Here is a 115,343-nt window from a genome sequence, read left to right as displayed (position 1 = left end):
AACCAAGGTACGCTGCCACCGCCACCGCTGCCACTCTCTGTCGATGTATTGGGTTTAGGTGATACTGTTTCGCCAAACTCAACACGCTGTTGTTCTGTGGGTTGATAAGTTGGCGCCTCGTGCCCGGCTAACACACTTTCAATCCAATCGTAATGCTGTGATACTTCGGTAAACACAGAAGTTACTGGGAGATCAGGGTCGCCACATTTTGAAGGGCCAAAGCTGGTGATACCAACTTGCACTAAATGTCCGTTATCGTTCCAGTACACAGGTCCGCCGGAATCTCCTTGGCAAGTGCCACCATTCAACTTAGTTACGTCACTATAGCTGCCAGAAAAACAGATATAGTCATCGCGTACGCCGTTCAAACCGAAAATATCGCATTGGCTATTGCTAACATAATTAAGTGCCACCTCAAGTAACTGCGTAGAATCATCTTCGTGAGAGCGGGTATCACCATGCCCTACTGCCACAAAACTTGCTGGCTGGTAGCGATAATCGCTTTGTGAACCGTAGCTGACCGGTTCGCCAAGTGAGGCTGACGTTTCTAGTTTCAAAATCGCAATGTCATTGCGCCAAAGATAATCTTCTCCGTCTCGGTAATCCGGGTGGAGATAGATTTCAGCAATGCGTAATCGCTCGGCACTGGCGGCATTATCGGTATTCTGTAGCTTGGTAACCGCAACAGTAAACAGTTGGTTCCAGCGAGCGGCATTGTCATTGCCGTAAAAACAATGCGCAGCGGTCAATACATAGTCTGGACTGAGTAAAGTACCGCCACAAAGCGGCCCTTCAAGCGAGTAATCGGTATAGGCAACGGGATCCGAAAACAAAGACACAAATGAACGATAGTCATCGATTTCGGCCACATTTCCATTAACGATGTATGGTGCAACCGACGTACTATTTTCAGTAGCAGTCATTGAGTCTGCATGAGAATGAAGTGAGAAAAAACTGGTCGATAAAACCGCAGCGGCGATTGCACCACGGGTAAAAGAGCGTCGAAACACGAAACGGTACTCCTTGTCATGTGTATCGTAATGCTACGTGATAAGTAGCGTCGTATATCAGTGTACGTCCAATAGTAACTATCTTAATTGCCACGTTTTTTTACACTACTCACAGCATGACAAAGTTCATACAAAAAAGCACCACTGGATGACAGTGGTGCTTTGGGGTGGCTCTCAGATTTAGGAAATAAACCTAGCCGTCAATCTACGCTGAAGATCAACTAGCCGCGGTAATAACGCTGAGGCACAAACGGCATCTTCTCTACCGTCATTGCCAGTTTCTTACCACGTACTTCTGCAAACACTTCTGTGCCAATTGCCGCAAACTCAGTCTTCACGTAACCCATAGATACTGGTTTTCCAGCAGTTGGACCTGCTGTACCACTGGTTACGATACCAATTTCGTTGTCATCAGCATCAAACAGTTTCGCGCCTTCACGCACTGGCGCTTTAGTTTGACCAATCAGACCAATACGCTTGCGAGCCACATCTTTAGTTTCGATTTGGTTTAGAACGATATCTGCACCTGGGAAGCCACCTGCGCGCTCGCCGTCATTACGACGTACTTTCTGAATGCCCCACAGTAGGCTTGCTTCTACTGGCGTGGTCGTTGTGTCTAGATCATGGCCGTACAAGCACAGACCACACTCAAGGCGTAAGGAGTCACGAGCACCAAGACCAATCCACTCTACTTCTTCATATTCTGTTAGTGCTTGAGCAAGCGCTTCTGCATTCTCCGACGGTACTGAGATTTCGTAACCATCTTCACCCGTGTAACCAGAGCGGCTAACAATGCACTCAACACCATTAATATCCAACTTACGAACATCCATAAACAGCATCTCAGCCACTTCAGGCTGAATACGAGCCAAAACTTCAGCTGCTTTAGGGCCTTGCAGTGCAAGCAACGCACGGTCTTCGATCACTTCCATCTCAACACCTTCATCAAGGTGCGCTTGAAGGTGAGCAATGTCCTGCTCTTTACATGCCGCGTTGACGACAACAAACAGATGATCGCCTAGGTTTGCCACCATGAGATCATCCATGATGCCGCCTTGCTCATTAGTAAAGAACGCATAACGCTGTTTACCCGCTGGCAGGTCAATAATATCGACAGGAACCAATGTTTCGAGGATTTTAGCGGCGTTTGCACCGTGCAGACGAATTTGTCCCATGTGCGACACGTCAAACAATCCAGCAGCATCACGACAGTGAAGGTGCTCCTTCTTAACACCCAATGGGTATTGTACTGGCATATCGTAGCCAGCAAATGGCACCATCTTAGCGCCAACACTTACGTGTAATGCATGCAAAGGTGTTTTCAATAGATCTTGGGTTGCTTGTTCTTGAGCCATTGTAATCTCCATTGGGTTGGACCACCTTTCAGTGAGTCCTGCTCCTGTTGTAAGGTGAGTGGTTCACTATCTTTATCTGCGCAAGTTTACTGACTTACACATGTTCGATGGATTCAATCGGTATCCATAAAATAAGTAACCTGAGTGGTGAAGAGTTCACCATCAGGAAACCATGTTTCCTATAGTGAACAAGGATGCGGGTATTTTTCTCATTTAACAAGATACAAACACCGCAAAATGTGACATTTAACATCCCATTCACAGAATTAAAGTCAATAAAAAAGCGCCATTTCGACGAGCTTACCGTCAAAACCGCGCTAGTTCAGAGCATTTTCGCAACAAAGCAAACGTTTGCTTTCATTATACGAAACTCAATCAACTGATGATTATTTCGCCGTCACCCAAAGAATATGAGCGTCTTCTTCACTGGTTGATATGAGCATGTGACCCATATTTGCGTCGTAGTAAACACTGTCCCCTTCGCTCATGGTCATCGGTTCATAGAACTCGGAAAAGAAGGTCACTTGACCCGAAAGAATCAGCAAAAACTCTTCTCCATCATGCCTTACCCAATCGCTATATTCTTCAAAAGCGCGAGCTCTCACCGTGCTTTTGAATGGCATCATCTTTTTATTCGATAATTGTGTCGCCAGAAGCTCGTGTTCATAGGTAGGTGTTGGGTGTGGTTTCCCCTCTCCACGCTTAGTAAAATCGCGGCGACCTGTTGCCACTTTTTTCTTTGGCGGTTCAAAGAGTTGGGGCATATCTATATGCAGGCCTGATGCCAGTTTTTGCATCGCCTGAAAGGTTGGTGAAATCTGCTCGTTTTCAATCTTGCTCAGTGTCGAGCGCGCAAGCCCTGTTCGCTGGCTCGCTTCCTCAAGCGTAAGCCCCATCTTAGAACGAATGTCCTTGATGCGCTCCCCCAGTTTCAGAGGTTCTATATTTTCGTCCGCAGACTCTCTGGCCAGCGTTAAGGACGGATACTCATCGTAGATGTCTTCTGACATGCGATCCTTCTTTTTCATGACTTCCTGTTTTGCAAATTCATTGTTGCATGAAGCGACTTCTATATTAAAGACCAAGTATAAAAATAAAGCGTGCTCTCGGTAACATTTTCGGAAACTGTGTTTCCTATAGGAAATTTCTGATTGATTGTTTGAGCTGACAGAGGTATGTTATCGGCTTGTTAGATGAAGAGATGCACTTACGCGCTGGCGAGTCAACGGAAACGCACTACTCTACAGCCCGTTTACTGAATGATTTTTGTCCTACTTATTGGGACTAATTCGCGCCGCTGTTTTGAACAGGTTATCTGTTCTTACAGTACTAAGACACGACGCAATCGACACCATGAAAAACACAAACGTCGATTGAACAATGGAAGGTTTACCGCCATGAATGCTCAGTACTCAAAAAGCTATCCAAATCACAGCCTAGAAAACTTCTTCTCAACCAACCTGTCTGCGACAGACGACGCTGTGTTCACCGGAATCCAAGCAGAGTTCGCTCGCCAGAACGACCAAATCGAGCTGATTGCTTCTGAAAACATCGTTTCAAAAGCAGTTATGCAAGCGCAAGGCACTTGCCTAACCAATAAATACGCCGAAGGCTACCCAAACCGTCGTTATTACGGTGGTTGTGAGCACGTTGATACCGTAGAAGCTATCGCTATCGAACGCGCAAAGTCTCTTTTTAAGTGCGAATACGCAAACGTTCAACCTCACTCTGGTGCTCAAGCCAATGGCGCAGTAAAACTGGCGCTACTTCAACCTGGCGACACCATCATGGGCATGTCGCTAGACGCGGGTGGTCACCTGACTCACGGCGCTCGACCTGCACTTTCTGGTAAGTGGTTTAATGCCGTTCAATACGGTGTGGACAAAGAAACTCTAGAGATTAACTACGACGACGTACGTGCTCTAGCTGTTGAACACAAGCCAAAAATGATCATCGCTGGTGGTAGTGCGATTCCACGCGTTATCGACTTCGCTAAGTTCCGTGAAATCGCGGACGAAGTTGGCGCAATCTTAATGGTCGACATGGCGCACATCGCAGGTCTGATTGCGACAGGTGCACACCCTAGCCCACTGCCACACGCACATGTTGTGACTACTACAACGCACAAAACACTGCGCGGCCCTCGTGGTGGCATGATCCTAACGAATCACGAAGACATCATTAAGAAAATTAACTCAGCGGTATTCCCTGGCCTTCAAGGCGGTCCGCTGATGCACGTGATTGCGGCAAAAGCAGTCGCGTTCGGTGAAGCGCTAGGCCCACAATTTTCAACTTATATCGATTCAGTGATCGCGAACGCAAAAGTACTTTCTGAAGTATTGCAAACTCGCGGTTGCGACATCGTGACTGGCGGCACTGACACTCATCTCATGCTGGTTGACCTACGTCCAAAAGGACTGAAAGGCAACAAAGCAGAAGAAGCTTTAGAGCGTGCCGGCATCACATGTAACAAAAACGGCATCCCGTTCGACACAGAAAAACCTATGATTACTTCTGGTATTCGTTTAGGGACGCCAGCTGGAACCACCCGTGGTTTCGGTACTGAAGAATTTAAACTCATTGGTGAGTGGATTGGTGACGTGCTAGACGGCCTAGTGGAAAGCCCAGAAGGCAATCCAGAGGTCGAGCAACGCGTACGTAAAGAAGTGAAAGCGCTGTGCGCTCGCTTCCCGCTCTACACTTAAAGAACAAAACATCCTTAATTTTGGAGATAAAGCAATGGACAACACTTTGAAGTTTTCTGACAGCCACGAATGGGTACGCGATAACGGCGACGGTACTGTGACTATCGGTATTTCAGAGCACGCTCAAGAAATGCTAGGTGACGTAGTGTTCGTTGACCTACCAGAAGTAGAAGACGAAATCGAAGCAGGCGAAAGCTTCTCTCTTGTTGAGTCTGTAAAAGCGGCGTCTGACATCTACGCGCCAATCACTGGTGAAATCGTTGAAATCAACGAAGAACTAGAAGACAGCCCAGAGCTTATCAACGAAGAGTCTTACGAAGGTGGCTGGATTGTTAAGGTGAAAATGTCTGATGCTTCTGAGCTAGACAACCTTAAGAGCGCTGAAGAATACCTAGCGTCTATCGAAGACGAATAAGCAATACGTACTATAAGCTGCCCGCGGTTGGGCAGCTTATTTTTTAAAGGTCTCGCAGAAGATCTTTGAGAAGGTAAGGGAACCATGACTGAATTACTCAACAGCCTAAGCACACAAAATGAATTTGTTGCTCGCCACAATGGGCCAAACAAATCTGACCAACAGAAAATGCTGGACGCGATTAACGTTCTAAACCTAGACACGCTTATCGACGAGACTGTCCCAGCGCAAATCCGCCTAGAACAACCAATGACGCTAAATGCTCCAATGAGCGAAGCGGACATGCTGGTTGAAATGAAAAAATTCGCGGATTTGAACCAAGTAAAACGCACATTTATCGGTCAGGGTTACTACAACACCTTCACACCAAATGTGATTCTGCGAAACGTTCTTGAGAATCCAGGTTGGTACACGGCGTACACACCATATCAGCCAGAGATCTCACAAGGTCGCCTTGAGTCATTGCTGAACTACCAGCAAATGGTCATGGACCTAACGGGCATGGAGATTGCTAACGCGTCTCTACTTGACGAAGCAACTGCTGCTGCAGAAGCGATGACGCTGTGTAAGCGTGCTGGTAAGAGCAAGAGCAAAGTCTTCTTCGTGGCAGACGACGTGCACCCACAAACACTTGAAGTGGTAAAAACTCGCGCTGAGTTCATCGGCTTTGAGGTTCAAGTCGGTTCGTTAGAATCTCTGCCAGAGCAAGACGTATTTGGCGCGCTAGTTCAATACCCTGGCACAACAGGTGAAGTTCGCGACCTAACTGACATCATCGCTGCGGCGCAAGCAAACAAGACGCTTGTTACTGTTGCCACTGACCTACTTGCTTCTGCACTGCTTAAGCCAGCGGGCGAGATGGGCGCAGACGTGGTTATCGGCTCTGCACAACGCTTTGGTGTACCTATGGGCTACGGCGGTCCACACGCAGCGTTCATGGCAACCAAAGATAAGCACAAACGCACTATGCCAGGTCGTGTAATCGGTGTGTCTATCGATACCAACGGTAATCAAGCACTGCGCATGGCAATGCAGACTCGTGAGCAGCACATCCGCCGCGAGAAAGCGACATCGAACATCTGTACTGCGCAGGCGCTGCTAGCCAACATGGCGGCGTTCTACGCGGTATACCACGGTGAGGAAGGTCTTAAGACTATCGCTCGCCGTACGCACCACATGACGGCAATTCTAGCGGCTGGTCTAACGAAAGCTGGCTATGAACTAGCTCACAACAGCTTCTTCGATACCATCACTGTTAATACTGGTGACAACACAGATAAGCTAGTCCAAAAAGCGCTAGCGTCTGACATCAACCTTCGTCAGCTAGAAGGTCAAATTGGTATCAGCTTCGATGAAACCACCACAATCGAAGACATCAACGTTCTATTTGCTGTGTTTGAAGTAAAAGAAAGCGTTGAAACTCTATCTACAGAAATTGCTGACAACGAGTTTGCAGCGATTCCTGAAAACTGCCGTCGTACCTCTCGCTACCTAACTCACCCTGTGTTTAATACTCACCACAGTGAAACACAGATGATGCGTTACCTAAAACAGCTAGAGAACAAAGACTTCTCACTAACACACGGCATGATCCCACTTGGCAGCTGCACCATGAAGCTAAACGCTGCCGCAGAGATGATCCCTGTGACGTGGCCAGAGTTTGGTTCTATCCACCCATTCGCACCACTTGAGCAAGCAGCAGGCTACACAGCCCTAGCGGATGACCTGAAGAAGAAGCTATGTGAAATTACAGGCTACGATGAGTTCTCACTTCAGCCTAACTCAGGCGCATCGGGTGAATACGCAGGTCTGATCGCAATCCAGCGCTACCACGAAAGCCGTGGTGAAGGTCACCGTAACGTGTGTCTGATCCCAAGCTCTGCGCACGGTACTAACCCTGCAACAGCGTCTATGGTGTCAATGAAGGTTGTTGTGGTTAAATGTGACGACAACGGCAACATCGATACTGATGACCTAGCGGCGAAGATCGAGAAGCATCGTGACAACCTATCAAGCATCATGATCACCTACCCTTCTACGCACGGCGTGTACGAAGAGCACGTGAAAGAAGTGTGCGAAATGGTTCATGAAGCTGGCGGTCAGGTTTACCTAGATGGCGCGAACATGAACGCTCAGGTTGGTCTAACGAACCCAGGCTTCATTGGTTCTGACGTATCGCACCTTAACCTACACAAAACCTTCTGTATCCCACACGGTGGTGGCGGTCCAGGTATGGGTCCTATCGGTGTAAAATCACACCTAGCGCCATTCCTACCAGGTCACATCGAGAACGGTGTTGAAGGCGAAGACTACGCAGTGTCTGCAGCCGACCTTGGCAGCGCTTCAATCCTACCAATCTCGTGGGCATACATCGCGATGATGGGTGAAGCTGGCCTAACGGATGCAACCAAAGTCGCTATCCTAAACGCGAACTACGTGATGGAGCGTCTACTTCCGCACTACCCTGTTCTTTACCGTGGCACCAACGGCCGCGTAGCACACGAGTGTATTATCGACATTCGTCCGCTGAAAGAAGAAACAGGCATCAGCGAAGAAGACATCGCTAAGCGTCTAATGGACTACGGCTTCCACGCTCCAACTATGTCGTTCCCGGTAGCGGGCACACTCATGGTTGAGCCTACTGAATCTGAAGACCTTGAAGAGCTAGACCGTTTCTGCGAAGCGATGATCGCTATCCGCGAAGAAATGACTCAAGTGAAAGACGGCGTATGGCCACTAGACAATAACCCACTAGTGAACGCACCACACACCCAAGTTGACCTTTCAAAAGAAGAATGGGACCGCCCATACTCTCGTGAACTAGGCTGCTTCCCATCTTCTCACCAGAGAACTTGGAAGTACTGGCCAACGGTTAACCGCGTAGACAACGTTTACGGTGACCGCAATCTGATTTGTTCTTGCCCTTCGATTGAGAATTATGAAGATTAATGAAGTTGGTTAACTTCTAGAAATTGAAAAGCGAACCTTAGTGGTTCGCTTTTTTGTTTTGAGAGCTAGTAAAAATAGCACCTAGCTCCAATCTTATGACTAACCAACTTAGGACTCTAATGACGCAAACTCCCAATGATTCGCCATTCTGCACTTGATGCAGAATCTACTTAACACGGGTACTGAAAGTTGAGGTTTGCGTTGTTCGCCACAACTGTGTCGTTGCAGAGATAGCGCATTATTGGACAGAAATAGTCTACGTCCGCTCGTTTTTAACATGCCCCACGTAGCCGTCATCCTCACGAAAGTGAGGATCTCCCACCACGTGTAGGCAACTGAAAATATTCGATTAAGTCACGTAATTCAACTTTTCAACGCGCTAAATGAGATCCCCTTTTTCAAGGGGATGACGGTGATTTTTGGTATGACTTGTAGCACCGAATGGGGCAGAAATGCTCTACATCCCTTCATTTCTAACATACCCATATAGCCGTCATCCTCACGAAAGTGAGGATCTCCTACCGCATGTAGGTAACTGAAAATCTTCGACTAAGTCACGTAAGTCAGCTTCACGACGCGCTGAATGAGATTCCCTTTTTCAAGGGAATGACGCTGTTATTTGTTGGGTTTGAAACGAGAAAAGGGGCAAAAACGATTTAGACTCCTTCACTAAACCGTTTCTATAAAGCTAAATCAGCCTACCTAACGAAAACTAGGAATAATCGCCGGAATCCCAGGTAGAAGCCCCACCAACGCCATCACACTACTTAGCACAATAAACATGATTCCAGGCAGTACCCAACGGCTCATTTTACTGAGTTCACCGCTGCGCTCTTTACAGCCGACCAAGCCTAAATTGTCCAACAGCATGGTGAGAGACCAACCAAATGCTGGGTTAACGAGTACCGATGAAAACACGACGATTGCTGCTGACTGTGTGGTTTTCCCTTCACGCGTCATTTCCATTCCCGCCTCTAGCAAGGGTACAAATACCCCAACAATGAGCGCTACACAAAGGACAGGCTGCCAAATTGCTAGATCCATTGGGTAGCCCCAAACAGCGGCGATGATACAGAACAGTGCCGTCAGTAACGCACCTGCTGGTATAGGACGTTTAGCAATGGCTGCTGGCACGATATAAGTGCCCCACGACGAAGTAAAGTTAGTGCCACCGAGCAGAGAGCCGAACGTTTGACGAATCGAGGCCGTGGTCATGGTGTCGTCGATGTTCATGAGCACTTTTTCGGTACGCTCTGGGTAGCTGATTTTCTGGAACACTTGATGGCCTAAAAAGTCCGGTGACCACATTGCCACGGCCAAAATAGCAAAAGGCAATACCACCATGAAGTGCTCAAGCGTTGGTAAGCCTAGCATCCAGCCGGTATCTTCCCCCCACCAATACATAGGGTTCATGTTGGGTAAACCTGGCTCGGTTTGGAACGAAAACGGAGCACCCATGGCAAACGCTAGCGTCCCACCGAGTAAACAGCTAAGCGGTACAGCTAGCCAGCGCTTACGAAAATGTTCCAATAAAGCGTACAGAATAATGGTGCAAAAGATCACGACAAAAGCAATGTGACTCATGCCGATTCCCTCAGCCCAAGCGAACAGCTTTTTAACTTGTGAAGCGGTTCCAACAAAACCTAAGTAGAGTAATAGCCCGCCACATACACCTTTACTGGTGAGGTTGGCCAACATGCTGCCACCTTTACTAATGGCTAACACTAATCCAAAAGCGCCAATCAATAACCCAAACGCCATAGGGTGTCCGCCAGCAGCTACAACAATGGGAATTAAGGGAATGAGTGGACCATGTGTACCGGCTAGGTTAGCGGTTGGCAATAAGAAACCGGAGAAAAGAATAATGAAAACAGAGGCTATGAGTAGTTCATAACGCACGTTTTCTAAGACAAAGCCCTCATTAAGCCCTAGTGCGCCCGCAAACGTCGCGGCGATGGCTCCCACCATCACCACTTTACCAATGGTCGCCGCCATTGCAGGGATAGTGTCCTCTATCTCAAATCGATAGTCTTTAAACGGCAAATTGGGACGCCAGCGTTTAGGCGCCATGATTTGCAATTCGTGTTCTAAATATTGTTCTCGGGATGAAAATTCTGATCTTGGTTTATGTTGTTGTTCGTAGGTGAGCTCATCCTCATTAACTTGAGGCTTATCGGTTGTTACAGGTATGGACTCTAAAGTACTGCTCATTGTGATTCCTTTCGTTCACACTCTATGGTGTGTTGTTCCAGCAAACGTTATTGGTTTACTGCACAAAGGTTTATCGAATCGTCTCTCATTCTTTTTTGCTACAAAGAGCTGGCTGACTCTTCGTTATGAAACCTTGAAATACAGTCGCTAGTACCATATACCAAACGAAAAAAAACAAATAGTCTCAGACAGTTAGACATTAGTCGTAGAGTACAGCGTGCAGTGTGAGCCTTATTTATTTGGATGGAACGGAATCAGGTAGTTACGATAGGAATGACGGTCTCAGTTGCCGATATGAAAAAGCGAACCACTCAGGGTTCGCTTCTTCGTTTCAAATTATCAAGGTCTCACACAGCAAAATTAGTTCGTGTTGGCTGCGGTGTGTTGTTCGACCATAAAGGCAATCATTTCGTCATTTAAACAAGATTTACTGACATATTGGCGCTGTTTACCCATATGGATGATGAACCCTAAATCACTTTGTTGAAGCTGGTCGATATCACTCCAGGCAATAGTATTATTAACCTTGCCACTTTTATACGTCACGCCTTTGGCATCAACCTTGAGCTCCACTTTACTTCCGGCACTCGAGCTAATGTTCTGACGCCAAACCCACCAGCCTCTTTTAAAGTAAACGCTTAAAGCCTCGACAAAACTCAACACAATAAAGAACCAACCCAAATAGCCGTTAGGCAGTAACTCAAACTTAACTAGCACCGAGCCAAAGAGCAGAAACAGCGCGGCCTTGTAGTAGGATTTGGGGAACTCTGTTGGCGTACTAGTTTGATCGTAACATTCTGCAAAAAACGCTTTGTTGAGGGTGTACTCTGCGGTGAATTCTTTGTTGGACATATTTAGTTTCTTTGAGGCTTCTGTGAATGACTATCCTGTGCTGCGAAAACGCAACTCGAGTATTGTATCTCTTCTCTCGACGTTTCTTTAACTGTTTTAATTATCTTTTGTAAATCAATGGTAACCCAGACAAAAAACACACCTCATCAACGACGCTTTAAATACTCCCAAATTGCTCTCAACGATTCACTTACTACCAAATAGAGCCCGACTCCAACACAAAATCGAAATCAGGCTCCTTGTTGATGCAAAATACTACAAATTACGAGCTACGCCCTTTTACCTTTTCTCGTAGCGATTGCAACATCACGTAGAACACGGGAACCAGACAAGTACCGACGATTGTTGCCGCTATCATGCCTCCCATCACTGCATAGCCGAGCGAGACTCGACTTGCCGCGCCTGCGCCAGTGGCTATAACCAATGGAATCACCCCTAGAATGAACGAGAAGGCGGTCATGAGTACGGCACGAAAACGCAGCCTAGCCGATTTAATGGCAGCTTCGGTGATACTCAAACCACTTTCACGCAACTGTTTGGCGAACTCTACAATCAAAATCGCATTTTTACAGGCAAGACCAATGAGTAGGACTAAACCAATTTGTGTGTATAGGTTGACGTCGGAGCCCATTATCCAGATGTAAATAAATGCACCTAGAATAGCAACCGGAACCGCCAACATAACCGAAACCGGAATGGTCCAGCTTTCATACTGCGCGACTAGGAACAAGTAGGTAAATACCAACGCCAAAGAGAAGATAAGAGGCGCGAGGTTACCCGCTTTTAATTCTTGATAGGTTTGCCCAGACCATTCATACGTGTAGCCATTAGGGAACGTGGTATCAGCGATACGTTTTACTGCGTCAATCGCTTGTCCCGAGCTGTAGCCGGGTGCTGGAAACGCATTCACTTTCACTGCGCTGTACAAGTTAAATTGGTTTATGTACTCGGGGCCGAGTTTCGGTTCTACATTCACCAGCGTATTGAGTGGCACCATGACATCGTACTTGTTTCTGATATAGAAACGGGCAATGTCACGATCCGAGTCTCGAAACTCTGTTTCCGCCTGCATGTTGACTCGGAAGACCTTACCAAATCGGTTGAAGTCGTTCACATACATAGAGCCAAGCATGGTCTGCAATGTGGTGAAAATGCTATTGAGCTCCACACCTTGCACCTTGGCTTTGTTGCGGTCTACATCGACAAATAGCTGTGGCACATCCGCTTGGAACGTACTGAAGGCCGTTGTCAGCTCGGGCTCAGATGTGGCTTGGATAGACATCGCCCTCATGACACCTGCGAGATCGGCTGGCGTTCTGCCCAATGTATCTTGAATATAAAACTCAACACCAGAAACCGTCCCCACGCCCGGCAGTGCGGGTAAGGAGAAACCCGCCGCGGTCGCTTCACTATACTGCGAAAGAGCCGCATTCGCCCGGCGTACTATTTGTGACTCTACCAATGAAGGGTCTTGTCGCTCATCCCAATGAGAAAGTATGACTACCATCAAACCCGCATTAGAGGACACCGCACCAGAGATAATCGAATAACCGCTAGCAGAAATGACGTTGGTGACACCTTCCATTTTATTCAGCTCATCAACCATTTGAACCATCACTTCTTTGGTCCGATTTATCGACGAACCGTTAGGAAGCTGAACATCGACGAAAAACGCTTTTTTATCTTCTGTCGGAACAAACCCACTCGGTAGTGAGGTTGCTAAATAGCCCGTAGCGCCGATCAAAGCGACATAAACGACGCCCACTAGCATGAGTTTGCGCACCATCCCCGACACGAAGTTCGTGTATTTTCCCGTCGCCTTTTCAAACACAGCATTGAACTTGGCATGAAAGCCTTTTTCATGTGTTTTTGGCGGCTTAAGTAGCGATGCACACAGTGCCGGACTCAGGGTTAATGCGTTCACCGATGAGATCAAAACGGAGATACAGATAGTGATGGAGAACTGAGCGTACATCTGCCCTGTGATCCCCGGCATAACGGCCGTTGGTGCAAATACCGCAAGTAAAACAAGCGTGGTCGCGATAACGGGCCCTGTCACTTCTTGCATTGATTTGGTGGTCGCCTCGACGGCGCTAAGTCCTTCTTCCTCCATCAAACGCGTGGTGTTTTCCACCACAACAATCGCGTCATCAACAACAATACCGATTGCCAAAATCAAGGCAAACAGCGATACCGTGTTGATACTCATCCCCGTCGCGAGTAGAAAAGCAAAGGTACCCACCAAGGAAACTGGTATCGCAATCGCAGGCACCAACGTTTGTCGGACATCCTGCAAGAAAATATAAACAACGAAAATAACCAACACGACAGCGATCAACAGCGTTTCGATCATTTCATCTATGGACGTTTCTACGAACTGGGTCGTGTCGTAGAGAACTTTGTAATCCATATCCTCTGGAAATTGCTCACGCAAACGCGACAATTCTTCGTGCACACCTTTTGCCACTTCTAGCGCGTTCGCGCCACTGGACTGATAGATGAACAGCAGTGCCGACGGTTTGTTGTCTAGCATCGCTTCCGCATCGTAACTGGCTGCACCGAGTTCAATTCGGGCAATGTCACTCATGTAGACCGCACTGCCATCGGGGTTTGAACGGATAATGATTTGCTCAAATTCCTCTGGATGACTTAGGCGACCTTTGGTGGAAAGGGTGTATTGAAATTGTTGGTCTCTGGGTACTGGCGCTGCACCAATACGCCCAGCGGCCACTTGGATATTCTGCTCTTGAATCGATGCAATGGCTTCTTCTACGGTGACACCTAGGCTTGCCATGCGATCCGGATTGAGCCAAATACGCATGGAATAATCCATTCCACCGATAATACTGACTTTGGAAACGCCGTTCACACGAGCAAGGTTGTCCTTAATGTTGATGCCCATGTAGTTGTTTAAGAACAGGTTATCTAAACTGCCTTCTGGGGAGACCAAGTTAAGCATCATCAAGATGTTCGGATCTTGTTTCTCTACTTTTACCCCGTTTCGCTGAACCTCTTGGGGGAGCCGGGGCATGGCTTGCTGTACCCGGTTTTGAACGTTAACCTGCGCCATATCAACGTTGGTCCCCACCTCAAACGTCACATTGAGAGAATAGCTACCGTCGTTCGCCCCCTTGGATTCCATGTAAATCATGTTTTCCACGCCGTTGACTTCCACCTCAATGACTTTTGAAACGGTGTCAGCGACCACTTCTGCACTGGCTCCCGGATAGGATGTCGTTACAGAAACCATAGGTGGCGAGATGTTCGGAAACTCGGCTACAGGCAACGCAGGAATCGACAGTAGCCCAGACAAAGTCAGGACTATTGAGATAACGAAGGCAAACTTCGGCCTATGTATAAAAAACTTACTAATCATAACTTGTCCTTAGGAGTCGTTTTCATCAAAAGGCTGTACGGTATCCATCTCGTACTCGACTTCAGCACCTACGCGGGCTTTTTGCAGCCCTTCTGTTATGACCAGCTCACCTTTTTCTAAGCCTTCTTCAAGCTCCCAGTCAACGCCATATCGTTTACCCAAAGTAACGTTCTTACGTTTGACGACGTTTTCGCTATTGACCGTTAAAACATAACGACCTTGCTGATCTTCTTGAACGGCACGTTGGGGGATCAGCATCACCTCTTGAACTTCTGGCGCTTCAATAATGGCCGTCACATACAGCCCAGGAACGATAAGGTGTTCGCTATTCGCAAACTCGGCACGAACGGCCAAGGTACCGGTTGTTGCATCCACTCGGTTATCTATAAAGTCAATCATGCCGGTTTCTTCAAACATGGAGCCATCTGGAAATCGTAATTTGACTGGAAGATCTTCAATCTTATATTGATGCTCAGCGGTACGAGCTGCTTTTTGTGCGTTAATGATCACTTTTTCAGGAAGCTGGAAGTTAACCCAAATCGGCTCCATCTGTACCAAATTCACCATTTCAGTTTGCTCAGGAATGATGAGGTCACCGGAAAATACTTCTGCACGACCGATTCTTCCTGCAAAAGGGGCGTGGATCTTGGTGTAACCTAGCTCCAACTTAGCATTGTCTAACTCGGCATTGGCGCTCTGAAGTGCCGCGGCATTTTGCAGCTTGGCCGATAACAGGTTGTCGTAATCCGCTTGACTGATGTACTTATCTTTAATCAGCCCTTCACCACGTTTAAAGTTACGAACGGCGGTGTCATAAGCGGCACGAGACTGAGCGACGAGTGCCTTTGACGACTTAAGTGCTGCTTCATATTGCTCCGGATCAATTTCGAAAAGCAGCTGGCCCTCTTCCACCATGCTGCCCTCTTCAAAATAGGCCTTGAGGAGATTCCCCCTTACTTTCGCTTTTAATTCGATATCTTGCGTCGCTTCTGTACGTCCCACAAACTCTTCACTAGGCGTGATTGCTTTCATGGTGACTTCAAGAACTTTAACGCTAGGTTTTACCGCAGGAGGGGCTTCGACAGTTTTTTCACATCCTGATAGAAAGAGTAGAGGTAGCGCAACGATGAGTCCTTTCGCAATGACACCATCTGCTTTGGGAAAGTAAGACATAGACAATCCTTGTTTTTGATATTTATATAAAAAACTAATCTTTAGAGTTTAGACTATAAACAGGAAATAACCGTGCAGTACTCAAGGAAAATCATGAATTGAATTAATAGCTTAAGTAGCGTTAACAAAAACTGCGACGAATGATCAATCAACACAGAGATATAAGTTGGCTCGGCTTTCGGGCTCCCCCTCGAAAGCACACACCCAAAAAATTCTTCCAACCAAAATTTGTGCTATCCAGCCCTAGCACTTTAGAGATATTAAAGCCATAATCCGCCCCACCTTGAGGGCCTTCCTCCTCCCAGAAAAGACAGTAAGTAAGCAGAACCATAGCAATGACAACAGAGTCCCCGGTCGTTATTGGCCTTCATAATCCCAAAAGTCCGACCAATGTTGGCGCCGTCATGCGTGCCGCTGGGTGCTACAGCGCGAATGAAGTGCGCTATAACGGCACGCGATACAGCCGTGCTGTAAAATTCCAAACCGATACCCAGAACATTCAAGATCGAATTGCGTTGGTGGAAAAAGACGATCTCACCGCGGACTTGGCGGATGATGTTGAAGTCGTATGTATCGAATTTGCCGTAGGTGCTAGCTCCCTACCCCGTTTTGAGCACCCTAAAAAGGCCATGTATGTGTTCGGGCCCGAGGATGGTTCTTTACCACAAGCACTTGTAGACAAAGCGCATCACGTCGTTTACGTGCCGACGAATGGCTGCATGAACCTTGCTGCGACCGTCAATGTGGTTCTGTATGACCGCTTGGCGAAAACAATTGGGACGATTGACGATCATCAGCAAGTCATTGCCAATCGAGACAATAAGAACCGTTTAAAAGTGAAAGCGGGTTGAGCACACCTATAATCACAGCGTCACAATAAACAACCTCTAGATAACGTTATAATTACCTCGACAGCGCGGAGTTTGCTAAACTCCGCCCATTGATGAGTGAGACCGCTAAAATGATGACTGACGAAGAAAGAATTGAACTGCAACGAAACAACCCACTTCATGGACTAAAACTAGAAACCATGTTGCAAGAGTTGGTGGATTTTTATGGCTGGGACATTCTGGATACGGCAATGCGTTTCAACTGCTTTAACACCAAGCCTTCCATTGCAAGTAGCGTGAAGTATTTGAAAAAAACCGAATGGGCAAGAGAAAAGCTAGAGAACTTTTACCTGTATCGCTTTAAGCGCATGCCACGAGCGAGCGCTGAAGAATACGATTTGCCACCTAGAGCACGTACCTTCCCTCATGGTCTTGAGCCTAAAGAGCCAATGCCACTCACCGTAGAGTCGATTTTGAAATCGCAGGCTAAAGCGGCCTCTGCATTTAAACAACGCTCAGGACGAGGGCGTCAGACGCGTCGGTAGTACTGCACGGCTCGTAAATTACGTCGGCGCCCTGCACCGCGCCGACCTTGGCAGTCCAAACACAGTCATGCCACCCCGTAAGTTCCGGGGTGGGTATCAACAGTCCACTGTGATATTAAAACATAGCCTGAACACAGGCATTAGCATGGCTACCGACTAAGCCATGACTTGCGCCATTGATTTCCGTACACCGCGTGTTAGGGAGCAAATTATTAAGGTGGCCGGCGATGGCATGAGCCACTGCATTAGACTGGCTTCCGAACACGATATTTGTCGGCACCTCCATTGAAACAAGGTCAAAGCCTTCTTCAGGAAAGGTGGTGCAAATATCCCAATGGCGTACGTTGTTTTTCACTAGCGTCGCCATCATGCTTTTTACATTATCTGGAAAGTGAGCAAATTCACTCCGCCCACTCCAAAAATCGATCACCTTACCGCACGCTTCATCTTGGTTTTGCTTTACTGACAACAAGTAATCTTGCAAGAAATCATCCACGGCCTTCATCATAGGGCGATCGTTTTCCAGCTCGAGAACCCATGTTGCCACTGGCTCAAATAAACTCAGCTTTGCAAGTTTTACCTGTTTCTTTAATGCCAAAGCTAATGCAACAACGCCACCATAAGAGTGGCCCACTAAATGGATTGGCTCGTCGCACTCTTTCGCAATAATCGCCTCAATAATGCTAAGTTCAGTTTCCACCTTAGCGCAATCGAAATCATTTGGCTGCAAAGCACCACCATGGCCAGGCAGTTTAATCAGAATACAACGGTGTCCTTGTGGAATAAGCGGCAGCATTCGCTTCCAAGTCGACGTGGTAGCATAAGAACCATGGATCATTACAATCGGACGTCCTTCACCGTATGACTCATAATATTGTTCTAAATCTGCATTACTTTCCATGCCACCACTCACCTTTAGTCATTCACAATTGCTTAACGATATGAAAACAATGTTAATCTGATTAAATCGATGTCCCTATCCCCCAATCTGGGGATAATGCGATTGATGGAAGCGGTAACAAACCCAATAAAACACGCGGTCTTGAACGACAAAAAGCCTTACTTGACGCATCAAGTAAGGCTTCAAAAATGTTGACAAGCGATTGAACTGACGAGGTCGACCCAATCACCTCTTCAGCGCGCAATTAAGGTCGCGGCTACATTATATTAGCGGTTGCGCTTATTCTTCTTTTTACCCGTGCCTTCCGGTTTTGCACGCGGTTTCATAGGAGCAAAATACGCTTCACTTTGATCGTCTTCCACTTCAAAGCCCTCTACCTGCTCACGCTCAAGCTGGAACTTATTTTTCTTCTCGATCACTTTAAAGTGGTGGTAGTCATCATAATCAATCAAAGACAATCCCAGACCAACTTCACCCGCGCGACCACTGCGTCCAATGCGGTGCATATAATCAGCAGGGCTACGTGGAAGATCAAAGTTAATCACCACAGGCAGTTTTTCTATATCCAAACCACGCGCTGCAATGTCGGTCGCGATTAGCACTTGGATCTCACCAGACTTAAAGCCGTCAAGAACACGAGTACGGGCGCCTTGTCCTTTGTCACCATGGAAAACCTCCGCGGTGATGCCACGTTTCGACAGTTTTTGCGCCAAGTGGTTACACGCGTTTTTAGCGTTAACAAAAATCAATGTTTGTCGCCACTGGTGCTGTTTAATTAGGTGCGCAAGCACAGCTGTCTTCTGGCCTTTGTTGACACTAAATACGCGCTGAACCAAGGTACTGGTTTCCGCACTTTGTAGCTGCACTTCAATAGGGTCATTCAATAAACCCTTAGCCAGGCTAGTTACTTTTTCAGGGAAAGTGGCAGAAAAGAGAAGCGTCTGTTTCTTCTCTGGCAGTAGTGCAAGAATCTTGTTGAGTTCCTCGGTGAAACCAAGACTCAACATACGGTCTGCTTCATCAAGGACAAGTGTTTTTACTTGGTCCAACTTGACGGCGTTGCTTGAAACTAGATCCAACAGGCGCCCCGGAGTGGCAACAATTACGTCTGCTCCACCACGAAGTGCTAGCATTTGAGGGTTCACCGAAACGCCACCAAATACAGCGACCGTTTTGATTTTATCTCTTAGGTGGTACGAGTAAGATTTAACGTTGTAAGCAACTTGCGATGCCAACTCACGAGTTGGAACCAAAATCAGATGAGACACATAGTTACCACGACGACTCGCTGACGTATCTTGCTGACAGATCTTTTGAAGGATCGGCAACGCAAACGCAGCTGTCTTACCAGAGCCAGTATTGGCACCACCAACAATATCTCGCCCTTCAAGCACATGAGGAATAGTGTGAGATTGAATTGGCGTCGGTTGGCTATATTCCAACGCTTCTAGTCGTTCGACTAAAGTTGGAATCAGGCCAAGGCTGGCAAATGTCGCTTGCGGTGTGTTATCTGTCATTACAAAAAGTGGCTCAGTGCTGGGTAAAGGGCGTGTATCTTATTCTATTTGTCGGAAAGATGTTAGCACTATTGAAATCTCGGACTGAAACCCAAAAGCTCTCGGCGATGCGAGAGCTTTGCGATTGTCGATAGCTTGGCTTATAAGTGCTTAAGGGAAATGCCTTCTTTATTAAACAAATGGATTTTTTCAGGGTCCGCTTTCAGGTAGATCTCTTCTCCCTTATGGAAATCCAAAATGCCAGGCAGCTTCGCCACTACGGCTTCTTCATGCCCTTCGACTCTGACGTGAAGCAGGGTAACCTCACCTAATGATTCCACAAACAGTACCTTGCCGGACATCAGTGCATCGGCAGGCTCAGCAACCAGAAAATCTTCAGGGCGAATGCCCAATTGTAGTTCAGCGCCAGCGGCAGACGCTTGTGAGGGCACTGGCACTTCAATGTTATGACCACTTTCTGCCGTTACCAGCGAGGTTTCTCCCGTTTTCTCCATAAACGCCTTACTAATATTCATGGCGGGAGAGCCAATAAACTGTGCAACAAAGACGTTGGCGGGGTCGGTATACAATTCAAGTGGTGTGCCGACTTGCTCAATTCGCCCAGCAGAAAGCACAACGATTCGGTCTGCCAGAGTCATCGCTTCAACCTGATCGTGCGTCACGTAGATCATGGTGGTCTCGGTGAGTGCTTCTTTAAGATTGGCGATTTCGATTCGGGTTTGAACACGCAGCGCAGCGTCTAAATTAGACAACGGCTCATCGAATAAAAACACTTTGGGCTGTCTTACAATCGCCCGTCCAATCGCTACACGCTGTCTTTGTCCACCAGACAATGCCTTTGGTAAGCGATCAAGGTAAGGCTCAAGTTGGAGCATACGTGCCGCTTCCATTACGCGTTCATGGATCGCCTCCTTTGACTCCTTGGCAATTCGCATCGCAAAAGCCATGTTGTCGTACACTGTCATGTGTGGATAAAGTGCATAGGTTTGAAAAACCATCGCGATACCACGCATCGCCGCTGGGAGCTCGTTAACCCTTGCACCTTCAATACACACTTCACCAGAGGTAATCTCCTCAAGCCCGGCAATCATCCGCAGTAGTGTCGATTTTCCACAGCCTGATGGGCCAACGAATACAACAAACTCCCCCTGCTTGATATCAAGATCAATCCCTTGCAGTACCTGAGTTTCACCGTATGATTTTTTAACGTTTGTTAAAGATAATCCTGTCATTTCACTAATCTCATCTAAAATCAGTCACATCGTTGAATCAGGAACTGCTTACTTAACAGAACCAGAAAGTAGTCCACGCACCAGATATCGTTGAAGTGCGAAGAACACGCCCAATGGCACCGCTATCGAGACGAAGGCCGATGCCGTTAATATCTCCCAATTACCACCACGTGAGCCCAATAGTTCACGCAGTCGTGCGGTCAATACCATATGCTCTTCACCTGTCCCCAAGAACACCGTTGCCACTAGTAAGTCATTCCACACCCATAAGAACTGGAAAATACCGAATGAGGCCAATGCCGGAAACGACAGTGGCAGTACTATTCTCATAAAGATTTCAAAGTCAGTCGCCCCGTCCACCTTCGCAGACTCGATAATTTCTCGTGGCAAACTAGAGATGTAATTCCGCAGCAAATAAATCGCCAGAGGCAAACCAAAGCCTGTGTGCGCTAACCATATTCCAAGATAGGTTTTAGCCCCGACACCAAAGAAAGCGCCAATATCGTTGTACAGCCGCAGCAAAGGGATCAAAGACATCTGCAAGGGCACCACAAGTAGGCCAACGACCAGAGCAATCAATAAGTTTCGCCCCGGCATTTTCATCCATGACAAAGCGTACGCAGCGTAGGCTGCAATAAGGATGGGTATGATAGTGGCAGGAATGGTGACAGTAAGTGAGTTCACGAACGAACGTCCTATCCCTTCCGCCGTTAACACCTCGCGATAGTTATCTAACCCGAACTTTGGCGGTACAACCGCAGTGTAGAAAATTCGTTTGCCGCGTTTACCTGTAAAAGGCTCTGGCGAGGTCATCTTGTAATGACCATCTTCGCTAACCGTCAGTTTTCCACCTTTACGCATTTCCGCGATTTCACCTGGCAAGAACTTGGTCGGCTCTCGAGACGAAAAACCAAACGCCATGATCTCGGTCGGAGCGTCGTTAACCAATAACTGCCCAGAAAGCACGTAAACATCACCTGATTTTACTTGCGTATCCGGGTTATCCGTTCGAGCGACCAAATTTTGTTCTGATGCCGTTAGCGAAGTCCACCAGCCAGATAGTGCCAGCTGATCTTTATCTCTAAAGGATGAAATCAGCAGACCCGCGGTCGGCAGCGTCCATAAAATAACGATGAGCAATACAGATAAATGCACCAGAATCGTTAACGGCGAGCGACGGAGTCGACTGATACTCAACTTGGCGCTATCTGGCTTGGTCGATGAAGAGGCAGCAACTTTGCTTGTCATTATCTGTCCTCCATTTGCATACTGGCCTGACGCATATTCCAAACCATAACTGGTACCACTGCGACCATGATGATAACGGCGATCGCCGCACCGCGACCAAAGTCACCGCCACCACGAAACATCCAGTCAAACATCATGTTCGCGAGCACCTGAGTACTCCACTGGCCGTTGGTCATCGCAAGAACAATATCGAAAACTTTGAGTACCAAGATGGTGATCGTGGTCCACACCACGGCTATCGTGCCCCATATCTGAGGGATCAAAATTTTAAAGAAAATCTGCACACCATTAGCGCCATCAAGAATGGCAGCTTCGACGGTTTCTTCAGGAACGCCTCGCAGCGCAGCAGCCAAAATCACCATGGCAAAGCCGGTCTGAATCCAAATAAGGATGACCATCAAAAAGAAGTTGTTCCAAAACGGGATGGTTATCCAAGCTTGCGCTGTGCCTCCAAACGCTTCAACGATGGCGTTCAATATCCCTATTTGTTCTGAGCCAGGAGCACGATAGTCATAGACAAATTTCCAAATGATCGACGCACCAATGAAGGAGATCGCCATTGGCATAAAGACTAAACTCTTAGCGATGCTTCCCCAGCTCACTTTATCGGTAAGCGCTGCAATCACCAAACCGAAAAACGTCGATGCTGCTGGCACAACAAGTAGCCACAACAGGTTGTTAAATAAAGACTCTCTAAACTCTGGATCTTTGAAAAGCCAAGTGTAGTTCCCCATCCCAACGAATTTATCCCCATTTCGATCGTGCAGTGACAAATACAAGGATTCAAAGACAGGATAGATAAGATATAGAGTCAAAAACGCGAGTGCTGGCCCTAAAAACAGCCATGGACGGATCGCCGCAGCACGCCTAAGGTTCTTCGCCATCGTTTGATTGGTGACGTTTTTAGTAGGGAAAATAATCGTGAGTAAAAAGTTGCTGCCAACAAAGTAGACCACACAACTGGCTACACCCAATACCATGATAAATAGAGAGGAATAGAGCTGCTCCATCACTACCTCGCTTTATTGATGCCTAACAAAGGTGTGAAATATGAACACCGATAGACACACGAACAAGTGACGTCTATCGGTATCACGTTACTGTGCCTTATTACTTGAGTGCATCCCATGTCTTCTGAATATCATTGGCCACGTCTTCGGCTGACTTGCCACCGCTGTAATCAACCATACCCGTCCAGAATGCCCCTGCACCAATTTTACCTGGCATCAAGTCAGAGCCATCGAAGCGGAACGTAGTCGCATCGAGCAAAATCTCACCTTGCTTCTTAAGAGTATCGTTGCCGTAAGCATCAATGTTGACCCCTTTATGTGGCGTTAAGAAACCAGACTGTGCCATCCAAATTTCGTGTGCAATTGGGGACTGCAAGAAAGACATAAATGCTCTTGCCGCTTTTGAGTCTTTGGTGATGCTCCACATAGTGCCCGCACCCAGTACCGGTTTACCTAAATCTTTTGACTCATAAGCAGGGAAGTAGAAGAAATCGACATCGGTTCCCAGCTCTGTACCTTCAGGGAAGAAGCTAGGAATGAATGAAGCTTGACGATGGAGATAACACTTAGCCGGCGATGTAAACAGCCCTTTTGGAGAATCACGGAAATCCGTTGCAGCGACCGCACGCGCACCACCATCCACAAATTTGTCGTTTCGTGCAAACCAACCAAACTCTTCTATCGCGCCAACTACTTTCGGATCATTGAATTTAAGTTCGTTTGTCGTCCATTTGTCATAGTCAGATGGCGATTGAGTGCGAAGCATCATATCTTCTACCCAGTCTGTCGCAGGCCAGCCCGTCGCACCGCCCGACCCCAAGCCCACGCACCAAGGTGTTTCTCCATCTTTGACGATTTGCTCGGTTAACGCTTTCAGCTCTTCCATCGTTTGAGGTACTTCGTAACCCACATCTTCAAAGTTCTCAGGCACGTACCAAACCAGAGATTTCAAATCCACTTTATAGAAAAAGCCATACAAGTGATCTTTGCCTTCTTTATCAGCAAAGGTACCTAAATCAACCCAAGAGGATCCCGCGGCATAGTTGTCGTTAATCCATTGCCCCATTGCCGGGTCAAGTGGCGTCAGAAAGCCCTTAGAGGCAAGATCGGCAGCAAGGCCAGGCTGAGGGAAGATGGCAATGTTGGGAGCACTCCCCGCTTGAACATCGATGGCAATTTGCTGCTCAAAAGAATCTGAACCAGAGTAGTTCACCTTGGCACCCGTTGCGGCTTCAAAGTAAGCAATGACGCTTTCAACAAGCTCTTTATCTTCGGTTAGCCAAGGGCCAAAAATGGTGACGGTTTCACCTTTTAAATCCATGTTTTTGAGCGCTTCGTAGCTCTGCCAATTAAAACGGGCATCTTCGCCTGGTGCGAATTTTAGGTCAGCAGCAAAAACAGCAGAGGTAGAAATGGTCACAGCGATTGCACTAGCAAGTAGGGAGGTTTTCATCAGCAAGACTCCATGTATTCAGATACTTTTTATTTGTCTTTGTGTCCTCGGCTTTTCTGACTACGACGTTCACAAGCAAACAACTTAATCGGTTAAGCCAATGTAAACTACCTTAAAACCTTATTGACATTTCGACCACTTTCTAACCAGTTCTTGTGTCATCGATCATGTTTTATGGCTTCCCATATTCAATAAGATGATGAGGTTCAAATTATTTACTACGTACAATAAAGTCACATTTCCAATCTTTCTTAATCGTTTTAGTATTAGTAACAATCCTTCGCCATTCCTGGCTCAAAATAGAACAAACTAGGGGTTGCTATGCAGCGCAAAAAGCCAACTCTCAAAACGGTAGCAGCGCATCTAGGGGTATCGACAGCGACGGTCTCCAACGCCTTCAATCGTCCTAGTCAGCTTTCTAAGGCGCTAAGAGAAAGTATTCTGCAAGAGTGTGAAAAACTCGGCTACACCGGACCTAGCAGTACTGCACGTAGCTTACGTACTGGAAAAACGGGGGTGATTGGCGTTTTGTTAGCGGATAACTTGGCCTATAACTTCACCGACCCTGTGGCTACTGAGTTTTTGGCGGGTGTCTCAAAGACTTTAGATGACGCGCACGTCAATATGTTGCTACTCCCGCCAAGTAGAGAAAACTATCAAAATACGCAGGTAGAGACGATCCCAGACAGTTTCATTGTCTATGGAAAGCCCGTCGACTCAAGCATTGTTGACCTGATACTGAGACAACACAAACCCGTTGTTGCGGTCGACTTTTCAATCCCTGACGTCCCCTCTATCAATATTGATAACCACAAGGCAAGTTACGATATTGCCAACCACGCTATTCACAGCTCCCATGATAATGTCTTGATTTTAGGTCTTCGGCTTGAACCTTCTACTTCACTTTCACTGGCAAATCTCGACAATCTTTACACCAGTGAAGAGTCCGTGTCACGTTGCCGCTTTAACGGCTATAAACAAGCGTTAGAAGAAAATCACATCACATTGTCGAATGAGAGCGTTTGGCAGATCCACGACCTTGAAGAAACCACGCTTAAAACCATGTTAAGGGGCGCGCTGACCGCCCCAAAGAAAGTCGATGTTCTGCTATGCATGAGTGACAAAATCGCTCTTGCCGCTCTCGCAGTCGCACAAGAGCTGAACCTCGAGATCCGGATTGTTGGCTTCGACGGTATTCCGATGGCGGCTGAAGCCGGACTGACCACTATTCAACAACCTATTGCAAAGAAAGGCCAAATCGCCGCACAGATGGCGCTAGGTCAATTGCCCTACGAATCTATTCAGCTTGATACGGAGCTCATCATTCGCAGCAGCTGTTAGAACTTACCTCACTTGCTAAGGAGAACACTTCCATGACAACGGAACAACTGGAGCAACGTTGGTGGCATGACGCCGTGGTATATCAAATCTACCCAAGAAGTTTCAATGACTCCAATGGCGATGGCATTGGTGATATTCCCGGCATCATCGAGAAACTCGATTATATCCAAGGCTTAGGCGTTAATGTGATTTGGCTAAGCCCAGTTTACAAATCTCCGATGGATGACAACGGCTACGATATTTCGGGCTATCGAGAGATCGCGCCTGAGTTCGGGACTATGTCTGACATGGAAGCGCTCTTGAGGGAAGCGGATCTGCGGGGCATCAAGATTGTCATGGATTTAGTGATCAACCACACTTCAGATGAGCACCCTTGGTTTGTCGAATCTAAAAGCAGCAAAGACAGTCCCAAGCGTGACTGGTACATCTGGAAAGATCCAAAAGAGGATGGCAGTGAGCCCAACAACTGGGAATCATTCTTTAAACCCAAGGCATGGACGCTCGATGAGACCACAGGTCAATACTATCTGCATTTATTCAGCAATAAACAGCCTGATCTCAATTGGGCTAACCCAGAAGTCAGAGAAGCCATTTACGATATGATGCACTTCTGGCTCAAGAAAGGCTTAGGCGGCTTTCGCATGGACGTCATCAATATGATTGGCAAGCCATCAGACTATCCGGACGCCACTATCTTCGATGCCGGTGTCGCCGGTTGGGAGCATTGGTCAAACAACTTACTTGCTCACCAGTATCTGCGAGAAATGCATGACAAAGTACTTAAACATTACGATGTACTTACCGTCGGTGAAACACCCTTCACCACGACGCTCGATGGGCGCTACTACTCTCACCCAGATCGCAACGAAATCAGTATGATATTCCAGTTCGAGCATGTCAGCATCGACCGCGAAGAGCACAACGCAGTGAAAAAAGATTTCGATTTAGTTCAATACAAGGAAATCATGTCTCGCTGGCAAGAAGACCTCTATCAGAAAGGCTGGAACAGTCTCTACTGGAGCAATCACGATCAACCTAGAACCGTGTCTCGCTACGGTTCCGACTCCCCTGAATATCGCGTCATTAGTGCGAAAATGCTCGGTACCGTTCTTCATATGATGAGTGGTACACCCTATATCTATCAGGGTGAAGAGATAGGGATGACCAACAAGCACTTTAGCCACATTGATGAGTTTAACGACCTAATGGCTAAATTCCATTACCAAAAAATGATGGATCGCGGCGTATCTGACGAAGCTGCCATTGCTTTTCTCAACGATTTCTCTCGTGACCATGCTCGAGTCCCAGTTCAATGGAATACTAACGACCATGCTGGCTTCACCACTGGCACACCGTGGCTTCCGGTCAACAAGAACTATGTCGATATCAATGCAGAGCAAGCCGTCAACGATGAAGCTTCCATCTATCACCATTACCGAAAACTCATTGCACTTCGTAAGAGCAAAGAGTACGGCGACGTTATTGTGTATGGGAGCAACACTTTGCTCGATCCAGAAGACAGTGAAGTCTACGCGTACATTCGTTCTAGTGGTGATAAGTCACTACTGATCATTGCTAATTTCACTCACCATACCCTACAGAGGACCTATCCGGGTAGCGTTAAGAAAGTTGTGATTAACAACTACACCAATACACTGAGTTCCTTACATGATGTAGTACTTATGCCTTATCAGGCTCTGGTCATTGAAACCTAAACCTCCCACATGACAATCATCGCTTTAAGCGAGTCTATAGTGGCTCGCTTAACGCGCAAAAAACGATATAAACATCTCTAAATGAAACAATATCAATCAATCGTAAAGTGCGGTTTTATATAATAAAACAAGCTAACGTGACGTGCTTTTAGCCTACCAACTCTTCTCTACTTCTATTTTTATCACTACTTGAAATGCACGTGTTATTTACACAAAAGTTAATAATTAACTGTGCGTTTGAAATCAGGTGCTAGCTCACTTTTCTTTTGCTTACATTACGCATCGTTTACTCAATTATGCATTCACACTCTAAATAACAGCCCAAAGACAACCCCGAAATACATATATTAAAAACTAGGCTCTCAATAGATTAGTAACCAATTTCATACAATTTCCTCTGTAAATCACAAAAGAGGAAATAACATGTCTGATTACAACGTCATCGATACGCAAGACCACAACTTACTGTCTATTGAAGACGAGAAACACGCGTTGTTGCAACAAGTCCACAATTATGTTGAGGCTAATTGCGACGATACACTGTTTGAAACAATTATTAACAAAAGAGTCAACCAACTCATTAATTCTGGGCTATGTGATTGTGCCAATGGCAATTTAGCCAGCAAATACGATTCAGAAATAATGTCGAACTTAATACAAAACACGGCGCTGTTTGATGTGCCCAATTTTTATCGATATATAGAAAGAAAATCTCAACCGCTGTTTGGTAGTGTGTTGTCATTATGGGCCGAATATCAACGCTTTACATTATTGCTCGATACTTGTCTGACTCGAGGCGATGTGGCTGACGATGAACTACGGGTTTTAGCAAAGGTGGAGCTAGACGATGGATTTCACGCAGAGCTAGTACAAAACATCGAGCAAGATTGCAGGAAATTTCTGACGCATTTCTCAAGCCAACCGCTTGATCTGTCCAATGCCAATACTTTGATGAATTTGGAAACCTTTGTGAAACAGCAACAGTGGTATGAAATGTTGTTTGAACTGGATCTATCCGCTCAAGGAGAGCACTTTATTCTTTACCAGTGTGACGATTTGGGCAATCGAACCTTAGTCGCTTCAGCAAAAATCCAGCGCTGGGATAAGAAACAAGATTGGTTGGCCTTTGCGCCTTTCTTTCAATCAGACAACTGGTCCGTTTCAATTAATGATAGAAATATCAGAGCTTTAGAGTCTTCCGGTCTATTTGACGGCGCACTCAGCGATAGGCTCACACTATCGACAGCTCAACATCTTGATACGTCTTTTGCGCAAAGCTTGGCACGGGGTCACGACTGCTGTGAGCTAATAAGAATGGCCGTCAGCGGGCCCGCTCGCCGATTAAATACTATTCTGTATTTATCCATCAAACACATCGCGCTTTTCATGGAGCAAGTGGGGATTAAAGGAGTCTATGTCATCACTGAGCAACCCGCCTTGTTGTACTTCTTCCAATCAGTCAATTTATATAGCGACGAACCTGACTGTTACGTTCCAATGACATACCTGAGAATAAACCCGACAAAACCTTACACTTACAAAGGGTTAATTTTGAGCAATCCAATGGTGAAAGCTATTGGAGAATGCAACTATAAGCAGTACTATAAGCAGGTGTTGTCAGCAAGGAAGAAGAGCACGACTCATTTTGCATCATGCCTGAATTTTTAAAATACGCACTCTCTGATACACCGGCACTGATCATGTACTTGATTGGTACTGGTGTATTGATGTGGGCGATTTACATGTCATATAAGATGGTTAAGAACCAGTTTAAGGTAGATCAATCGATCTACCTTCCTTACTGTCTGTATGCATTTTTCATCGCATGTTGGATTTACGCCAATGCTTATTTTCAATCTGACTTGCTGACTTATTATGACCCGGACATCGCTTTAGCGATGGCAGTAGGCGCAAATATATTTTGCGCCCTCGCCATTCTGTCAGCATATTGGTTTTCTTGTAAGCTTATTTCCAAGAACAAAAATAAGAATATCTCTAAATTACAGTCTGTTATATTAATAGTACTGTCAGCACACTCACTTGTCGTCAACTTAATTCCTGACATGACAGTTATCAGTGTCGATGTTTATTCGTCAGGGAGTTTTTTAATTCGATTCGGAGACTACAATAAAATATTTTTTCTCACCGCCCCATTTATCATCGTCCTTACTTTTCTTAACTTTGTTCGAGCATGGAAAAGCGACCTTCGATTAACTCAGCTGAAGTCGGGCTATATGATGGCGGGTGTGATCATCTTCATGGCATCAACTTTAATTGTCATGATAGGTATTCCCTACTTCTACAATGACTTCTCATTGGTGTGGATTGCACCTACCTTATCTGTGTTTGAGCTAATGCTGATCGGCTACGCCCTCCTCTACAATCGATTTTATAGTGGGCGGTACATTGCCCTAGTGAGCATCAGTTCACTCACCAATATCGCCCTGTTTCTTAGCCCTACATTGCTTCTCAGCTCAATTGGCAGTTATCAGAGCGTGGCATTACTGGGTTGGGTTGTCTTTACTGGTCTTTTCTATCAGAAGTCATTAAAAAAGGTCTACTGGTTCTTCAATCGTGTGCTGTATGGAAAGAGTGGCAACAGTATTGATCAAATAAGCAGTCTCGAGTCAGAATTTAGATACTCATGCAAAGATGCGGTTGAAAAGCTAAACCAAGCCCTGAATGTCTCTAACGGCCATGTTCGGCAGATTATTACTGAGAAAGATAGTCAAGTTCTTAAGTTCTTCAACAAGGGGGAGCGCATCCTTATCAAGGACGAACTGGCCTACATTCTCAACCATCACATTGACGTGAAAGAGAGCATGGCGGATCTCATTGACTACATGGTGTTGAATAAGGTGTCACTCATCGTGCCCATTTTCGACGACCGCAAGCGTATCTCTCATTTATACCTCGCCACTCAGTCCGCTCAGCAGCCGCTCATGACTGCAGACCAAGTAGTAGGGCTACGCTCACTATTTAAAGATGCCGGCCGCTGGATCATCGCCGAAGATAAAGTGCGAAAAAGCCAAATTTTGGCGGGCTCTATCGCTCACGAAATACGTAACCCATTCAGTAAGCTAAAGTATCAGTTTGAGCAAATCGACAGCAAAGTGTTGGGCAGTGACCCGATTGATCTTGGCAAGCATAACTCTGAAGAAATCAAACAACTGCACCAAGCGCTCCACGAAAGCAAACGCGCTGTTCAAACTGGAACACGCTTCATCGATGCTATGCTGTCGGAACTAAGAGGTGAATCGCTTAACACAGAGCGGTTCTCAGCTCATTCTGCTGGAGAGTTAACTTTAGCTGCCATCAACGACTTCAGCTTTAACAAACCTGAATATCGCCAACGAGTCAATGTCAGTATCGAAGACTTTGCGTTTTGGGGTGACGATACCCTGTTTAGCTTCGTGATTTACAACTTACTCAAAAATGCTGTCTACTACTTTGAGCAGTACCCACAAAGTAAAATAGAGATCGGCGTGCGTCGTCAAGGGCACAGCAATGCTATATCGTTTACCGATTTCGGCCCCGGTATTGCTGACACTCACCTAGAGCAGATTTTCGATGATCTTTTTACTCAAGGAAAAAGCTCTGGCACAGGCCTTGGACTATCGTATTGTAAACGTGTCATGGAAGCCTTTGGTGGCGACATCCATTGCCGTTCTCAATATGGCAAGTACTCTACCTTCGAGTTAACTTTTCCAACGGTTGATGAGCACTCCTACGAAACAAGTTTGCATGCTAAGCTCCAGCCGATTCTGACTAATAAGAAAGCACTGATCATCGCCCCTCTCACCTCTCAGCCCTGGCTGCGGCAGGCGCTGGACGATGAGTTTGTACTCACCGTTCACTACGTCACTTCCAAAGAGCAAGCGCTGTCCTACTTAGAAGCCAACACGGTTGATGTCGCGATGGTGGCAGATTTTGAGCCCTCAAAGGCCAGTGAGATAGCCAATGCTATCCATGCTGTGAATCAGCAAAGTGGCGTCCCTACGCTATTCTGTACCACACGTACTGAAGAAGAACTTAGCTACGTTGATGCCTTCCAAGCCACACTCTTTATGTTCAGCAAATATAGCTTCTGGAGTACCTTTGCTAAAGCTGAGCAAGCCGGCGCTTTGAAGAAAAAGGAATCGTTAGTCGGTAAAAAGGTGCTGGTCGTCGATGATACTCATGTTAACCGCTTACTGGTGCAAAGCTATCTGATAACAGAAGGCATAAAGGTTGAGCAAGCAGCGTCAGGAGCCGAGGCCATTGAAAAAGCGAAAGACACGGCATTTGATCTCATTTTTATGGATATCCGCATGCCTAACATGAATGGCTTTGAGGCTTGTAAAGAAATCCGTAAGTTCAGCGCATCTGTGCCTATTATTTCGCTATCGGGAGAGTGCAGCCCGGATGCTCGTCAATCGATTGCAAACATAATGGACGATTCGATTCATAAACCTGCGGATAAAGCGAAGCTGATAGACATGCTAGAGAAATGGTGTAGCAGCAACAAGACAGTCGAACTTCCAGTGAAGCCGCTACAAGCGTAGCTTAACTGAGCGCATCCATCTCGATAAGATCTCGCTTCCAACGGGCTAAAAGTTCGATATGCCTTGGCTCTATACCACAACAGCCCCCAATTATCGATGCTCCTAACTCATACCAACGCTTAGCAAAAGCAAGATACTCCCCAGGCGAAAAATGCCTTACAGTTTGCATGGCTTCATTCGCTTGATGCCCTGATTTAATCGGCGTAAAACTGTTGGCAAATACTCCGATCTCCAAAACTCTACCTTCACTTGCAGTGATGCGATTCACCACTTCTATCGCTTGGGCAATCACCTCAGGGATCGAGCAGTTAAAGAACAGGCCCGTCGCTCCTGCGTTCAATAACAATGTCACCGCTTCTTCCAATGGCTCACCGGAGCGAAGCTTTGCAGGTTGGTCAGGTTCATCTTGCAGCGTAAAACAGATATAAGCGGGTTTATCGGTAGTGTTAAAAAGTGCCGCGTACATACGAGCCTCAGCGATACTCGCGACAGTCTCCGCCAACCACAAATCAACATAGTCATCCTGAGCACATAACAGTTCTCGGCTGATCGCTTGTGCGCGTTCTGCCTGGAACAAGTCAGGTCGATACGAGCCAAATACCGGTGGCAGCGACCCTGCAACGCGTACATGGTGCTTCGCTTCTGTGGCCGCTTCATGGGCGAGTTTGGCCGCTTTAGCTGCGAGCGTGACACCTTGCTGCGCGTACAGCTCATCTCCTAAATGGAAAGGAACGCAAGCATAGCTATTGACCGTAATCAGTTCCGCGCCTGCTTCGATAAAGGCTTGGTGCGCTTGTTTGACAAAGTGTGGAGATTCAATCAACGCTTGCGCGCTCCACAATGGCTGGGAGAATGGCGCGCCAATACGCTCTAACTCTCGACCCATGCCACCATCTAAAATAGTAACTGCTTTCATATTCTACCTACCGCTATCAAAAGCATACCTAACAAACACCATGAAACCATAATCAAGACAAACGTAAATCCAATCATGGAAGCGCTATTCCACGCTCACCTATATTAGCCTTCTCAGCCATCAAGCTCTAGTCGCTTTGCAGTTGACGACGATGACCTGTCACAACAATAAGCGCGATGAACACCAACGACAAAATAATACCTACGAGTGCAAGGGTAAATACCGAGGCATAGCCAAAGGCATCTATGCATAGGCCCGCCAATAGCGTACCGCCGCCAAAGCCCCCTGCCATAGCAAACATCAGCATACCTTGAGTTAAAGCCGGAGACGTCGGGCTCAATCTCACCGCGATAGCTGGAACCGCGAGATCATTCCAAGACATCGCCTGGATTAATATGACCAGCAAAGCTACCGGCAGGACATCGGGCACTGTCATGCCGACCGTTGACCAAAACACTAAGCCCAACACCAAGAAAATACCTTGTGCTGTCAGCCAAACTTTAAAGGGGCCACTTTTTTGCATCCATCTTCCAGCCGGTTCAAGCAAGAAGATGCAGATAGCGGCAGAGGTCGCCATACCCAACGCGGAATTGCCAATCTCAACGTTGTAGACTTCTTTGATGAGCAGCGGTCCAAGCTCCATCAAATTGGCCGACAAGAACATTGAGCAAAATGCCGATAACAAAAACAGTGCCCAAGGCAGAAATGCCCTTTGTAGATGGCCTGGTGTTTGCTCGCTCTCCGTTACCTCCACTGGCTTAGCGTTGATGGGAGCAGGAGGTGCGATGAAAACCGCAATGATGATCATCACCAGCAACGCCATGAGCAGCTGCAATTTCACCTCTGTTGTGAGCTGATAATGGCCCGCAAGCGCAATAAGCACACCAGAGACAACAACACCCAAAAATTGAAACTGAAACAACTTGGCCAAGCTGCGCCCTTCTTCCTGTTGGTTTTCACTGTGCGCGATGACAAAAGTAGGGTTTAGAACCAACAGCGTAACAATCGCAATCCCCATCAGCGCCCCTACCAACCAGTAGGTCATCGCGGACGATTGAGCAAAATAGAGCACAACAAGCGCAGCAAGATTAATAAGCAGCGCCCCACGTTGCAGCAAACGGTGGCAGGCGTACTTATCGGCAACGGCTCCAATAACCGGAGCCAAAATGCCCGCTCCCCCAATAAGAGCCATAACTTGGCCAAGCAGAGTCCCGCTTGCCGTGCGTTCAATAATGATTGGGTTTAGAAGGATGGCAACACCAATCCAACCAACGATGCCAATCGAAGATTGCGCTAGGTACCAAAGACGAAGTTGAGTCATAAGTAGACGCCATTGTATGTGATAAAAATGAGTGCACGCAGAGCTGAAAATGACAAGACACGCACGTGAACTAGGCATAGGTTCTAAGTATGGATGAGCCCCTAAGATGCATTATTTAAAGTTAAGATTAGCAATACCTTAAATTTCATCCACAAATGCTTTTCACCCAAACCATTACCCAATAAAATCAATAAGTTATATTATCGTGTAACATATCAAACTTCACTCTCCCCCCACAAATCAATTCTGTCGCCTTCATTTGATGCAATTTGGCAATCAACTGATTTTAAAGAAAAAACTTTTACCAACTACAAAAACAAGCTATACCTATATCCATATCGCCATAAGACGTAAGATTCAGAGCGAAACCCTCAATGACATTCAAACAAATACTTCAAATCAGAAATGTGCGCTACTTTTTGATGTTTCGCAGCAGCTATTTCGCTCGCTTTTACTACCCAGTATTTACGCTGCTTTATTTAGACTACGGCCTAACCTTGTCTCAATTTGCCATGCTAAATGTGGTGTGGGCCGCGACCATCGTAATTTCTGAAGTCCCCTCCGGTGCCTTTGCCGATACGTTGGGGCGGAAAAAACTGGTCGTCCTATCTTCTATCGTAATGTTTGTTGAAATTGCCATGATAGCCTTTGTACCAACGGGGAATCCGAATTTGGTCTTCATGGTATTTTTGGTCAATCGCGTGCTGAGCGGACTTGCGATGTCACTAGCCAGTGGGGCCGATGAAGCGCTCGCTTACGACACGCTAAAGGAACAAGGTAAGTCAGAGATATGGCCGCAAGTACTACAGATACAACTGCGTATTGCTTCCAGTGTGGGGATTGTAGTAACCCTAGTTGGGGCTGCAATGTACGATGTCAACGTAATGGGTCAGGTCGCAGAGTGGTTTGGATTCGCCAGGCCTGAAAATACCCAAGACATCATGCGAATTCCCGTTTACGCTACACTGCTCGTCGCCTTAGTGGCAATTTATGCTGCCACCAGCATGCAAGAAGAGAGCAAAGCAGCCAGCCATGGGGGTGGTAAAGTTGCGACCTCAATAGCCAGCTTAAAGCTCACCCTAGATACCGGGAAGTGGGTTTTATCGACACCTTACGTGCTGTTTATCTTGCTCTATTACAGCTTGTTTGAGCACACCTCCCGAATGTTTTTGACCATGAACAGTCAGTATTACCGTGCCATTGAGATCCCGATCATCTACATCGGTTTTATTGGTGCCGGCGTCAGTGTGTTTCAAATTCTATTGGCAGGGCAAAGTCGCAGGTTGGCCGAACATATGGAACCCAAGTCCTTCATTGCACTGATGGGGCTTGCTGCCATGGCGAGCTATTTCTGGATCAGTCGCGGCTGGCCTATTTATGGCGTTATTCCCGCTCTGTTATTGGTGTTCATTACCATGACAGTGAATATCTTTATTAGCTATCACCTCAACAGAAAAACCGAGTCGCATAACAGAGCCACCGTTCTTAGCTTTAAAGGTCTTATGTTTAACCTCGGCTACGGCTTAATCGGTATGCTGTATGCGTATTACTACAAAATGGTGTCTCAAAACTACAGCGAGCAACAAATCGCACAGCATCTCGACTTTCTGGCGTCACTGTCCTCGTTTTTCTATTACTTCGCCGCCTTGTTCATCGCGGTCAGTACCCTGTTTTATTTCAGCAATAAGAAACGTCCCGTATTTGACTAGCCATAAATGAGGTGCTCATGCCATCACTGTCGATCCCACAAGCTCAAAAATTAGCCTTGCTGTCACAGGGGCTTCCTTCCCAGCCCCTTGCAGGCAATGCTTATCAACAGTCGATACAGGCTATGAGAAGCTTAGGTTACGTGCAGATTGACACCATCTCTGTGGTGCAACGTGCGCATCATCATACGCTTTGGAGTCGAAACCACCGCTACTCAACCGATCATCTTGATCGCATGGTGCAAGATAGAGTGGTCTATGAATACTGGTCGCACGCGGCGTCGTATCTTGATATGCAAAACTATCGCTTTTCGTTACCCAAAAAACACGCGCTCAAATCTGGTCAACAGAGTCACTGGTTTAAGAAGAACCCCAAATTAATGGCGGAGGTGCTCAGTAAGATCACTATTGATGGCCCGCAAATGGCGAAAGACTTTACCCAGTGTGCAATCAACTCTACCACGGTAAAAAAGCAAGGCTGGGAAAGCAAACCGACCAAGCAAGCGTTAGAGACACTGTACATGCAAGGCGATCTAATGATCAGCGAACGCCGAAAATTTCACAAAGTGTATGACTTAACCGAGAGAGTACTCACGTGCGACACAGATACGCGCATGCCAACTGCAGATGAACACGCACAGTTTCTAGTACTAAATACCCTAAAAACCCATGGCATCGCCAACGTAACAGAGATGAGCTACTTGCGAAAAGGCACCAAACCTATAGTGCAGAAAGCACTGTATGAACTCGAAGAAATGGGCAAGATAGAGCAAGTAACCGTCAAAGGCGAAGCCTACTTTGTATTACCGCAATCGCTTGAATTACTAGACAAACGAATAAGCCGCCAGCAAGCAAAGCTGCTTTCACCTTTCGATAGCTTCATAATCCAGCGCGATAGACTGCGTAAGTTTTTTAACTTCGATTACTTGTTAGAGTGTTACGTTCCGACAGCCAAAAGAGAGTATGGCTATTTTGTGCTGCCGATTTTATGGGATGGTCGATTAGTCGCTCGAGTGGATTGCAAGGCTCACCGAGATCGGGCTCATCTGGAAGTATTTAAGCTATATATCGAGCCAAGGATCTCGCAGCGAGAAGCATTTGAGCATGCGCTTGCAAAAGAACTGACATCCTTTGCCTTGTTCAATCACTGCGATAGCTACAACATCAATAAGACCATCGTGATGTAATACTTCCTCACCAACTTGCACTCGTAGCGAGCATTTGATGACACGCCGTTACGACTTCGGCGCACTGTCATTTTGGCAATTACTGTTCACCAACTGAGATTGCTCCGCTTTGATACGCTTTACAATTCGCTCATCGCGCGATTCTATCTCCGCTAGGTTTACTTGCGAAATATCAGCAACCGCCTCATGTTTCATCGCTGTCATATCATCTCGCAAGTCCTCGCTCCATTCCTGTTTATCAAGCGTGTTAGCGGCAGCAAAAGCAGAAGACGTGATAGCGATAACACCAAGAGTAGATACGAGTAAGCTTTTCATAATGTGCCCCTTTGGGATTGGTTATTAGTAACTGTGCAGACTACCTTACTTGCCCAATTCCTGTTGCACATGTAGTGCCAACTTTTTAACGCCTAAAAATCAATAAGTTAAAAAAATCTAGTCAATGTCTATTGTCTAGATTGGCAAATTTGACACACATAGTGTTAAATTTACCAACTGTAAACAGTTGCCGATTCGCTATGTACACCGGGGTTGGTTCACCCTATGACAATGAACCTTGCAAGAGTGCCTCCAGCGCTAAGCTACCCCTTAAACTTCCCAGAAACACCAAAAAACTGCTCAGGGGCTTTCTCCTCTCCATTTTGAATCACAAACTCGAGTTCATCAGCCAGGGGAGATTTTAACTCACGAAGTTTCGCCAGATCGTCGTTAGCAAGAGAGGCATTACCCATCTGTACATGGAGCACTCCTCTGTACATGTAAGGCTCAGGGAGTAAAGGAGCGATGGTGATGGCTTTGTTGTAGTGAAACAATGCCGTATTGTAATGATCAACGCCCTGTTTTCGGAGGGTATAAGCGAGGTTGTTGTGGGCCTGTGCCCAATTTTTGTCTCGTTTTAGTGCGGCACGAAATTTTTTCTCGGCATCAAAAAACTGTTTATTCATCATCAGTTCGACACCTTTATTGTAGGTACGCTGCGCTTTATTAAGCGAGTTATAGCTCGAGCCAGACCCAGCGGACCAAGCACTAAAAGAAATGACCATTGAGGTCAGTACGACGATTAGCAGTTGCATGGTGTTCTCCTTTTTCAGCGCTTGCTCTGCTATCTACGCGTCGAGTATCTATTCCGTTCACTATGCTTCACTCACGACATGAAAAGTGACCTCAACTCGCGTACCAACATAGATCCTGTTAGCAATTTGATATATATCGAACTTAATATCACACCTACACCAATCAGAAAGAAAACACACCAATGCCCCTCATAAAAGACACAGCTTAAAAGAACATTCATCTAAACCGGTCAACAAAACCTTATCAATCTATTGCACACTTTGTGACCCATTACTCTCATCCTTGTGGCTACTCCCCTATCACCCATATCAAGGGATGATTGGCTCCAATCTCGCTCTCATTATGCTGGCTTCGCCCTAATCAAAACAAAAAAAGGACAACCCATGACATCAATAAAATCTGCTTTGTCTATGGCAGTGATGAGTGCACTTATGTTTGGCTGTGCGTCAGATCCAGCAACTTCTTCAGCGGATGAGACGACAGCAACGACAACTGCGGCGGTAGCCGCTGCTCCAGCAGGTGTTGACACTGCTATGATGGCAGCCTGTGACAACCCGACAGTTTCTGAAGCAGGCCCTGTACGTAAAAAGCTTTATGTCGTTGGCACCTTCCCTGGTGCAAGCTGGAAGCACATCGACGCTCGCGTATTTGAGCATAAAGGCGATGGTCTATATCAAGCTGTAGTCGAGGAGAAACCGGGGAAATACTCCATGCAGTACGCAGCGTCAGACTGGAAACCGCAGTTCACCGCAGACGGTCGAGTTCTCAACGTTGGCGAAACGAAAGTATTGAAATGGGGCGGCTACGGGAAAGACACCAAATCAACCATTGAAGCCGCTGGTAAATACGTTTGGTCGGTGAAATTTGACGAAAAAGCGAACCCAATTGCTGTAAGTCTTAACCAATGCCAATAAATCTCTAGCGCCAAGCGAGCATTGCTCGCTTGGCATCAAGCCTTTGTGCTAAAACATCGACCTCGTCCCGCGAATACGTTTGCCAACTTAGCCCCTTCATCGCTATCATTAAATTTATCTGTTGCAACTGTTGCCCTTCTCGATGAAAAAGCACGAACAGCTGGTTCAAGATCTGATCAGCAAAATCTGCCAAGGTGTGATCACCCAAAAACTCCCTTCAGAAAGGGAGCTAGCCGACAAGTATCAGTTGTCGAGGTTTTCAATTAGGAAGGCCTTAGCAAAACTTGAAGCGATTGGTGTGGTAAAACCGAAAACAGGATCCGGTTATTTTGTTAATACTGCAATTATCGGTACACCACTAATTTATAACTCTATCACTGAAAACAGCTTTGAGCATATTTCTTATAAGAAAGTTCAGCTAAATAAACGCATCCCCACACATCATGAGATGCAAGTATTTTCTATAGGTGAGGATGATTACCTGTGGCATATCAAACGCTTAAGACTAGTACAAGATAAGATCACTCAAATTGAAGAGACTATTTTACCCGTACATTTATTCCCTAAAATGAATGATACTCTGGTGGAGAGTTCGCTGCAAAAGCTAGCACTTTCACTTGGGTTAGAAATAGATAGCTACCTTACCACTTACAAAGCCGTTAGCGTATCATCAGAAGATGCGAAAATATTACAATGTAAGCGCTCAACCTCTGCAATGAATATTACCAACCGCGGTTTTTTAACCTCTGGTGAAGCTTTTATTGTCAGCGACATTATAGATATTAATTACCAATGCACGTATCACACCAAATTTAATAACGAAAGTTTGCAGTACCGAGATCAAAACGACCGCTAAATTAGCGGTCGTTTTGATTTGCTTCTTTTATTTTCGACTATTAAGGCGTATGAATTGAACCATCAGGCAGTCGGCTTTGTGTCCATTCATGAGCGCGATACTCCACAGGGAAGTCCGTTGCTGCCTCAACATCCATTTCCACGCCAATACCCGGCTTTTCGCTGGCATACAAGAAACCTTGTCGCGGCTCTGCTGCATTAGGGAATACGCGGCGAGTATTCTCTTTGTAATGCACGTGCTCTTGAATGGCTGCATTATGGAGATGTACATTCAGGTGCGTGTTCACCGCTGCGCCAATCGGTGTCATATCTGGCGGACAGTGCCACGCGATACGCACGCCAAAGCTTTCACATAAGTGGCCCAGCTTAAGTGCTGGTGTAATACCACCAATTTGCGACACGTGACAGCGGATGAAGTCAATCTGGCGATTAATGATCACCGACTTCCACTCTTCTGGATTATTGAACAGCTCACCAAGTGCCAGCGACACAGATGTTTGACTACGCAGGTTCGTCAACCACTCGGTTTGATTTGGTGGCAGAATATCTTCGATAAAGTACGGATAGTACTGCTCAACTTGCTTGGCAAACTGCAACGCTTGATTCGGAAACAGTCTTTCATGCACATCGTGAAGAATGTGGAACTGGTTGCCATACTTCTCACGAAGCTTTTTAAACATGTCGATAGTGTTCGCCATGTACTGATCTTGATCGTAATACGATCCCGCCGTTGGCTGCTCCGTAGTGTGCATGTTTTCTGGAACACCACCATAGAAGCCTAACTGACAGCGAATATGTTTGTAGCCTTGCTCTAGAAACTCATCGACTTGCTGGTATAAACCTTCCATCGTGTCACTGGTTGCGTGAGTGTAAACCTGAATTGCGTCGCGAGATTTACCGCCAAACAATTGATGCAGAGGCATATTTGCAAGCTTAGCTTTAATATCCCAAAGTGCCATATCAACACCAGAGATTGCATTATTAATAACCGGACCATTGCGCCAATATGAATTCACCATCATCATTTGCCACAGGTCTTCAATATTATTTGCATTGCGACCAACAACTAAAGGTTTAATATATTCATCAACCATGGTTTTTACAGCAAGTGGACGCTGCTGAAAGGTTGCACAGCCATAGCCAGTGATGCCTGATTCTGTTTCAACGATAACAGTAATAAGATTATGTCTGTCCGGCTTCGTAATGATGCACTGGACATTTGTAATGATGTTTTCTTTCACGATATGGGCTCTTAGTATGAAATCTCATTCTATCTAACAGCGAAAAATAATGAAATTCAAGCGCTAATTTATGTCCAATTTTAACTGGTTCGTTATCGATGTGATTTTTTAAAGAAAAACGAACCAATCGTCAAAAATAGCTTAAAATTAGTAAATTCACGCATTTAATGTGATGAATCTCTCTGTTTTTTCGATTGGGACAAATCTTATCGCTGGATATGATAGCCCCATCGAATAACGGTAGAAGATAGGAAATCCTACTATGCAACTAACCGAAACGCTAAACGACGTGAACTCAAAAACTAATACCAATAGCGAGCAAAGCCGTTTCAACGACAATCTACAGTCGCTTGTCACTGCGCTGGGTGGGGATGACAATATCATCAACATCACGCACTGTATGACGCGCCTTCGCTTTAAGCTTGCCGATGAATCTCTAGCCAACAAGGACGTACTAGAAGCTATCCCAGGTGTCAAAGGTGTGGTGCTTGCTCAAGGTCAAACTCAAATCGTCATCGGTGTCGATGTCGAAAAGTGGTACAACGCGCTTTCCGGCGTAAGCACTACCACTGAAGAGCCTATTTCAGAAGCAGAGAAAGGCAAATTGTTCCAAAATGCCATGCGTATTGTGGCGGGTATCTTTGGCCCTGTCGTTCCAGCGATTGCTGGCGCAGGTATGTTGATGGGTCTGCTTTCAGGCCTTATTGCAACGAGTGTGATTTCGGAGTCGTCGGACACGGTATTCTTCTTCCGCTCGATTTCAGTTGCGGTGTTCTTCTTCCTTCCTATGTTGGTATCTTTTTCGGCCGCTAAAGTATTTAAAGTGAACGAGTACATTGCGCTTGCGGTTTCATCTGCAATGCTGGCTCCAAAGCTTGTTGATAAAGCGGCAATGCTAAAAGAAGCGGGCAGTACTCCTGAGCTAACCGTATTGGGCTTCGTGCCTATCGAACTGCTAAACTACGGCGGTGCTATCGTGCCAGCAATCCTTGCAGTTTGGGTACTCTCTAAAGTGACTCCGTTTGTGGACCGTTTTGTGCCATCTTCTGCGAAGCCTGTATTCACCCCGCTACTGGCCTTCACAGTGACTTCAACCATTGTTCTTTCACTTGTTGCTCCGGCAGGCATGTGGTTAAGTAATGGCGCGGGCTGGGTAGTAAGCTCACTCCTAGAGATTTCACCAACGCTTACTGGTTTTGTGTTCGGTATCACTCGTCCTATTACTATTGTGTTTGGTATCCACCACAGCATGACACCAATCAGCCTCAACAACTTTGCGTTGTACGGAAAAGATTTGCTGATGCCGATTATGTGTCTGGGTAACCTAGCAATTGCTGGCGCAACGATGGCGGTATGGTACAAACAACGCAATCGCGTTTCTAAAGAGCAATCTTCAGTCACAGTAGGTTCAGGCGTAACCGCTATCCTTGGTATTACAGAACCAGCACTGTTCGGCGTACTGACCAAGTACACAAAAGCCCTATTTATGGCGAGCCTAGCAGCAGGTATCGTAGGCGCGATTTCAGTGACCATTGATACTCACCTAACCAGCTACATTTTGTCTTCTGTGTTCAGCCTTCCAGCGTACTTGGCGAGCGGTACTCAGAACTTCATCCAAGCCGTACTGGGCGTTGTAGGTGTATTTGCACTGGCCTTTACGCTCACCATGATGTTTGTGAACGTTGACGACAAATAAGCGCAACAGCTAAACATCCAAAACACAATATAAAACAAAGGCTCATAACCTCTAGGTTGTGAGCCTTTTTTGTTTACCGCCTTTGTTAGCGCCTAATACAAGATGTACATCCCCGGCATGCCGAACGTGTTGCGGGATCGAGACGGCCTCGCTGGATTTTGCAATACGCATTACGCAGAACTCGCCTCGCAGCGAACCAATCATCTGGTTTTTGCATTAACAGATAACCATTGAAGCGCTTGAGAAGTGGCAGACGATATTCATCAAGAAACTTGCGGTCATAGTCGACTTCAAAATAGTCAAAGACCTGCTCAAGAGCAGTGAAAGTGGCCAGTTTGTCTTGGATATCGGTAAAGCTCATTGCAGCCGGAAAGAGAGGTGAACGTATGAAGAGTGTATTAGAGATAACAAGAAAGAGGAAGCCCGAGACGCCATACCTATAAATAGGATGTCCCCTCGCCTCGAGCCTAATCTTGTTACGTGATTTGATTATCGTGCTCAAGTTACAGCACTAAACAGTCAATTACGCTTGGTATTCTGGGTAGTCTAAAAGACCAACCTCGTTACCACCGAACAGAGTCTCTGGGTTGTGCGGTGCTAGGGGGTAGCCGTGTTGGATACGACTTGGTAGATCTGGGTTTGCGATAAATGGACGACCGAAGCCTACCATATCCGCAAGACCGCCAAGGATCGCTTGCTCTGCTTTGTCCTGATTGTAACGACCGGCGTAAATAATGGTGCCTTGGTACGCTTCACGTACTGCCGTTTTAAACTCTGCAGGCGTGTCTGGGGCATCATCCCAATCCACTTCAGCAACATGCATGTAAACCACATTGTGTTTGTCCAGTACGCGCGCTGCTGCCGTGTACGTCTCTACTGGTGTTTTATCGACTGTGCCGTTTAGCGACGTAAATGGAGCGAGACGCACACCCACTTTATCTGCACCAATCGCGTCAACAACGGCCGCGACTACTTCATCTAGGAAGCGGAGACGGTTTTCAATTGAGCCACCATACTCATCATCACGGTTGTTCGCTTCTGAGTCGATAAACTGGTTAATAAGGTAACCGTTTGCACCGTGCAGTTCGATTCCATCAAAGCCCGCTTCAACAGCGTTTAAAGCCGCTTGACGGTACTGACCAATCACCTCTTGGATGTCTTGTTTGGTCATCGCGCGTGGCTCAACAACGTCAACAAAACCTGGCTCATTGCTGCCATTGTCGACGAACACTTTCACGTTTTCTGCTTTGAGCGCAGACGATGAAATTGGCTGTTCACCACCGATGTTATCTGGGTGCGTAACACGGCCTACATGCCATAGTTGAGCGAAAATTGCGCCTTCTTTAGCGTGCACGGCGTCCGTTACTTTTTTCCAGCCCGCAATCTGCTCTTGCGAGTAGATGCCTGGTGTCCAAGCATAACCTTGACCCATTGGAGAAATCTGCGTGCCTTCAGCAACAATTAGACCTGCTGAAGCGCGCTGTGCGTAATACTGCGCCATCATGTCGTTGGCTACGTTGCCTGGCTGCGATGCACGAGAGCGAGTCATCGGCGGCATCACGATACGGTTTTTTAAAGTCAGCGAACCAAGTTGAATGGGTTGAAACATTGCATCTGTCATAATCGTTATCCTCTATCTGTTCTCTATTATTTGCTCGATTGAATTAGCTCAATAGAATAACCATCGGGATCTTTCACGAACGCGATGTGAGTTTCGCCGCCTTTCATTGGACCCGGTGCACGAGTAATGTTGCCACCAAGCTGTTCAATGCGCTCACATGCCGCATAGATGTCATCACAACCGATTGCAATATGTCCCCAAGCATTACCTTGGTCGTACTGGTCTGTATCCCAGTTATAAGTCAGCTCGATGGTAGAGCCTGCATCTTGACCTTCGTAGCCAACAAAAACGAGTGAATAGCGATACTCTTCATTCTCGAAACGGTCTAACACCTTCATGCCAAGAACTTCTGAGTAGAATTTAATGGACTTATCTAGGTCCACTACGCGAATCATTGTGTGCAAAACTTTCATATTTACCCTCGTCTGAATCTTATGCGGACACTCACGGACATGGGTGAGTCGACGACATAAACGAAATGGTGATCTCCAACTGGCGCTAGATTACGACAAAAGGGAAAGTACGTTAAATTATCAGATATTATGATTTGGATAATTTTTTGGAATGATGGACCTAAGACAATGCCTAAGTCGCAGTAGACATCCAAAGTTGTCTGAGAACAATATTGTCATCCCCTTGCAAAAGGGGATCTCATTCAGCGCACTTCAAGGCTGATTTAAGTGACTCAGTGAATATTTTCAGTTGGCTACGCGCTTTAGGAGATCCTCACTTTCGTGAGGATGACGGATATATTTAGGATGACGGATATATTTAGGATGGCGGATGTGTTTGGGGTGACGAATTTATTGAGGGTGGGGAGTCGGGTTAAGGAGACACCTTAATATCACTGCCTTTGAACGATAAACATATGATAACCAAACTCTTCTGCAAATTTTGTACAGATCTCTACCTCATGCTTGATATCTTTCCATGCTGCCTTTTCAGACATCTCTGATTCAAGCTCTTTGACGCGCTCAGCAAGCGGTTCATAGTAGTTCGCCCATGCTTCGTGGCTCATCGGAAAATGCTCGACAACGAGATAACCTGCTTTTTTCATCTGCTCAAGACGTGTCTCAACCTGTTGGATGTCCGGGTACTCTTGATTCCAAAATGCCACAGATGCTTCGCTTGGCGCTGATGTCTTCCAAACCATGTCACTCAACATGATACACCCCTGCTCGGCCAGCAACGGCTTCCATTGTGACAACGCTTTCTCTACACCCATTATATAAGCGCTGCCTTCCGCCCAAATGAGATCAAAGCTTTGTGGTTCAAACAGAAGCTCGGTCATGCTTGCGGAGACAGTATTGAGTCTCTCGGATAAACCAAGCGCTTCAAAGCGCTTAGTAAGACGATCTAGCGCTAACTGCTCATTATCGATGGCGGTAATGTGTGCAGTGCTGTTTTCTGCTAGTACTTTGGTTGCCAAACCTTTGCCACAACCTATTTCAAGAAGCTGCTGAGGCGCTTTTGGTACTGCGTTTAGTGCTTTACGTGTTTCTTGTTCGCTGCCCGGCCCCCAACGCTCTAGCGTTTCGAAAACCTTCATAAAGTCAGCCATATAAATATCATGTTCGTTCATATCTTTAGATAACCATTTCAGACGCAAGGCCTCCTTTTCATTAAAGCCTTGCTTAATTAACCAATCTAAATGAGCATCAGGTGCAAGTTTGTCTAGCCCTTCGTGCCAAGCTTTTAAATCACCTTCACCTAACATCGCCGCCAGTAGATCACGCGACTTCTGCTTCTGCTCAAGTTCCTGCTCCAGCGTTTGCAGCCGGTTTTGAAGCAACGCTCTATCGACCTTTGCTTCTAAACACGCTTTACACTCTTTGAGTGTTAATCCACCCGCTTGCAACTGCTGAATCAATCGGACTCGCTGTAGATCGTTATCACTATAAACGCGGTAGCCGTTAGCTAATCTTTTGCCACAAATAAGCTTCTGTTTTTCATAATAAAGCAGCGCGGTCCGCGACAGCCCTACTTCGGCAGCCAGCTCTGATATTCGATACACAATAGCGCCCTCTCCAATTGATGGTTATGGACTTTAAACTATAAAGCTGTAGACAGGTCAACGAAAAATGAAAAAAACCGCGACCAAAATGGCCGCGGTGCTCTAACTTCTAAATTTTGGGACTATGCCTTAATGGCAGTACAAATGCTGACATCGGCGACATGTGTCTCCACATCATAAGAGTGGTACAGCTCGAAACAAGGACGATCATCGGTTTCAAATTGCTGCTCGACGACTTGTCCCAGTAGCTCTTCCCATGCTTCGCCATATTGAGATTTCTCAGTGATGGTTTTTCTAATGCAAGCGTACTTGCCACCTTCAAAGTCCGTTAACTCAATTCCTGGTGGTGTTGTCGTTGGCTTTTCAATCAGCAATCCGATGTCCGTACGACACTTCTCTGCTGGCGTGATCTCAGGGTTATCATGGTAAATGAAAATACTGGTGTTGCCCGCAAGACCGTTTGGTCCTGCCCAGCCATAAAGCTGATCCACAGCTGGCTCGTAATTTTCTCCGTATGGTCCTGTTACTCTCACATAAGCCAACTGGCTCGCTTCAAATGTTTTAATTTCCATAGATGTGCTCCACGTTTTTCGTTTGTTATTCAGCGATTGTGCGTTTGCTGTAAGTTCGTGTTCAGTATATGGAGAGCCAGGGGCAACTTCGTGTCCATTATTGCCAACTAAGTGTCCAATCTTGCTATCCCGTATTAACTGAGTGTATTGCTCAAGATCGTCACAGTCGCGGATCTGACTTGGTGTGATTCCAAAGTACTTTTGAAACGCTTTAGCCATGCTTTGAGAGCTCCCAAAGCCGTGGCTAAGCGCGACTTCGGTGACACTTGGTTTGTTATAAAAAAGCTTGTTGGCCGCCTGCTCCAACCTCAATCGACGCAGAAAATCATTAAGAGTTTCCCCGGTAACGGCCTTAAAAATTCGGTGAAAATGATACGGAGACAAATGAACGCGCTCAGCGACCCTCTCTAGGTTAAGGGCTTGGCCATAGTTTTGCTCTATATAGCGGATAACTGGACGAAGTTTTTTGTGGTAATCGACTTTCATTGGCTGGCTTCATAGACGAATAAACAACCAAATTATTGTAGCAATATACTGTATATAAAAACAGTTAAATACCTACACCTCACTCGCAAAAAAGCGACAAGCCCAATGAAACTAATGAGCTTGTCGCTTTTCAATAAAAAGGAGCGGAGCTAGCCTTCATATCCCGAGTACTTCACGCCAGACAAATGCGCCATATCCCGATCCCAAGTCGCCAAGTCGTTACGGTTAAACTGACTCAAGTCGTGGTGCCCGCATGCCCTAGCCATGACTTGCATCAATGACACAGAAGCCTCAAAAAAGTTTTTCAGTTGATGCGATGCCTTCTCCACGTTCAGTCGTTGTCTGAGATCGGCTTTTTGGGTGGCAATACCTGCAGGGCAATTATTGGTGTTACACATTCTCGCAGCTACACAGCCTATTGATTGCATTGCGCTGTTGGAAATTGCCACACCATCAGCGCCAAGTGCCATTGCTTTCACAAAATCCATTGGAACGCGCAAACCACCCGTAATGATCAACGTCACCTTACCGCTCATGCCTTGCTCATCAAGATATCGCCGCGCTCTCGCGAGTGCTGGAATGGTTGGCACGCTGATGTGATCTCGAAACATTTGCGGTGCGGCCCCGGTTCCTCCACCACGGCCATCAAGAATGATGTAGTCTGCGCTGGCATCAAGAGCGAATTGGATATCTTCTTCAATGTGGTTGGCACTAAGTTTAAAACCAATCGGAATACCGCCTGTGATTTCTCGCACCCGATCTGCGAACGCTTTAAAATCCTCAGCTGTATTGAGATCTTTGAACGTGGGTGGCGATATGGCAGGCTCTCCTTCAGGAATGCCACGTACCTGTGAAATCTTGCCAATATTTTTATTACCAGGAAGGTGCCCTCCGGTACCCGTTTTGGCGCCTTGACCACCTTTGAAATGGAATGCCTGCACCGATTTTAGCTTCTGCTCATCGTAGCCAAAGCCTGCACTCGCCAACTCATAAAAGTAGTGTGAGTTGGCAGCTTGCTCTTCCGGCAGCATACCTCCCTCACCAGAACAGATACCTGTTCCTGCCAGTTCAGCACCTGTAGCAAGCGCAACTTTTGCCTCTTCAGATAATGCGCCGAAACTCATGTCAGATACAAACAAGGGGATCGATAGCTTGAGCGGTTTTTTCGCCTGAGGGCCAATCACAAGCTCTGTCGACACCTTGGTATCCTCCATCAATGGCTTAGTTGCCATTTGTGCCACCATGATTTGCAAATCGTCCCAATGAGGAAGCAAATGCCTAGGAACCCCCATGGATGTCATAGGACCATGATGACCAAGTTTCGATAGCCCTTCTCGGGCGAGCTGATGAATAAACTCTACCGTAGGTTCTTCTTTGGTTGGCGACGCGACTGGCGCTTGCTCACTAGACACAGAGACCCCTGGGCCTTCTTGTCCGACTTGTTCACTTGAAAAGTTTTTATGTGTACCGTCGCAATATGGGAGATTCGCCGAATGTTTGCATCGACAAAGGTAGGCATCACCCGATGAGTCAGCGCTGAACGCCTTAGGGGTAAAACCGGTTCCAGCATGAGAACCATCACAATAAGGTTGGTTTTTTGAACGCCCACAAGTACAAAAGTAGTACTCTTGATCTTTGACTAGCTCGACTTTTATTGGGGCATTATTGGCAATTATCGGTTTGCTCATATAACTTCCTTGCTCGCTTCGTGTAGTGTAAGCGTAGAACATCCTTTACTAGTTTGGAGGGCGATAATGATGCAGCCAATAGTCCTAATTCAAAAAAAAGCCAGCCCACATTGGGCTGGCATAATCGACTCACTATAGATAACGATGTATCGGTATCAAAACCTAAAAAGGCGCTAAACAATCCGTGTAATCCTGTGGTGCTACAGGCAAGGCATTATTGTTGTTAAAACCATCCAATGTCGCACCTAGCGAAATGATCGCCTCAACATCCGATGAAGACCAAGTCGTCACTGCAAGCGCAATGATATCGTCGATGGTCATCCAAGTCCCATTCACTTCTATGGTTGCAGAGCCAGACAAACCGCCCGCTCCTGGTCTATGACGAGTATTGAAGATAAACGCTAGCAATTGCTGAGCAAGCTGCTCTTTGTGCATATTTGCTTCCGCATTACCATTACTATCAACCAAGAATTGCGACACTTCAGATTGCCAGGTACCTGCCTCCCAAATAACGCTATCGCCACTAAAGGCTGCAGCAACAGGCTCTCCGCCTTGGAACTGGCCATCGAAAGGTTCATCACCAGCTTCGAAGTAAGCCGAAGGTGAGCTATAAGGCGCTAGGCTGTTAACGTAGTCACGATCAGACTCGTTAAGCTCAGCTAGGCCATTTTTGTTGTGCCAGTAACCTTTGGTGTCAAAGTTTACAATGACATCGCAAGCATTATTAAAGTCAAACGTGTCACCAGTTTTGCCGTCGTTGCGGTTCACGACTTCACCGTCAATGACTGGTAGACCGTTAACATAGGTCAGTACTGAACGAACATCGAACAATATCGTTGCCGCTGAGGTATTGCTCCAACCTTGAGCTTGGCTTAACTGTTCGCTCAACTCATAAGGGGCAAGATCGCCACGGATATTCGGTACCAACGCTCGGAATCTCGCACAACCATTATCAGATGTTTGCTTTGAGATCACCCGGTTATACATGCCACTAATGTCATTGCCAAAAATAGCCACCAGCTCAGCCCATAATTCTGGCGTTGCTTGCGGGTTAATGTCATCTGGTAGAGGCACACTCAAAGGGACGGTTAAACTCACTGGCCAGTTCGGGATATAACCCTCACCGTCATTTTTCATCCCATCTTTGTTTTTGTCGAAGACTTTACACACTGTAATGTCGGCAATACCAACGCTACCAAAGGCAACCACGAGCACAGGGTCGGGGTCGACGCCTTTTTTGCCCGGTAGTGCATCTGCAAAATTACTCGGCACAAAACCATCATCGGTCTGCTCACCAGAGTCTCGACTGATCACGGCAGGTCCCACCCCTTGATCACACGCCAAAGGTGATACAAAGCCGAGACGCAAAGCGCCATCGTTGTGTTGCGCGGCATAATTACGTAGCTCCGCAAAGGTCGTAAAGTGAGTAAAGTTGGCATTGAGTGGAGCGACATTGTTGACCGACGCGAACCACATAAAGTGGTCTACAGACCAAGCCAGCATCTCTTGCTCTAACACACTAAAGGTGATTGGGAATGCTTCTGAATTGGTGGTGCGGAAGATGTTTCTAAGTGCAAGCGGGTCTGTCACACCAAAGTCCCAGCTTTCAATGAGTTCATCACCGTTAGCTGGCGTCGTGTAATCCGGATCGTACTGACAATTCAGGTTTTTATCATGAAACGCACGTAATCCAATGTCGTAAGTGACCGGTGTTTCTTTGTCTCCTAAGCGCACCTTGAAGTTGTCTGTTTTTGAGAACTTGGGAATAAAGCCAAAGAAGCCACTACAATTTTCACCCGTTTCACCGTTATAAACATTCCCGTTACAGGCGTTATAAACACTGTCATAGGTTGACACCCAAGCTTTGTAAACGCCGCCAGAATTGGGCGTATTCGCAAATGGGAACAATTGGATGGTGTCTCCTTCAGAGAGCTCACCGCCATTCTGTGCTAGATATTCACTTCCCAGTAGATGCTGACAAGGTATCTCTTGCTCTACCCATTGCCCTTTGACTTTTTGTGTCACTGTATAGGTTGAATTAGTGAGTGTTATACCATCCTCACCATCAAAGTAAAAAAGGCGACACTCGAGAGGCTCTGCCACAAATGTTTCTGCGTTTTTCGGCCCACCTTTACCCTTCACTGCTTCATAACATGTCCCACCATTCACACCTGCGTCCGGCTCAACGCTTGACAACAAACACTTACCAGAAGGATTAGTCACTTGGAAGTAATAATAACCAGCCGGAAGCGCGGCGGCTGTCCCTGGAGCATTGGGCCCTGGACCGCCATCAAGGAAAACTTCAAGTTTGGATTCATAGCGCACATTTTCATTGACGATCTCCCCACCGGGGGTAGTGGTAAAAATGGCGCCGTCGAGTTTAGCTTGCGCATGGCCTGCTAGCGCTAAAGAAGACGCTAATACAGCAGAATAACAAAGCCGCTGCGCTGTTGTGGTTCGCTGAGAGTTCATTCCATACTCCTTACGAGTGATGATTGAACTCCTATATGAGCAATTCTTATACCAGCACCTAACTTATTGTTTTTAAACAACCTCGCGATAGATAGGGGACAGTAAAATCCAGTAAGGTACTGATATAAAAAAAGATCCGAGATATAGAGGGGTGTTACAAGGTGTAAACCCTTTCCGTTAACTGTCGAGATCTAAATTGTGTTTCTTGATCAAGCGATACAAGGTTGGGCGAGAGATATTGAGGTAGCGAGCAGCGGCTGTCATGTTGAACTTATGCTCACGAATGACCTGCTCTAAGTCCTTTGAACACAAGCGATTGTGCCCCAAGGCTTGAAAACTACAAATCGCATCAAGACCGAGTGCGTCCGGCTCGATAATATTACCTTGAACCAGCACCACCGCCCTTCGTATCACGTTTTTAAGTTCACGAATATTTCCAGGCCATAAGTGGTGCTTCAAGACCGTATAACTGCTCTCTGACAGGCGAATGTCCGAGCGCCCAAGCGCGGCCATTTCCTTGGATAAAAAGTCATTAGCAAGCTCTAAGATATCATCAGCCCGCTCACGAAGCGGTGGAATGGAAAGAGGTAGAACATTGAGACGATAGAATAGATCTTGACGAAAATCACCTCGCGCAATCAAGGCGTCGATCGGCTCGTTGGTCGCCGCTACAACTCGGCAGTCGACACTGCAATTACTGTCAGAACCTAGACTGTGTACCTCTTTCGACTCCAAAAAGTGCAGTAAATGCCCTTGAACTTCTAAAGGCATGTCTCCAATTTCGTCTAAAAATAGGGTCCCCTTATGGGCACGTTTGATAAATCCAACGTGTTTTTTAACCGCCCCAGTAAAGGCACCTTTCTCGTGACCAAACAACTCAGACTCAATAAGGGGACGAGGAATGGAGCCACAGTTGATTTCGACAAATGGCCCTTGATGACGTTTTGATAATTCATGAATCAGTTTCGCACAGCGACTTTTACCAACACCAGTCTCTCCTTGGATCAGTATCTCACTGTCACTGGCTGCATATTTTGAAATCCGTTTATTAGTAATATCAATGGCTTTGCTGACTCCACTTAAGCCAGTCAAAGGATCCTCCTCACTAAACTTAACGACTACTCCTATACAGTTTAGCTGTAGTCATCACATGATGAGGGGTGAGAGTGTCTCATTTATGAGACGCTGGAATCGAGTACCATTAAGTCTTTGTTGTTACAGCTGAGTCTCGCTTTTCACGTACGTTGTTGAGAACTCAAACGACTCACACAGATGCTTTGCCACTGAATACTCAAATAGTTGACCATTATCTAGGTACGCATTTTGTGCCACACAGACCAAGTGTCCACCCGTAGGTATGCTGAGATACTCTCCCTCAGTCGCTGTCGCGTGTCCTACTGTTATCTTGAGGTTCGCGCTGTGAACAGTTTGGTTTAGGTGTTCACTCAGGTAGCCATAAATCGACGACTTAACATGTTCGATAGACAAATTTGAAACCACAGCCTTCGATAGGTAGATGTACTCAATAATCGTTGGTACGCCGTCCAATATCCTAACGCGAGTAACGCTGTAGACCTCATCGCCAACCGCACATTTTAGTTTCACCGCGATATCTTCTGTCGCTTCCAGTAACTTAAACGTGACAACACGAGTATTAACGGTTTGCCCGCGATCCTCAGCTCGCTTTTTAGTTCCAAGTAGGTGAGATTGAGACACAGCACTTGAGCGCTGTTTCACAAACGACCCCGAACCACGCTTCCGCACCACCAACCCTTCTTTGACAAGGAAGTCGAGTGCCTTTTTGAGTGTGATCTCGCTGCATTCAAACTCTTGAGCTAGAGTTTTGCCATCAGGGAGCTTATCGGACGCACTGTAATATCCCGATAAAATACGCTGCTTCATTTCACTATAAATGCCCTGATATTTGACCATTTCACCCACTCACTTTCTCTAATTCTTGATGCACACTTAGACTACTTGTTAGTAAAGTCATACTCAAGCAATTCAACATAAACCTATAGTTTAATTGTTTACCCCATCAGAAAACCAAAGACAAATGGCGATCAAGATCTAATTTTTAAGCCCTGGTAATTACAAAACCATATGGTTTTAATATTATCGAAGGCAGAAAACAAATACATGAAAGGGTTAATCGGGGTAGCTATGGCATTTCAAGAGAACTTCTTATGGGGCAGCGCATCAGCAGCCTATCAAATCGAAGGTGCAGCGAATCTAGATGGTAAAGGCGATTCGATCTGGGATGTGTACTCACGCGTTCCAGGTAACACGTTTAAAGATACAACAGGTGAAGTAGCGATTGACTTCTACCATAAATATGAAGAAGACATCGAACTGATGCGAGAGATGGGACTGAAGGCCTATCGCTTCTCTGTCGCTTGGACGCGCATCATGCCAGATGGCCGCACGGTAAACCCGAAGGGTGTAGAGTTCTACCACAACGTTATCAATAAACTGATCGAATGTGGCATCACACCGATCCTAACTATCTACCACTGGGATCTTCCACAAGCGCTGCAAGACGAATATCAAGGCTGGGAAAGTCGTGAAATTCTGACGGACTTTACGCGTTATTGCGAAGTCCTGTTCAGTGAGTATGGTGACAAGGTGCCTTACTGGGTTTGCATGAATGAGCAGAATATTTTCACAAGCCTAGGGTACGTTCAAAAGATCCATCCACCAAAAGTTTCTGATTACCAACGCTTTATCAATGCCAACCATATCGCAAGCCTAGCAAATGCCAATGCTGTGAAGCGATTCAAAGAGATGGGTATCAAAGGTCAAATTGGTGCGAGCTTTGCCTACAGCCCGACCTACTCAAAAACCGCCTCTCCAGAAGATGTGATTGCTGCTGAAAACGCACAAGAGATACAAGATCTACTTTGGATGGATGTCTACGCGAAAGGGGCTTATCCAAAGATTGGTCTAAAACTGCTCGAGCGTCTTGGCATCCACATCGACTTCCAAGAAGGTGATAAAGAGCTACTTAAAGCAGGTATCTGTGATTTCATGGGTCTGAACTACTATCAATCAGCTACCTATGTTGCACCAGAAAACCGCCAAGAGACGGCACAAACCGGTAATGCTGCGCAAGTGTCTGTGGTTTCTGATGTCGCTCGCATCCCTACTGATGATTACTATGTTCGCGCAGACAACGAACATCTAAAAATGACCGACTGGAACTGGGCAATCGATCCAGAAGGCCTACGCGTCGCACTTCGCCGTATCACGTCTCGCTATAACTTACCGATTCTTATCAGTGAAAACGGATTGGGCGCGTATGACACGCTGACCGAAGACGGTCGTGTGCACGACGACTATCGTATCGCATTCTTAAAAGCGCACGTTGAAGCTATCAACGATGCTATTGAAGATGGCTGTGAAGTAATCGGCTACTGCACTTGGTCTTATCAAGATCTGTTCAGCTGGCTAAATGGTTATGCGAAGCGTTATGGCTTCGTCTACGTTGACCGCGATGAAGAGAGTGAAAAAGAGCTAAAACGCTACAAAAAAGACAGCTTCTACTGGTATCAAAGAGTCATCGAAACCAATGGGGAGAACCTAGGTTAACCGTCTTAAAAGGTCCAGTTCATCTGGACCTCAGACTGCTGACAAAGGTCTAGCTTTCAAGCTAGACCTTTGATCTAATAGGAGTATCGAAATATGGATACTCCGATATGCTTCAAAAACCTTCTCCTCAGCAATACGAACTCGAAATGGTAACCATGGAACAGCTCGTTCCACAGAATCATCTCGTTCGTAAAATTGATAATGCCATCGACTTCGAGTTCATCAGAGACGAAGTGGCACATCTATACTGCAAAGATAATGGCCGCCCACCCGTAGACCCTGTGCGTTTATTCAAAATCATTCTGCTTGGCTACCTATTCGGCATCAAAAGTGAGCGCCAACTGGTCAAAGAAATTGAAGTGAACGTCGCTTATCGTTGGTTCTTACGAATGTCACTGACCGAAAAAGTTATCCATGCTTCGACGTTAAGCCAGAACCGAATTCGACGCTTCAATGGTACTGACGTCTTTGAGCGCATCTTCAACAACATAGTGCTTCAAGCGATGGAGAAAGGCTTAGTCGCAGGACAGGAGCTCTTCACTGACAGTACACACCTTAAAGCCAATGCTAACAAGAACAAGCACATGAATCGTCTGCGTCCAGTTAGTGCAGGCGCTTATCTTGATATGCTGAATGAAGATGTGGCTGCAGACCGAGAATCTGAAGGTAAAAATCCATTCAAAGAGACGCCACCAAAGACAGACGTCAAAAACACTAAAGTCAGCACCACCGACCCTGAAAGTGGCTTTATGACACGAGACAATAAGCCTCAAGGCTTCTTCTATCTTGACCACCGAACCGTGGATGGTAAGCACGGTATCATCGTAGACACATACGCAACACCGGGGAATGTGAATGACTCACAGCCCTATATCCGTCGTCTCGATCACACACTAGAGCAGTTCAACCTCAATCCTATCGCAGTTGGTATCGATGCAGGTTACTTCACTGCGCCTGTTGCTGAATCACTCGAGCGCCGCAGTATATTAGGTGTGTTCGGGTATCGCCGCCCATCAAGAACTAAGAACAAATTTAAGAAGAAAGACTTCAAATACCAAAAAGAGACCGATACCTATCGCTGTCCAGAAGGGCAAGAACTTATCTATAAAACCACAACACGCGCAGGCTATCGCTCATACGCTTCAGACCCGAAACAATGTGCGTTTTGCCCCGTTCGGGACGACTGTACTAAGAGTGAAAATATGCAGAAGGTCATAACGCGTCACCTTTATAGTGAGACGGTGGAGCGAGCCAATCAAATGCGACTCTCTAGCTACGGAAAGAAGACGTATCGGAGGCGAAGTGAAACAGTAGAACGAAGCTTCGCCGATGCAAAACAACACCATGGCCACCGTTACGCGCGCTACCGCGGTCTCGCAAAAGTGCAAATGCAATGTTGGTTAGCCGCTGCCGCTCAAAACATCAAGAAGATAGCGTTGGTGGTGAGCTATCTGCGAAAAATGGGCCTAAATAAGGCAGAAATAAGTCAAATACTAGCCTCTGTATGCCGATTTAAGCCTTACTCACTTCAGAACGCTATCTAACAAAAAATATCGCGATCGCGGCCTACGGCCGCTCCGAAAAAAGAACCCCGCTTGAAAAAGCGGGGTTCGTCAGCAATCTGAGGTCCAGTTCATCTGGACCTTTTCTTTTTGATATAAGCAGTATGTAACCAAAATCAGTACTTGGAAGGTTCCCTTCACGACGCGTTCAAGCTAGACTCTGCCTCCCTACTTTTTCGTGAGATTTCGCTATGTCCGCACCCGCCACCTCCGCCATCGTACTCGACTTTGAGACCACGGGCTTATCGCCTAACCAAGGCGATCGCGCTATCGAAATTGGTGCCGTGAAACTGGAGAATGGCCAGGTGGTTGATCGCTTTCAATCATTGATGAATCCGGGGTTCCGAGTTAGCAGCTTCATCGAGGGCTACACAGGTATCACCAACAATATGCTAAGCCACGCACCAAACTGTGACGAAGTGATGAGCGAGTTCGTCGATTTTATTGGCGATGCCAATCTAGTGGCTCACAACGCTTCTTTCGATAAGCGCTTTCTAGATGCCGAACTGGATCTGATTGGTAAAGGTTATAGTGGTGAGTTTGCCTGTTCACTCTTGGTTTCTCGCCGACTAAACCAAGAGGTCAATTCACACAAATTGGGTGATCTGGTGGCCTACCATAATATTGCTAACGATGGCGTATTCCACCGAGCGTTAGCCGACGCCGAGGTGACAGCGTCACTATGGTTGATTCTCGTCAACTCGCTTATTGAGAAACACGCCATTGCGCAGCCTAGTTTTGAGCTAATGCAAAAGCTCGCCAAACAGCCAAAAGCATCGGTTGGCAAATTCCTAACCAAACACAAATAGCACGACTTCAACCTTTTAAAGAGACGACTATGACCACAACTTTTGACTCCATCGTCCCTGTCGGCGTTCGCTACATGGTGTTATCGGCACTCGGCTTTGCGCTGATGTCTGTCTGTGTGAAATACGTGAGTACTTATGGTATTCCCGTATTTGAAATCGTAGCGGCGCGTGCATTGGTTTCACTGGTGCTGAGCTATCTGGATGTTAAAAGGAAAGGAATTTCAGTGTGGGGGCACAATAGGCCTTTGCTGCTATTGCGCGGTATCGTCGGTTCACTGGCTTTGATTTGTGTGTACTATTCAGTGACAACGCTACCTCTAGCGGAAGCGACAATACTCCAGTATATCCACCCTATCTTCACTGCCTTGCTTGCGTTCTGGTTTCTAAAAGAAAACATTCAGAAGTCGACCATCATTTGTATCGTGCTGAGTATTCTCGGCTTAACGTTTATGGTAGGACCAACGTTAGGCAGCAACACGGCAGAGTCGCTACCATTATTTAGTGTGGGTGTTGCGCTCCTTGGCGCATTTGGCAGCTCTATCGCCTACGTTATCGTTAGGAAGCTAAGCCAAACTGAAGACAGCTCAGTGATCATTTTCTACTTCCCATTGGTTGCATTGCCAGTCTCAATTCTATTGATTGGCGACGACTTCGTGATGCCGGATTGGTATCTCACCATGATGCTGGTGTTGGTGGGTGTCTTCACGCAAATAGGTCAACTAGGATTGACCAAAGCAATGCAAACCCAAGCGGCAGGAAAAGCTTCGGCATACTCCTATGTTCAGATTGTGTTCTCTATTTTGCTAGGTTTAGCGCTGTTCAATGAAGTCCCTACTGTTTGGACTTACATTGGTGGCTCACTCATAGTGATAGGGGCTTTGATCAATACCTTCGGTAAACGAGTCGCTGCTAAATAAACACTCAATGACAGCGGGCACACGCAGCTACTGGGCCACTTGTGCTTGCTGCATTCGTTTTGCTCGCTCTTCTTCTTGCTCAACCAAAATTTTCTCATGGGTTCTGAAGAAAGGCAGGTAGATAAAGTAAGCATTGACCATAGCAAACACGACCATTAATGCGTTCATGTAACTACCATTGGCAGCCCACGCAGCACCGATTGGAGCTGGTACTGACCATGGGATCATTAATACCACGCGATCCAAAATCTCCGCCGAAGTTAAGAACCAAGCAATGGTTGCGTTGAGCATTGGGACAAAAATAAACGGCACAAGGAAAAGCGGATTCATAATAATTGGGAAGCCAAACAATATTGGCTCGTTAATATTAAATATCGCCGGAATCGCGCCAACCTTACCCACCGACTTCAACTGTTTTGAACGGCTTTTAATCGCAAGATAGACCAATGGTAATGTTGAACCTACCCCGCCAATCAAAACAAAAAAGTCCCAAAAAGCAGGTAGATAGATGTGAGGGAGCACCTGACCGCCAGCTTCCAACGCAGTTTGGTTCTCAAGCAGATTGGACATCCAGAATGGATTCATAATTCCGGTAATGATCAGCGCGCCATGAATCCCCATAAACCAAAGAAGCTGACAAATCAGTATCGAAATTAACACCGCAGCGAGGCTATCTGAGGCTAGCACTAAAGGGCGGAATAGCTCTTCTATTAATTGCGGAAAGTGCACACCAAACTCAGCATCAAGGAAAACATTGAATGTTGAAATGCTGATCATCACGGCAAAGATCGGCACGATGAGCTTAAAACTTTGAATCGTTAAAATAGGCACATCTTCCGGCATCTTGATGTACCAGCCCATGCGGATAAAGAACCTAACGACTTCTATTGAATACAGACTTGCGATAAGCGCTGTAAACAGACCGGCACCACCTAGATAGCGAGCATCTTCTTGTCCATCGATATAGAAGCCGGCCAGCATGAGAAACGCCATACACCCCGTCAATCCAGACAGTCGCTCTGGCAATTGATAGCTCTTCGCGAGACTGGCCGAAACGCCAAAAGAAACGATAAGCCCTACGACGCCCAGTGTCAGTTGATAAGTTGGCAACAAGATGGGTCTTAAAGCCAGAGATAAGTCCATCCAAGCCATCGACATCCAAGACTCGGAATCGGCAAACGGAGGAAAGATAATCGGGACAAACATACAGCCGACAAAAATGAAGGGCATCGCCAACTGGAAACCATCACGCATAGCCATAAGGTGCTGACTGCGCATCAGCAGTTTTGCTACAGGGTTCATGAACTGTTCTACCTGATTGGCACACAGTCTCATAATGGATTGGTTCATTTACTCTACCGGCTATATGGATCCGCGTCAGGATACCGGAATACAAAGCGTCTCGGAAACCCACTATCCAAATATGCTGACTCCACCACATTTTTTTCCCCATCACTCGATAAATTCCAACTTTAGATCACGCCCCAACGACTGGTGAACTGTCACTAGACCTGAAATGAAGGTCATTAACACCATTTGAGGTGGCGGGTTTCCCAGGCAAAGATCATTCGTTAACTGTGTCACGAATTTTTCGCCATAACTCTGGTTTCCAGTGATCGTTTTCACACTTAACTGGAAATAATTTGGAAACCGGTTTCCAAATGATTTCCTTAAGGGCATATTGATTAGGCATTCAAGATTCTGGAGAAGAAAAAATGAAAAAAATTATGCTTTGCTGCTCTGCTGGTATGTCTACCTCTCTACTGGTTAAGAAAATGGAAGCGTCTGCGCAAGAACGCGGTATCGAGGCTGAAATCAAAGCATTTGGCGCAAGTGAGTTCGACGTTCAAGTAGGTAACTACGAGGTTGTTCTTCTTGGTCCTCAAGTGAAATACATGCAAGCAGATTTCCAAAAGAAAGCAGATGCTCACGGCATCAAAGTTGAGCCAATCAACATGATGGATTACGGCATGCAGAAAGGCGATAAAGTGCTTGATTTTGCACTAGAACTTATCGGCTAACCTGTTTTTGCTCGGCGTCCCCCCTTAGTCAATTTTCGACGCCGAGCTTTTCTAAACTTTATCCTAACGAGAGTAACGACATGGGCGCTATGTACGACAAAATGGTCAATGTTATCGAGCAAAAGGTCACCCCTATTGCTGGTAAGATTGGTCAACAAAAATACATCACTTCTATACGTGACGGCTTTATTGCTGCACTACCTTTTATGATTGTTGGTTCTTTCATGCTGGTGTTTATCTTCCCTCCGTTTTCTGCGGAAACGACTTGGGGATTTGCACGCGCATGGCTAGATTTTTCTGAGACATATCGTGAGCAGCTCATGCTGCCATTCAACTTGAGTATGGGGATCATGACCATATTCATATCGGTGGGGATAGCGTCAAGCTTGGCTCGCCATCACGATCTTGATCCTGTTACGACAGGTTTGCTATCACTCATGAGCTTCCTACTTGTTGCAGCGCCAGTTCAAGACGGCATGCTGTCCATGCAGTACTTCTCTGGTCAAGGTATCTTCACGGCGATCATTACTGCACTGTACTCTACTGAAGTTTACGCATTCCTGAAGCGCAACAACATCACAATCAAGCTTCCACCAGAAGTACCAACAGGTGTTGCGCGTTCATTTGAAATCCTGATCCCTGTACTGGCAATCATCATCACGCTTCATCCTCTAAACCTATTCATCGAAGCGCAAACTGGCATGATCATCCCAGAAGCAATCATGGCTCTTGTTCAACCGCTTGTTTCTGCGTCTGATACGCTACCAGCCGTTCTACTAGCGGTATTGGTTTGTCAGATCCTTTGGTTTGCTGGTATCCACGGTGCACTTATCGTAACCGGTATCATGAACCCATTCTGGATGGCGAACCTTTCGGTTAACCAAGCAGCAATGGCCGCAGGTGAAGCGATTCCGCACATCTTCGTTCAAGGTTTCTGGGATCACTACCTACTAATTGGTGGTGTAGGTTCAACACTTCCACTTGCGTTCCTACTGCTTCGTAGTAAAGCCGTTCACCTACGTACCATTGGTAAGATGGGTGCTGTACCAGGTCTATTTAACATCAACGAGCCCATTCTATTTGGTGCACCAATCATCATGAACCCTGTGTTCTTCCTGCCATTCATCTTGGTACCAATGGTGAACGCGACTCTAGGTTGGTTTGCTCTTGACTGGGGTCTAGTAGAGCGTGTGGTTTCTCTAACGCCTTGGACAACACCAGGACCTATCGGTGCATCGTGGGCAGCTAACTGGGCATTCAGTCCTGTGATCATGTGCTTCATCTGTATGGCTATGTCAGCAATGATGTACCTACCATTCCTAAAAGCTTATGAGAAACAACTTCTTGAGCAAGAAGCAGCGGACGAGAAAAAGCAACAGGAAGCGGCAGGTCAGCCAGTAACAGCATAATCAACCCGTTCTGAGCTATCAGACACTGTTGAAACAAATAATAAAAAAGTCGCCCCCTAGTCTTAATTGGGGTTGAGCGTGGGGCGACACTGTCTACCTTTCGGTAGGCGCCATTTAAGAATTTAAGAGGTAAGTAACATGGAAACTATGGATCTAGAAGAACAAGTCATGGGCATCATCATCAACGCGGGTCAATCTCGCAGCCTATGTTATGAAGCACTTCGCCATGCTAAAAACGGTGAGTTTGAAGAAGCTGAAGGCTTGATGAAAGAAGCGCAAGAGTTTGCAAACCAAGCTCACCTAGTTCAGACCCAGCTTATCGAAGCCGACGAAGGCACGGGTAAAATGAAGATGACGCTAGTGATGGTTCACGCACAAGATCACCTAATGACTTCCATGCTAGCAAAAGAGTTAGTCACGGAAATGATTGAACTGCACAAGCGTACCGCTAAGTAATACGGTCTCACTTTACTTTTTTCAGTTTTTTCGACCATTCAAGGAACGAGTCAGGCACGAAAACGTCTTATAGGAGCGTTTTCAATACATTGGTCGTAGCAGCTTAGTCGTAAAAGCCCAGTCGTGCTCCTTACACTGAGCTGCTTTTTTTCTCACCTTATACCCTCTCATCAGACTTGGAACACTACCTCTGAAAGAGTACAATAACGGAAATCTTGGGAAACGGTTTCCCAGTTCTAGAAACTCTATGAATCTATTAAGGTTGTTGTCATGGCTACTATCACCGACGTCTCTCTGCTAGCAAACGTATCGAAAGCGACCGTTTCTCGCGTGATGAGCGGCAGCCGTGGTGTTAAGCCAGAGAGTCGTGAGGCTGTATTGCGCGCCGCCGAAGAACTTAACTACCGCCCAAATGCCGCTGCGCAAACCCTGGCAAATCAACGCTCCGATTATATTGGCGTGATCCTCTCTTCTAGCGACGCTGGACAAGTGTCTACCTACCTACCTCTACTTGCTAAATCACTGAAAGCGAAAGGCAAACACATGCTGGTTCAATTTGCAGAAACAGCAGACGAGCAAGTTCGTATGGTAGAAGAACTTAATCAAAGGCACTGTGACGCTATCATCTCACTCGGTGGCACGATTAAATCCTTGGCTAACGACAACGTCATTGCCATCGATAGTTTAGCGAGCGCTGAGCATGCTATCGGATACGATTACAAGTTCGCAGCAGAGAGTGCGTGCCGCTTCTTATCGAGTAAAGGTCACGCAAGCATAGCCATCGTCGTGGACGATGAAAGTTACGCGTCGACACAAGTGCTCGAAGGCTATAAAACATCGCTACAAAACTCGGCAATGCCAGTCAATAGACAGCTTATCGTCACAGCGAATGGCAACAATGAACAAGCAATTATGTCACTACTAAACAGCTACCACCCGTTTACGGCCTTGGTAGTAATGCGTGACAGCCAAGCCGCTGTGGCAATGAACCTATTCAGAGATTTCAATTTAGCGACACCTCAAGAAGTCTCGATCGTGTCACTGGAAGATTCACAGTTGGCAAGCCAGCTCAATCCTCCCCTGACCTGCATCAGCTACCCTTCACAGCAGATCGTCGATATGGCTATGGAGAAGTTGGACGCAATTCTGGAAGACAAGCCAGTGTCGAACAAGCCGTTAATTACTGGTCGACTCGTCACTCGTGAATCGGTTATCAATCGTCGTTAGTATGGTGCTCATCGCTAGCAGAGTGTTCATAACCAGCACGCTGCAGAACAACGGGTCTAAGTGCCCGTCTAACCACGATAAAAATCCACCAAATAACGCCAAAGGCCAGTAGCATTCTCAGCGTATAGGTCGCCGTTCTCAGCAATACTGCACTGCGTGATACCGATACCTTTAATTCATAAGGGTATTGTGGCGATACAACGCGATGGCTAAGAATAAAAGTAGACCAAAAACTGTTATCGATATTGACGTGTTCACTTGAATAACGCGGCAGTGACTCTCCCAATAGATACACCTGATAAAAGTAATCGCGAAGCGGGCTCTCTAACCAATGCCCTAGCATTCTACGTGGATTCACATAGGCAAAATATTCCGTATCTCCTACTTGCTGAGCCACAACAAACGATGGCTCTGGGAAGTATGTCGTTAGCAGAGACCAACCAATAAACACACCTTGCTCACTAGTATTGCCTGCCCAATAATTTTTGTTTGATGACACTTCTCCAAACAAGCTGCACGCATACCAGCCCGTTGCGTGGTTTCTTACATAGCCTAGCGCTCGGACTTCCTCTTCGATGTATGCTTTTCGATTGTAGAATCGACGATGTTCTGGTGTGCATCCTTCATGTTTTGGCAGCGACACTACCAAATTCAGAATAGATTCAATTCTGTTGTCGATGCTTGCCAGACTGGCCTCAAGCTCGTTGGCGATATCTTGTTTAATGGTGGCGGTTGCAAGGATATAACTCAAAACACTAAGCAATACAGTGAGCAACAATGAATAGATGACGACTCTCATTTTAGCTCCTGCACCTTCTTAGGCTGCACCTGCTTTTTGCGACAGCCAATCAGTGCAACGGCACCCACTACCATTCCAAACACCAATAACAGCCTTACGATAAAAGTGGTAATCCCTTGTCTATAGAGAGCGGTATCTTTATAGACTGAAATCGAAATAGGAAACAGCAGCGACTCTTTGGTGGTTTTGTAATCTCCAGAAGAGGAGCTATGTTTTTCCAAAAGTGGTGTTTCATCATGCGAGAAGTGAAGGATCCGATGAGTATCCCGAGGCGCTTCTTGTACCCACCATCCCAATATCGCCGTTGGGTTAATTGTTGCAATCGCGACGTTTTCATCTCGATAGAGTGCTAGCGCATAAGAAGTATTACCGTCATGCGTTGGCGAGCGCAACTTAGCAAAACCAATATCCCCTTTTCGTGCTTCATTCCAAAACGAATTATCCAGCGGCTGATTCGTAGCTCCTAGGTTACTACAGAATTGATAGTGATCTGGCTGCTTAGTACCAACAAAAAGGCCGCGCATTGAGACGCTGCGAAATACCGTATGACCAAGCTCTGTCTGCATCGATTTATCGCACTCTGCTAACGGAAACAGATAGTTAGACAATATATGCAACTCTGACTGAATTTGAGTTAGCTGACGCTCGACGCCACTTAGCACTTGCTGTGCTTCTTGATGTGCCTGCTCGCGAAACGTAAAAAACTGATACACACAGCCAATCAGCAGTGTGTAGAGAAAAATATAGAAAATATTGGTGAAGGACTGTTTTAACTGCATTGAATAAATTTGCGCTGAATTTCACCACTGTTATACAGCATCAAATTTTTACGAACCTTATCCCACCTCAAATTTCTAAACATTGTTTATATATATTGCGAGGCGTCATTCAAAATTAAAATAAAATAAAAACCACGCATACATTGAATTAATATTACGTAAAGCAACCATCACGGAATATTCTCATTTAGTCTAAGTATTTATACGAGATGGTGCTCGCTATTTTTCGACCACTTGAAGAAGAGTACCTTTAAGCAGCCGATAACTGATCCAACCCAGTCCCACAATACACATGACACGCAACCAATAGATCCCAGTGCGTTTCAACACATCAACAAACGAAGCTGTCGCTTGAATGGAATAAGGATGATGCTCAGAATGCGCCGTTTCCAGTAACATGCTTTGCATTCTCACTGGTGATCGCGTGTAAAAAGGCACGCAGTCCGAGTCCAAAGTCAGGCTGTAATTTGCATACGCTAGGCTTGGCTCAATCCAGTAACCAAGCACTCTTCTAGGGTTGATGTAAGCGAAAGCTTTCTGCTTCCCTTTATCTTTGGAGACCACAAACGACGTTTCTGGGAAGTGTACCGTCAACAATGAGTGTCCAATAAACACCCCCTCTTTTTTGCTGCCTCGCCAGTAGTTAAGCTTAGAAAGTTGGCGCCCGAACATGCTACACACATACCATTGTTCGCCCGTGTCATAGATATAACCCACCGCACGAATACGCTCGTTTTCATGTGCAATATTGGCGTATTCACGCTTCACTTCATCACCACAATTGGGATCGCTCGGCAGCATGTCGATAACATTGAGGATGTTCTTTATCTCTCTATCTACCCTTGCTGTTGCACCGATCGCGCTCGTCTCCAATTCATGTGTAATTCTAAAATAGGCACCGACTAGGCTCACCAATGCCGATAGCGACATCGCCACCAACCACTTAATCATGACTCACCTCAAAGTCTTGCTCAGGGTTTTCTCTGCGTGTGCTACGACGATAAACGTCAAGCAGCAACAGGCTACCAAATACCAATACTCCGCCTAGTGTAAGCCGCTCAATAAAGGTCAAAAGCTTATCCCAAAGCACAGTAATAGGTTGCGTCACACGAATCATAATTGGGTAACGTTCAGAATAAGTCGACATTTCAATGCCATCGTCTATATCGATACCACGAGACAACAACGCTTCGCCATCGCTAAAAGACAGGACAGCCTTAGTCTGCGGGAAAAATGGTTCAATCCACCAGCCAAGAATAATGCGTGGGTTAATGGCTCCGAGGACAATGGTATTGTCTTTGACAATCGCTAAGGCATAGGAGGGATCGCGTCGATACTCAATTTGCTTAATTTTGGCAAACGCCACATCTCGGCTGTATCTAGCCTCCCAGAATTTCGACGTAACCGCAGCTTTGTGCTGACCAAAATTACTACAAGCGATAAAAGATTCTTCATCGCCGCTTTGCACTGTTCCAACCGCGAGTCCACGTAAGCCTAAGCTTCGAAATACATGATGAGCCAGAACCTTTTGCGCTTCAGTGCTGCAATCCGTCGGTTGATAAACCGACCTCAACTCATTTTCGATCTTTGATAATTGAAATTCAACTTTACTAAGAATGTGGTCGGCGCTACTGCTCAGCTCCTGACGAAACGTCAGTACTTGATAAACACAACCAATAAGCAGCGTATAGAGAAAGATGAAGATCAGATTTTGCCAAGTGCGCTTGGGGAACATGCAATAAAACTACTCACAACCATAGAACCGGCAAATAATAATCGCCAATTCAAGGCTATGTCTTTAATCTGACTCAACCTTTTGAGAGGGCTGTCTCAGTGAGTGAGAATTTAGTGGCACGTAGCTGAATTGTGTGTTCAAAATCGAGAGACAACTTTGTTGAATTGATCGCTATCGACGATACAGAAGCCGTCCTTGCCAATTATTTGGCTTTGTTGCGCAATTCATTTTCGAAGCCGAACAGTCCCATTTAGATTAATTGTCAGCCAATACGGCAAGTCTTTGGCATAACCAAGCCCTGTAAGCTTGTTCAACGCTTTGATCATCGCGTAAGTTTCACCAACTTGTGCGTTGTAATTTCTTAGACTTAGTCGTCCACCAAGCAACTGTTTAACTCGATACATCGCCGTTTCAGATAACGAGCGCTTTTGGTAGCCATAGCGCTTTTTCCAATGCTTGTTCGAACCATATTGCTTTTAACAACCAACTGCTAAATTTCTTGGATGTCCTCTTTCCCAGAATGCTGCCCTCTCTTGGAGGGATCAGAGCCACAGCTCGTCTAATATGGATTGCTAAGTGGCAATCCCTTGTTTCATAAGCACCATCGCCTGATATCTCAAGGATTTTTCGACGTGTTTGCTTAAGCAAATTAGGCAGCACTTCTGCATCAGTCACCGTTGATAAACTCAACTCTGAGGCAATAATTTCGTGCGTACTCGTATCTACTGCGAGATGTAACTTCCGCCACACTCTGCGTTTACCATCCGTGCCATGTTTTTTAACTTTCCACTCGCATTCACCATAAACCTTAAGACCTGTCGCATCGATACGTCTTAAAACTTACATCAACGTCTTTGGCTCGACGACTGATACAGCTGTAATGTGGGCAGCGCAATGGAAGGTGAGCAAGTTGAAACACGGAATCAATAAAGCCTTGCGCAGCGCGAAGCGACATTGAAAAAATACGCTTTACCATTAAAGCGGTTGTGATGGCTAAATCACTGAAAAAACGAGGTCTACCGCGCTTGTTTTGCTTGCCTTGTTTCCACTCTCTTATCGCTTCCTCGTCAACCCAAAGCGTCAGAGAGCCTCGGTTTATGAGAGCTTGATTGTATTGCTTCCAGTTGCTTGTTTTGTAACAAGGTTTCGACATGAGACTACAGACTTCAGTGAATATAACCGATCAGATCGTAAGCTTTGGATTTAGTTCCATGATTTACGCAACAAAGTAGACTTTAAGGAGCCCTTTTATTATCGAATGCAATCATATTGCTCCCGCTTTTCATTAATAAAAAGCATGATAAACATAAAAGCAATCACAAAATAAATTGCACTATAATTTCCAAAGTTTGATTTTTTTTCTTCTAAATATTGCTCCAAACTAAAAATCTGCTCTCCCTCAATGTTCAGAGACATCATTTCTCCACCATTTACATTTATGTGGGACTTAACCAAGTCACCTTCTTTGATTTTTTTTAAAGCAAATTCACAATTAAAAGCTCCTCCAATATGAGCAAATAGTGAAACGCCATTCTCCTTTGCGATAAGTTCAAGCTTGTCGCTTGTACGATTCTTTGACGCACATTGAACCTTATCAACCTTAAATGAAACCAATTTGGCTTTGTCTTTAATTTCAGCAATATAATCATATGGTTCCGTAAACCAAAGTTGCTTAGTCCCTAATACTAAAAACAATACAGTGCCAAATAAAAAGCACGTTAGCTTGATATTCATAGAGTAAAAAATCCGAAATTAATAATTTTTAAGCGTATTAGCATCATTAATGGCATTAATAGCATCCATAGTATTTCCCGTACCATTGTACAAGTTCAAAGTTGATACTCCTGCTCCACCAGCTGAAAAAGTTGATATGTCAATAATTGTACCTGCCGCATTATGTGGGTTTTCGATAAATGGAAATGCCGCTCTAGCATCAGGATGAGACAAAACATCTCCTAGGTATTGTTGGATTGTGGTCATGTTATTTCCATTAACTAACGCCTTAGTTTGATCTACCCCATAGGCTATCATAGGCCCGCCTAATATACAGCCTTTGACAGTCATACAAGCGGCCGCACCACCAATTACTGAGCCTCCTGCTGCTAATGTTTTAGATGGATTGTTATATGCAATTCTTGCTGCATTAGCGGCACCCTCTGCTGTTGTTGTTAGAGCATTGCTAATTGAGTTTCCTAAATCAGACAACGCCCCTTCAATGTTGCCTCTAATTTGTGCAGCTCCATCCACAATACTTCTAAGCCACTTAGCTAACGGGGCAGCAGGCGAATCAAACTTAGGATGATTAGCATCATTATAAGCTTTCATGAATGCTGCCGTCATAGCACCATTCGCAAATTTCCCACCTGTAAATTGACTTACTGTACCGCCAACTACTGCTGCGGATACAACTCTTGCTTCAGTATCTTTGAAAGTTGCATCAATTTTACCACCAGCCATGCTAGTTACGCCTGCCGCGGCAAATCCATGTCCAAACTTTCCACCTGAGAGTACACTACTGATGCCCCCTGCCATTCCACGTATAGCACCTTTAGCGAATATATTCGTTATTTTGCTGCCGGCTATTATATCACCGGCCCCATAAAATAATGCGCCACTAAATGCACCTACTATGGCACCTTTCAACGAGCCTGTCATTACATAGCCACTCATTGCTCCGCCAGCAATTGCCCAAGCGAGTCCTGCTCCAGCGGTCATTGCACTAATTCCAATTTGAACAATTGTCTTCCAATGCTTTTTAATAAACTTACCCAGTTTCTTGAAGAAGTATCCTGAAGGGTCTGTGTAAGACATTGGATTATTCAACACATAACTATAGCGGTTATAGTTCTGTGAGTTCAACGGTGCCTGAATATGCGGGTCAGCCTGTAAGAATCGACCCAATATTGGATCGTAGATCCTACCGTTCATATGAATTATATCTAAATGACTGACATGTTCATGCCCAGTGTAACCTTTAGAGTTTGCCGGAGAAACATAAGTACCAAATACACTGTTTTCGAATGCTGCAGTTTGCTTTCCCCATGGATCGTAGATAAATTGCTGAACCACAGTTCCCGATTTATTGGTGATGGACGTTGTTGAGCCTTGGTGATCTTTGTGCAAATAAAAAATGTCACTTGAGCTATTTGACCGCTTGGTGATGACGGCATTACCAACGAAGAATTTATGTTCAGTCAGGTTACTTTTACCACCACCAGTCCTTACAACTTTTTCGTACAATCCACCGACATAAGTCGTAAAGTAATGGGTCAGCTTACCGTTTTCGATTTTTTGGTCTACTCGAGCGTAGCGGCGTCGTTCTGCGTCATAAGAGAATGTAGAGTACTCGCTACCTTTCGAAATACGCGATACTTTATTAAAAGCATTATAAGTAAATGTCCTCGCCCCATCAGACGTAACATTACCATTTCTATCATAATCAAAACTATAGCTCGCTTTTTTCACACGCGTACAGTTACTACCAACTAATGACCAACCGGGAGATCAAGCGTAACTGATCGGCTTGACCAGTGTTCGCTTACATGAACTGCCCGATAAAGACCAGCCTGTATTGCAAGAGTAGTGTGTATGTTTCGTCGCGTTTTTAGTTACTGTTCGACTACATAGTGTTCCAGAGAGAGACCAGCCAGTATCACATTGATATGACGTTTCTTTTATTTTATCCGCACTGACAGTGCACTCCCAAATTCGATTGCCCCCCCAACCGGCAGGCTCACCGCCAGTACACCTATAACCGGGATGTGTCGGCATTCTTGGAGACATCACAATTTCTGTTTTTTCACAATTAGGCTCGGCATAGCCCGCAGGACAACTTTCCGTTACTACTGTCTTCGCACTTTTGTTTTCAGTTTTTCGGCACGAGTTTCCCGAGCGACTATACCCAGCAGGGCAACTGTAAGTGTAGGATTTATCCGCTACTTTGGCTTCATTTTTTATACAATTGGTACCCGACAATTGATAGCCAGACGGGCAAGACTTACTCGCTGGTTTGGACTCCGTGATATTACAGACACCATCGCTACAAATATCTAACAGCTTAAAAGGGTTCTGAGAATCATAGTTATAAGTGCCGACACCACTCTTAAAGGTAAGATTGCCAAAGTCATCGTACGAGAACTTCTGATACTGACGATACTCAGAAGGTAGCTTTGCCGCTCCAGATGAAATGGTTATCTTTCTGGACTCCATTCTATACATGTCATCATAGCCATAATCTTCTTGATAGGTAACAGTGGCAGAACTAAGCTTAATATCACGCCACGTTAGGTTTCCCTGGCTATCAAACTGATAGTTTAGCTCATGAAGTAAACCTCCCTTGTTGAGCTGAATATTGTTTATACGACCAGTATCTAAATCAAATCCAGACGTCTGAGAAACACCGTTCCCATAATGTACATTCGTTATCTGGCCTCTTGCGTCCATACTTTTTATCGTTTGATATGGCTCACCAGAGACTTTATCATCTAGCTTGAAAAGATAACCTTGACTGTTATATCTGTGTCTTACTGACAACTCTCTATCAGGGTATACCACTTCACTAACGCGACCGTTAGAGTCATATACATAGCTGATTTGATGACGCTCATTACCTACATGGGTGTAGACATGCTCTTTGCGACCTTTATCGTCATAGTGGTATTGAATGCGGTGTTGAAAATTTGGAGCACTACAGATTTGATTTTGAGCGCTATACTGGCGCGTCTCAGTAAGCAACCCTGCATCTCTACTTGTAGGGCTTCCATAAATCCAACATGAAGTTCCACTTGAATCCCAACGCCTTACTTGACGACCTAATTTATCGTATTCAATTTCTGTCGACAGTCCTTTGGCGTCTGTTTGTCGTTTTAGTTCTCCAAACGCATTGTATTCGTAGCTCCACTTTCCTTGATCCAAATCTTCGGTCGCTATCTTGCGTCCAAAGCTATCGTAAGTCGACGATGTCCTGAGTAACTCTCGACCATTTCCAGAAATATAAACTTTTATTAAATTTCCATATGCGTCATAAACATAATCTAGGCTGTTGCTTCGGTTATCACTAACTCGAACTACTTCACCTAGTGCATTTTTGAAACTCGTAGTTTGGTGTCCTAAACTATCTTGCGCTAGTGTCTCTAAACCATAATAGTAACTGTAAGCCGTTGAACCGTCAGGATTGACTTGGCTCGACAAGCGAGAAAACTCATCATAGGTTAGCTCGGTATGATAACGACTTTTCTCCAAATAGCTTGGTTCAAACTGTTTTGTCACTCTACCTTGATTATCATATTCAACCGAAGTCGTGATCCATTTATTAGCAGCAAAACCTTGTTTCTGACTAGCGATACGACGCCCAAACTTATCAGTGTATTCACGCACTATAGGACTACCTTTACGACTAACAGTGCTAACAATATAAGCGTCACTCACATTATTGCAGCCTGTAGTTGAACACTGTTCATAGTCGTAATGAGTTGCGACTCCATCGGTGCTTAGGGTTTGCTTTTTGCGCCCCCAAAGGTCAGTTATGGCGATGGTGCTTCTCTTGTTAGCATCTTCCACGCGAACTCGTGTAATTATTCCTTTAACTTGATCCGCTGCCTGCTCGTTATAAAAGTATCGCTTTGTTTCTCCTAGTGCATTGGTCTCAGAGTGAAGATAACGTCCATTTTCACCAAAGAATTTGTGTATTGTTCTGGTTTGCACCTCTTTACCATTTAATGTTGTTGCGGCAGTTAAACTGGTTTTTGTATTATTACCATATTTGTCGTAAGCATATTGCGTAGTCATTTTATATTGACTATTATTGGGCTCGACGGTTGAAGAAACCAATACACCATCCGGTATCGTTGAATGGCCCAAGGCATAAGAAAAGACACTCGTACGACTCAAAGTTGGCACTATTTCTCGCTGGCCAAATCGAGATTTAGACACAGTTGTTTTTGACAAACGTCCCTTCTCAGCACCGCCACCTTCACCTAGATACTCGTTATACGTTGTTGTTTGAGATACTAGCGCACCCTGTGAACTATCAAACACAGAAACATCAATGCTCTCTGCATTTCCGAATTCATCATAGGCATATTCTGAAAGTATTCTTGAAATATAGCGAAGAGTGCCATTCGAGCCAACTTGATTGGTAATTTCCTCCGCACTTGCGAGCGTCACTTGCTTTGAAGCTGATGCATCAACGGAATTTCGAACATTGTATACATTTTTTGAATGCTTGATAACTTGCCCGTCTTTAGTTTGCAATGTTGTTTTAGGAATGCCTATTAAAGGGAATGTTTGGTGATAGGTGGTTTCACTTATTACACCACTCTGTCTATCTATTGTTCTCAATAACTCAAAGCCAAGCATTCCGCGCCCTAAACGGTTCATTGCAAATCCACCATATTCGTAGGCGATAGAGACTTTATCTGCATCACTGACGTACGTAGATACAGACTTTACAACTGAAATCGGAGCAATAAAAGAGAGGTTTCCTCTATTTGATTCAGCACTAGAGTACTGAGTCTTGTATACGTCTGGCTCACCATTTACTTCTGTTGTTAACTTAGAGTATTCAATTTGCGTCACAACACCGTAACCATCGGTGAGAGTGTGTACTGTGTGATCGAACTTATTTGCATTAGCTAATGCCAAGTACCAACGAGAGTTTTTATACACATATAGGTCTAGGGAACCATTACCATAAGTATCTGCAAATTGGAGTAACGCTCCTTGAGGTATGTTCAGTGAACCTCTAAATTGCCAGTATATTCCCCCCTGATTACCCAATGGATGGGACATATATATGCTATATCGAGAGGATCCTGTTGGCGTAAGGATATCAACTCGACCATCTTGATTTAAATCGACAAAAATAGTTTGTAGTCTTTTATCTACACTGGTGGGTATTCCTGTATCGATACTCTCCGTATAACCCACGCCCGTCGCAAGTTTGGCGTACCATCTATTGTTACTTGGATAAAGTATATCAACGAGACCATCACCGTTAACATCCGCTATTCTTACAAACGAATCTTCACTAGCCCCGAACAGGTTTCCTTTGTCTGAATAGGCTCCACCTTCTGCAACTAGAAGCTTATATGTATGGGTAGTATATTCTCTCCAGACTCCACCAAGATCTCCCACGCATTCACTGTAAGAGCCAACAACAGTGGAAGGAATGTTGCTATCGCCAACTTTACAATAAGCTCCCCTTGTAGACACTTTAACGAGAAGATCCGTTCTACCATCTCCGTTAGAGTCGAATGCTGCGGTGGTTTTTAAGTTTGCTGCTGCGTTCGCGACATCCTTGTCAAACGATGGCTCTTCATTTTCAGAGAAAGTAAATAACGTGCTAGCGGGTGCAAAAGAGCCACCTAGGTTTTTATACCAATTAAGATTTAGGCCATCGAAAAATATAATGTCTTCAAGACCATCACCATCTTGATCAGCTACCACCACCCCCTTTTCTAATCCAGTCGCTTTTCTGTTCAGCGGTACCTCACTATAGGTCACGTTCCTCTTCAAAGGTAAACACAGAGTTCCCCCACTCGCCTCTACTTCACAAATTTCAGAGGACACTGTGGACGGTTTCAAAGTAATTACGTACCAATCACTGTTGGATGAATTTGCTACCAGAAGATCACGATGTCCATCTCCATCGTAATTAATCGTTCGAGCATATTGTTTTTTACTGACACCAATATGACCTAACGTCTGCTTATCACCTGTATCAAGGTCTGCCATTACCCAGCGTGATTGTTCAGCAAAAATCATCTCCCCCCTACCGTCACCATCAATGTCAAAGAACTGTGTTGAACTAGAATTGCTAGTAGGCAGATTAGTCATAGTTTGTGACTTGAAAGGTACGTAAAGCGCATCGCTGTCGACGATGGTGACCAACTCACCAGTTCTTTCATCTATGACTTCTTTGGTCTTACTCTCAGGTTTGGCTGCGGGTTTAGTCCAATCAAACTGAACCTGAGTCGAACACGATTGTTGAGAACTCGCTACACACTTTTTGATATTTAGCAGGTAAGTTTTTTCTTCAATAACATTCGATGATTGATATTGAAAAAAATACTTATATTGAGTCACACCATCGACCTGAATGACTATCGAGTCTAGTAAGCTCGCCATAGCGATATTTCGCCCAGCGACGTAACCCGAAATAGGCTTTGGGTTATTTTTGTAGTTAAAAATCACTTGACGATATGGTTTGGAATCTGCCGCTGATATATGTCCACCATAAGAAATTCCACTGAGATAATGCTCACCTAATATGTCATCTAAATAATACTGATAGCTAATATAGTTTCCAAACGGGTCAACCGTTGCTTTGATACCCCAATTTAACGCGACTTCACCGGAATCAGTTTGTACTGGAAATATTGCACGATGGTCATAAGATGATTGAGATGCTGAGAGATATAGGTCTTGAGAATCGAAACTTGATTGCTCGCCATAATAATGAACATCTCCATCTTTGGTCTCAACTTTAAAGGCACTCGGCCCACCACCTTGGGTCTGGCCTAGGACTGTTACTACAGAATAGTCATCAATCTCCTTGCGATAAGTCGACCAAGGCGAGCCGTAAACACCAGAAGTTAGAATTAGGCGCTGTCCATCCAAACAGAAGCGATCACTCTCAGTGAGGTCAACACCAACTAATTGATTGTCCGTGGCAAAAGTTTGTTGGCAGCGGGTTATGATAGACCCAGCATTAATCGTTACACCAACACCCAACCTGCCAGTTTTTAATGATGAATTATAGCCAATTGAAATATTCGGTTTAATCCCGCCCCTAGCAGTAGGAGTTTCTATAGGAAGAGTATACGTCGCAGCACCACTTTCATTGACTCGAAATTGACCTTTCAATGCGATTGTACTTGCTAACAACTGAGTGGATAGTGTTAATAAACTCACTAACAAAAAACTGCGACAAGGCGAAACCATCAATATATCCTTATAAAACATGGCTGTTGAATTATTATTTTCGCCACTATAAAGGATTAATCCAATGATTAACAACAGCACTGCTACATTAAAATTACACTTCTCTTTTATACGGGTGGGAATCATTACTTTATCACGAGCCAAGTCACATAATATTGTAATTCCACCCTTTATTTCACATCATGGCCATTCTAATTTAGGATTTAAACTTATTCACTATAAAAATACGAAGCAAAGGATAAATTCACGCCTGGGATATGTATTAAAAACACGAACTGCCTACAACAACTTATTCTTATATTGCTCCGGAGTTTGCCCAGAATATTTCTTAAACATCGAGATAAATGGACTGGCTTGGTTATAGCCGAGGGTAAATGCGACTTCTTTTACGGAATGGCCACTTCGTAATAGATCCATAGAAAACAAATATCGCACACGCAAACGCCACTCGGTAAAACTCATGCCGAGTTCGCTTTGGCAGTAACGAGCAAGCGTGCGCTCAGTGGTGTGAACTTTTGATGCCCACTCTTTAAGGCTAATGTCGTTGGTTGGCTCTTCTTCGATGGCCGCTAAGATCGGCGCGAGGTATTTGTTATTACTCGAAGGTAGGAAGTGGTGCTGCTCTTGCTGATCGCTTAGTTGATCAAGAAGCACTTGAATCAGGCGCTGGTCTTTTTCAGATTCGCCAATATTTACATTGCGATGGCGAAAATCTTCGATAATCGAGGACACAATGGGCGTCACTTTAATCAGACTGGTTTTTTCGGGGAAGCCAGCGGTGAACTCATGGGCAATGTTTAATGAACAATACTCAAGCGGCTTACGGTTATAGCTGCAATGCATCACACCTGCAGGCACCCAAATCGCCAAATGAGGAGGCGCAAGAAAACGCGTATCTTGTGCTTCCATTTCCAAAATACCACCACTGATTAACTGAACTTGTCCCCATGGGTGGCAGTGCACGCGGGTTTCGGTGTTCGACAAAAACGCATCGAAGTTCATGAAAACATTGGAGGGCATCTTGTCGATAGACAAAGAGGGGTGCAAATTTCTAGTGTGTTTTTTCAACTTGTCTTCCTATCGCGCGCAATGTCGTTTTAAAGATACATCATAGTATAACGACCTGTCAGACTATGTATACCCAAGTGACCCCAAGATACGGATTCAGAGCACTAGACAGGGTTTATATCAAGGAAAAAGCTCGCAGGAATGGCAGTCCATTTCAAGAGGTTTTGACGCCGAGATAAGCCCTGTCTAGTGCTCCCTTCGGGCGAGTTTGCTTGGCTTGCAGCCTTTGTTGGCGACTTTCTGCATAGAGCCACTATGCATTCAAGCCGCCGCCGTGTCTGCAAACCAAGCAAATCTCGCTGAATCCGCATCTTGGGGTTACTTGGGTATATCAACTTACAAAACGCGATGAGGTTCACAGTGGTCTATCTTCTTCCCTTCTTTACTGTGTTGATATGGGGCGGCAACGCCATTGTGAACAAGATGTCGGCCTCTGCCATTGAACCAAGCGCGATGAGTTTCTATCGCTGGGCGCTTGCTATCTTGGTGATGACGCCATTCTGCTTGCCGAAAGTGAAACGTTACTGGCCAGAGATCCGCAAAAACAGCGCCAAACTCGCGTTTCTAGCATTGCTGGGCATGGTACTTAACCAATCGTTGGGCTACTACGCAGCAGCAACCACTACAGCCTCTAATATGGCGCTGATCACCTCACTAGTCCCCCTGCTCGCGGTGTTCATTTCCGTGCCATTACTTGGTAAACGTATCTCTAAACTAAGCATCGTAGGCGGCGTGATCTCGCTTTCTGGACTTGCTTTTATGCTTGGCCAAGGTGAAGTGAGCTTCTTTTTACATCAAGACATTTCCCAAGGCGATGGCCTGATGGTACTGGCAGCTATTGTGTATGCGACATACTGTGTGCTGCTAAAACGTTGGAAGATGCAGCTTTCTAGTTGGATGCTGATTTATACGCAAGGGGTGTTCGCTGTCATCATGCTGTTCCCACTGCTACTTTCTAGTGAACAAATCATGCCAAGTAGCGCAGCTCTGCCGCTCATTGCCTACGCAGGACTACTCGGCTCGTTGGTCGCGCCACTACTTTGGGTTAAGGCTATCGATTTGATTGGTGCCGATGGCAGTGCTATGTTCATGAACCTGTTACCCGTTATCGCTGTCGCCCTAGCCGCGATACTGCTTGGTGAATCGATTACCCAATTCCACCTTATTGGCGGACTCATGGTCATTTCCGGCGTTATCTTGTCGCAAATTAAGACCAAAAAACTGCAGCTTGTAGCAGAAGCGGTGGCACAGAAACTCACTATCGATAAACAATAGCGAACGACAAAAAACTCACACAGTCAAACTCATAGCGTGTTGTTAACAAGTTTGTCATAATCAAGTCACTTAGCAGCTCAGATAAAGGAATAAATATAATGAGTAGTGGCAGAAGAGAGACCACCCTGCGTTTTCTTGCCGAGCCGGGCGATGTTAACTTTGGCGGCAAAGTGCATGGCGGCGCAGTAATGAAATGGATTGATTTAGCAGCATACGCCTGCAGCGCGGCTTGGAGTGGTAAGTATTGTATTACGGCCTATGCCGGCGGTATTCGTTTTGTAGAACCAATCCACGTTGGCAACTTGGTGGAAGTAAGTGCCAAAGTGATTTATACCGGCAGAAGTTCAATGCACATTGCCATTGACGTACAAGCTAGCGATCCCAAAGAGCTGAAAAATCGTCTCACAACACACTGCATCGTGATCATGGTAGCGGTAGATGAAAATGGCAAACCAACCGAGGTGCCAGAGTGGGTACCGCAGACTGAAGACGATATTAAACTTCGTGAATCGGCTATCAAGCTGATGAACATGCGCAAGCAGATTGGTGAAGAGATGGAAGCGCACGTCAAATATCTCAAGTAATTTCCTCTCCTTACTTGTTAATCAAGCCCTAAAATTGATGCAGACTGAATTCTCGGTCTGCATTTGTTATCCAGATCTCATCTACGCCCTAAATCATCGACCAAAAGGAGGAGTTTTCATCTTTTCCCTTCAACTACACTAGATTGACGTGATAGATTTTTTCTATATCCAAAACAGAACTCCTACAACATCAGCTTGGTGAGATTTTATGCCCAACTCTTCCATTTCTAAACCTGAGCAAAAGATTCATCTGTACCAAATTTTCACCCGCCTATTTGGCAATACCAATTCAACCAACCACCCTTGGGGCACCATAGAGCAAAATGGTGTCGGCAAGTTTAGCGATATCAACGAGGCCGCCCTAACATCGATTCGAGACCTCGGCATGACTCATGTCTGGTATACCGGCGTGCCGCACCATGCGGTAATTCGCGATTACAGCGAGTATGGGATTAGCAATGATCACCCTGCTGTTGTTAAAGGACGCGCAGGGTCACCTTATGCGGTGAAGGACTATTACTCGGTGAACCCAGATTTAGCGGACGATCCAGCCCAAAGAAACCTAGAGTTTAAGCAGCTTATTGAGCGCACACACAAGGCGGGATTGAAAGTAGTGATTGATATTGTGCCCAACCATGTCGCTCGCCAATATCAAGGGCTCAATAACCCTGAAGGTGTCACTGATTTTGGCGCGGAAGATGACACCAGCCTCGAGTACTCACGTGAAAACAACTTCTACTACATTCCAGAACAAGCGTTTGAACTACCCTATGTACCTGAGCATCTCGCACCGCTTGGTGGCGAGGATCACCCATTACTCAAGCAGCCTTATCATGAGTACCCAGCCAAGTGGACAGGCAATGGTGCGAGAAGCGCCAAACCAAGCGCTGACGACTGGTATGAAACGGTTAAAGTCAATTATGGCGTAAGACCGGATGGCAGCAAAGACTTTCCAGAACTACCAGAATGCTATCGACATAAGGGCTTTGCTGACCACGCTAAGTTCTGGAATGACAAAGATGTACCAAGCTCATGGCGCAAGTTTCGCGACATCGCCATGTTTTGGCTGGAGCAAGGTGTTGACGGCTTTCGCTATGACATGGCAGAGATGGTTCCGGTGGAGTTTTGGAGCTTTCTCAACTCATCGATCAAACTGAACAACCCCGATACTTTGTTAGTGGCAGAAGTATACCAGCCTCACCTCTATCGTGATTACATTCAGCTTGGCAAAATGGATGCGCTGTACGACAAGGTTGACCTTTACGACACGCTTAAGGCGATTATCCAAGGTCGCGATAGTACGGAGTCAATCTCTCGCATCCAAACCGAGCATAGTGACATCGAACCCCACATGCTGCACTTTCTCGATAACCATGACGAGCAGCGGATCTCTTGCGCCGAGTTTGCAGGTAGCGCCGAAGCAGCCTTACCAGCAATGGTTATTTCAGCCACCATCAGTAACGCGCCCACCATGCTTTACTTTGGCCAAGAGCTCGGTGAAGCCGGCGAAGAACACGCTGGCTTTGGGCAGCCGACACGTACCTCGATTTTTGACTATATCGGTGTTCCAAGCCATCAGCGCTGGATGAACAATGGCGCATTCGATGGCGGGCAATCCACCGAACAAGAACTGAACCTGCGACGTTTTTACCAAAACTTACTGCGCTTTGTGCAGCATAGCCATGCGATGTCAGGCTCTCGACTGTCACTGGATATTCAGCGTGACGAACGTCATGGTGAACTTCGCCATAAACTTTATGGATACTGGCGCGAGAACAAAGGCGATGCTGCATTAGTCTTGGTTAACTTTGATGCACACCAAGCCAGCAGTGAGGCGATCGCCGTCCCTCCTGAGGTGATCAAAACCTTAGGGTTAAGTGATGGTAGCTATGCGTTAACTTGTGCGCTAGACCCAGCGGTGACCACTGAGCTTAGTGTCGAAAATGGCTCAGGCCAAGTTGATATTGTCCTCAATCCACTGGCTTCACATATTTTTCAACTCGTGATGACTGAGCGTTAACCGCCCAACTTCATCGAAGCCCACTGTTATCAAGCCTCAGCGTGAAAACTGAGGTTTTTTTTGACTCATTCAGATCACACCCTTCGCAACTGAAATAGCAAAAATCTATATCATTTAACAAAAAGGCTATTTTTACGCCTCATTGCATCCGATTATTCTTATCCCAATGCAAATGGACAGGATAGTCACAATGAAAACACTAAAAACATCCTTAACCGCTTTGGCACTAGCAACGTTAACGGCAGCTCCAGCAATGGCAGTCACAGAAGGTGAACTGCTTATTTGGATCAACAGTGATAAAGGTTACGAAGGGCTAGCAGAGGTTGGCCGACAGTTTGAAGCCGATACTGGAATTAAAGTCAGCGTTCAGTTTCCAGAATCATTGGAAGCACGCTTTCAGCAGGTCGCTGCAACTGGGGATGGCCCAGACATCATTTTCTGGGCACACGACCGCTTTGGTGGCTATGCCGAATCTGGTCTGCTGCGAGAAGTGAAACCGAGTAAAGCATTCCAAGACAAACTCGTCGACTTTAGTTGGGATGCGGTGAACTACAAAGGCAAGCTCATTGGCTACCCACTTGCTATTGAAGCCATTTCACTGATTTACAATAAAGACTTACTGCCAGAACCACCTAAGTCATGGGAAGAGCTACCGGCTATTCACGCTAAGATGAAAGCACAAGGTAAAGACACCATTATGTGGGATGTGAAGAACGCCTACTTTACTTGGCCAATCGTCTCTGCTGGCACCTATTCGTTCGCTAAAACCGCGCAAGGTCATGATGCCAACGATACAGGGATCAACAACCAACGCGCTCAGGACAACCTAGCATTCTTGTTGAACATGAAGCAAAAAGGCATCGTCAATCCGGGAATGGATTACGCTAACGCCGAGTCTTCCTTTGCCAAAGGCGAAGTCGCGATGACCATCAACGGACCTTGGTCATGGGGCAACCTAGACAAAGCTGGCATCAACTACGGCGTTGCCACCTTCCCTACGCTGGATGGCGAGAAATCGAACCCATTCGTTGGCATCCTGAGTGCCGGTATTAGCTCAGCAAGCCCAAATGAAGATTTGGCGGTAGAGTTTATCGAAAACTATTTGTTTACCGATGAAGCGCTCACCACTATCAACAACGACAAGCCGCTTGGTGCCGTGACTCTGAAATCTTTCCAGCAAACTCTAGAGTCCGATCAGCGCATTCGCTCAACCATGATTAACGCTGAAAACGGCGAAATCATGCCAGCGATTCCAAAGATGATGACTTTCTGGATGTCTGAAGGCGCTGCCATCGAAAATGCGCTACTAGGTCGCCAGACTGTTCCCGAGGCGCTTGCAACGGCAGAGAAGCAGTTAACGCGCTAACACTAACCACTCGCCAAGTGCAGCAGAAACTGCACTTGGCGAGTAAATCAATCGAAGTTTTGTTGTTTCTTGTCAGCTCGTGACCACCTCTTAAAATCGCAATGTAACGCTTTAAATCGCTCTACATCAGATCCTCTTCTTCATCACATTCTCACCCAAGATCTTAAACAGCCGATTGAATTTCTCTCTATCGCTATCTATACCCTTTAACTATGCTCGCAGTTCCTCTGTTGTTCGAGCACGTACGACGCCACACGATCACGCTTGTTGGAAGGTAATACATGATGGGTGGTGACAAAGTGATGAAAACAAACGAGATAAAGGCGAAACAAGGAGATAACGATGGACAGAATTTGCCCAATGTGCCAAACGCCAATGGTAGAGAGAAACAACGTACATGTTTGCCCAAGAAATGAAATTGGCGACTGCGCTTATGATCCCTACCTACATGAACTTGAGCCTGCACAAGAGCGCGAAATGGAGCAAGATCGTCCTTATTAGAATCACAAGGCGATAATTATCAAAAAGGCGACCTCTCATCATGTGGTCGCCTTTTTGATCACTACCGCAAACTGCACATCGCGCTATCTAAAGTAAAGTCTCAAATGGAGTCCACGCCTGTCTCGACAACATACCACCAAGTGAGTACCAAATAAGATACCCCGCAAACTAAAGCCATCAACAACATCCACAGTAGTCTTAAAACCACTCTAGTTTTGGCAACTGACATATAAGCCAAAACCATCGAGAAGCAAAACAGTGAAGCTTGAAGAGTAAACCACACGACTTCGGGGAAGCCTAAACCGCTGTCACTCCCCAGTCCACGTAACAAAAAGCTTGTTGCTAGAATAACAACAAGCCCACTCAGCCAAGACACTAATGAAAATAAGTACAATTTTTTATTCATATCAATTCAGCACTGGCCTCGGTTTGACTGGACATTGAGCTTCAAAATACGTCTTTGGAATAACTTTATCGTGTGATACATCCCAGCCATTCATATTGGTATCTACATTCCCCCCGGAATGCTTAATCAATGACTGAACAAAACTATTACTGTTGTACCTCTGAGACTAGAAGACCTTAAACAATAGAATTCGGTAGAACTCAAATTTCTATGCAAATATGAACCTAAAGCCAATCGACAAATGAGGTAGGCCTCCAACTCTATGCATAGACAGGTTGTTGTTTACGAAAATGACTAAAAGATACTCATAGAAAAGACGACTTCTCAATGTAAAGCCGCCTTTTAATTCGATCTTAAGGACAAATTTAAGTTAACACCAACTCGCGCCTTCACCCGTTTGCGGTTTTAGAAGTTCTTTCACATTCGCTTCTATGACTCGATAACCGACGTTACCAAATAAGGTTTGTCGTCCGCCATCAATAATATAGGTTGGACTGCCTTTGATTTGTTGAGCCTCACGCAGCAGTTGGTCACTCCAGAGTGCCGCGTAGGCAGAACCATCCATCAGGTGCGGCTGAAGCGCTTCAAGGTTTATTCCATGAGAGGCAAGGACATCCGCAATAACTTCAACATTGCTGATATCTCTCCCTTGTTCAAAGAAAGCCTGTCTTAACGACTTGGCAAGAAGCAATACTTCACCTTGGCTGCTACCAGCAAGCTCTGCCGCTTTTAAGTGAAGATGTGCAGGCATGGAACTGGTTGGTCTAATGCTGTGCCATACCGCGGGGTTAAGCGTCAATTCAGGGAATTTATCTGCCACCTCTTCGGTGTGCTTTGCGAATCCATCAAAACCGCCTTTGTCACTCCACCCTTTGCCGATGCGAGTTTGCGTGTCACCAAACAAGTTAATGAACTTAGGTGATAATTCAATTTGGCCATCAAAGTTAGCTAGCAAGGCATCATTTCGAGCCTCCGCTGCCCACGCCCACACACAAAGTACATCGCTGACATAGTCGATTTTTAACATGATGCATTCTCCTGCTTTGTTATAACTTCATCTGAGAATTAAAAACGATTATCGTGAAATATAGTCGCTAGCCGCTGAGACCGTACCGACATTAACGATGTTTCGATAACCCATAGATTCAAGAACTTGAACCGCCTGAGACGCTCTCATACCAGATGCACAGTAAACAATAAGGCTGTCTTTAGGCTGGATGTCGCTGTTAGCAACCGCGAAAATGCTCTGTAATGGGACATTCAAAGAACCTGGAATATGCCCCGAAGCAAACTCTTGTGGAGAACGTACATCGATTAAATACTGCTTAGCCGCCGAGGATTCAGAACAATCAGCAGTACTATGGTGTGAGGTCGTGCTTGTTTGAACAGTAGAAGTCATTTAAAACAGCTCCAGCTAATTAAGGTGATTCTAATTTAACTGGCGCAACCAAAGCTGTCAAACATTATTTTAGAAAAACCTAAAGTAAAACTTCAAGTGTTGGCCTTTGGATCCCAGAACCAAGGACCAAGGACCAACAACCCAAAACCTTTACAACTCAATCATATAAGCATCATAAGGCTCGAGCTCAACAGCCCCAAAATCAAACGTCGTTCGCCCAGAGTTTGATAACAGCACCTCGGCTGAACTTTGTTTGAACTCGCTCAAATCGACGGTTAATGACTCGCCACTGAAATTCGCGACAACCATTAAACGTGTCTCCCCTTCTGTTCTGAGATAGGCAAAGACTTTGTCGTGCTGTTCCAGTACAGGAGTAAAATCGCCGTGCACAATCGCGCGATGACTCTTGCGAAGTGCGATTAAAGACTGATAGTAACGATACACAGAATCACTACTCGCAAGGTCACCTTCAACGTTCACCTCGGTGTAGTTTGGGTTCACTTCAATCCAAGGTTTGCCTTGTGTGAAGCCGGCTTGCTGAGCTGCTGACCATTGCATCGGTGTTCTGGCATTGTCACGACCATTCTCACCCAAAGCGTGCATCATCTCTTCGTGGCTCACGCCAGCCTCTGTTTTCACTTTATAGAAGTTCAGCGACTCAATGTCTTTGTATTGATCCAAGTGCTCGAACTTCACATTCGTCATCGCGATCTCTTCACCCTGATAAATGTAAGGCGTGCCCTTAAGTCCGTGCAGTACCGTGGCCAGCATTTTGGCTGATTTAGTGCGATACACACCATCGTCACCATACTTTGACACTGCGCGTGGCAGGTCGTGATTATTCCAAAACAGAGAGTTCCAACCTTGATCAGCCAGCTCTAGCTGCCATTTGGTGAGCACTTTCTTAAACTCAGGTAAGTCGAGTGCGATCGGCTGCCATTTATCGCCGTCTTTCCAGGTAAGCGTAATATGTTCGAACTGGAAAACCATCGACAGCTCATCACGTTCTGGCGCGCTATACTGCTTGGCGATCTCTGGTGTTGCCCCCCAAGTTTCCCCAACTGTCAGAAGATCTTTGCCGCCAAAGGTCGCGTGATTCATCTGCTTAAGGAGGGGGTGCAATCTTTCGCCATTACCCGTGATGCCTTTGTCGATCTCTTTACCAATCAGATCAATAACATCAAGCCTGAAGCCACCAATGCCCTTATCTATCCACCAGTTCATCATACGGTGGACTTCATCATGCACTTTTGGGTTTTCCCAGTTAAGATCGGGTTGTTTTTTCGAAAAAAGATGCAGGTAGTATTGCTGAGTCGGCTCATGCCACTGCCATGCACTGCCACCAAAGATCGAATCAAGATCGTTAGGTGCACTGCCATCCGGTTTTGCATCACGCCAAACGTAGTAGTCGCGATATGGCGAATCTTTTGATTCGCACGCTTGTTGAAACCAAGCGTGCTCATCTGACGTATGATTAACCACCAAGTCCATGACGATACGAATGCCGCGCTGTTTTGCTTCAGCGATCAGCGCTTCCATATCTTGCATGGTGCCAAACTCTGGCGCGATGGCTTGGTAGTTCGAGATATCGTAGCCGTTGTCATCCATAGGAGACTGATACACAGGCGATAGCCAAATCACATCCACACCCAACTCTTGCAAATAATCGAGCTTAGAGCGAATGCCATTTAGATCGCCAATGCCATCTCCATTCGAATCACAAAAGCTGCGCGGGTAAATCTGATACACCACCGCGTCGTGCCACCATTTTTGTTCCATGAGTTTGTCCTAGCTTATCGTTAAATTACCCCCACTTTACGAAGTTATCGCTGTGATTAAAAATAGATTCTCCGTATAATCATATAGATTTTTTATATATCAAAAACCGACACACCAAAAGGCAATGCATGGCGCTGAACAAATCCATTAAGTACTTCTTGGCAGTAGCCAAACACGGCAACATTAAACGCGCTTCTGATGAGCTATTTATCAGTCAGCCGTCTCTCACCTCTGCAATCAAAAAGCTTGAGGCAGAGATGGGGGCGCCCTTGTTTAATCGTCTATCAAAGGGCGTGGAATTGACGCCTTATGGCAATAAATTCCGTAAGTTTGCACAGGAGCAACAAGAACAATACTTTGCCCTTAAACACCAATTTAACGACATGCAGCAGCGCCAGTTCGGTAAAGTAAAAATTGGTACGGGAGAAGTATGGTGGGAAGGTTTCGTGCGCCAATCGGTGGCTGATTACCAAGCGTTAAATCCCGCCAGTTCGTTTCATCTTGAGTTCGGGAATAACTTATCGTTGCTACACCATCTCGTTCAGGGTGATATAGATTTATTCATAGGTCATGAAGTTTTAGACTTATCAGAATCGTGCCGTGTGGTGTTCCAGCCACTGTTTCAAGATTACGAAGCCATCTACGTTTCTAAGCACCACCCACTTGCAACGGGGGTAAGCGACCCAAGCACCCTACAGCGCTACCCACTTCTAAGGGTGACTCCAAACCATCCAAGGCATCAGTCGGTGCTGGCGAACGGTCTTCCTCATGACACTCAGTTTGATGAGCGCATTATCTACGACGTAGATTCTGTCATGGCCAGTATGGATATGCTGCATATGACGCAAGCGATCATGCCCTACAGCCACAAAGCGAGTGATTGGCTTGAACAGCATGACATCGTCATCGCATATCTTGATAAAGAAAAGGTCGGCAATATCGGGATTTACGCCAAACAAGGTGAAAGCAAATCGAGCGTGGAAACGCTTGTTCATCTGCTCACCAGTAATGTCAATTCCCAGTAAGGTCACCAAACTGTCATTTTTCTTTCATTAAACTTTGATGTAATCGCCGAGCGTTAAAATAGTCTGAGAGAGGAGCTCGACTTGACTCTGAGCGATATTACCCTAAGTCAATCCACGTTAACTGATTTAAAATCGGTGGAATATCAATGGATACGTACCATGTACGTTGAAGGGTACCAACGGGATGAAATAAATCACTACATCCAAACCTGCTTTGGCGGTGATGAGGTGTTTGCTGACTTGTTTCAGCGTGTGGCACTGGAACAAGAGAGTTTGTATGTCTTGCTCCAGTATCTAGGCTGCGCGCCTTCTAGCCGTGAACTAGTTTAAGCGCGTCTTTTGAAGTGGGTGAGCGTTGTAAAATGACATCCACTTCCGTGACTGTATATGGCTTGTCCACTTTCGTTCTCAGATCTTCCACAAATCGCTCATAACTCTTAAATGTCATCGATTCGCGCTTCGGATCAACGTAGACAGAGACCCAGGTTTTACGACCAAGCTTGGCGATAAAGATATCGACAATCTCAATTTCATATTCCTGAGCGAGCCCCTTCAAGCTGCGATAGATAGGCTTAGTGTGCTCGATAGGTGGCGTCGCGATTGTCAGTTCACGCATACCGTTTTTAATGAGTTTTATTGGGTCGCTGATAAACGCCAAGCTGAACAATACCACCAATATTTGGTCGATGTAGCGACCAACCCAGCCAAACGATGTTTCTTGTATAGCAATCACTAACACTAATGCCACACCAATCGCACCGGATATCACCCCATTAATAAACCAAGCATTCTTCTCTGCTTTTAGAATGTCTGAGTGGGACTGTTTATGCCCTACATGGCAAATCCAGTAGAGAATGGCGCACAGTGCGACCGCCGGGAACACGTAAATGGCCATAAGCCCTAAAGCAGGCTCCCTGCCACCAGCAAGAATCACCGGGATGTTACTGCCCACTGCAAAAGCAATCAGAATAAGGATCGTTATGCCCTTAATCACCACAATCAGCGGTTCAAAGGCAAAAAAACCTATTGGGTAATGGCGAGTTCGCCCTGTTTGGGTCAATTTTGCTATGCGCAAAGACGCAAACGAAACTGCCGCTGACAGTAAGTTGAATGAGGCGTCTAGTAAGATAGCACTCGACTCAGAGATCAGTGCCATAATGCCGCCCCAAAGTGACAGCACTGCTGCGCCTGCGGCTGAAAACACTAATGCTTTCGATTCGGTAATTTTTGTCATTCGGCCGTCCTTTCCAAACGCTTTGATGCTCCAATGTTAATTTTTATAACACAAGAATATGACCTTTCCTATGCCACAAGACCCTGTTTGTTCAAAGTTAATGCAACCGTTACTGTTTCTTATGCTATTCCTACATGAGAACAGCAACACACCAATTCGCTTTCCAGATAACTACAACGGTAACAAAAGGTAACATCCTAACATTCAGGGAAATTTTCTTGCGAAGACAACACGGTCACTAACCCGCAACTGACAGCATTGTTTCCTAAGGAAACTACATTATCGGCACCGAAAACCTGAAAAGAGACTCTGATAATGTCCAAAGCAAAATTTATCGCAGTGGTTGTTGTACTCATTGGTTTAATGAGCGCTCCGTCATTCGCTCACCCTCACGGTCATCATAAGCATAAGCACAAGCACAAACATAAAAATCACCACCACAAAGAAGTGATCGTCGTTAAAAAGTACCACCCATCGCCCAAAAAGCGCCCCAAACATCGACATTACCATTATAAGAAGATGCCTAGGCACACGACCTACATCAAAATAGGCAGCTTCACCTATGCTCGAGTCGACGGCCATTATTACCAAAGAAAGGGAGATACCTACTTTAACGTCATCATTAAGTAGCCGCTTTGCTGGCGCACAGCAGTCATTAGAAAAGAGACCAAAAGAAGAAGCCCGAGCGAATGCTCGGGCGTCGGTTACAAGAACTGTTAGTCGTGATAGTAAGGAATCCTGATAACAGCCAGCTATACGTAACACCAGTGTTGCTTGTTCAACTTGTCGGCGGCCAAACCAAATAATGTTAAACAATACAAATAAAATGGGTGACCTTGCGGTCACCCTTATCGTTGTTATCCTTTTACACCGCCGGCGGTCAAGCCACCAACCAGCCAACGCTGTGCGAGTAGGAATACGACTGTGATAGGTAGTGCTGATAATACCGCCGCTGCCGCAAAGTCACCCCATAGGTAGTTCTGAGGGTACAAGTACTGCTGCATACCAACCGCTAATGTGTACGAGTTTACATCAGAAAGTAGTAGTGATGCTACCGGTACTTCACCAACAACCATGATGAACGACAGAATAAACACAACCGCTAGAATTGGCACTGACAGTGGCAGAAGAACGAGGCGGAATGCTTGCCATGGAGTCGCACCGTCAAGAGCAGCCGCTTCTTCTAGAGAGCCATCAATCGTTTCAAAGTAGCCTTTGATTGTCCATACGTGAAGTGCGATACCACCCAAGTAAGAGAAAATCAGACCGCCGTGCGTGTTCAAGCCTAGGAACGGAATGTACTGACCTAGTTTGTCGAACAATGCGTAAATCGCTACCAATGCGAGTACTGCCGGGAACATCTGGAAAATCATCATCGCTTTCAGGATGGTTGACTTGCCTTTAAAGCGCATACGAGCAAACGCATAAGCAGACGTTGTTGATAGACATACAATCAAGATTGATGAAATACCCGCAACTTTAATCGAGTTCCACAACCAAGTGAGCACTGGGAACGGAGGCGGTGTTACTGAACCGTCTGCGTTCGTTACTGAGAAGCCTAGGGCTAGTTTCCAGTGCTCTAGCGATGGATTCTCTGGGATTAGGCTACCCGTTGCGAAGTTACCTTCACGGAACGAGATAGCGATAATCATCAGTAGTGGGAAAATAATCAGCGATAGGAAAGCCCACATAGCGATGTGTGTTGCCCAAACGCGGTATTTTAATGACTTACCTTGTACCATTGCCATTTTAGGCCTCCTTAGTCTTGAGCTACTTTCGTGACGCGTAGGTTAAGTAGTGCTAGTGCACCTACTAGTAGGAAGATCAGTGTCGCGATTGCACTCGCTAGACCGAAGTCTTGACCACCAGAACCTTCAAACGCGATACGGTACGTGTAGTTAACCAATAGGTCAGTGTAACCCGCTGGCTCAGAAGTACCAATCATGTTCGGACCACCATTCGTTAGAAGGGCAATCAGTACGAAGTTGTTGAAGTTAAACGCGAAACTTGCAATCAGTAGCGGAGTTAGCGGCTTAATCATCAGTGGCATTGTGATCTTAGTGAAGTTCGAGATGAAGTTTGAGCCGTCGATAGCAGACGCTTCATACAGATCATCAGGAATCGCTTTGAGCATACCCATACATAGAATCATCATGTAAGGGAAACCTAGCCAAGTGTTCACAATAAGAATCATCACTTTCGCTAGCATTGGGTCTGAGAACCAGCTAGGGCTGATGCCAAATAGGCCTTCAAGAAGCATGTTCACTTCACCAAAGCTTTGGTTGAACAAACCCTTAAAGATAAGAATCGAGATAAATGCTGGTACCGCATACGGAAGAATCAGCAGCACGCGATAAATAGCACGGCCACGTAGCGCTTCCCACTGAACCACACTCGCGAGTACAAGACCAATCAGAACCGTTAACGCAACACTCACTGCTGAGAACACAATCGTCCAGATAAAGATGCTGATGAACGGCTCTTTGATACCATCATCTTTCCATACACGCTCGAAGTTGTGGGTACCAATGCCGACAATAAAGCCAGGTGATACTGTGTTACCAACAAACTCGCCGTTATCGTTAACTGGCTGGTAGAAACCCACTTCCATATTTGGACGCAGTAGCTCACCAGTTTTGTTGTTACGCAGATCGTCGGTACCTTCCACCACAGTGTAAAGAGGTTGTACAGAAGCAAACTTACGCAGACCACTCATACGGATGTCAGAGCCATCTGGCATATGAAGGTCAACGGTATTTAGCGCAGAGCGATTTTGAATGATTGCTTTGATTTTCTCTTTCTCACCAACCTGAACGTCTGCGGCAGAAAGGTCGTAGTCTGCAGAAGGGCTAGTGATGTCAAAATCAGGTGTTACAAGCAGCTGCTCACCATCTTTCACGTAGATGCGGTGACCTTTGTCTGTCTTATAAAGTTCGAAACCATAGCTCTCACCACTTTGGAAAGTGCGCTGCATCAATACGCTCTGTGTTCTATCCAGAGAAAGCTGGTTTTTCGCACTGTAGTTCGTGAAGGCCAAGCCAACGGTATACGCCAAAGGGAAAAGAATAAAAAGGATCATGCCCGCGATACCTGGGTAGATATAACGGTGCGCGTACGTTTTCTTACTGCCGAAAATATAGAGTGCCAGAGCGGTAAGGATCACAGTAAGCAATGCGAATGCAAGCTCACCGCGGGAATACATTAGAATAGTCGCATAACCATTGATAAGTCCCACTGAGCCAAGAAGTCCCCACTTAATGAACACTTTTTTACTGCTTGGAACTGTATTAGTTTCTGCTGACATGGCATCTGTACCTTGAACTGACTGCATAAAAGGACCTGCTAGCGATAATACAAAAAAATAGAAAAGAAGGAGGGGTTACCCCCTCCTTAAAAGGGTTGTTCTAGAAACTTACTTCGTCATTTGCTTTTCAGCGTCAGCAACTGCTGCTTCTACTGATTGACGACCGTCTACCACGTTGATGATTGTGTTCTTAGCAGAAGCCCAGAATGCACTCATTTGTGGAACGTTAGGCATGATTTCGCCGTTCATCGCGTTGTCCATTGTCGCAGCGATACGTGCATCAGAACCTAGCTCTTCTTGGAATGAAGTCAGTGCAACAGCGCCTAGTGGCTTGTCGTTGTTCACTTCACGTAGACCATCGTTTGTTAGTAGGTAGTTCTCTAGGAACTCAACCGCTAGGTCACGGTTAGGTGACGCAGTGCTGATACCCGCTGTTAGTACGCCAACGAAAGGCTTAGAAGCTTGGCCATTGAACTTAGGTAGAGTAGCCACACCGTAGTTAATGCCAGACTTCTCGATGTTCGCCCAAGACCACGGACCGTTGATAGTCATTGCAGTCTTACCTTGGTTGAACGCAGACTCAGATACTGAGTAGTCCATGTCTGCAGAGATAACGCCTTTGTCTACTAGACCTTTAACGAAAGTCAGTGCGTCTTTCACACCTTCTTTAGCGATACCTGCGTCTTTAACGTCGTAGCTACCACCGTTGTATTTGAATGCGTAACCGCCATCAGCAGCCATTAGTGGCCATGTGAAGTACGGTTCTTTTAGGTTCCACATGATTGCTGTCTTGCCATCTTTAGCAAGTTTCGCGTTCAATGCTTCTACTTCTTCCCAAGTCTTAGGTGGGTTTGGTACCAAGTCTTTGTTGTAGATTAGAGATAGTGACTCAACAGCAACTGGGTAACCGATGATTTTGCCATCGTATTTCACTGCATCCCATGCAAAGTCAACAATGCCTTCTTTAGTTTCTTTAGAAGGTTTGATTTCAGCCAGCAAACCTGCTTGAGCGTACTCACCGAAACGGTCGTGAGCCCAGAATACGATATCAGGACCGTCACCAGTCGCTGCAACTTGAGGGAAGCGCGCTTCTAGACCATCAGGGTGAGCAACTGTCACTTTAATGCCTGTGTCTTCTTCGAACTTTTTACCTACCTCTGCAAGACCGTTGTAACCTTTATCACCATTGATCCAAATAGTGAGTTGTCCTTCTTCGATAGCAGCATTTGCACCAAAAGAACCTAGAGCGACTAATGTACCTAGTGCTACAGTGCTTAGGGCTTTTTTCATGTTCATATCCTTTTTATAGTTTTGATCGTAGGTTCATCCAGAGGATTTCCCAAGTTTCGATGAGTATCATCTTAAAAATACAGCAAGCTATCATCATCCTACTCTCTACGCCCTCGCGACAAGCGTTGATTTCCGTGACCTCAATCGCCCCAGACTATAGATCAACATCACAAAACAATCTCCTGTTGTGACAGAATTCACTATTATCAGGAACAAATATTTGACCAAGATCTCACACACCGATTCTCCCCCCCCACCCTCCTCCTCCTTTTCTACTACCCCCACAATTATTTTTATCAGGAGGATGTACGGAGACAGTGAATAGAGGAAACTGCAGTCATCCAAGAGTGGATGGTAAGAACCCTTTACCAGTAAGAGCAAATGCTCTGTCAGTTTCTTTACGGAATGAACTTCTACAGGGAACGTATACTGGGTTTTCATCGCCGGGCTCGCGAAGTAGTCATAAATTGAAGCACTAGTGGTAATGTATTCTACGGGGGAGGTTTTCAGTTTATGTCGGGGGATACTTGCGGAGTCTTGGCTTTGAGGGTGGCGCCAAATCGTACAGCGCCACCCTTTTTTCTTTCCATCTGGGACTATTTGCACATACTAAGGAACGCCAAAACCTAGAATCAATAAGCAGCAGTTTCCCAGAGCTCCAAACCCTGTTGTTGGAGTCACACACTGACCAATTTCCCACTATTATTACCTGTCGAATTATCTCTATAATGACCGACGGAAAGAAAAAATGAATCGAGGACGAGCTACATGGCGAGTGTCACGTTAAAAAATGTTAGTAAAGCGTACGGCGACGTACTGATCTCCAAGAATGTCGATCTGCAAATCAATGAAGGCGAGTTCGTCGTCTTTGTTGGTCCATCAGGTTGTGGTAAATCAACTCTACTACGTTGTATCGCAGGTTTAGAAGACATCACGTCCGGTGATTTATATATTGGTGAAGAGCGCATGAATGATGTTGAACCATCAAAGCGCGGCGTAGGCATGGTATTCCAGTCTTACGCACTCTACCCTCACCTTAACCTTTATGACAACATGTCATTTGGTCTTAAGCTTGCTAAAGCAGACAAAAAAGAGATCGACCGCCGCGTTGAGCACGCAGCAGAAATTCTACAGCTTGGTCACCTACTTGAGCGCCAGCCTAAAGCGCTATCAGGTGGTCAGCGTCAGCGTGTAGCTATCGGCCGTACTTTGGTTTCACAGCCAAACGTATTCCTACTAGATGAACCGCTATCTAACCTTGATGCAGCGCTTCGTGTAAACATGCGTTCGCAAATCACTAAACTTCAGCGCCAACTGGGCTGCACCATGATCTACGTAACGCACGATCAGGTTGAAGCAATGACCATGGCTGACAAGATTGTTGTACTAGACGCAGGCTATGTTGCACAGGTTGGTAAGCCTCTTGAGCTATACCACTACCCAGATAACCGCTTCGTTGCAGGCTTCATTGGTTCACCTAAGATGAACTTCATGAGCGTGTTCATTGAAGAAGCAGAAGCGGAGCGCGTTAAAGTTCAGCTTGCTGATGGTGATTCATTCTGGATCCCAGTTGACGGCACGACAGTGAACAAAGGCGATCGCATGTCAATGGGTGTACGCCCAGAGCACTTGGTATCGGCTGAAGAAGGCGATGCGAAGGTCGGTGGCGAGGTGATGATCGTTGAGAAACTAGGTAACGAAACTCAAGTTTACCTAAACCTAGAAGATGCGGATGCTGACGTTATCTACCGCCAGCCAGACACGCTTCCTGTTGAAGTTGGTGATAAGTTTGAGATTGGTATTCCAGCGCACCGCTGTCACCTATTCCACAGCGATGGCAAAGCATGCCGCCGCCTATATAAAGAAGCAGGCGTATAAGCCTCTCTAACACTTTTAAGCACCTTTGCTTGCTGAAAATCCTTCCTCTCTTAACGGAGAGGGAGGATTTTTCTTATCTGCTATACGACAGTGCTCGTCTATAATGAATCGCGCTTTTCCTTCCTTATCTTCAAGCTCGATAGGGCTTTGTTGCGTAATTCAGACGAGAAACGAAGCTGCCCAAAGTTGAGCGACTTTTAGACAATATACTGAGTTTCAGGCATACCAAGTCCTGTAAGCTTGTTCAGCGCTTTAATCATTGCGTAAGTCTCGCCAACTTGAACGTTGTAATTTCGGAGGCTAAGTTTCCCACCCAACAACTGTTTCACTCGATGCATTGCTGTCTCTGATAGCGAGCGCTTATGATAACCATACCGCTTTTTCCACTTCTTGTTGGAGCCGTACAGCTTCTGGCAACCTACTGCCAGATTGCGAGGATGTCCTTGTTCCCAGAAGGCTGCTCCTTCCCTTGGCGGGATGAGTGGAACCGCTCGCTTTATACGTATTGCATCATGGCAATGTCTTGTGTCATAAGCACCATCACCTGATATCTCAATGATTTTACGACGTGTCTGCTTGAGTAGGTTGGGAAGCACTTCGGCATCGGTAACGTTAGATAAACTCAGCTCTGCTGCAACTATTTCGTGAGTGCTAGTATCTACTGCTAAATGTAGCTTACGCCAGACTCTGCGCTTCCCTTCAGTACCATGCTTTTTGACCTTCCATTCACCTTCGCCATAAACTTTAAGACCAGTAGCGTCGATGGCCAGATGCTGTATCACACCTCTGGTTTTGGTTTTAAATGAAACCTCAACGTCTTTAGCTCGACGGCTTATACAAGTGTAATGTGGACAATCAAGCGGTATCTTAGCCAGCTTAAATACGGAGTCTAGAAAACCTTGCAACGCTCTCAATGGCATAGAGAAAACGCGTTTTACCATTAGTGCTGTCGTAATGGCTAAGTCGCTGAATCGACGAGGCCTACCTCGCTTATTCTGTTTACTTTGCTTCCACTCTCTTATGGTCTCTTCATCAATCCAGAATGTAAGTGAGCCGCGGTTGACTAGGGCTTTGTTGTGCTGTTTCCAGTTAGTTGTTTTATAACGAGGTTTCGGCATAAGGCTACGAAGATTAGCTGACTTAGCCGATCAGATCGTAACTTCCTGATTTAGTTCCATCGAATTACGCAACAAAGCCCCTTGGTAACCCTATTTTCAACTTTACAATAAGTCGACAAAATACTTTTCCCAAGCTCTCAAACCTCAATAGACCTTTAGAGCGCTCATATGAGCCCGAACTCCTAGGGCCAAGGACCTAACACCAAGAACCAAAAAACCAATACAAAAAAGCGCCATTTCAAAAAAATGACGCCCTAACTCTACCTACAAAAAAAATACGCTACTGCACAAACTCACTCGATGCCACATTGTTTTTAACCCACAACAGGGCTTGCAGTCGGTTCTTTACCTTAATTTTCTTGAAAGCATTATGTAAATGCGCTTTCACGGTGTTTTCACTCACAAACAGCGCCTCAGCTATCTCCACGTTTGATGCACCATCACCGAGTAATTTAATAATCTGCTGTTCACGCTTCGTAAGACGAGTGTAGTAAGGGCTGGTTTTCGCACACTGACGACGACGATAGAAATGAACATACTCGTAAACAAGCTTACGGCTCATCCAAAGCTCACCCGCTAGGATTCGGCCAAAACCAGACACTAAAGTTTCAATAGTGTCTGTATCATAAAATACACCTACTAAATTTTGCCACTTCAACATTTCAGCGTGAGCTAGGTTTGTTGGTGCATTAAGCAATATCTCTTGCGTATAGTTTTCCACTCCTTCGATGACCTCAAGATACTTAGACGCATTGCTACTTCCTATCGTGGCATAGTCAATAATAATGTAGTCAGTATCGCTACCTAGCGTCTCATCACGATTTCTGTAAAGTGTTTCTGGTGACACTAAGCGAATTTCAAGCGCTACTTTTTGCTCAATTGAGTCCTTGAGTAAGTTAGATTGCAGGCTATTACCCGCAAGCAAGATAGCATGGTGGGTGATGTCCTTATCGTCAGGCATGTCTAACTCCTTGTATGAAACTCATCTACGCACCTTGACTGAAAGTATAACAGAGGATTTAAAACACGTGACTTCCACAAACCACAAGAAACGCAATATAACGCCATCCATTCCAATAGTTAGAGAGTATTCTCACTAATGAGAATGCTTTAAGATTACACATTTCCATCAACGTGCAATCTTTGAATACTCCAGCAATCATTGTGATTTTTGTCTTAGTGGCTAAGGGGTTAGCCGTCAGCGCTTACTATCCCGTATGAGTAGATATGCGATTAGTTTTTTAAACCATCGTTCATGCTTTACTCACAAAATACCTAAACTAGTTTGCGATATCTCAATTTATGTAGATAACCACTTGGATTATGAGCAATCCTCTCAGTTACTAATAATGATTTATTAAACACTTCAAATTGTATTTATCAGATTCATATAACGCACGAATCACATTCGTAGTCTACGTTGGCGGTGTAGACATTGGATAGTTAAAATTAACCCAGTAATAGTTAAAATAAACTTAAAAGAAAAGGAAGCTGTGACAGGCTATAAAAACCTCGTGACAACTCACTATCACGAGGGGTATTTAAGTAGGGAGTAAAGCCTAGTGAATAGGTGTCTGGTTATCTTTATTAAACTTACCAAAGTACTGCTCAAGTACTTCTGGCGTCAGCTTGCCTTCTGCCTCTAGTCGTTTTAGCTCTGCGGCAATTTCGCGCTGCTCTTCAATGGATGGCAATGCTACCTCTGGCTCAGACTCTACTTGAGAAGCCATTTGCTCTAGCTCTTTCTCAAAATCGCTCATAATGATTAACCTCATCAATACTTGTAAACTGTGGCGATTGTACTCGTTTTAACGAGTCGGTACCAACATTGCGTGGAACGCACTACGCAACTGTTTGCTTTCTCATCGTTTTGCTATTGAAGTTTTGATTAAACTACCCAAAGTTATATATTTACAAAACAATGACCTAGAGTTCGGAACTTTTCGCTCTTCAACTTCTCTATGTTCTTATACTCGTAATAAGGAATTTTCATCATGCCAGCACAGTCTTTCCAACAACTACAACGTTACTTGCAATCCCAAGTTATTGGTCAAGACAACCTAGTCACTCAATTGCTTATCGCCCTACTCGCCGATGGCCATATTTTGGTGGAAGGCCCTCCAGGGCTTGCGAAGACACGTGCTGTAAAATCATTGGCAGATTGTCTTGAGGGAAGCTTTCATCGCGTCCAGTTTACACCGGATCTGTTGCCTTCCGATCTCACTGGTACCGATATCTACCGTCCGGAAACCGGCGAGTTTCAATTTAAGCCTGGCCCTATCTTCCATTCACTGATCCTCGCCGATGAGGTCAACCGGGCGCCAGCTAAAGTACAAGCAGCAATGCTAGAAGCCATGGCAGAGAAGCAAATCAGTGTCGGGCAAACCACCTACACGCTTCCGGAGCTATTTTTGGTGATGGCAACACAAAATCCAATCGAGCAAGAAGGCACCTACCCGCTTCCAGAAGCGCAACTCGATCGCTTTTTACTCCACCTAGAGGTGGCCTATCCAAGCGAAGAGAGCGAACTTGCCATCTTAAGGCTGAATCGAGGTGAGGCTCAGGGGGAAGTGCATCAGTTTGAAGGCAAGATCAGTCAAGAGACCATCTTTAAAGCTCGTCAGGAAGTATTATCTATACACATGGCCGACACCATTGAGCGTTATATTGTGCGTCTGGTGATGGCAACACGTCAGCCAGAGGCATACAGCTCCAAGCTGACCAACTGGATTGAAATGGGCGTGAGTCCACGAGCCACGATTGCGCTGGACCGAGCCGCTCGTGCTCACGCTTGGCTTGCTGGCCGCGATTTTGTGAGCCCAGAAGATGTTCATCAAGTAATTTATCCCGTTCTGCGTCACCGCTTGCTGCTCACCTACCAAGCACAGGCAGAAGGAGTGAACGGAAATCGCGTGATTGAAGAGCTGCTCAATACGGTAGCGTCCGCATAATGGTTAAACTGCTCAATGATAATGGGAACGCATTATGTTAAGCCGCATTACATCTGCACTGACGCGTGCACTTTCAACCGAGCGTTCTCCCAGTGATTCGTTGCAACAGCTTACTGCCACTGGCAAGTTGCCTCAGTCGACAAATGGCGTCACAGTGTCGGTGGAGGAGCTGTGTTTTTATCAAACTCATAGTCAACGGTGGCAGCCTCCTGCTAAAAGTATTTGGTCACAGCTCAATGGTGCCCATGCCAGTCCTCGCAAAGGACGCGGCATGACGTTTTCTGAGGTTAGACAATATCAAGCTGGAGATGACGTTCGTCAAATCGATTGGCGCGTCACGGCCCGTACTGGCAAAGTGCACACCAAATTGTTCACCGAAGAGCGCGAACGCCCAGTGGTATTGTTTATCGACCTTACTTCAAGCATGCTCACTGGCACTAAGCTGCTACTCAAGTCTGTCCAGCAGTGTCACTTGGCAGCACTGCTGGCATTTGTTGCTTTAAACAGCAAAGACCGCGTAGGTGCGGTGATCCGTGTCGGTACCGAGCTGATAGAGATCAAGCCATCTAGCGCTCGCACATCAGTCATGCGCCTACTTAGCCAGTTGTGTGAACAGCACAACCGCTTTTTGGCACAGCCTCACCCATCGCAGACAACTCCGCTCGCAGACCCATTCAACGCGCTTGCGAATCTGTGTAAAAAAGGCAGTGAGGTGATCGTCATCAGTGATTTTTCACAGTTTAACACTGCGCAGTTACAAGCGATGGCTCGATTAACGCAACACAACCGAGTGCGTGCGGTACAAATCTTTGACCCCATTGAAACCGGGCGAACAAACGCACGTGGTTCTCAAAAAGTAATAGGAAAAAACAAAGAGCTGTCACTCGATTTCTCGAGTGCTGGTGTCAAACGTCATATTGCTGACGCCTTTGAGGCGCAAAATCAGCAACTGGCTACCCATTTGTCTCAAAGCGGTATTGCTTTATCGCTCATCTCTAGTGGTACGCCACTACTCTCTCAACTCATTCGATTCAATTAGTACAATCCATTATGAATGCATCAACGCAAACTCATCCGCTTCCTTTAAAGCCCTTACATCTGCCTGAAGAACCAGGATTGTGGCCACTTCCTTGGGGCTATTGGGCGATACTCGTGACTGTCCTCATCACGATTTTGCTTTTAGTATGGGGAGCTCGTTACTATAAAAAGAGAGCGCGAGCTAAAATTGCTGCCATTAAACTTCTCGAAGCTAACCTTCAATCCAGCCCTTCATCTGCGCTAGAAATCGTAAGACAAGCAGCACTTAGCTATTTCCCTCGTCAAGACATCGCTAAGCTCACTGGCGAGTCTTGGTTAGTATTTCTTGACTCGCAGCTTGAGAGCCCACGTTTCGTCGCTAATCATCAGCAGTGGCAGCAAGTTCTCTACTCCAGCGGCGTAAACCATAATCAGACCGATCAAGCCCTAGTCAGTGATTGTCTTCACTGGGTACAGCATGCCCTGCCGCCAAAACGTAAATTTAGAAATTGGAAAGAGTCATGACCGGATTAGCCTTTGAATGGTGGTGGATGTTTCTTACCGTACCACTGCCTATAATTGTCTATCGTCTCTGCTCTGCTCCATCAAAAAGTGTGCAAGTGACCTTGCCGCATATGGACGGCATCAGCTCCCGTGCAAATCAACGTGAGCTACTATCCAAAGTGCTTGCGGTTGTCGGTTGGCTCGCATTAGTGACTGCGAGTGCAAGACCCGTGTGGTTTGATGAACCCATCACGGTCTACCCTAAGCACCGCGATATGATGTTAGTCATCGATTTATCCTATTCAATGTCACGAGAAGACATGCTGCATGATGGTGATTACGAAGATCGCCTTTCAACAGTAAAGCGTGTGGTATCTGATTTCGTTGAGCGTCGTGAAGGGGACCGTTTAGGGCTGGTCTATTTTGCTGACCATGCTTACCTGCAGACCCCTCTCACTTTCGACCGAAAAGCGATACAGACCCAGCTGAATCAAACCGTGCTCAAATTGATTGGTACCCAAACCGCGATTGGGGACGGGATTGGACTGGCAACAAAAACGTTCATTGACGGTGATGCACCACAAAGAGTGATGATCCTACTCAGCGATGGCAGCAATAACGCTGGCGTACTCGATCCCATACAAGCAGCAGAAATTGCAAAACGCAGCAACACAACCATCTACACCGTGGGTATTGGTGCAGGCGAAATGCAAGTGCGTGAGTTTTTCATGACACGAACCGTCAATACAGCCGAAGACTTGGATGAAAAGACGCTGATAGATATCGCAAAACTCACCGGAGGCCAGTACTTCCGCGCACGTGATGCCAAAGAGCTTAGCACCATTTACGATACGATTAATGCGTTGCAACCGATTCAAAAAGCGACACAGTCTTGGCGACCTCGCACTGAATGGTTTCCACTGCCCGCTACTATTGGACTGATTTGTATCGTGCTTATCGCCCTAATCAGGAGGAATGATGTCTAACTTTCAATTTCTCTATCCACAGATGCTTTGGCTTATTTTACCCACTTTTGGTGCGCTCATTTGGGTTTTCTCCAGTAAGCGCTCATCGGGGATCGTTGCAGAGCATCTTGCCAAAGTGCTAGGACAAAGTAGCCACAATCGTAGCAATGCCTATTGGCTATCACCCTGGCTACTCGCCGTTATCATCGCACTCGCCGGACCGAGTTTTGGTCACGCTGAAAAGCCGGGCGCACAGTCTGCTACTGCGCGAGTATTGGTGTTAGATATGTCCCAATCCGTCTATGCCAACGACATTAAACCGAACCGACTGGCCCAAATTCGCTACAAAGCTCTCGATATCCTACCGTTGTTTAAACAAGGACAAACCGGCCTCGTTGCTTACGCAGGAGATGCCTACACGCTTAGCCCCCTCACTAGCGATGCAGCAACACTTGCGAACGCCATTCAGTACCTCTCCCCTGAAATCATGCCATTTCAAGGCGCGCGCGCTGATCTTGCCGTCAAACAAGCCATCGAGCTAATGACCCAAGCCGGAAGTAACCAGGGCGAAGTGTTGCTATTTGCTGACAGTATCAGTGCTGCAGAGGCCAAACAGATCGAAAGTCAGCTTTCAGGAACTGGCTTTAACTTATCTATCCTTGCCTTTGGTAGCCAGAGCGGCGCCCCTATCCCGCGTGCCGATGGCTCGCTACTTACCGATAGTCAAGGCAATACAGTAATTGCAAAAACGCCTTACTCTCAAATGCGCCAGCTTGCAAAAAACACTGGCGGCCAATTCGCTCGTTATCAAAGCGATAATTCCGATATAGAACAATTGATAACAGAGTCACGCTACAGCGCTATCACAGAGAACCAAGGCCAATCACTTGATATAGCGCTTAATCATGGGTATTGGTTGATGCCAGTGGCTCTCTTATTGGTTTTACCGCTATTTCGAAAAGGCTTCATCTTTTCATTGCTCGGAGCCGTGATACTGACCGCGGGTTACACACCTACGTCGCAAGCCGCTCTATTAGAGAGCGCATTTAAAAATAGCGATCAACGTGGTGCTGAAGCCTTCACTAACGGTAACTATTCACAAGCTGCAGACCTCTTTGACGACAAGCGCTGGAAAGCCGCGGCGTATTATGAAGCGGAGGATTACCGCTCTGCCATCGCGTCATTAGAAGGCCTCAACGAGCTGAATGATATCTACAACAGAGGGAATGCCCTAGCCCAATTAGGTGAGATAGAGGATGCGATGACCGCCTTTCAAGATGTGTTAGCGATCGAGCCCACGCACGAAAACGCACAATATAACCTTGCGCTTTTACAGCAACAGCAACAGCAACAGCAACAGCAACAGCAACAGCAACAGCAACAGCAACAGCAACAGCAACAAAAGCCTGAAGGTGATGCAAAGGATGAGCAAGGTCAATCCCAGAAAAGTACTGATGGCAGCGACAAGGCCTCATCAGATAGCCAGTCACAACAAAGCCAAGCCAATAGTGACTCTAGCGACCAGCAATCACCAAGTAACGATGCAAGTAGTAACGATGCAGTAAACAAGGATGCAAAAAGCCGCGATGTAAACAGTAGCAATGACAAAAATACTGGTGCAGACGGAGAGGCAAGTTCCGAGTTTGACAGACAGGAAGCGAATACAGCCAAATCTGAAAACGAAGAACAGCAATCAAGTCAGGGCGATGTAACGGATGCTGTGCCCCAGCAACAGAATGAAGCTGAGCCGCTCGGTAAAAAAGCCGCAGCCCCTAGTCAGCAGCAAGAAGCCAATCCAGATCTGCGTCAATTAGAACAAGTAGAAAGTGTCCGTGACCCAAGTCTGCTACTCAAAGCTCAAATGCTGCTTCAAGCAAAAGACAAACCGACGCCGTCAACGACGGATAACAACTGGTAGCAACAATGAAACCGAAACATCTATGTATCAATGCTGCAATTGCAGTGCTGTCAATTACCACAAGCTTTACCGCTATGGCATTGAATGTCACCGCAAGCGTGACCAAAACCAACGTCAGCAAAGATGAGGTCATCCAGCTTAAAGTCGTCGCCGATGAGAAGCTCGATGGCAGTAAAGTGACTTTCGATGCACTGGGCGATGATTTTTTTATGGGAAGACCAAGCTTTAGTTCGTCGGTCAATATTCTCAATGGGACGAGACGCGATAGCAGTGTATGGACGATTGCTATTGCACCTCAACGTCTCGGCAGACTCACGATTCCAAGCTTTGATGTTGATGGCGTAACGACAGCGCCAATTACGCTCACGGTCACTATGGACGACCAAACTCCAACTGCAGACGAACTAATAGAAGTTCGTACCCAGTTAGGTAAAGCGGAGCTGTATCCAAAAGAGAGCACCACACTGGATGCGCGCATTATCGTCAAAGTCGATCCTAGAATGCTGCAGAACCCATCCTTAAGCGACCCAATCGCCTCTGGCGTTGATATCTCACCAATCGGCGAACCAAAACAGTACCAAGCCGTTCTCGACGGCGTCGAAGTGTTGATTGTCGATCAGAGTTATCGAGTCACCGCCAAACGAAGTGGCGACTTCTCAATTGTTGCCCCTACTCTGCGCGGCGGCGTGTTGTACAGCAACCAGCGCTCGGGAAGCACAAAGATACTCAGCCTCGATGCTAAAGCACCAGAAGTTGCCTTGTCCGTATTGCCTATCCCGGAAAACTATAACGGTATCTGGTTACCCACCCCCTCTCTTACCGCTTCACAAACCTGGACGCTGGATAATGGCGAACTCGTCAACTCCGATTCATTGTCGCTGCAAACGGGTGATGCGCTAACACGAACCCTCTCTGTCACCGCCCAAGGTGTCTCTGCAGAGCAAATGCCGGAGCTTACTATCCGCAATCCGAATGCGTTTAGGGTCTACCCAGAGAAGCCGAGTTTCACAGATAATGGCAACGGGTCGATTACCATGACACTGAAACAAGTGTTAATTGCCAAGTCTCCACAAACCGTCACACTGCCCTCGGTAGAGATCCAATGGTGGAACACCCTAGACAAGCGAGCGGCTACCACAACGCTTAATGGCCTTGAAATTGAGATCAAACCCGGGGAACAAAGTGCAGCCATACCGCCATCCACGTTATCTAGCACTGGTGAGCCCGTCGTGATCAATGATGCGGGAATGTGGCCTTGGTTAACAGCCCTGTTTGCGGCTCTTTGGCTGGCGTTTGTTGGTCTTTGGGTCCGTGAAAAGCGCAAAAGCGCAAAACGTGAAGCTCCCGCCAGAGAAACCGTGTCATCTCAGAAAATGGCGCTGATAGCGGCGGTTAAAACGGGCGATGCCATTGCCGCTCACACTCTATTTGAGCAGTGGAGCAAACAGGAACGCTTTTCTCCAGAGTCAGTTTCTGTAGTTAAAAAAGAACTCACTGCGATGAGTGAAAGTGCTTTAGGGCTACATTCTACGGAATGGGACAATCGCTCACTACTTAAACAAATAGAATCGATGAAAGTAGAGACCAAACTTGATGAGTCATTAGCTAAACTCTAGGCAATAAAAAAGGCGCTAAATATCAGCGCCTTTTATCTAATCAAACTAAGTGATTATAGGTAGAAACGAGTACCAATGATGAATTGGTGATCTTTCTGCTTCTGGTATTTACCTTCACCTTGGTTATCGTAGTTGTAACCAGTGTATGCACGTAGGCGTGGTGAGATAGTGTATTCAGCTTGTACAGAAGTACCAGACTTAACACGTAGACCTAGCTCATCGTCTTTTAGCTCTTCGTGCTTAACGATTAGGTTTAGACCGAAATCAAGACCGTAAGCTAGAACAGAGTCGAACGCTTTAGTGTCTTTTAGTAGACGGTTGTCGTACGAGTTCATGTACTCGTTCGCTGCGTAAGTTGCTGCTACGTATAGACCAGAACCAAAGTTACCGTATTTACCAGAAACTAGGTGAGATTCTGCAGTACGTGCAACGCCACGCTCTGTTAGGTTACCAGAGTTAAACGCGTAGTTAGCGTTGAAACCGTTGATTGCATAACCAGCTGCGATTTGAGCACGGTTTTGAGACTCAAGAACTACGTCAGTTTGAGCGATGCCAAGGTCATTTTTGGTAGTCTCTGTTGTTTGGTTAGCACCCTGCCAACCCGCACCTACAGTTAGAGCACCAGCAGTGTCAAAGTCGATAGTGTTTGAGTAAGCAACCATCTTCTCAGCACGTGCCGTACCGAAGAAACCGTGGTTGTCGTATAGGAAGTCGTTTGACCAACCGATTGGCGTATCAACAACACCTGCTGCCATGTAGTATGGAGACCACTGTGTACCAGCCGCTAGACGACCGTAAGTCTCGTGACCAAGACCGATGTAGCCTAGACGAGTCTTGAACGTGTTCTCAGCACCTTCAAGCATGTTCATTTGCCATTCAGCTTTGAAATCAGCCTTGAAGCCGTTACCTAGGTCTTGGATTACTTCAACGTTTAGACGAGGAGACTTCTCTTCAACGCGAGCGTCTTGACCTTTGTGTGCACCAGTAAGACCAACAGTCACGTGACCGCCGATGTTCATTACCGTGCCTTCGTTGTTGTAAACTTCTAGAGCGTTAGCTTGAGTACCGATTGCTGCTGCTGTAACAGCAAGAGCTAGTAGAGTTTTGTTCATAATAACTTCCATATGACAGTTTCTTACTTAAGCGCTTTTCTCTATCCATAAGAGCGAAAAGCAAAACTCAAGTAATAGGGTGTTAAACGCGCTGCAATGAATGCCTGCAAATAACAGATCACTCAGTACAAGTGCATGAAAAACATGAATTTGCGATATGGAGCTACTTTAAACGGGAAGTTCCCCGTTGTGACGTGAAATGAAATGAAGAGTTAAAAACACCAAACAACTAAAATTAAAACATATAATTTTCAACAGGTTAACTGAGTTTAAATTGAGAATAACTGAGCAAAGATCACATCTTGTAAGATATTTTTACCTTTTGTGCATTTTTTCTACAAATGCAACGCCAGGCTGGCATTTGCCACACCTATACTTGTGGGTTTCAAGCATAAAAAAACCCGCTCACTAGAGCGGGTTTCTGCAATCAAAAGACTAACTGTTTCTATTATAGGAAGAAACGTACGCCAGCTGCGTATTGGTTGTCTTTGTCTGTTTTGTATTCGCCAGAACCTTGTAGGTCAAACTGGTATGCTACGAAAGCACGTACGCGTGGGTGAATGTCGTACTCAGCTTGGATAGCAGAAGTTGCGTATACTGTGTCGCTCTTCTTCTCGTCGTTAACTGCTTCGTAGTTAACGCTTAGGTTTAGGCTGTTAGTTAGGCCGTAAGCAACGATAGCTTCGTAAGCGCGAGTCTCTTCTAGAGGCAGAGCGCCACCAGAGATTGAAGCACCGTTCATGTATTCGTTCATTGCTACAACACCAGCAACGAATAGGCCGTTACCGTATTGACCGTACTTAGCAGAAACAACGTGAGATTGCGCTTTCTCAGTTTGCGAGTGGATGCGAACATCACCGCCAGTGTAAGCGTAGTTTACGTTGAAGTTAGCAATGTCGTAACCTAGAGCGATTTGACCACGGTCATCTGTGATGCCGAACTTGTTGTCTTTTTCGTCAACAAGATCAGCAGAACCTTGCCAACCTAGACCAACGTTTAGCGCACCAGCGTCACCAAACTCAAAGCCTTTAGTGTAAGCAACTAGACCGTCTGCACGACCAGTACCTAGAGCACCGTGGTTGTCGTATAGGAAGTCGTTCGCGAACGCGATTGGTTGGTCAGCGATGCCTGCTGCAGAGTAGTATGGAGACCACTGTGTACCAGCTGCAAGGCGACCGTAATCAGCGTGAGAAACACCGATGTAACCAAGACGAGTAGTGAAAGAGTTGTCGCCGCCGTTAAGCATGTTAAGCGCCCACTCACCTTTAACGTCAGCCGTGAAGCCGTTGCCTAGGTCTTGAGTTGCTTCCATGTTGATACGTGGAGATTTTTCGTCAACTGCGAAGTGAGACTCGTCACCGCCAGCAACGCCAACAGTAGCGTGACCGCCGATAGAGAAAGTAGAACCATCGTTGTTGTATAGCTCAACTGCTTGTGCAGTAGTACCGAATGCAGCAGCTGCCACTGCTAGTGCGATAATATTTTTGTTCATTGGGATTTCCATATTTCAAGTTTTTGTATCATCTCGTTGGATGACATCACGTTCATTAAGTGGTTACGCACACAGACATAACACCTATGCATGCAACCCACCTTGATGTAACGCTGGATTAACATGACGAGAGCCACTCTAACCTCAAAGTTCCCAAAGCCTTCATAAAAAGACGTAAAACATTAAAAACACTGTTTTCTATTCCAAAAAATCCATTAAATTCAACGATTAAAAAAAACAACAAAAATCATAAAGCATTATAAAAACCAAAAGAAACTCAGTAATTTTGAGTCAATTTAGATCTTTTAGTGTGTTTTTTGTGCTGCTTGCCGCCAAATTATGGATAAAAAACAAGCGCTCAATAGCAACATTGCGTACATCACCGTCTCTTGCGTTTGCCCTGATGCTCAAGCAAAAACATGGTTCATTAAGTAACCACGAAGCTTATCAGGAGAAATGAGTTACAAAAGTCGCAATGAAATGGGTGATATATGAGCAATAGATCACAAAATTACAGTTTGGAGGGAACTTTACATCAATCGGTGAGGAAACATTTAAAAGGCGTCCTATCCTTCAAGTAGATCGTTCTTAGAGTGGTATCGGAGCGATCTCGCAGTGGAAACATTGCAGTGGTTAAAAATAATTAAAGGATAAAATTATGAAAATGGCAGCCATCGCTACGGCGATTACAACAGCACTCGTCTCTGGTTCAGCACTTGCAGCAGAGGTATACAGTTCAGATGGTACGTCTCTAAGCATCGGTGGTCGTGCGGAATTCCGTGGTGATTTCCAGGGTAGGGCAGATGGTACCGAGCTCAAAGGAACTATGGACAACAATTCACGAGTTCGTTTAAACGTAGGCGGCAAAACCCAAATTACTGATGACCTGTCTGGATTTGGTTTTTACGAGGCTGAGCAAAAAGTAAACTCCTCTGGCGGCAACGACAAAGGTACAAAGGGAATCACTTTCGAGCAGCGTTACATGTATGCTGGGCTAGAGTCGAACAACAATGCTATTTCGTTTGGTCGTCAAGATGCCGCGACAGTACAAATCTCACAAATGTCAGACAACGTATCTACGCACAGTGGTATCCAAAAAACCTATATTGAAGCAGGCGATGAGCAAATTAACAACGCCATCAACTACTCTGGTTATTTCATGGATGCCTTATCAGTAAAGGCTAGTTTACTAGCCTCAAGCGAATCTAATGAAGACGGATACGCGTTGTCTGGTATTTATACTTTCCCCTTTGGTCTTGGCGTAGGTTTAGGTTACGCGGCTAACGAAAACGATGGTAGTCAGGACTCCAAACAGTTTATCGGTGGTTTGAACTACAAATGGGAAGGCCTTTATGTTGCTGCAACTTACACCCAAGGTGAAGGCTCTAAAAAGTTAACTACTGCAGACAACGACTTCACTGGTTACGAGTTTGTCGCCCACTACCTATTTGAAAATAATTTCCAAGCACTAGTTGGTTATCAAAAAGGTGAGATCGACCCTAACGGCGCAGCTAAGTTTGATGTGAGTGATTACTTTGAGCTAACTGGTATCTATTACTTCAACAGTTCACTCCGTACTTACCTAACATACAAGGTAAATAACTTGAAAGCGGATAGCTCAGCACTTACAGAGGACGCAGACAATTCACTACGTCTAGGTCTACGTTACGACTTCTAACCTACCCGGTTAACCAATACACAAGGGCGAGTTCACTCGCCCTTTTCTTTTCCCTCAAATCAACCATCACTCTACTCACTAGAAAACCCCATTTAAATCAAAACGTAATATAACTCACATTTATCTGTCACGAGAAAACCATACCTTAACCACAACCAAACAAAGACATGAAGTCTTGTCATCCATACAAAAAGGTAATGAGAAAATGAAAAAGGCAGTTCTAGCGAGTGCAGTGGTTGCAGCAATGGTATCAGGTTCAACTCTGGCGGCTGAAGTGTATAGCAAAGATCGTACTACACTAAACGTTGGTGGCCGCGCAGAGTTCCGTGGTGACTTCCAAGGCAAAGATTCGGGCAAAGAACTTGACGGTACAATGGAGAATAAATCTCGCTTCCGCCTAAACGTTGGTGGTGAGACTCAAATCTCTGACAACCTGACTGGCTTTGGTTTCTACGAAGCTGAGCAAACAATCCAAAATGGCGCTAAAGACAACGGCGGCAACAACTCTGCGAACACTAGCTTCAAACAACGTTACATGTACGCAGGTATCGGCACTCAATTCGGTGCATTCTCATTCGGTAAGCAAGATACCGCTAACGTTCAAGTCTCTAAAATGACCGATATCGGCACGCACACAAACACGAACAAAGACTTCATCTCTGCAGGTGATGAGCAAGTGAACAACACCATCAAGTACACTGGCGACTTCATGGATGCTTTAGTGGTTGAAGCGGATTTCGTGGCAAGTGACGAGAAAAGCAACAACGCTTACGGTCTTTCTGGTATTTACCAACTGCCAATAGGTCTAGGTATCGGTCTTGGCTACTCAACAGGTGATCTTGGTGAAACACTGGGTCAAGATAACGGCAGTTCAAGCCAGCTAATTGGCGGCCTGAGCTATGAGATTGGCTCGTTCTACATTGCGGGTTCATACACTCAGGGTGATATCAACGACAAAGCGACTGGTACTGACGCCAAAGAGTTCACAGGTACTGAGCTTGCTGGTCACTATAAATTTGGTAACGGATTCCGCGTCATCGCAGCCTACGCTAAGTCAGAAGAAAAAGCAGACAACGGCGACAAAACCAACACCAATGACTTTATCGAGCTAACCGGTCGATACGACTTCAACAAGAGCATTCGTGCTTACGCAACATACAAAATCAACAATTTGAAAGCTGATAGCTCAACTCTGGCTGAAGACGCAGACAATTCACTACGTCTAGGCCTACGCTACAACTTCTAAAGCTAATTAGTTACCCTATCTACACCCCTGCCCGAGACCTCACTCTCGGGCTTTTTATTTGTAACCATAAAGTATTTAGCAGAAGCATAAAATTCACGCCACACAACCACCCAAAACCACTCAACACCCTGCGAAATAACCCATAACACCAATTCACCATAGTGGATAACACATTGAAAACAAAGATAAATGCCTAATTTTATCTTCATTAAATTGACATATATCTTTAATAAACCCCGCATACTCTAATCTCGAATTTGAGGTTCGAACTTCATTTATGATAACCAAGGTGATTTAATAATGAATAAAGCAGTATTGGCGAGTGCAGTTGTTTCAGCATTGATGTCTAGCGTAGTTGGCGCAGCGGAAGTATACAATAACGATGGCACTTCCCTTGAAGTTGGCGGTCGTATGGAATTTCGTGGTGACTTCGGTGGCCAATCTAATGGCGAAAAAGTGGTTGGTTCTATGGATAATCAAAGCCGCGCTCGTCTTAACATTGAAGGTAAAACCAAAATCAATGACAAGCTCTCAGGTTTTGGTAAGTGGGAGGTTGAGCACTCCGCTAAAAAAGCGGATGGTAAACAAGAAGACCTTAAACAACGCTACATGTTCGCGGGTTTAGAAACTGATTTTGGTGCGGTTTCATTCGGTCGTCAAGATACTGCTGGTGTTATCATTTCTCAAATGTCTGACAACGGCCAAATCTACACTGGTGCACAAAAAGAGTTCATCACGTCCGGTAACGAGCAAATCAACAATACGGTGAAGTACTCTGGGCACTTTGCAGATGCGCTAACTGTAGAAGCCAGTGCCATTGCTGGACAAGAGAGTAACTCGAATGGCTACGGCATTGCCGCTCGCTATGAGTTACCGTTCGGTCTGGGTCTAGGTCTTGGTTACTCACAAAATGGCGCAGGCAAAAATTCAAATGGCGATCAAAAGCAAACAATCGCAGGCTTAACGTACTCCATTGCTGGCCTTGAACTTGGTGGTACTTACACTCAAGGTGACCTAGACACATCTAAAGGCACTGAATTCAAAGGTACGGAAGTCTCTGCGAACTACAAAATCGGTGGTGGCTTCTCAGTAATGGGTGCCTACCAGAATACGGAACAAGAACAAGCGGCTTCTGCTGAAAAGAAGAAAACCGATTTCTACGAACTTACAGGTCAATACAAGTTCAACAGCAACTTACGTTCTTACCTAGCGTTCAAGCTGAACAATCTTAAAAAAGGTGATAACGCATTGGCTTATGATGCAGAAGATTCCATGCGTCTAGGTCTACGCTACGACTTCTAGTCGCGTCTCGTAGCATCTAAACCTCTACCAACGATTTAATCAGAATCGTATTTCCATAGATGCGTATTTTAAGGCTGAGTATAGCGCTCAGCCTTCCCTATTTTAGTGCAAGTGCACCAGCTAGCTTCCTTCGCTAACGTTACCACCGAAGTTCAATTTCTTACAAATATCATAAAATCAACATCTTATGCATTATTTCATACTTGGCACGACTACTGCTTTAGTAGTAGAGACAAATGCTGGCAGCATTTGCACTTATCGGTCTCAGTGTTGGTTAGGTGGCTTTTTTAGAGGGAGAAAGTTGCATAATAAACACATTCTAGGCAGAAGGGACTTCATAAGTGGTCACTATTTGGCCTCCCCTAGAGCGAATTAGGGGAGGTTTTTTTTACCTAATTTTGGCTATCCGCTTTTGAATCTATCGAATCAAACGAACAACCAAAGCACCTGGATCACGAAGGCTATCCACGTTGTAACTGAGTACCGTGCCGGCATGGGGGGCGTAATATTGATCCAGTACTTGGCCAAAAGCATCGTATTGCGTTGCGACTAGCTGGTCAGCGTCAACTTGCTGTAACAGCTCCACCTGCGGGATAACAAACCCACCTTGGCGTGCTCGCACTGTCGTAATGCTCTGCCCTTCTACCGCGCAAGCTAACACTTCAGGGGCACTTCCTTTCATTAGACCATGACGAGTCAATATTTGTCTTACACCATCAACTGTGCGCTCAATAAGTTCAGGTTGAGTGATCTTGCCCATCCCTACTTCAATCGTAATACTTGGCACGCCCGAGCTATTCCATACCGTTTCAAGTACACCCGCATCGCCCGGATCGTTAAGAATAACATCAGGTTTTATCAAGCGAGCCATCTCAAGTGCTGGTTCGAGTCTAAAGTCAGCAAACACATAAAGAGGATACGTTGCGCCGCGCGTTTGAGTATGCAAATCGATAGCAAACTCGGCATTGGGCTTAAGCAATTGATTCCAAAGACGGTAGAGATATTGATTTGCCGCATCACCATCAACTTTGCCTGGAAAAAACCGATTGAGGTTGGCCGGTGATGCATCGGGATCCGACGAACTAAAATCGCGGCTATGCGTTAAGATGCCGGGAATATTCACAGATGGCACAATGGTGACGACACCCGCATCCACATTGTGCTCCAGCTTTCTCGCCAGTTTATGGGCAGTCAAAATGCCATTGAGTTCATCACCATGCACGCCTGCTGTGATCATAAACTTAGCGCCTGGTTTTTCGCCTTTTATAACGATAACCGGTAGTTGAATACCCACGCCCATGGCATTGGTTGAAACTTGAAACCAAAAGCGATGTTCGCCAGCAGGAAGCGTATCGACATCGAGTGATGTGATCGTTGGATAATTTGGTTTGATGTGTTGTTGAGTTTGTTGTTGCATCATTTCGCCCAATAAAAAACAAAGCGGGACAAAGCCCGCTTTTTTAAACCTTATAGTGTTTGGTATTACGCGAACCCAGCTAGGTGCGCACCGATAATCACAAAACTTGCTAAAACGAATAGCAGCAGTATAAAGCGCCAACAGAATTTTGCCCAGTCACCCCAATCAATACGACATACACCAAGCGTTGCCATCAGAGATGCGGATGTTGGTACGATAACGTTAGTAAAGCCATCACCAAGCTGGAATGCCAGTACTGCAACTTGACGTGTCACACCGGCAATATCTGCCAATGGTGCCAGCAGCGGCATAGTTAGTGCTGCTTGACCAGAACCTGACGTCACGAAGAAGTTAAATACCGACTGGAATGCATACATTAACCAAGCAGCGGCAACATCAGGTAGGCCACTAATCATGCCACCAGCACTGTTAAGAATAGAGTTTAGAACGCTAGACTCATCGGTAGTACCCCCACCTAGAATCAGCAGCACGCCTTTTGCACAACCGACAAGTAACGCTGGTGCAAGCATGATGCTTGCGCCCTCTTTGAAAGCATCAGCCATGTCGTTTAGGGTCATGCCGTTCAAGCGGAATAACACACCAATGAGACCAGCCACAAAACCCATGGTAAAGAACTGAGAAGCGATCTCTGGGATATACCAAGCGTGCATCACTACACCCCATACTACCCATACAGTCGTTGCTACAACGGTAAGTAGTACCAGCGTATCACCTAGGTTCCAACGAGACTCCTTAACCGTATCAGCTTGTTTTCTAAAGTAAACATCGGTACGGCGGCTGTATGAAAGCTCTGGATTCGCTTTAATGCGAGAGGCATAAACCATTGTGAACACAATACCAATCACAGTAAACACGGCCCACATCACCATACGCATCGTCATACCTGACAGCACTGGAATGCCCGCAATACCCTGAGCAACCGCAACGGAAAACGGGTTCATCCATGACGTTGCAAAACCAATTTGCGTCGCCACGTAGGTCACCATGACAGTAGTAATGCCGTCATAACCCAAACGAACCATCAAAGGGGCAATAATGATAGCAAATGCCACCGCTTCTTCACCCATACCAAAGACTGCGCCGCCAAGAGAAAACAGGCCAAACAAAACAGGAATGAACAGCGCTTCACTGCCTTTGGTTTTATCGATGAGACGTAGGATACCGTTATCGATGGTACCTGTACGCATCACAATGCCAAACGCACCGCCGATAACCAGCATGAACATGATCACGCCAATGGCCGAGCCCCATTTTGAGCCAGAGACTAAACCTTCAAAGGCAAAGTTCATCAGACCAATACCACCACCGGAAGCAAATAGGCCTACAGACTTATAAACCAGTTCACCATTTTCATCCGCCGCGTACTCGAATGAATGTGGGTCGATGACAGTACGTGTTTTCTCAGCACCATCAACAAGATAAGTCACTTCCTGACTATCAAAATGCCCCGCAGGAACAAAATAAGTCAAT

General features: G+C 45.9%; 90 protein-coding genes and 1 pseudogene (2 of these 91 only partly in view). 40 read left to right on the top strand and 51 right to left on the bottom strand.

Translation table 11 applies throughout. The features are described 5' to 3' along the window. The 3 genes from AAA946_RS17535 to AAA946_RS17525 all read right to left on the bottom strand — a co-directional run. Window positions 1-1,010 carry the 5' portion of a S1 family peptidase gene (locus AAA946_RS17535; protein ID WP_338166077.1) on the bottom strand. Its footprint begins 46 nt before the window's first position, so 1,010 of the gene's 1,056 nt are visible here — the first part of the coding sequence; it begins with the start codon at window positions 1,008-1,010; the stop codon falls past the left edge of the window. A 221-nt stretch (window positions 1,011-1,231) separates the two neighbouring features. After that, window positions 1,232-2,365, bottom strand: a complete 1,134-nt coding sequence (gene gcvT, locus AAA946_RS17530) for a glycine cleavage system aminomethyltransferase GcvT (protein WP_234496439.1) — start codon at window positions 2,363-2,365, stop codon at window positions 1,232-1,234. Between the two features lie 386 nt (window positions 2,366-2,751). Further along, a complete protein-coding gene (locus tag AAA946_RS17525) occupies window positions 2,752-3,375 on the bottom strand; it encodes a helix-turn-helix domain-containing protein (protein WP_338167196.1) in 624 nt (207 codons plus the stop codon). Between the two features lie 387 nt (window positions 3,376-3,762). Between AAA946_RS17525 and AAA946_RS17520 the strand changes: the two genes are divergently transcribed. The 3 genes from AAA946_RS17520 (at window position 3,763) to gcvP (ending at window position 8,434) form a co-directional block, all read left to right on the top strand. Further along, window positions 3,763-5,070, top strand: a complete 1,308-nt coding sequence (locus tag AAA946_RS17520; RefSeq protein WP_338166076.1) for a serine hydroxymethyltransferase — start codon at window positions 3,763-3,765, stop codon at window positions 5,068-5,070. 34 nt (window positions 5,071-5,104) lie between these two features. Continuing rightward, window positions 5,105-5,485 (top strand): glycine cleavage system protein GcvH, encoded by a 381-nt coding sequence (gene gcvH / locus AAA946_RS17515; protein WP_042497316.1) that lies wholly within the window; start codon window positions 5,105-5,107, stop codon window positions 5,483-5,485. Between the two features lie 84 nt (window positions 5,486-5,569). Continuing rightward, window positions 5,570-8,434, top strand: coding sequence for an aminomethyl-transferring glycine dehydrogenase (gene gcvP / locus AAA946_RS17510; protein WP_338166075.1), 2,865 nt, complete (start codon window positions 5,570-5,572; stop codon window positions 8,432-8,434). 702 nt (window positions 8,435-9,136) lie between these two features. On the opposite strand, the gene AAA946_RS17505 is transcribed toward gcvP, so the two are convergent. From AAA946_RS17505 to AAA946_RS17490, 4 genes are all read right to left on the bottom strand, one after another. Further along, window positions 9,137-10,645 carry a DUF3360 domain-containing protein gene (locus AAA946_RS17505; RefSeq protein ID WP_338166074.1) on the bottom strand — a complete coding sequence of 503 codons (1,509 nt, stop codon included), beginning with the start codon at window positions 10,643-10,645 and terminating at the stop codon, window positions 9,137-9,139. A gap of 360 nt (window positions 10,646-11,005) precedes the next feature. Next, window positions 11,006-11,497 carry a YcxB family protein gene (locus AAA946_RS17500; protein ID WP_338166073.1) on the bottom strand — a complete coding sequence of 164 codons (492 nt, stop codon included), beginning with the start codon at window positions 11,495-11,497 and terminating at the stop codon, window positions 11,006-11,008. A 262-nt stretch (window positions 11,498-11,759) separates the two neighbouring features. After that, entirely contained in the window at window positions 11,760-14,873 is a 3,114-nt protein-coding gene (locus AAA946_RS17495) for an efflux RND transporter permease subunit (RefSeq protein WP_338166072.1), read from the bottom strand. A gap of 9 nt (window positions 14,874-14,882) precedes the next feature. Beyond that, window positions 14,883-16,046, bottom strand: coding sequence for an efflux RND transporter periplasmic adaptor subunit (locus AAA946_RS17490; RefSeq protein WP_338166071.1), 1,164 nt, complete (start codon window positions 16,044-16,046; stop codon window positions 14,883-14,885). Window positions 16,047-16,381: 335 nt separating this feature from the next. On the opposite strand from AAA946_RS17490, the gene AAA946_RS17485 reads away from it, so the two are divergent. Then, the gene (locus AAA946_RS17485) at window positions 16,382-16,897 is read left to right on the top strand and encodes an RNA methyltransferase (protein ID WP_338166070.1); all 516 of its coding nucleotides are present in this window, start codon (window positions 16,382-16,384) and stop codon (window positions 16,895-16,897) included. A 110-nt stretch (window positions 16,898-17,007) separates the two neighbouring features. Continuing rightward, window positions 17,008-17,421, top strand: coding sequence for a VF530 family protein (locus AAA946_RS17480; RefSeq protein WP_338166069.1), 414 nt, complete (start codon window positions 17,008-17,010; stop codon window positions 17,419-17,421). Window positions 17,422-17,536: 115 nt separating this feature from the next. On the opposite strand, the gene AAA946_RS17475 is transcribed toward AAA946_RS17480, so the two are convergent. The 6 genes from AAA946_RS17475 to AAA946_RS17450 form a co-directional block, all read right to left on the bottom strand. Continuing rightward, window positions 17,537-18,322, bottom strand: coding sequence for an alpha/beta fold hydrolase (locus AAA946_RS17475; RefSeq protein WP_338166068.1), 786 nt, complete (start codon window positions 18,320-18,322; stop codon window positions 17,537-17,539). A 266-nt stretch (window positions 18,323-18,588) separates the two neighbouring features. Beyond that, entirely contained in the window at window positions 18,589-19,839 is a 1,251-nt protein-coding gene (locus AAA946_RS17470) for a DEAD/DEAH box helicase (protein WP_338166067.1), read from the bottom strand. A gap of 140 nt (window positions 19,840-19,979) precedes the next feature. Beyond that, on the bottom strand, window positions 19,980-21,071 hold the full coding sequence (locus AAA946_RS17465) for an ABC transporter ATP-binding protein (RefSeq protein WP_338166066.1): 1,092 nt from the start codon (window positions 21,069-21,071) through the stop codon (window positions 19,980-19,982). A 48-nt stretch (window positions 21,072-21,119) separates the two neighbouring features. Then, window positions 21,120-22,319 carry a carbohydrate ABC transporter permease gene (locus AAA946_RS17460; protein WP_338166065.1) on the bottom strand — a complete coding sequence of 400 codons (1,200 nt, stop codon included), beginning with the start codon at window positions 22,317-22,319 and terminating at the stop codon, window positions 21,120-21,122. Then, window positions 22,319-23,329, bottom strand: coding sequence for a carbohydrate ABC transporter permease (locus tag AAA946_RS17455; RefSeq protein WP_338166064.1), 1,011 nt, complete (start codon window positions 23,327-23,329; stop codon window positions 22,319-22,321). The genes AAA946_RS17460 and AAA946_RS17455 overlap by 1 nt, the downstream gene beginning before the upstream one ends. Before the next feature lie 100 nt (window positions 23,330-23,429). Continuing rightward, window positions 23,430-24,782, bottom strand: a complete 1,353-nt coding sequence (locus AAA946_RS17450; RefSeq protein ID WP_338166063.1) for an ABC transporter substrate-binding protein — start codon at window positions 24,780-24,782, stop codon at window positions 23,430-23,432. 321 nt (window positions 24,783-25,103) lie between these two features. Here AAA946_RS17450 and AAA946_RS17445 point away from each other — a divergent pair, with 321 nt between their 5' ends. The 4 genes from AAA946_RS17445 to AAA946_RS17430 all read left to right on the top strand — a co-directional run bounded on the left by AAA946_RS17445 (window position 25,104) and on the right by AAA946_RS17430 (window position 32,382). Continuing rightward, the gene (locus AAA946_RS17445; protein WP_338166062.1) at window positions 25,104-26,123 is read left to right on the top strand and encodes a LacI family DNA-binding transcriptional regulator; all 1,020 of its coding nucleotides are present in this window, start codon (window positions 25,104-25,106) and stop codon (window positions 26,121-26,123) included. Between the two features lie 32 nt (window positions 26,124-26,155). Next, entirely contained in the window at window positions 26,156-27,838 is a 1,683-nt protein-coding gene (locus tag AAA946_RS17440) for a glycoside hydrolase family 13 protein (protein WP_338166061.1), read from the top strand. A 423-nt stretch (window positions 27,839-28,261) separates the two neighbouring features. Then, window positions 28,262-29,506 carry an acyl-homoserine-lactone synthase gene (locus AAA946_RS17435; RefSeq protein ID WP_338166060.1) on the top strand — a complete coding sequence of 415 codons (1,245 nt, stop codon included), beginning with the start codon at window positions 28,262-28,264 and terminating at the stop codon, window positions 29,504-29,506. After that, complete coding sequence (locus tag AAA946_RS17430) at window positions 29,491-32,382, top strand: hybrid sensor histidine kinase/response regulator (protein ID WP_338166059.1); 2,892 nt, start codon at window positions 29,491-29,493, stop codon at window positions 32,380-32,382. The genes AAA946_RS17435 and AAA946_RS17430 overlap by 16 nt, the downstream gene beginning before the upstream one ends. Window position 32,383: 1 nt before the next feature. On the opposite strand, the gene AAA946_RS17425 is transcribed toward AAA946_RS17430, so the two are convergent. Further along, window positions 32,384-33,298 carry a homocysteine S-methyltransferase family protein gene (locus tag AAA946_RS17425; RefSeq protein WP_338166058.1) on the bottom strand — a complete coding sequence of 305 codons (915 nt, stop codon included), beginning with the start codon at window positions 33,296-33,298 and terminating at the stop codon, window positions 32,384-32,386. A 127-nt stretch (window positions 33,299-33,425) separates the two neighbouring features. Beyond that, window positions 33,426-34,619, bottom strand: a complete 1,194-nt coding sequence (locus AAA946_RS17420) for an MFS transporter (protein WP_338166057.1) — start codon at window positions 34,617-34,619, stop codon at window positions 33,426-33,428. Between the two features lie 374 nt (window positions 34,620-34,993). Here AAA946_RS17420 and AAA946_RS17415 point away from each other — a divergent pair, with 374 nt between their 5' ends. Together AAA946_RS17415 and AAA946_RS17410 are read left to right on the top strand one after the other, a co-directional pair. Next, window positions 34,994-36,328: an MFS transporter gene (locus AAA946_RS17415; RefSeq protein ID WP_338166056.1), complete on the top strand. Its 1,335-nt coding sequence runs from the start codon at window positions 34,994-34,996 to the stop codon at window positions 36,326-36,328. Window positions 36,329-36,345: 17 nt separating this feature from the next. After that, window positions 36,346-37,512, top strand: a complete 1,167-nt coding sequence (locus tag AAA946_RS17410; RefSeq protein ID WP_338166055.1) for a winged helix-turn-helix domain-containing protein — start codon at window positions 36,346-36,348, stop codon at window positions 37,510-37,512. Window positions 37,513-37,560: 48 nt separating this feature from the next. On the opposite strand, the gene AAA946_RS17405 is transcribed toward AAA946_RS17410, so the two are convergent. Both AAA946_RS17405 and AAA946_RS17400 read right to left on the bottom strand, forming a co-directional pair. Further along, entirely contained in the window at window positions 37,561-37,827 is a 267-nt protein-coding gene (locus AAA946_RS17405; RefSeq protein ID WP_338166054.1) for a hypothetical protein, read from the bottom strand. A gap of 263 nt (window positions 37,828-38,090) precedes the next feature. Then, window positions 38,091-38,582, bottom strand: a complete 492-nt coding sequence (locus AAA946_RS17400) for a tetratricopeptide repeat protein (RefSeq protein ID WP_338166053.1) — start codon at window positions 38,580-38,582, stop codon at window positions 38,091-38,093. Window positions 38,583-38,966: 384 nt separating this feature from the next. Here AAA946_RS17400 and AAA946_RS17395 point away from each other — a divergent pair, with 384 nt between their 5' ends. Both AAA946_RS17395 and AAA946_RS17390 read left to right on the top strand, forming a co-directional pair. Then, entirely contained in the window at window positions 38,967-39,497 is a 531-nt protein-coding gene (locus AAA946_RS17395) for a glycosidase (protein ID WP_338166052.1), read from the top strand. A 142-nt stretch (window positions 39,498-39,639) separates the two neighbouring features. Then, window positions 39,640-40,353: a GntR family transcriptional regulator gene (locus AAA946_RS17390; protein ID WP_338166051.1), complete on the top strand. Its 714-nt coding sequence runs from the start codon at window positions 39,640-39,642 to the stop codon at window positions 40,351-40,353. A 40-nt stretch (window positions 40,354-40,393) separates the two neighbouring features. Here AAA946_RS17390 and AAA946_RS17385 read toward each other — a convergent pair whose 3' ends face one another. Next, the gene (locus tag AAA946_RS17385) at window positions 40,394-41,593 is read right to left on the bottom strand and encodes an enolase C-terminal domain-like protein (RefSeq protein WP_338166050.1); all 1,200 of its coding nucleotides are present in this window, start codon (window positions 41,591-41,593) and stop codon (window positions 40,394-40,396) included. Between the two features lie 262 nt (window positions 41,594-41,855). On the opposite strand from AAA946_RS17385, the gene AAA946_RS17380 reads away from it, so the two are divergent. Next, window positions 41,856-43,289, top strand: a complete 1,434-nt coding sequence (locus AAA946_RS17380) for a PTS transporter subunit EIIC (protein ID WP_338166049.1) — start codon at window positions 41,856-41,858, stop codon at window positions 43,287-43,289. A gap of 85 nt (window positions 43,290-43,374) precedes the next feature. On the opposite strand, the gene AAA946_RS17375 is transcribed toward AAA946_RS17380, so the two are convergent. The 9 genes from AAA946_RS17375 to AAA946_RS17335 form a co-directional block, all read right to left on the bottom strand. Next, the gene (locus tag AAA946_RS17375) at window positions 43,375-43,650 is read right to left on the bottom strand and encodes a nitrogenase-stabilizing/protective protein NifW (protein WP_338166048.1); all 276 of its coding nucleotides are present in this window, start codon (window positions 43,648-43,650) and stop codon (window positions 43,375-43,377) included. 162 nt (window positions 43,651-43,812) lie between these two features. After that, window positions 43,813-44,910 carry an alkene reductase gene (locus tag AAA946_RS17370; RefSeq protein WP_338166047.1) on the bottom strand — a complete coding sequence of 366 codons (1,098 nt, stop codon included), beginning with the start codon at window positions 44,908-44,910 and terminating at the stop codon, window positions 43,813-43,815. A gap of 26 nt (window positions 44,911-44,936) precedes the next feature. Further along, the gene (gloA, locus tag AAA946_RS17365) at window positions 44,937-45,323 is read right to left on the bottom strand and encodes a lactoylglutathione lyase (RefSeq protein ID WP_042470576.1); all 387 of its coding nucleotides are present in this window, start codon (window positions 45,321-45,323) and stop codon (window positions 44,937-44,939) included. Between the two features lie 431 nt (window positions 45,324-45,754). Beyond that, the gene (locus AAA946_RS17360; RefSeq protein ID WP_338166046.1) at window positions 45,755-46,924 is read right to left on the bottom strand and encodes a MerR family transcriptional regulator; all 1,170 of its coding nucleotides are present in this window, start codon (window positions 46,922-46,924) and stop codon (window positions 45,755-45,757) included. A gap of 122 nt (window positions 46,925-47,046) precedes the next feature. After that, window positions 47,047-47,982, bottom strand: coding sequence for an AraC family transcriptional regulator (locus AAA946_RS17355; RefSeq protein WP_338166045.1), 936 nt, complete (start codon window positions 47,980-47,982; stop codon window positions 47,047-47,049). 149 nt (window positions 47,983-48,131) lie between these two features. Next, on the bottom strand, window positions 48,132-49,670 hold the full coding sequence (locus tag AAA946_RS17350; protein WP_338166044.1) for a glutamate synthase-related protein: 1,539 nt from the start codon (window positions 49,668-49,670) through the stop codon (window positions 48,132-48,134). Between the two features lie 162 nt (window positions 49,671-49,832). Next, the gene (locus tag AAA946_RS17345; protein WP_338166043.1) at window positions 49,833-52,142 is read right to left on the bottom strand and encodes a hypothetical protein; all 2,310 of its coding nucleotides are present in this window, start codon (window positions 52,140-52,142) and stop codon (window positions 49,833-49,835) included. Window positions 52,143-52,319: 177 nt separating this feature from the next. Beyond that, on the bottom strand, window positions 52,320-53,234 hold the full coding sequence (locus AAA946_RS17340; RefSeq protein ID WP_338166042.1) for a sigma-54 interaction domain-containing protein: 915 nt from the start codon (window positions 53,232-53,234) through the stop codon (window positions 52,320-52,322). Between the two features lie 123 nt (window positions 53,235-53,357). Beyond that, the gene (locus tag AAA946_RS17335; protein WP_338166041.1) at window positions 53,358-54,074 is read right to left on the bottom strand and encodes a GntR family transcriptional regulator; all 717 of its coding nucleotides are present in this window, start codon (window positions 54,072-54,074) and stop codon (window positions 53,358-53,360) included. A gap of 207 nt (window positions 54,075-54,281) precedes the next feature. Between AAA946_RS17335 and AAA946_RS17330 the strand changes: the two genes are divergently transcribed. The 4 genes from AAA946_RS17330 (at window position 54,282) to AAA946_RS17315 (ending at window position 59,018) form a co-directional block, all read left to right on the top strand. Continuing rightward, the gene (locus AAA946_RS17330) at window positions 54,282-55,730 is read left to right on the top strand and encodes a glycoside hydrolase family 1 protein (protein WP_338166040.1); all 1,449 of its coding nucleotides are present in this window, start codon (window positions 54,282-54,284) and stop codon (window positions 55,728-55,730) included. 107 nt (window positions 55,731-55,837) lie between these two features. Further along, on the top strand, window positions 55,838-57,274 hold the full coding sequence (locus AAA946_RS17325; RefSeq protein WP_338163447.1) for an IS1182 family transposase: 1,437 nt from the start codon (window positions 55,838-55,840) through the stop codon (window positions 57,272-57,274). A gap of 209 nt (window positions 57,275-57,483) precedes the next feature. Next, window positions 57,484-58,101: a 3'-5' exonuclease gene (locus AAA946_RS17320; protein ID WP_338166039.1), complete on the top strand. Its 618-nt coding sequence runs from the start codon at window positions 57,484-57,486 to the stop codon at window positions 58,099-58,101. Between the two features lie 29 nt (window positions 58,102-58,130). Next, window positions 58,131-59,018, top strand: a complete 888-nt coding sequence (locus AAA946_RS17315; protein WP_338166038.1) for a DMT family transporter — start codon at window positions 58,131-58,133, stop codon at window positions 59,016-59,018. Between the two features lie 27 nt (window positions 59,019-59,045). On the opposite strand, the gene AAA946_RS17310 is transcribed toward AAA946_RS17315, so the two are convergent. Further along, the gene (locus tag AAA946_RS17310) at window positions 59,046-60,368 is read right to left on the bottom strand and encodes a PTS sugar transporter subunit IIC (RefSeq protein WP_338166037.1); all 1,323 of its coding nucleotides are present in this window, start codon (window positions 60,366-60,368) and stop codon (window positions 59,046-59,048) included. Between the two features lie 365 nt (window positions 60,369-60,733). Between AAA946_RS17310 and AAA946_RS17305 the strand changes: the two genes are divergently transcribed. The 4 genes from AAA946_RS17305 (at window position 60,734) to AAA946_RS17290 (ending at window position 64,131) form a co-directional block, all read left to right on the top strand. After that, window positions 60,734-61,039: a PTS sugar transporter subunit IIB gene (locus AAA946_RS17305; RefSeq protein ID WP_042470000.1), complete on the top strand. Its 306-nt coding sequence runs from the start codon at window positions 60,734-60,736 to the stop codon at window positions 61,037-61,039. Window positions 61,040-61,119: 80 nt separating this feature from the next. Further along, window positions 61,120-62,448, top strand: coding sequence for a PTS sugar transporter subunit IIC (locus AAA946_RS17300; RefSeq protein WP_338166036.1), 1,329 nt, complete (start codon window positions 61,120-61,122; stop codon window positions 62,446-62,448). Window positions 62,449-62,595: 147 nt separating this feature from the next. Then, entirely contained in the window at window positions 62,596-62,904 is a 309-nt protein-coding gene (gene chbA, locus AAA946_RS17295) for a PTS N,N'-diacetylchitobiose transporter subunit IIA (RefSeq protein ID WP_338167195.1), read from the top strand. 270 nt (window positions 62,905-63,174) lie between these two features. Next, window positions 63,175-64,131 (top strand): LacI family DNA-binding transcriptional regulator, encoded by a 957-nt coding sequence (locus AAA946_RS17290; protein WP_338166035.1) that lies wholly within the window; start codon window positions 63,175-63,177, stop codon window positions 64,129-64,131. Here the strand turns inward: AAA946_RS17290 and AAA946_RS17285 are convergent. The 9 genes and pseudogenes from AAA946_RS17285 to AAA946_RS17245 all read right to left on the bottom strand — a co-directional run bounded on the left by AAA946_RS17285 (window position 64,118) and on the right by AAA946_RS17245 (window position 77,455). Further along, the gene (locus AAA946_RS17285; RefSeq protein ID WP_338166034.1) at window positions 64,118-64,930 is read right to left on the bottom strand and encodes a hypothetical protein; all 813 of its coding nucleotides are present in this window, start codon (window positions 64,928-64,930) and stop codon (window positions 64,118-64,120) included. The genes AAA946_RS17290 and AAA946_RS17285 overlap by 14 nt on opposite strands. Next, window positions 64,927-65,709, bottom strand: coding sequence for a hypothetical protein (locus AAA946_RS17280; protein ID WP_338166033.1), 783 nt, complete (start codon window positions 65,707-65,709; stop codon window positions 64,927-64,929). The genes AAA946_RS17285 and AAA946_RS17280 overlap by 4 nt, the downstream gene beginning before the upstream one ends. Window positions 65,710-65,928: 219 nt before the next feature. After that, complete coding sequence (locus AAA946_RS17275; protein ID WP_338166032.1) at window positions 65,929-66,660, bottom strand: hypothetical protein; 732 nt, start codon at window positions 66,658-66,660, stop codon at window positions 65,929-65,931. Then, a complete protein-coding gene (locus tag AAA946_RS17270; protein WP_338166031.1) occupies window positions 66,653-67,444 on the bottom strand; it encodes a hypothetical protein in 792 nt (263 codons plus the stop codon). Before AAA946_RS17270 ends, AAA946_RS17275 begins: the two co-directional genes overlap by 8 nt. Before the next feature lie 262 nt (window positions 67,445-67,706). After that, a pseudogene (locus AAA946_RS17265) lies at window positions 67,707-68,597 on the bottom strand (IS5 family transposase). 98 nt (window positions 68,598-68,695) lie between these two features. Then, entirely contained in the window at window positions 68,696-69,178 is a 483-nt protein-coding gene (locus AAA946_RS17260) for a hypothetical protein (RefSeq protein WP_338166030.1), read from the bottom strand. Between the two features lie 18 nt (window positions 69,179-69,196). Continuing rightward, window positions 69,197-70,909: an RHS repeat-associated core domain-containing protein gene (locus AAA946_RS17255; protein WP_338166029.1), complete on the bottom strand. Its 1,713-nt coding sequence runs from the start codon at window positions 70,907-70,909 to the stop codon at window positions 69,197-69,199. A gap of 39 nt (window positions 70,910-70,948) precedes the next feature. Beyond that, the gene (locus AAA946_RS17250; RefSeq protein ID WP_338166028.1) at window positions 70,949-76,513 is read right to left on the bottom strand and encodes an FG-GAP-like repeat-containing protein; all 5,565 of its coding nucleotides are present in this window, start codon (window positions 76,511-76,513) and stop codon (window positions 70,949-70,951) included. A gap of 153 nt (window positions 76,514-76,666) precedes the next feature. Then, window positions 76,667-77,455 (bottom strand): AraC family transcriptional regulator, encoded by a 789-nt coding sequence (locus AAA946_RS17245; protein WP_338166027.1) that lies wholly within the window; start codon window positions 77,453-77,455, stop codon window positions 76,667-76,669. A 360-nt stretch (window positions 77,456-77,815) separates the two neighbouring features. Here AAA946_RS17245 and AAA946_RS17240 point away from each other — a divergent pair, with 360 nt between their 5' ends. From AAA946_RS17240 to AAA946_RS17220, 5 genes are all read left to right on the top strand, one after another. Further along, complete coding sequence (locus AAA946_RS17240; RefSeq protein WP_338166026.1) at window positions 77,816-78,730, top strand: DMT family transporter; 915 nt, start codon at window positions 77,816-77,818, stop codon at window positions 78,728-78,730. 98 nt (window positions 78,731-78,828) lie between these two features. Continuing rightward, entirely contained in the window at window positions 78,829-79,314 is a 486-nt protein-coding gene (locus AAA946_RS17235) for an acyl-CoA thioesterase (protein ID WP_338166025.1), read from the top strand. Window positions 79,315-79,522: 208 nt separating this feature from the next. Beyond that, entirely contained in the window at window positions 79,523-81,334 is a 1,812-nt protein-coding gene (locus AAA946_RS17230) for an alpha-amylase family protein (RefSeq protein WP_338166024.1), read from the top strand. A gap of 190 nt (window positions 81,335-81,524) precedes the next feature. Then, window positions 81,525-82,700: a maltose/maltodextrin ABC transporter substrate-binding protein MalE gene (malE, locus tag AAA946_RS17225; RefSeq protein WP_338166023.1), complete on the top strand. Its 1,176-nt coding sequence runs from the start codon at window positions 81,525-81,527 to the stop codon at window positions 82,698-82,700. Window positions 82,701-83,042: 342 nt separating this feature from the next. Next, window positions 83,043-83,201 (top strand): hypothetical protein, encoded by a 159-nt coding sequence (locus tag AAA946_RS17220; RefSeq protein WP_338166022.1) that lies wholly within the window; start codon window positions 83,043-83,045, stop codon window positions 83,199-83,201. 776 nt (window positions 83,202-83,977) lie between these two features. Here AAA946_RS17220 and AAA946_RS17215 read toward each other — a convergent pair. The 3 genes from AAA946_RS17215 to AAA946_RS17205 form a co-directional block, all read right to left on the bottom strand. Next, a complete protein-coding gene (locus tag AAA946_RS17215) occupies window positions 83,978-84,634 on the bottom strand; it encodes a DsbA family oxidoreductase (protein ID WP_338166021.1) in 657 nt (218 codons plus the stop codon). A gap of 48 nt (window positions 84,635-84,682) precedes the next feature. Next, on the bottom strand, window positions 84,683-85,006 hold the full coding sequence (locus tag AAA946_RS17210) for a rhodanese-like domain-containing protein (RefSeq protein ID WP_338166020.1): 324 nt from the start codon (window positions 85,004-85,006) through the stop codon (window positions 84,683-84,685). 150 nt (window positions 85,007-85,156) lie between these two features. Further along, window positions 85,157-86,785 carry a glycoside hydrolase family 13 protein gene (locus AAA946_RS17205; protein ID WP_338166019.1) on the bottom strand — a complete coding sequence of 543 codons (1,629 nt, stop codon included), beginning with the start codon at window positions 86,783-86,785 and terminating at the stop codon, window positions 85,157-85,159. 134 nt (window positions 86,786-86,919) lie between these two features. Between AAA946_RS17205 and AAA946_RS17200 the strand changes: the two genes are divergently transcribed. Both AAA946_RS17200 and AAA946_RS17195 read left to right on the top strand, forming a co-directional pair. Beyond that, on the top strand, window positions 86,920-87,810 hold the full coding sequence (locus AAA946_RS17200; RefSeq protein ID WP_445206122.1) for a LysR family transcriptional regulator: 891 nt from the start codon (window positions 86,920-86,922) through the stop codon (window positions 87,808-87,810). A gap of 81 nt (window positions 87,811-87,891) precedes the next feature. Next, complete coding sequence (locus AAA946_RS17195) at window positions 87,892-88,140, top strand: hypothetical protein (protein WP_112479629.1); 249 nt, start codon at window positions 87,892-87,894, stop codon at window positions 88,138-88,140. On the opposite strand, the gene AAA946_RS17190 is transcribed toward AAA946_RS17195, so the two are convergent. Beyond that, window positions 88,121-89,044 (bottom strand): cation transporter, encoded by a 924-nt coding sequence (locus AAA946_RS17190; protein ID WP_338166017.1) that lies wholly within the window; start codon window positions 89,042-89,044, stop codon window positions 88,121-88,123. The two genes, AAA946_RS17195 and AAA946_RS17190, sit on opposite strands and share 20 nt — an antisense overlap. 315 nt (window positions 89,045-89,359) lie before the next feature. Here AAA946_RS17190 and AAA946_RS17185 point away from each other — a divergent pair, with 315 nt between their 5' ends. Further along, complete coding sequence (locus tag AAA946_RS17185; protein ID WP_338166016.1) at window positions 89,360-89,674, top strand: hypothetical protein; 315 nt, start codon at window positions 89,360-89,362, stop codon at window positions 89,672-89,674. Between the two features lie 227 nt (window positions 89,675-89,901). On the opposite strand, the gene malG is transcribed toward AAA946_RS17185, so the two are convergent. The 3 genes from malG to malE (AAA946_RS17170) all read right to left on the bottom strand — a co-directional run bounded on the left by malG (window position 89,902) and on the right by malE (AAA946_RS17170) (window position 93,638). Then, the gene (gene malG / locus AAA946_RS17180) at window positions 89,902-90,792 is read right to left on the bottom strand and encodes a maltose ABC transporter permease MalG (protein WP_042469972.1); all 891 of its coding nucleotides are present in this window, start codon (window positions 90,790-90,792) and stop codon (window positions 89,902-89,904) included. Between the two features lie 11 nt (window positions 90,793-90,803). Continuing rightward, window positions 90,804-92,375 carry a maltose ABC transporter permease MalF gene (gene malF / locus AAA946_RS17175; protein WP_338166015.1) on the bottom strand — a complete coding sequence of 524 codons (1,572 nt, stop codon included), beginning with the start codon at window positions 92,373-92,375 and terminating at the stop codon, window positions 90,804-90,806. Window positions 92,376-92,456: 81 nt separating this feature from the next. Next, entirely contained in the window at window positions 92,457-93,638 is a 1,182-nt protein-coding gene (gene malE / locus AAA946_RS17170) for a maltose/maltodextrin ABC transporter substrate-binding protein MalE (RefSeq protein ID WP_338166014.1), read from the bottom strand. A 768-nt stretch (window positions 93,639-94,406) separates the two neighbouring features. Between malE (AAA946_RS17170) and malK the strand changes: the two genes are divergently transcribed. Further along, window positions 94,407-95,516 carry a maltose/maltodextrin ABC transporter ATP-binding protein MalK gene (gene malK, locus AAA946_RS17165; protein WP_338166013.1) on the top strand — a complete coding sequence of 370 codons (1,110 nt, stop codon included), beginning with the start codon at window positions 94,407-94,409 and terminating at the stop codon, window positions 95,514-95,516. Window positions 95,517-95,713: 197 nt separating this feature from the next. On the opposite strand, the gene AAA946_RS17160 is transcribed toward malK, so the two are convergent. The 3 genes from AAA946_RS17160 to AAA946_RS17150 form a co-directional block, all read right to left on the bottom strand. Further along, a complete protein-coding gene (locus tag AAA946_RS17160) occupies window positions 95,714-96,634 on the bottom strand; it encodes an IS5 family transposase (protein ID WP_338166012.1) in 921 nt (306 codons plus the stop codon). A 280-nt stretch (window positions 96,635-96,914) separates the two neighbouring features. Continuing rightward, a complete protein-coding gene (locus AAA946_RS17155) occupies window positions 96,915-97,595 on the bottom strand; it encodes a LuxR C-terminal-related transcriptional regulator (protein ID WP_338166011.1) in 681 nt (226 codons plus the stop codon). Window positions 97,596-98,193: 598 nt separating this feature from the next. Then, window positions 98,194-98,394 (bottom strand): restriction endonuclease subunit S, encoded by a 201-nt coding sequence (locus AAA946_RS17150; RefSeq protein WP_112463026.1) that lies wholly within the window; start codon window positions 98,392-98,394, stop codon window positions 98,194-98,196. A 234-nt stretch (window positions 98,395-98,628) separates the two neighbouring features. On the opposite strand from AAA946_RS17150, the gene AAA946_RS17145 reads away from it, so the two are divergent. From AAA946_RS17145 to AAA946_RS17120, 6 genes are read left to right on the top strand one after another with little or no spacing between them, the layout of a single operon-like run. After that, the gene (locus AAA946_RS17145) at window positions 98,629-99,585 is read left to right on the top strand and encodes an AAA family ATPase (protein ID WP_338166010.1); all 957 of its coding nucleotides are present in this window, start codon (window positions 98,629-98,631) and stop codon (window positions 99,583-99,585) included. A gap of 34 nt (window positions 99,586-99,619) precedes the next feature. Further along, entirely contained in the window at window positions 99,620-100,624 is a 1,005-nt protein-coding gene (locus AAA946_RS17140; protein WP_338166009.1) for a DUF58 domain-containing protein, read from the top strand. Between the two features lie 11 nt (window positions 100,625-100,635). Beyond that, complete coding sequence (locus AAA946_RS17135) at window positions 100,636-101,127, top strand: DUF4381 domain-containing protein (protein WP_338166008.1); 492 nt, start codon at window positions 100,636-100,638, stop codon at window positions 101,125-101,127. Beyond that, entirely contained in the window at window positions 101,124-102,092 is a 969-nt protein-coding gene (locus AAA946_RS17130) for a vWA domain-containing protein (protein ID WP_338166007.1), read from the top strand. The genes AAA946_RS17135 and AAA946_RS17130 overlap by 4 nt, the downstream gene beginning before the upstream one ends. Then, window positions 102,085-103,989, top strand: a complete 1,905-nt coding sequence (locus AAA946_RS17125; protein ID WP_338166006.1) for a vWA domain-containing protein — start codon at window positions 102,085-102,087, stop codon at window positions 103,987-103,989. Before AAA946_RS17130 ends, AAA946_RS17125 begins: the two co-directional genes overlap by 8 nt. A gap of 5 nt (window positions 103,990-103,994) precedes the next feature. Then, window positions 103,995-105,605 (top strand): BatD family protein, encoded by a 1,611-nt coding sequence (locus tag AAA946_RS17120; RefSeq protein WP_338166005.1) that lies wholly within the window; start codon window positions 103,995-103,997, stop codon window positions 105,603-105,605. Window positions 105,606-105,658: 53 nt separating this feature from the next. Here the strand turns inward: AAA946_RS17120 and AAA946_RS17115 are convergent, their stop codons facing one another. Then, complete coding sequence (locus AAA946_RS17115; RefSeq protein ID WP_338166004.1) at window positions 105,659-106,717, bottom strand: porin; 1,059 nt, start codon at window positions 106,715-106,717, stop codon at window positions 105,659-105,661. A gap of 448 nt (window positions 106,718-107,165) precedes the next feature. Then, window positions 107,166-108,209: a porin gene (locus AAA946_RS17110; protein WP_338166003.1), complete on the bottom strand. Its 1,044-nt coding sequence runs from the start codon at window positions 108,207-108,209 to the stop codon at window positions 107,166-107,168. A gap of 658 nt (window positions 108,210-108,867) precedes the next feature. Here AAA946_RS17110 and AAA946_RS17105 point away from each other — a divergent pair. The 3 genes from AAA946_RS17105 to AAA946_RS17095 all read left to right on the top strand — a co-directional run bounded on the left by AAA946_RS17105 (window position 108,868) and on the right by AAA946_RS17095 (window position 112,435). Then, window positions 108,868-109,887: a porin gene (locus AAA946_RS17105; protein ID WP_338166002.1), complete on the top strand. Its 1,020-nt coding sequence runs from the start codon at window positions 108,868-108,870 to the stop codon at window positions 109,885-109,887. 205 nt (window positions 109,888-110,092) lie between these two features. Continuing rightward, window positions 110,093-111,133, top strand: coding sequence for a porin (locus tag AAA946_RS17100; protein ID WP_338166001.1), 1,041 nt, complete (start codon window positions 110,093-110,095; stop codon window positions 111,131-111,133). 300 nt (window positions 111,134-111,433) lie between these two features. Continuing rightward, window positions 111,434-112,435, top strand: coding sequence for a porin (locus AAA946_RS17095; protein WP_338166000.1), 1,002 nt, complete (start codon window positions 111,434-111,436; stop codon window positions 112,433-112,435). 418 nt (window positions 112,436-112,853) lie between these two features. On the opposite strand, the gene AAA946_RS17090 is transcribed toward AAA946_RS17095, so the two are convergent. Beyond that, window positions 112,854-113,852: a succinylglutamate desuccinylase/aspartoacylase family protein gene (locus AAA946_RS17090; RefSeq protein WP_338165999.1), complete on the bottom strand. Its 999-nt coding sequence runs from the start codon at window positions 113,850-113,852 to the stop codon at window positions 112,854-112,856. A gap of 65 nt (window positions 113,853-113,917) precedes the next feature. Next, window positions 113,918-115,343, bottom strand: the 3' portion of a protein-coding gene (yfcC, locus tag AAA946_RS17085; RefSeq protein ID WP_338167194.1) for a putative basic amino acid antiporter YfcC. The gene runs 50 nt beyond the window's last position; only the last 1,426 of its 1,476 coding nucleotides appear in the window; its start codon lies beyond the right edge, outside the window — the gene reads right to left on this strand; it ends in the stop codon at window positions 113,918-113,920.

It is taken from the genome of Vibrio sp. 10N (genome assembly GCF_036245475.1).
Classification (GTDB): Bacteria; Pseudomonadota; Gammaproteobacteria; order Enterobacterales; family Vibrionaceae; genus Vibrio.
The sequence above is the reverse complement of the archived record's forward strand: the minus strand, read 5'-3'. Positions and strand labels throughout refer to the sequence as shown.

What these genes read in the sequence shown, in the direction of transcription:
- AAA946_RS17420 (WP_338166057.1), bottom strand. Translation starts at nt 34,619, where the DNA reads ATGACTCAACTTCGTCTTTGGTACCTAGCGCAATCTTCGATTGGCATC.
- AAA946_RS17430 (WP_338166059.1), top strand. Translation starts at nt 29,491, where the DNA reads ATGCCTGAATTTTTAAAATACGCACTCTCTGATACACCGGCACTGATC.
- AAA946_RS17215 (WP_338166021.1), bottom strand. Translation starts at nt 84,634, where the DNA reads ATGTTAAAAATCGACTATGTCAGCGATGTACTTTGTGTGTGGGCGTGG.
- AAA946_RS17345 (WP_338166043.1), bottom strand. Translation starts at nt 52,142, where the DNA reads ATGAACTCTCAGCGAACCACAACAGCGCAGCGGCTTTGTTATTCTGCT.
- AAA946_RS17135 (WP_338166008.1), top strand. Translation starts at nt 100,636, where the DNA reads ATGAATGCATCAACGCAAACTCATCCGCTTCCTTTAAAGCCCTTACAT.
- malE (WP_338166014.1), bottom strand. Translation starts at nt 93,638, where the DNA reads ATGAAAAAAGCCCTAAGCACTGTAGCACTAGGTACATTAGTCGCTCTA.
- AAA946_RS17090 (WP_338165999.1), bottom strand. Translation starts at nt 113,852, where the DNA reads ATGCAACAACAAACTCAACAACACATCAAACCAAATTATCCAACGATC.
- AAA946_RS17425 (WP_338166058.1), bottom strand. Translation starts at nt 33,298, where the DNA reads ATGAAAGCAGTTACTATTTTAGATGGTGGCATGGGTCGAGAGTTAGAG.
- AAA946_RS17235 (WP_338166025.1), top strand. Translation starts at nt 78,829, where the DNA reads ATGAGTAGTGGCAGAAGAGAGACCACCCTGCGTTTTCTTGCCGAGCCG.
- AAA946_RS17435 (WP_338166060.1), top strand. Translation starts at nt 28,262, where the DNA reads ATGTCTGATTACAACGTCATCGATACGCAAGACCACAACTTACTGTCT.
- AAA946_RS17405 (WP_338166054.1), bottom strand. Translation starts at nt 37,827, where the DNA reads ATGAAAAGCTTACTCGTATCTACTCTTGGTGTTATCGCTATCACGTCT.
- AAA946_RS17105 (WP_338166002.1), top strand. Translation starts at nt 108,868, where the DNA reads ATGAAAATGGCAGCCATCGCTACGGCGATTACAACAGCACTCGTCTCT.
- AAA946_RS17230 (WP_338166024.1), top strand. Translation starts at nt 79,523, where the DNA reads ATGCCCAACTCTTCCATTTCTAAACCTGAGCAAAAGATTCATCTGTAC.
- AAA946_RS17145 (WP_338166010.1), top strand. Translation starts at nt 98,629, where the DNA reads ATGCCAGCACAGTCTTTCCAACAACTACAACGTTACTTGCAATCCCAA.
- AAA946_RS17310 (WP_338166037.1), bottom strand. Translation starts at nt 60,368, where the DNA reads ATGAACCAATCCATTATGAGACTGTGTGCCAATCAGGTAGAACAGTTC.
- AAA946_RS17260 (WP_338166030.1), bottom strand. Translation starts at nt 69,178, where the DNA reads ATGAATATCAAGCTAACGTGCTTTTTATTTGGCACTGTATTGTTTTTA.
- AAA946_RS17375 (WP_338166048.1), bottom strand. Translation starts at nt 43,650, where the DNA reads ATGAGCTTTACCGATATCCAAGACAAACTGGCCACTTTCACTGCTCTT.
- AAA946_RS17485 (WP_338166070.1), top strand. Translation starts at nt 16,382, where the DNA reads ATGACAACAGAGTCCCCGGTCGTTATTGGCCTTCATAATCCCAAAAGT.
- AAA946_RS17335 (WP_338166041.1), bottom strand. Translation starts at nt 54,074, where the DNA reads ATGGTCAAATATCAGGGCATTTATAGTGAAATGAAGCAGCGTATTTTA.
- AAA946_RS17390 (WP_338166051.1), top strand. Translation starts at nt 39,640, where the DNA reads ATGAAAAAGCACGAACAGCTGGTTCAAGATCTGATCAGCAAAATCTGC.
- chbA (WP_338167195.1), top strand. Translation starts at nt 62,596, where the DNA reads ATGGATCTAGAAGAACAAGTCATGGGCATCATCATCAACGCGGGTCAA.
- AAA946_RS17100 (WP_338166001.1), top strand. Translation starts at nt 110,093, where the DNA reads ATGAAAAAGGCAGTTCTAGCGAGTGCAGTGGTTGCAGCAATGGTATCA.
- AAA946_RS17140 (WP_338166009.1), top strand. Translation starts at nt 99,620, where the DNA reads ATGTTAAGCCGCATTACATCTGCACTGACGCGTGCACTTTCAACCGAG.
- AAA946_RS17475 (WP_338166068.1), bottom strand. Translation starts at nt 18,322, where the DNA reads ATGGAAAGTAATGCAGATTTAGAACAATATTATGAGTCATACGGTGAA.
- AAA946_RS17455 (WP_338166064.1), bottom strand. Translation starts at nt 23,329, where the DNA reads ATGGAGCAGCTCTATTCCTCTCTATTTATCATGGTATTGGGTGTAGCC.
- AAA946_RS17440 (WP_338166061.1), top strand. Translation starts at nt 26,156, where the DNA reads ATGACAACGGAACAACTGGAGCAACGTTGGTGGCATGACGCCGTGGTA.
- AAA946_RS17490 (WP_338166071.1), bottom strand. Translation starts at nt 16,046, where the DNA reads ATGTCTTACTTTCCCAAAGCAGATGGTGTCATTGCGAAAGGACTCATC.
- AAA946_RS17355 (WP_338166045.1), bottom strand. Translation starts at nt 47,982, where the DNA reads ATGAAAGTCGATTACCACAAAAAACTTCGTCCAGTTATCCGCTATATA.
- gcvT (WP_234496439.1), bottom strand. Translation starts at nt 2,365, where the DNA reads ATGGCTCAAGAACAAGCAACCCAAGATCTATTGAAAACACCTTTGCAT.
- AAA946_RS17155 (WP_338166011.1), bottom strand. Translation starts at nt 97,595, where the DNA reads ATGCCTGACGATAAGGACATCACCCACCATGCTATCTTGCTTGCGGGT.
- AAA946_RS17120 (WP_338166005.1), top strand. Translation starts at nt 103,995, where the DNA reads ATGAAACCGAAACATCTATGTATCAATGCTGCAATTGCAGTGCTGTCA.
- AAA946_RS17400 (WP_338166053.1), bottom strand. Translation starts at nt 38,582, where the DNA reads ATGCAACTGCTAATCGTCGTACTGACCTCAATGGTCATTTCTTTTAGT.
- AAA946_RS17410 (WP_338166055.1), top strand. Translation starts at nt 36,346, where the DNA reads ATGCCATCACTGTCGATCCCACAAGCTCAAAAATTAGCCTTGCTGTCA.
- AAA946_RS17495 (WP_338166072.1), bottom strand. Translation starts at nt 14,873, where the DNA reads ATGATTAGTAAGTTTTTTATACATAGGCCGAAGTTTGCCTTCGTTATC.
- AAA946_RS17315 (WP_338166038.1), top strand. Translation starts at nt 58,131, where the DNA reads ATGACCACAACTTTTGACTCCATCGTCCCTGTCGGCGTTCGCTACATG.
- malF (WP_338166015.1), bottom strand. Translation starts at nt 92,375, where the DNA reads ATGCAGTCAGTTCAAGGTACAGATGCCATGTCAGCAGAAACTAATACA.
- AAA946_RS17395 (WP_338166052.1), top strand. Translation starts at nt 38,967, where the DNA reads ATGACATCAATAAAATCTGCTTTGTCTATGGCAGTGATGAGTGCACTT.
- AAA946_RS17285 (WP_338166034.1), bottom strand. Translation starts at nt 64,930, where the DNA reads ATGAGAGTCGTCATCTATTCATTGTTGCTCACTGTATTGCTTAGTGTT.
- AAA946_RS17250 (WP_338166028.1), bottom strand. Translation starts at nt 76,513, where the DNA reads ATGATTCCCACCCGTATAAAAGAGAAGTGTAATTTTAATGTAGCAGTG.
- AAA946_RS17205 (WP_338166019.1), bottom strand. Translation starts at nt 86,785, where the DNA reads ATGGAACAAAAATGGTGGCACGACGCGGTGGTGTATCAGATTTACCCG.
- AAA946_RS17465 (WP_338166066.1), bottom strand. Translation starts at nt 21,071, where the DNA reads ATGACAGGATTATCTTTAACAAACGTTAAAAAATCATACGGTGAAACT.
- AAA946_RS17450 (WP_338166063.1), bottom strand. Translation starts at nt 24,782, where the DNA reads ATGAAAACCTCCCTACTTGCTAGTGCAATCGCTGTGACCATTTCTACC.
- AAA946_RS17350 (WP_338166044.1), bottom strand. Translation starts at nt 49,670, where the DNA reads ATGAGCAAACCGATAATTGCCAATAATGCCCCAATAAAAGTCGAGCTA.
- AAA946_RS17130 (WP_338166007.1), top strand. Translation starts at nt 101,124, where the DNA reads ATGACCGGATTAGCCTTTGAATGGTGGTGGATGTTTCTTACCGTACCA.
- AAA946_RS17280 (WP_338166033.1), bottom strand. Translation starts at nt 65,709, where the DNA reads ATGCAGTTAAAACAGTCCTTCACCAATATTTTCTATATTTTTCTCTAC.
- AAA946_RS17505 (WP_338166074.1), bottom strand. Translation starts at nt 10,645, where the DNA reads ATGAGCAGTACTTTAGAGTCCATACCTGTAACAACCGATAAGCCTCAA.
- AAA946_RS17370 (WP_338166047.1), bottom strand. Translation starts at nt 44,910, where the DNA reads ATGACAGATGCAATGTTTCAACCCATTCAACTTGGTTCGCTGACTTTA.
- AAA946_RS17160 (WP_338166012.1), bottom strand. Translation starts at nt 96,634, where the DNA reads ATGCCGAAACCTCGTTATAAAACAACTAACTGGAAACAGCACAACAAA.
- AAA946_RS17325 (WP_338163447.1), top strand. Translation starts at nt 55,838, where the DNA reads ATGCTTCAAAAACCTTCTCCTCAGCAATACGAACTCGAAATGGTAACC.
- malK (WP_338166013.1), top strand. Translation starts at nt 94,407, where the DNA reads ATGGCGAGTGTCACGTTAAAAAATGTTAGTAAAGCGTACGGCGACGTA.
- AAA946_RS17320 (WP_338166039.1), top strand. Translation starts at nt 57,484, where the DNA reads ATGTCCGCACCCGCCACCTCCGCCATCGTACTCGACTTTGAGACCACG.
- AAA946_RS17415 (WP_338166056.1), top strand. Translation starts at nt 34,994, where the DNA reads ATGACATTCAAACAAATACTTCAAATCAGAAATGTGCGCTACTTTTTG.
- AAA946_RS17110 (WP_338166003.1), bottom strand. Translation starts at nt 108,209, where the DNA reads ATGAACAAAAATATTATCGCACTAGCAGTGGCAGCTGCTGCATTCGGT.
- AAA946_RS17150 (WP_112463026.1), bottom strand. Translation starts at nt 98,394, where the DNA reads ATGAGCGATTTTGAGAAAGAGCTAGAGCAAATGGCTTCTCAAGTAGAG.
- malG (WP_042469972.1), bottom strand. Translation starts at nt 90,792, where the DNA reads ATGGCAATGGTACAAGGTAAGTCATTAAAATACCGCGTTTGGGCAACA.
- AAA946_RS17190 (WP_338166017.1), bottom strand. Translation starts at nt 89,044, where the DNA reads ATGACAAAAATTACCGAATCGAAAGCATTAGTGTTTTCAGCCGCAGGC.
- AAA946_RS17305 (WP_042470000.1), top strand. Translation starts at nt 60,734, where the DNA reads ATGAAAAAAATTATGCTTTGCTGCTCTGCTGGTATGTCTACCTCTCTA.
- AAA946_RS17470 (WP_338166067.1), bottom strand. Translation starts at nt 19,839, where the DNA reads ATGACAGATAACACACCGCAAGCGACATTTGCCAGCCTTGGCCTGATT.
- AAA946_RS17220 (WP_338166022.1), top strand. Translation starts at nt 83,043, where the DNA reads ATGGACAGAATTTGCCCAATGTGCCAAACGCCAATGGTAGAGAGAAAC.
- AAA946_RS17520 (WP_338166076.1), top strand. Translation starts at nt 3,763, where the DNA reads ATGAATGCTCAGTACTCAAAAAGCTATCCAAATCACAGCCTAGAAAAC.
- AAA946_RS17290 (WP_338166035.1), top strand. Translation starts at nt 63,175, where the DNA reads ATGGCTACTATCACCGACGTCTCTCTGCTAGCAAACGTATCGAAAGCG.
- AAA946_RS17210 (WP_338166020.1), bottom strand. Translation starts at nt 85,006, where the DNA reads ATGACTTCTACTGTTCAAACAAGCACGACCTCACACCATAGTACTGCT.
- AAA946_RS17500 (WP_338166073.1), bottom strand. Translation starts at nt 11,497, where the DNA reads ATGTCCAACAAAGAATTCACCGCAGAGTACACCCTCAACAAAGCGTTT.
- AAA946_RS17125 (WP_338166006.1), top strand. Translation starts at nt 102,085, where the DNA reads ATGTCTAACTTTCAATTTCTCTATCCACAGATGCTTTGGCTTATTTTA.
- AAA946_RS17380 (WP_338166049.1), top strand. Translation starts at nt 41,856, where the DNA reads ATGCAACTAACCGAAACGCTAAACGACGTGAACTCAAAAACTAATACC.
- AAA946_RS17275 (WP_338166032.1), bottom strand. Translation starts at nt 66,660, where the DNA reads ATGATTAAGTGGTTGGTGGCGATGTCGCTATCGGCATTGGTGAGCCTA.
- AAA946_RS17270 (WP_338166031.1), bottom strand. Translation starts at nt 67,444, where the DNA reads ATGTTCCCCAAGCGCACTTGGCAAAATCTGATCTTCATCTTTCTCTAT.
- AAA946_RS17460 (WP_338166065.1), bottom strand. Translation starts at nt 22,319, where the DNA reads ATGACAAGCAAAGTTGCTGCCTCTTCATCGACCAAGCCAGATAGCGCC.
- AAA946_RS17445 (WP_338166062.1), top strand. Translation starts at nt 25,104, where the DNA reads ATGCAGCGCAAAAAGCCAACTCTCAAAACGGTAGCAGCGCATCTAGGG.
- gloA (WP_042470576.1), bottom strand. Translation starts at nt 45,323, where the DNA reads ATGAAAGTTTTGCACACAATGATTCGCGTAGTGGACCTAGATAAGTCC.
- malE (WP_338166023.1), top strand. Translation starts at nt 81,525, where the DNA reads ATGAAAACACTAAAAACATCCTTAACCGCTTTGGCACTAGCAACGTTA.
- AAA946_RS17300 (WP_338166036.1), top strand. Translation starts at nt 61,120, where the DNA reads ATGGGCGCTATGTACGACAAAATGGTCAATGTTATCGAGCAAAAGGTC.
- AAA946_RS17330 (WP_338166040.1), top strand. Translation starts at nt 54,282, where the DNA reads ATGAAAGGGTTAATCGGGGTAGCTATGGCATTTCAAGAGAACTTCTTA.
- AAA946_RS17185 (WP_338166016.1), top strand. Translation starts at nt 89,360, where the DNA reads ATGTCCAAAGCAAAATTTATCGCAGTGGTTGTTGTACTCATTGGTTTA.
- gcvP (WP_338166075.1), top strand. Translation starts at nt 5,570, where the DNA reads ATGACTGAATTACTCAACAGCCTAAGCACACAAAATGAATTTGTTGCT.
- AAA946_RS17525 (WP_338167196.1), bottom strand. Translation starts at nt 3,375, where the DNA reads ATGTCAGAAGACATCTACGATGAGTATCCGTCCTTAACGCTGGCCAGA.
- gcvH (WP_042497316.1), top strand. Translation starts at nt 5,105, where the DNA reads ATGGACAACACTTTGAAGTTTTCTGACAGCCACGAATGGGTACGCGAT.
- AAA946_RS17480 (WP_338166069.1), top strand. Translation starts at nt 17,008, where the DNA reads ATGATGACTGACGAAGAAAGAATTGAACTGCAACGAAACAACCCACTT.
- AAA946_RS17115 (WP_338166004.1), bottom strand. Translation starts at nt 106,717, where the DNA reads ATGAACAAAACTCTACTAGCTCTTGCTGTTACAGCAGCAGCAATCGGT.
- AAA946_RS17095 (WP_338166000.1), top strand. Translation starts at nt 111,434, where the DNA reads ATGAATAAAGCAGTATTGGCGAGTGCAGTTGTTTCAGCATTGATGTCT.